Raw genomic sequence first — 94,767 nt, 5'->3', positions numbered from 1 at the left:
AGAAGGCTCTTGATGTTCATTTCTGACCTCCAGTCAAAGTTAAAAATGGGTCTGGGCATTCTGATTTGGCTGAAGGACAACCTGTCCCCATCCCCTGATGAAAAAGTCGCCCCGAAGCGCTCCTTCTTCTGGATGTGAAGATACTCGCCAACTTTTTCGTTTCAACATCGAATATCGCTCTCAGCCGTTGTAGAGCCTCTATGAGGGACGGTTGTTGCAGAAATGACACGAAATCGCCCCCTTTGAGGCGAGGATTTTAGACATTATTAATGTTTGTAAACGCTGGTTAACCGGTCTTAACGATTGAAAACACGTATTTTTTGAGTCTTTCGCACAGACTGATGCCCGAATCCGTCTGACGCCGACCCAAATGTGGCGATCGGCGGTCTTAGTAAGAGCGATAAAGCTGGATGCTGTGCAAAACTACCCGAATCTCTGCCTGACCAGCGGACATGCGGCATTGTTTCAGATGACGGCAAAGGCCAGCAATTCCGGCTTATTCACACGCGTCTATATATAAAAGGTGAAATTATGCTGGGAATTTTACCGTAAGCTGCGCAAATCGCTTGAAATGATGAAGCGTACCGGCTATCTCGCCTTTACCGGAGAGGTGGCCGAGTGGTCGAAGGCGCTCCCCTGCTAAGGGAGTAGACCTCATAAGGGTCTCGTGGGTTCGAATCCCATCCTCTCCGCCACCATCAAACTGATGACAGTTGACCCTCCAAGCAGTGTTTCTTCTCTATAAGACGTAAATTTTGGCCACCCAACGGCGGTCAGAAGCTTTGTCTTGCGGCCGACGCATTTCTTGTCATTTTCCGATTTAAGATCGGACTTATAATCAAGTATCTGTATTTGCTATATTTTTACGGCCACTGTCGATTCTTGACTGGAGGTCAGAAATGAACATCACCGAAACCTGCCTGCGCATCCATGGTTATGTTCGTTACGACGCAGCTGCTGGCCGTGATCCTTACAGCAGCCACGACGCTAAGACCTGGAGCAAGAACACTCGTTTCACGCTTCGCACGTCGACCGCTACCGAAACTGAACTCGGTACGCTCAAGACCTACACTGAAAACCGTTTCAACTTTACCGACGGCAATCAGGGCGATCACACGCTGAACTTCGCTTACATTCAGCTCGGCGGCCTCCGTCTCGGTCTCGATGAATCAGCGTTCCACACCTTCACGGGCTACCTCGGCGACATCATCAACGATGACGTGGTTGCTGCTGGCGTCTACCGCACCAACCTGATNAGGTACCGAAACCTGCCTGCGCGTATCAGGCTATGTTCGTTACGATGTAGGCGGTGGTGACGACGTTTATGCACGTACCCGTGCAGGCGTCAGCCGTGACACCTATGCTCAGCGTTCGCGTTTCACACTCCGTTTCTCGACTGCTTCGGAAACCGAACTCGGCACCCTCAAGACCTTCGCTGAAACCCGTTACGACTGGAACAACGGCGAAGAAGGTGCATCCGGCTCGCTGCGTTATGCATACATCCAGCTCGGTGGCCTTCGCCTCGGTCTTGATGAGTCGAACTTCGTAACCTTCACTGGTTACCTCGGCGATGTCATCAACGTTCTCGGCTGTTATCGCTGTTGAACAGGGCAACGATACAGACATTGATTACAATGGCGTTATCGACGACTACACACCACATGTTGTTGGTGGTCTGAAGTATGCTCAGGGCTGGGGTTCGATCGCAGCTGTTGGTGCATACGACGCAGTTAACGAAGAATGGGCCGGTAAGGTTCGTTTGGACGTAAACGTAACTGACCAGTTCTCCGTTTGGGTACAGGGCGGCTACAAGTCGAACGACGACACCTACGAAATCACTGGTTACCGCAATGCAGCTGATGCAAACAGCTGGTACGGCGTTCGTGCAATCGACAGCTTCTACGGNTGCTGGCGTCTACCGCACCAACCTGATCAGCTATACCTTCACTGGCGGCAACGGCTTCTCGGCAATCCTGTCGCTTGAACAGGGTGGCGGCAGCTACATCGATCATGGTGACTTCGACAATGACGGCGATCTCTCTGAATCGAACGTAATTGACGACTACATGCCACACGTCGTTGGCGGCCTGAAGTTCGCTCAGGGCTGGGGTTCGATCGCTGGCGTAGTAGCGTACGACTCGCTGCTCGAAGAGTGGGCCGGCAAGGTTCGCTTGGACGTAAACGTCACTGAACAGTTCTCGGTCTGGGTACAGGGCGGCTACTCTTCTTATGAAGACGACATCGGCATGTACGGTAACTGGGGCGGCGATTGGGCTGTCTGGGGCGGCGCGAAGTTCAAGGCTACCGACAAGGCAACCTTCAACCTTCAGGGCGCTTACGAAGATTGGGGCAAGACCGCAATCGCAGCAAACGTAGCTTATCAGCTGGTACCTGGTTTCACTATCACGCCAGAAATCAACTACACCCGCTGGGATAGCGATCACCCACTCCGTCAGGCTGGCGTTATCGAAAACAAAGATGCGTTCGGCGGCATGATCCGCTTCCAGCGTTCGTTCTAATCAGAACTGCGCTTAAGCATCGGACGCCAACGGGAAACCGTTGGCGTCAGTCATTTGGGGAGGCGTTCACGAAAGCGTGAATATTGGTTCTTTCGAGATGGGGATCTCGACAGAACTTGAATTGAGGGAGTTGCGGGGACGAACAAATGGGGGGCGACGGGTTCTAAAAGGATCAAAACATGTCTCCACATAAAGTTAGCTCACTTATCTTGTACTCGATGAATTATTTCTTTATGCATGCATCCCATAAAAAAATGGGGGACATGCTATGATCGTCGTTGGGGGCACGAGGATCGATAGAGGCGAAGGATATTCGCCGATTATCGACTACAACCTTGAATATACGTCCGTAAAAAGCCCGAAGCATCGGCTCGTAGAGCAGTTTTCTTTGGCCGAATTAGCGGGCAAGTATATCAACATCCTTTGGGATGACGGCTCACACAAGTATAATGTGAAATCGTTCCTTGGTGAGATCGACGAAATTTTGAAAGGCATTCGCTTTTCAGGTTTCGATCAGGAAATGCTCGACTCCGTCATTGGTTCGCTTCGTGAACGTGGCAACAGCAATGCAACCATCAACAGAAAGATGGCTGCGCTGAGCAAGCTGCTGCGAAAGGCGCACAAAATGGGGGACGTTTACAGCCTGCCGGAGTTTGTCCGACAGAAAGAGCGTGCGGGGCGCATCCGTTTTCTCGAATATGACGAAGAGAAACGCCTGTTTGCCGCCGTTAGATCGCGTTGCGAAGATAGTTATCGTCTATCCATTTTTCTCGTCGACAGTGGCTGCCGTCTTGGTGAAGCTATCGGCCTCACCTGGAACGACATCCAGGAGCATCGTGTTACGTTCTGGCTAACCAAATCAAACCGCAGTCGAACGGTTCCACTGACTAAACGCGCACGAAAATCGACCGAAATAGCGCATGAGCGGCTGAAAGGCCCCTTCTCTATGCTCAATCAGGTACGATTCCGTCAGATTTGGAATGATGCGAAAATTGAAGTCGGCCTTGGCACTGATGATCAGGTCGTCCCGCATATTCTGCGCCATACATGTGCGTCACGTCTCGTTCGTGGCGGCATAGATATACGCCGTGTGCAGATGTGGCTCGGCCACCAAACCTTGCAGATGACAATGCGTTACGCCCACCTTGCCACGCATGATCTCGATTCCTGCGTCAAAGTGCTGGAGATTCGCTAGGCAATTTCCCCAAAGACATGATTTCGCGAGACATGCGTGAAATCAAATAGCAAAGCACCTGAGCTGTATGTTCATGTATCATCGATATAAGAACGGGAATCGCACCGAATTTGCGGGACGCTCTAACTCCTGCACAGGATGGAATATCCATGGACAGGACGAGGAACTGGAGCAGTTCTAATGATTCAACTTAGTCAAGAAATGATCTGATCTTTGAGACTGATGTCGGTGAGCAGCTTTCGCATTTGCTACCGACGAAACCGGCGACGCACATAATCATGATTTTCGAATAAGCGATGTGGCAAGGATTGTCACAAGTTGCTATGCCTGTCTGATCCTTTATCGGGTGCCGAGGCACTGAACCAATCGGTGAGATCGCATCGCCGCTAACATTCTGCTTCTCGGTCCCATCAGACCAAGTTGACCGGAAACACTATGCTATCGCCTCGTCTCACGCCGCTTGTTGAAAGCCTCCCCTCCACTGTCCCTTTTGTTGGACCGGAAACGCTTGAACTTCAGCGCGGCAAACCTTTTTCAGCTCGTATCGGTGCCAATGAAAGCAGTTTCGGGCCTGCTCCATCCGTCATAGAAGCCATGCGACAAGAGGCTTCCGAAGTATGGAAGTATGGTGATCCGGAAAACTATGCGCTGCGTCATGCAATTGCGGCTCATCACAATGTAAAAGCTGAGAATGTCATGCCAGGGGCTGGTGTCGATGCATTGCTGGGTCTTGTGGTGAGGCAGTATGTCCAGCAGGGCGACAAGGTCATCAATTCGCTTGGCGGTTATCCGACCTTCAACTATCACGTCGCGGGTTTCGGCGGAATCTTACTGACCGTCCCATATCGTCAGGATAAACCCGATCTGGACGCGTTGATCGAAAAGGCGCGAGAGGAAAATCCGGCACTGCTTTACATCGCTAATCCAGATAATCCCATGGGGACTTGGCATGAGGGGTCAGATATTCAGGCGTTTATTGAACGCATTCCAGAAACCACGATGCTGATTCTCGATGAGGCCTATTGCGAGACTGGCCCCGCTTCTGCCTTCCCAGCCTTTGAACTGGATCGCCCGAACATTCTGCGCATGCGCACTTTCTCAAAGGCCTATGGACTTGCAGGGATTCGCGTTGGCTATGTGCTGGGCTGCGCCGACGCGATCAAGTCTTTCGACAAGGTTCGCGATCATTTTGCCGTCAACCGGATTGCGCAAGCAGCAGCAATCGCGGCGTTGAAAGACCAGAATTATTTGCGTGATGTAGTCTGTAAAATCCATGCTGGACGCGATCGAATCGCAACAGTTGCAACGCGCCATGGGTTGAAACCAATTCCCTCAGCGACAAACTTCGTCACCATTGATTGCAGGCACGATGGAGCTTTCGCAACTGCCATTCTCAATGGTCTGATTGCGCGTGATATTTTTGTCCGTAAACCCGGCGCACCGGTGCTGGATCGCTGTATCCGCGTGAGCGTTGGTGTCGATGAGCAGATGGATATGTTTGAAGCAGCACTGCCCGAAGCACTTGCGGACGCCCGAAAAGCCTTGAATGTCGCCGAGAGTCATTCTGGCTAAACCGTGAAGCGGATTTCCGTAGAATAATACGTAAAAACAAAGAGATAGATCGACTTCACGATTCCATCTTAACTGGAGGCGCTCTAATCGCGGAGAAAAGAATGTCTGATCAACACAATACCCAGCCCCGCAACATTTTGTTTGGCACACTTGCCGGCCTTTGCGGAGCTTTAGCGATAGCCGCTTATGCGGGTGCCGCTCACGGGGGCGAGAACCATTTAGGCGCGATAGCACCGCTGCTTCTCGGCCATACCCCCGCCCTTCTCGTGTTGTCGCTCATCGTTCCGAACAGCCGCATTGCGAATATTGGTGGCGCGTTGCTGGTTGTTGGATTGATGTTGTTCTGCGGCGACTTATTCATGCGGGATGTGACTGGCAACAGGCTATTTCCAATGGCAGCCCCCACAGGTGGAAGCCTGATGATTTTGGGCTGGCTCGTGATTGGTGTCAGCAGCTGGTTCAAGAGAACCTGAAACCGTCTCACTTCGTAGGAATACCACTGCATAATTCCCTTAGAGCGCTTCCTACTTTGTTTGAATCAGGTGAAACGCTCTAAGCATTTGTTTTATCGCATTTACTTCACGCAAAACCGCTTCGTATTTTTGCTGGAAATTCTCTAAAAAGAAAAAGGGACCCTGCATATCTGCAAGGCCCCTTCTCTCTAAAACGGTGTAAGTTCAAGCCGACTTATAAGCCGTCTCAGATACGAAATGTATTCGCAACAGTACGTTTTACGAGTTACCCTTTAGGCGTGCGTTGCAGAGGCTATAGTAACCGCCACCCTTCTGAACCCACTTCAGACCGCCCAACGCATTTGCATCCTTGGCGGCATGATACTGCTCAAGGCAGGTATGCATGCGGGCCTTACCCGGAGATTCGCTCGAGAACTTCGACGAAACTGCGGTCGGGAACTTCACTCCACTCGGTGCAGCAGTGGTTGGCGCTGCAGGTTCTGCATTGCCATCGGTAGTCAGCGCAACGGGATCAGCGCCCGGACCACATTCCGATTTACGGAAATCGTTCCACTTAGCGCCACCATCGGTACCAGCATCTTTGGCTGCCTGATACTTGGTGCTGCACTGTTTCATTGTAAGGCTCTTGGCCGCAGTATCCGTTGCAGGCGCAGCTGCGTTTTTAGCTGGCGCTACTTTAGCTGGTGCAGCCGCGTTTGTTGCTGGCGCTGCGGGTGCAGCAGCCGGAGCGGCTGCGGCATCGTTACCGCATTGTGCCTTGCGGAAATCATTCCACTTAACATCACCCAGCGTGCCGGCATCTTTGGCCGCCTGATACTTTGCACTACATTCCTTCATCGTCAGCGCACTTGCCGGCGATGAAAAAACAAAGGCAGATGCGCCCAGAATGATTGCGGTGCCAGCCAAGGCTGTGATGGTACGAATAGACATCTCGTCGCTCCCTGTCGGATACGGACTATTGAATTCGTTGCTCTAGAACGGCTCCGTTAAGATTGAAACGTCACAACCGTTCTGTCTCTACGCATTATCCTTAGGCAAAACCGCTTCGCAGTTTGGCAGGAAATGCATTTGGCTCATTCGTGGATCGCTTGTCGCGATAATCTAAAACACCCAGTCTGCTTTGCCGGTCTCTATACCTTTTAAAGTTTCACATCCGCCGTCTAGCTTGATGCCAGGCAAGTTGACTGTCAATCATTTGCTCAATATTACCACCGCCTGCAACACAAAATTTCTAACTGTCATTCTTTAGAAGTTACGTAAATTTGAATGACACAAAGTAAATATATAGTAGTTCCAAGCTCTTGTCTTGTATTTATTGAAATAGAGTTAAAATTCAGGAGCATCCAAGTGGCACAAAAGATCATGATCATTGGCGGTGCTGGCTCGGGAAAGTCTACCCTTGCAAGCAGGCTCGGGAAAATCAGTGGCTTACCTATAATTCACATCGACACTATTTACTGGAAAGCCAACTGGGTCATGCGTCCGGGTGACGAGATCAGCCGTCTTACGAACAAGGTTGCTGATCGCGATGAATGGATATTCGAAGGCAATCATAGCAAAACGATGGCGCACCGCGCATCACGCGCCGAAATGCTCATATTTCTCGATATATCAACACCGCGGCGCCTCTGGCGAATCATCCGAAGAATGCTTCGCCACTATGGCCAATCGCGCCCGGACATGGCTGAAGGCTGCAAAGAACGTTTTGACTGGGAGTTTCTCAAATTTGTCGCGAATTATCGAAAAAATGGCCGTATTCAAGCGCTTTCTTTCCTGGAACAGGCTCCTCTTCACCTGCAAAAATACCATTTGCGCAATCCGCGTGATGTGAAGCGTTTTCTCGCTAAAGCGGAGCACGAAATATTCCTAAAAAATTGATGCTTAGGAATTGCGTTAAATCAATAAAGTCCCACCTAAAATAACAATATTGCTAGCAGTGCGGGCAAGTTCTCTGAATGCTATATTTGCAATGTCTCCCAAGACTTGACGCTGGCGCGTGGCGCGATAGCCCATCAGTACAGCGCGAATTTACATGCACTCGGATAGCGGAACGTTAGTTCGGGCCGTTTGGGTAATCTTGTCCGGATTTCCGGTTTTCGCAGCTCTGGAGTTAAACGTGGCTGATATCGCAGATAGCGCCTCCCCGCTTGCCGATGTGACCAGCGCAATGGGTTTTGATCGTCACCGTCTTTATGAAGACGCGATCGCCATGCTGATTGGAACCTCGTTCATTGCATTGGGTATTACGCTTTACAGTCATGCAACACTGATGACGGGCAGCACTGCAGGCATCGCCCTTTTGATCCAGTATGCTACCGGCATTGGATTTGGCCTGCTCTATTTCCTGATCAATCTGCCATTCTATTATTTCGCAGCAAAGCGAATGGGCTGGCCGTTCACGATCAGGACATTCATCGCAGTCGCGCTCATGTCGCTCTTCGCAAAAATCATACCTCTGTGTGTTGATTTCAGTTCAATTAACCCACTCTTTGCAGCACTCATGGGCGGCACCTTGATGGGAATGGGCGTATTGGCACTATTCCGTCACCGCTCCGGTGTTGGAGGCGTCAACATCCTCGCCCTTTATTTGCAGGACGCCTACGGGATTCGCGCTGGCTGGTTTCAGCTTGGACTTGACGTTCTCATCATGCTTGGATCGCTGTTTTTCATTCCTCTGGAAAACATGTTGTTTTCGCTGGTGGGGGCGATAGCAATGAACGTCATCATTGCGATCAACCACAAGCCGGGGCGCTATCTCGGCATAAGCTAACAAAAAGCCGCCTGATGAGGCGGCTTTTTGTCAGTGCGTCAAGCAATTTTAGTGCGCTGTCATCCACTCGCGTGCACCACGAAGAGCGGCAGCGAGTTCCGTTTTACTCATAGTCGCAGCGACCTGATTGCGCATACGCTCGGCTTTCTGATTGCCACGAATGGCAGCAATATTGAGCCACTTATGCGCTTCAACGACATCTATTTCACAGTCACGACCGATAGCGTATTTCAAACCCATCTCCAGTAGAATGCGATCCTGGGAACCTGCTTTGTTGTGCTGCGTAACGTTTTGAAACTGTGTCATTTTTCTTTGTCCCTGTTAAATCCCGAGAACCGTCCGCTCTTTGTTTCCGAGACTGGCTTTCACCGTCCTGGAACTGTCGGATCTGTCGTTCCGTTCATGATCTTCAAGATAAGTGACAGGACTGAAATGCGCGTTAAACCAGATGCTTAACAAGGGGACAACGAAATCCCAACAAGGAGTAAATTTGGGAATTCGTTAAACATCCAAGCCGTCCGAATTACAGCGTTTTTCCGAAATGACTATGTTTTCTCCCTCCCCGCTTGGAAACCAGATGATAACCATGGTGCAGATTGGCTTCGTTTAAGATGTCGCCGCCAGCGAATGCGAACACGCAAATTATCCCTCTTCCGCTCAGGCAAAAACTGGATTACGTTTACGTTTGCGTAAGTATTCTGCAAGGCTGGGAGTCTTGTGGCATTTTGGGAGGAATGCATGATCCGCAAATTTATTATGGGAATGACAGCAGCTGTTGCATTGACTGCAGGTTTGTCCGCTCCGGCGTTCGCCGAAGAAGCCATTGTCGGCACATGGAAGCGCCCGAACGGCACGATCATCAGCTACGCGGCATGTGGCGGCGGCAAATATTGCGGCACGGTGCAGACCGGCGAATACAAAGGCAAATCAATTGGCTCGATGTCCGGTAAAGACGGGAGCTACAAGGGTGAAGTCAACAAGCTCGATGAAGGTAAGACCTATACCGGCAAGGCCAGCGTTAAGGGAAATACCCTCTCGCTTTCAGGCTGCGTTATGGGCGGACTAATCTGCAAGAGCGAAAGCCTCACACGTCAATAAGCGAATAAAAAAAGGCGGCTTTTCAGCCGCCTTTTTACTTAGCGAGCCTTCTGGCCGAACAGAATTTTCTGCGCTTCCTTGTCAGTAGCAAGATTAGACTTTTCTCGTTCTTCCTTGCCAACCACAAGACCACGCTGCACCGCAGGACGTGCGTTCATTGTTTCATGCCAGCGCTTGAGGTTCGGAAAGTCTTCCAGCTTCTGATCATAATTCTTATAAGCATTGATCCAGCCAATGCTTGCCATGTCAGCAATGGAATATTCGCCTGCGATATAGTCCTTGCCTTCAAGCTGGCGGTTCAGCACGCCATAAAGGCGGTTGACCTCATTGGTATAGCGATCAATGCCATATTGCACCTTTTCCGGCGCATAAACGCGGAAGTGGCCAGCCTGTCCCGACATGGGCCCAAGGCCACCCATCTGCCACATCAGCCATTCATCGACGGCCACGCGTTTGCGTTCATCTGTCGGATAGAACTTGCCGAACTTGCGGCCGAGATATTGCAGGATGGCACCGGATTCAAACACCGAGATCGGCTCGCCGCCCGGGCCTTCGGGATCGACAATAGCTGGCATACGGTTATTCGGCGCTATTTTGAGAAAGTCCGGCTGGAACTGATCGCCTTTGCCGATATTCACGTATTTCACTTCATAGGGAACGCCGAGTTCCTCCAGCATGATGCTGATCTTGAAGCCATTCGGTGTAGGCCAATAGTAAAGCTCGATAGGTTTGGTCTGCTCAGCCATGGGTATCTTTCTCCCGCTTTCTTGGCTTTGTCCGTATTTCCGATGCGAGCTAACATAAGCGCCGTATAGCTTGGCACAAGTGCGAAGCGATCAAGTTAATGAAACATCAATATTTTTGAACGCCGGATGAATGCAGCTCTCAGGAGTAGTTCAGGTGAGACCTGTAAACTCAAACCCGTAGAACGAACAATTCGATAGTCGGGGGAACCATGCTGCTGTGGCGCGTTACAATAGTCTGTCTCATGATCGTGGGGATTGCGATCATTGCTGGCCTTTTCGTCGATCGCAAATACGATGTTTACCGTGATCAGCCAGTCGTTGCCCCCATTACAGCGATGCACCTCAAGCATGTCGGCGGAGACAGACAATTATGATGTCCCGTTTCCGTATCCCTGCGGGGATTGCACTCCGCGTTCTGCTGTTCACCGCTGTATTCACCGGGCCTGTTGCAACATTTGCTTATACGCAAATTGGTCAGAAAGCACATATGAGCGGCGTGGGTCTTGTGCTTTATGTGAGCCTGCAAAGAAGTGCGTAAACAGGGACATGCGACTGTCATGGAGTTTGCTATACTAAGCCATGACACAGCGAATCGAACAACCTTTTCTCACAGAGATCAAAACGCCTCCTTTCGTGGAACCGGAGGTTTTCACCGATGCCAGCGCGGCGGTTGCCGCGCTGCGCAAGCTTTATGATCGCAATACCGAATTTCTGCGCAAAGCTTTTGAGCAGCTCGCACGTGGCGAAGTGCGCCCACAACGCTATCGCGCGTTCTATCCCGAAATATGCTTGTCTACCTCCAGCTTTGCCCATGTGGATACGCGCCTTGCTTTCGGTCATGTGACCACGCCCGGAGACTATTCGGCCACAATTACCCGACCTGATCTCTTCGGTCATTATCTCAAGGAGCAAATCCGTCTCCTGATGCGTAATCACGGTGTGACGGTCACCGTTCGGGAATCGGCGACGCCAATTCCCATTCATTTTGCTTTCATTGAAGGCACCTATGTCGAGGCGTCGGTTGCCAATGCCTTCACGCACCCGCTACGCGATCTTTTCGATGTGCCGGATCTTGCAGCAACCGACGACAAGATCGTTAATGCTGACTTCGATCCAATTCCCGGTGAGCCGATGCCTCTTGCGCCGTTTACGGCACAGCGCGTCGATTATTCGCTGCACCGCCTTGCGCACTACACGGCAACAAGCCCCAAGCATTTCCAGAATTTCGTGCTGTTCACGAATTATCAGTTCTACATGGATGAGTTCTGTGATTATGCCCGCAGACTTATGGCGGAAGGCGGCGGCGGATACGACAGCTTCGTCGAGCCGGGAAATGCGATAACGCGTGCAGGTGAATCCGCACCGAGCAGCGGAGTTCCATTACAGCGCCTGCCGCAGATGCCAGCCTATCATCTGCAACGCGCCGATCATTCGGGCATCACCATGGTCAACATTGGCGTCGGCCCGTCCAATGCCAAGACAATCACCGACCATATTGCGGTGCTACGTCCGCATGCATGGCTGATGCTGGGCCATTGTGCAGGTCTGCGTAACAGCCAGCAGCTCGGCGATTACGTGCTGGCGCATGCCTATATGCGTGAAGATCACGTCCTCGATGACGACCTTCCGGCATGGGTGCCTTTGCCGGCCCTTGCAGAAATTCAGGTGGCACTTGAAGAAGCCGTCGAGGAAATCACCGGTCTTGAAGGTTATGATCTCAAGCGCATCATGCGCACCGGCACGGTCGCGACAATCGACAATCGTAACTGGGAGCTTCGCGACCAGCGCGGCCCGGTTCAGCGTCTTTCACAGGCGCGTGCAGTTGCGCTCGATATGGAATCGGCCACGATTGCGGCCAATGGTTTTCGCTTTCGCGTTCCCTATGGCACGCTTCTCTGCGTTTCCGACAAACCGCTTCATGGTGAGCTGAAGCTGCCGGGCATGGCGACTGAATTCTATAAGCGTCAAGTCGCCCAGCATTTGCAGATCGGTATTCGTGCGATGGAAAAAATCGCAGCAATGCCGGATGAGAGGCTGCATTCACGCAAGCTCAGAAGCTTCTACGAGACTGCCTTCCAATAAGGATAAGTCAGTAGGACAATAGGTGATTAGGGCAGTATGTTTTTCACGAATACATACTGCCCTCTCTCCATCATGGCGCCGTAATCAACGGCTAAACGCGTGTCATGTCAAAACGCCGCGAAAACCTTTCATTTTTCCTGCTGATCATCGCTGTTCTGGTGTCAGTTCCACTCGTGCTTGGCTTTCTCGGATCAGCACACCCAGCGCTTGATTCATTCGCGCATTTCCGCTCCTATCTTGCAATTCTGATGGGGCTGCTCGCGCTCCCGCTTTTGTTCTCAACGATGCGGCGCGAGGGTGCGATGATCCTGTTGTTTGCGATCCTTGCTTTCAGCACGACATTGGGAGCGACACGCAACCTGCTGGATGGATCATCCCCGGCACAAGCCAATGTGCCAACGACTGGCGCACGCTACAGTCTGGTGCAGATTAATCTGCGCTACAACAATCCTGAGCCAAAGCGCGTCCTACAAATGGTTGCGCAAGAAAAGCCAGATGTCATCACTTATCAGGAAGCTGGTACAGACTGGACCATGTGGATCGACATTCTGAAGGGCACATATCCCTATCATTTTGAATGTCGCAAGGATGGAAGCAATATGGGGGTTGGTATTCTTTCCCGCCGCCCATTCAGTGAGGGTAGCGAACCAATCTGCCTTGGTGATGACCGCCTTGCGATGACTTCCATCGACTTCAGTGGCACAAGGGTCAATGTCGCAGCTTACCACTCGATCCTGCCATGGCCTTTTGGCCAGGCGGTTATTATCGATGCACTGGTGCCGGAACTGCAGAAGATTGACGGCCCTTCGATCATTGCCGGTGATTTCAACGCCACGCCATGGAGTAGCGCAGTCCATCGTATTGAAAAGGCTTCTGGAACGAAGGCGATGACTGGTATCGGGGGCACATGGATGCCGCAAAGTCTGTCCGTAAAACTCGCACCTTTTATCGGTCTGCCGATCGACCAGATTTTAGTAAGCCACGAGATTGAAACACCTGTCGCCGCTTCACGCGACTCTGCTGGTTCCGATCACTTGCCTGTAAGGCTCGAATTCTCTGTTCCTATGCCAGTGCATCCAGACACTGACGAGCCGGAAACGCAATCCGTTATGCTTCAATAAAAAAGGCGGTTTAAAAACCGCCTTTTAGTTCTGCTTTCCCGTAAACATTACATGTTCACGTAAACCGGTCCTTCGCCAACATTCTTCATACGCTTTATCCGGACGCAAAACCGCTACGCACTTTTGCTGGAAATGCTCTGACGGCGGTCGAGACGGACGCAGTTCCCGTAAACATCACATGTTCACGTAAACCGGTCCTTCGCCGCCTTGTGGCGGAACCCAGTTGATGTTCTGGTTCGGATCCTTGATGTCGCAAGTCTTGCAATGCACGCAATTCTGCGCGTTGATCACAAAACGGACATCCTTGGCCTGCGGATCGGCAGCGGAATTACCGTCTGCATCAACCCATTCATAAACACCTGCCGGGCAATAACGCGTTGACGGCCCGGCAAAAACATCGTGCTCCGAGGTCTGCTGCAGCTTCATATCAGCGACCTGCAGATGCACTGGCTCGTTTTCATCGTGATTGGTGTTCGACAGAAACACCGATGAAAGACGATCAAAAGTCAGAACACCATCCGGCTTCGGATAATCGATCTTCTTGTGCTTTGCCGCTGGCTCAAGGCTCTGTGCATCGTTCTTGCCATGCTTCAACGTACCGAAGAAGGAGAAACCGAACAGCTGATTAGTCCACATATCGAGACCACCGAGTGCCACACCGACGACCGTGCCGAACTTGGACCAGAGCGGCTTGACGTTACGGACTCTCTTGAGGTCTTTGCCGATTGCACTGTTGCGCCAGTTGTTTTCGATTTCGATCGGCTCATCATTGGCGCGACCAGCGGCCAATGCTTCCGCAATCTTGTCGGCAGCAAGAATGCCCGACAGAACAGCATTATGACTACCCTTGATGCGTGGCACGTTCACAAAACCGGCTGAACAGCCGATCAGCGCGCCGCCCGGGAAGGATAGTTTCGGCACCGACTGGAAGCCGCCTTCCGTAATGGCGCGAGCGCCATAGGATAGACGCTTGCCGCCCTCAAAAGTGTCGCGGATCGCTGGATGGGTCTTGAAGCGCTGAAATTCCTCAAACGGCGACAGATACGGGTTCTTGTAGTTGAGATGCAGCACGAAGCCGACCGCTACCATATTGTCTTCAAGATGATAGAGGAACGAGCCGCCACCTGTTTTCATATCGAGCGGCCAGCCGAAGGAGTGCTGAACCAGACCCGGCTTATGCTTGGATGGATCAACCTGCCAGAGTTCCTTGAGGCCGATACCAAATTTCGCTGGCTCGCGACCTTCGTCAAGCTTGAACTTCGCAATCAGTTCCTTGGCAAGCGAACCGCGCGCGCCCTCACCGATCAACACATACTTACCGAGCAGCGCCATGCCGCGCGTGTAATTCGGACCATGTGTGCCATCGCGCTCGACGCCCATGTCGCCAGTTGCAACACCAATTACAGCGCCTTCATCGTTATAAAGCACTTCAGTTGCGGCAAAGCCCGGATAGATTTCGACGCCAAGTTCTTCAGCCTTGGTACCAAGCCAGCGGCAGACATTGCCAAGCGACACAATGTAATTGCCATGATTGTTCATCAATGGCGGCATGGCGAAATTCGGCAACCGCACCGAGCCTGCGGGACCGAGCAGGAGGAAATGATCTGCCGTCACTGGCGTTTTGAATGGATGGCCTTCTTCCTCACGCCAGCCTGGTAGCAACTGATCGATGCCGCTTGGATCGACGACCGCGCCTGACAGAATATGCGCGCCGACTTCGCCGCCCTTTTCAAGAACGACGACTGAAAGCTCAGGATTGATTTGTTTGAAACGGATGGCAGCAGCAAGACCAGCAGGGCCTGCGCCAACAATCACAATATCAAATTCCATGCTCTCGCGCTCGGGAAGCTCCTGGCTCGCGATTGCTGGGGCTTCGGACATTTGTGCCTCCGTCGGGTTTGCATTTTTCCTCACTATTTCAGCGCGGGTAATGCATCCAATTGTTTTTGCTCATGAACCTATCGCGAATGGGGATAAACCATATTCGGACCGGCCCTGTTTCCCCTTTAGAACGCTATACGTCCTAGTGGCTTTACCCTCTCGCAGAGTTAAAGACTGTCGCATATGCGTCCAATTGTCCAAAAACGATGCGAAATGCACGCCTATAATATTTACCTTGACGTAAACGTCAATTTATAAACGTTCATATACTCAGTTGTAGGCTATTGTGACGCAATGCGGGATCTTTTCATCAGATAAATCGGCTCCAGCATTTGGAAATGCGCGTAGAGTAAATTCCACGCGCGTCTCCATCTCATCTTGGTGAGATTCCGGATCAGTCCAGTGGACTATTCTCTTAGAGAAGGCTGCACTTACTTTTGGGAGACATGCTTTCATCACTCTATGAACCGGAATTATGTGCTGCGCTCTTGCAATCGACGTCAAAATTCGCCACCTCAATCTGTGAGGTAAAAATATGATCGATGACCGGGAAACACTGGATATGGAAAGTCTGCTCCGCTTTTACGCGGAAGCGGGCGTTGACATGCCACTTTCCGATACCCCCATCGATCGTTTCGCGGAACCGCAGCGCCAGTCGGCCCGACCGGCACCAGCGCAACCTGACCGCACACGTCCGCAGCAACAACAGCCGCGCCAAACAGCAGTCCCCTCCCCTACAGGCCGCCCGGTGCAGGCAGCAACTGACGTTCCGGACGGCGCGCAGATTGCGCTCGCTCGTGAAGCAGCGGCACAGGCTTCCACGCTGGAAGAATTAAGGGAAAAGCTTGCGGCATTCGACGGCTGCAATCTTAAATTCACCGCGAAGAACCTCTGCTTCGCCGATGGTGACCCATCATCCGACATCATGTTCATCGGTGAAGCTCCGGGGCGCGATGAGGACATAGAAGGATTGCCATTCGTTGGCAAATCGGGACAGCTTCTCAATCGGATGATCGAGGCTATCGGCCTCAAGCGTGAAAATGTCTATATCGCCAACACAATTCCATGGCGCCCGCCGGGTAATCGGACACCTACACCGGTCGAGACAGAATTGTGTCGTCCGTTTATCGAGCGTCAGATTGAACTTGTAGCACCAAAAATACTCGTCGCGTTGGGTGGCCCCGCCGGTAAAGCGCTGACGGGGGCAAGTGAAGGCATCCTGCGCCTGCGCGGCAACTGGAAAGTGCATCGCACCCCTTCGGGCATTGAAATTCCTGTCATGCCGACACTGCATCCAGCTTATCTGCTGCGCACACCTGCACAGAAACGCTTTGCCTGGCGTGATTTTCTCGCGGTTAAAATGAAGCTCACCGAATTAGGCGATTGATATTCCCTCATTTCAGTGGCATCGCGAGCAGGACTGTCACCAACATGCCGCAAACATGCAGTAGTTCGCATTTTGAACGACGCCTGACGGTAACAGGTATTCTTTAAGTATAGTCCTCGTGGACACTATAGCCCTTCGTGGAGTTCAACATGGCTGGACAGCTCCTGCCCATAGCTGCCTTGCTGGCAAGCACGTTTCTCATGCTGCTTGCAGGTGGGCTTGCGGGCATTCTTCTGCCAATCCGCGGCGGGATCGAAGGCTGGTCAACCACGACCATAGGCTGGATGGGAACGTCCTATTCACTCGCCTTCACATTGGGCTGCATCCTGATCCCGCATCTGGTGCGGCGCGTCGGGCATGTGCGCGTGTTTTCAGCTCTGCTGACACTCCTCTCCATTGCACTGCTCCTGCATTCACTGATCATAAGCCCATATGCTTGGATGATCTTTCGCGGCATCGCAGGCTTCTCGCTTGCTGGCTCCTATATGATTATCGAAAGCTGGCTGAATGAGCGCGTCACAAATGAAACGCGCGGCAAGATTTTCTCGATCTATATGATCATCACGATGCTTGGCCTGATGTGCGGACAATATATCCTGCCATTTGGCGATGCGACAACCGTCACACTCTTCATCGTCTGCGCCATAATCTATGCCAGTGCCCTGCTTCCGACCACACTTTCAAGCGCACAATCGCCCAACCCGCTGACACAGGCTTCGCTGGATCTGAAGGGTCTCTATCGACGCTCTCCGGCTGCAGCCGTCGGTTCGTTCATTGCGGGTATCGTCGCCGGTACATGGAGCTTTCTTGCCGCAATCTATGGCGAAATGAATGGGCTATCGACCTTTGGCATTGCGACCATGCTTGCCTGCGCCATGATCGGCGGCGCTATCTTTCAATATCCGCTTGGCCGTGCATCGGACCTGGTGGATCGTCGCATTGTGATGGTCATTGCAGGTATAGTTGGTTTTCTGCTGTCCGCCGTCATGCTGTTTACTCACCCGACGTCCCCTTATGCACTTTACATCATGATGTTCCTGTTCGGCTCGGTGCTCTACCCGATCTATAGTCTCAATGTAGCGCACGCCAATGACTATGCCGATGCCAGCGAATTCGTGAAAATCTCAGGCGGGTTGTTGATTATCTATGGCTGCGGCAGCGTGGTTGGACCAGCAATTTCCGGCCCTATGATGGATCTGATTGGTGCATCCGGCTTCTTCGTGACCATGGCTGTTGCTTACGCCGTCTATGGATTGCACGCCTTCTGGCGCATACGCCGGTTCGAGCGGCCTGCAATCAGCGATCAGAAGACAGAATTCAAGTTCCATACGCCCGACGGTCAGTCAACACCGGAAACGATGCAGCTCGACCCACGCGCCGAAGGAACGCCAGGTCAGGCATAGGTTTTACTGCGCCTGTTGAGGTGTATTCGCCTTGTGCGGTTCGATCGCCAGCTGATGTTCGCGATAGATGATATAGCCGCCAGCTGCCATCACGATTGCACTGCCTAAAAGCATCTCAGAGGTCGGAATATCACCAAAAAACAGAAAGCCGATCCCCAAGCCAAGCAGCATTGACGTGTATTCAAATGGCGCAATCGTACTCATCGGTGCGTGCCGGTAGCATTCGGTAAGCAGGATTTGCGCGATGCCGCCAGCGATACCCGCACCGATCAGCATTGCGAGCTGTGGCCAAGTCGGCATTACCCAGCCAAACGGGATGCTGAACAGCGCAATGACACTGGCGGAAATCGAGAAATAGATAACGATTGTCGATGTACGCTCCGTCTGCACGAGACGACGAACCAGCATCATCGCAAAGGCAGCCATGGCCGCCCCGCCGAGAGCAGCGAGCGCACCCATGGCTTCATTGCGCCCGACATTGCCTTCCGCAAATAATGTCATGCGTGGCCAGATAATGATCATCACGCCAAAAAGGCCGATAATCACCGCGCTCCAGCGATAAAGCCTGACGACTTCATGCAGGATAAGAGCGCCCAGCACCACAGCAATAAGAGGCGACGCGTAATTGATCGCGATTGCTTCAGGCAAAGGCAGTTTGGTCAGCGCATAAAAGCTCAACGACATAGCGCCTACACCAACCATTCCGCGCCAGAAATGGCTGAATCCGTGGTGCGTTTGAAGAATGCCAGAGAGTTGCCCACGCAAGGCAAAGTAAACGAGGATCGCAAGCACTGCAAAGAATGAGCGGAAGAAGATCAACTGACCGAGCGGGATGCCCTCAGCAGCCTTGAGCAAGGTGGACATGCCTACAAAAACAGCGACCGAAGCGACTTTAAGGCTAATCCCCAACATTGGGTTATTCTGAAGCAGATCAGGCTCGATGGTTTCGCTGACCTGAGCATTTGCGGAGACCGCGTCCGGAAGGGACTTCACAACGCAATTCCTTAAACGGGAGATATGGAGCAAGGCGGGAAATTACAGTTATTGCGCTATCCATAGGCCTGTTCGCAATAAAGTGCCAGCCAAGCAAAGATCGGTATGCAAAAAATATTGAACAACTTCGCTTTTCTTGTCGTTTGCTAAAAAGCCGGATACGACTCTAGTGGTTTGATTCCGACATTTGCATCCCTCGATACAGGCGTTAAACAAATGTCGGAATTCAAAAGCCACTAGTAAGCATAAGAATCTAGTGGATTTTTCGAATTTGACGTTTGAAACAGCGTGGATGCCGATCGTGATCCAAACGTTAAATTCAATCTACTAGCATCGAAGCACTTGGAGCGCCTTTCGATTTGATTAAATCAAATCGACGCTCTCATCGTTTATTTTAACGCGTGTCTTATCCGAAAACGGTTTTACACTTTCGGGATGCGCTCCACAGAAGAGTTTCGCAATGCGTACTGAAACTGGCCAGACATTCCGCCTCGAAGATTATCGCCCGACCCCTTACGCCATACCAGAAACGAAACTCGACTTCATACTTGAGCCGGAAAAGACAATCGTTCGCGCCCAACTGACAATCGAACGGCGCGCGGATACTGCCAGGGGGACGCCGCTTATTCTGGACGGCGACGAACTGAAATTGATCGGCTTGCGTCTGAATGGAGCGCCACTTGGCGACAACGGCTATTCAGCAACGCCCGATCGGCTCGAAATCACTGACCTGCCTGATGCAGATCGTTTCACATTGGAGATCGTCACCGAAGTTAATCCGACGACAAACCGTCAGCTCTCGGGGCTTTATCGGTCAAGCGATGTCTATTGCACGCAGTGTGAAGCGGAGGGTTTCCGCCGCATCACCTATTATTATGACCGGCCGGATGTGCTTTCCGTTTATACTGTACGCATCAATGCCGAGAAGGCAGCCGCCCCGATTCTGCTTGCGAATGGCAATCCCGTTGAACACGGTATTGTGGCAGACAATGCTGGTCGGCATTTTGCTGTCTGGCATGATCCGCATCCAAAACCGTCCTATCTATTCGCCCTCGTCGCAGGTTCACTTGATGTCGTGAAGGACCATTTCACAACACAATCAGGTCGCCCCGTCGATCTCGCCATTTATGTCGAACACGGTAAGCAGGATCGCGCAGTTTACGCCATGGATGCGCTCAAACGCTCTATGCGTTGGGACGAGGAAAAATTCGGCCGCGAATATGATCTCGATGTCTTCAATATCGTTGCAGTTTCCGACTTCAACATGGGAGCGATGGAAAACAAGGGCCTCAATGTCTTCAATGACAAATACGTGCTGGCCGACTCCGATACGGCAACGGACGTGGATTATGCGGGCATCGAAGCTGTTATTGCACACGAGTATTTTCACAACTGGACTGGCAATCGCATTACCTGCCGTGACTGGTTCCAGCTGTGCCTCAAGGAAGGTCTAACGGTCTATCGTGATCATGAATTTTCTGCGGATGAACGTTCGCGCCCTGTGAAACGTATCGCCGAAGTAAAGATCCTGAAAGCACAGCAGTTCCCTGAAGATAGCGGCCCCCTGTCGCACCCCGTACGCCCGCGCCAATATAGCGAGATCAACAATTTCTACACGGCGACCGTTTATGAAAAAGGTTCGGAAGTGGTGCGCATGATCCGCACCATCGTCGGGCCTGACCTGTTCCGTAAAGGCATGGACCTTTATTTCGAACGTCATGACGGTGATGCGGCAACCATTGAAGACTTCATCAAAGTCTTTGCCGATGTTTCGGGACAGGACTTTTCACAATTCTCATTGTGGTACGATCAGTCCGGGACGCCGAAAGTCGAAGCGAGCTTCGACTTTAATGCGGCAAAAGAGACGTTTACTATTGAATTTGCACAGTCGCTCGCACCAACGCCCGGACAGCCAACAAAGAAGCCAATGCATATTCCGATCGCCTTTGGCCTTTTGGGAGCAGACGGCAAGGATATTCAGCCATCATCGGTCGAGAGTGGCGATGTTCGCGATGGTGTGATCCATCTTCATCAGGCCTCGGAAACCATTGTCTTTCATGGCATCAGGGAACGCCCGGTCCCGTCACTGCTGCGCGGCTTCTCTGCACCAATCAATCTGGTGTCCCCGCTTGATGCAGAAGATCGTATATTTCTGGCATTGAACGACAGCGATCCCGTCGCCCGCTGGCAAGCGCTGACCGGTATTTTCACGCAAGTCCTGCTGGATGGCGCCAAGCGGGTGCGTGGTGGCTATGAGCCGGAGACGGACGGCAGGATCATTGAGCTTGCAGGACGCGTTGCCTCGGATGAAACGCTTGACGCGGCTTTCCGCGCCCTCTGTCTGACCTTACCGACAGAGAGCGACATCGCACGCGAGATGGGTCACAATGTCGATCCTGATGCAATTCGCGCAAGCCGCGATCACCTCATCGCGGCAATCGTATCCGCTTATTCGGGTGACTTCGCGTCGCTTTATGCGAGCTTGCAGCAAGAAGCTACGTTCTCCCCTGATGCTGTATCGGCTGGCAAGCGCGCATTGCGCAACGTGCTTCTCGACTATCTCAGCCTATACGAAAACAGCCCTGCCCGTGCTGCCCAACAGTTTGCCGATGGCGATAACATGACTGATCGTGCGGCAGCTCTCAGCATATTGGTGCATCGCTTCGGTGACAGCCATGAAGCTCAGGGAGCACTTGCATCATTTGAAAAGCGGTTCGGCGACGACGGATTGGTGATGGACAAGTGGTTCATCGTGCAAGCAACACGCCCGGGCGAAAAAGCGCTTGATGCCGTCCGCGCACTCACCAAGCACAAGCTGCTTTCATTCGATAATCCGAACCGCGTGCGCGCACTGATCGGGGCGTTCTCAGCCAGCAACCCGACCGGGTTCAATCGCAAGGATGGCGCTGCTTACACGTTCTTCGCCGATATCATTCTGGCAATCGATCCGGAAAACCCACAGCTTGCAGCGCGTCTTCTTACAGCTTTGCGTTCCTGGCGTTCACTTGAAGACACACGTCGTGAACATGCTCGCGCTGCATTGGCTCGTATTGCCAGCACACCGAAGCTTTCGACCGATCTTCGTGACATCGTGGACAGAACCCTCGCCTGATTCGCGAATCATATATCGCGTATTGCGACTTGCTGATTCGTTACGCCCGCCCCCGAAATGGGCCGGGCCCGACCGTTCCACCATTAGCCAGGCAAAGCCGTATAATAGCTGCAAAGGCTTGCGGCTTTCATGAGTCTTTTCATGATGTTAGATGCACGCCTTCTCAAACTGATTCCACTTAACAGTTTGAGATTCAACAGAAAAACCAAATACACCAGCAGTGTTTTTTACGTCTCGTTAACGAATTCACTGGACAGCGCGAATCACTTTTGATTCATTGAAGTTGTTCGGAGACGGCGTATTCCGAAACATTTTGAGTAGAGATTTCAGTTCACGCAGTTTCGGGCGGACAGCGCTTCTGGCGCATCTTGGGAACTGTTACGGCAAATCAAGAGGGGCCAACAGATGGCGAGCACCGACGCGTACGACGCGACGGCGGGGAAGCATCGCGACTCCGGACGGAAGCGGAAGAAGGGCAGACTCTCAGGGCATGCCAAGCTTCTTGCAGGTCCTGCCTACGGCAAGTTCGTGGCGGTTGAGCCCGTATTGCGTCGTCTTGTTCCGGCCCTCATCATCATCTTTCTCATCATACTCGGCGTGGCGCGCGTGTTCTCGATGTTGTCGTGGCGCGAAGACATCGAATTGCAGCACAAAGCGGCTTTGTCCGCTGCGACCGCCAATCTGGCGCAGATGATCGAGCGCGCTGCCAATGGCACGCAGGCTGGCGCGCAACTGGCGCCCAAAGATCTTGATAATACGATTGCGGAGTTTCGCTCCCGTGGTCTGTCTTCCAGCGGCATGACGATTGCTCTGGTCAACGACGATTCAGTCATCGTGACAGCCTCCGGCCCGGCAATGGACATCGTCGGCAAACAGGCCGATGATGTGTTCAGCGACATCCAGCCTCTGTTTATGTTTGCAGAACGTGCTGGCGTTCTGACAGTCGTCATGAATGGAGAAGCCGCCTACGGTACGGTGTCAAAACCAATGACCGTGCCTTACGCGATCATCGCGGCGGAGCCGGAAAGCACCATATTTGCCGAATGGAAACGCGCCGTATCGCTTAACGTGACGCTCTTTGCAGGCACGACCGGCGTGATGTTCGCAATTCTCTATGCCTATTTCAGTCAGGCAGCGCGTGCCCGCGAAGCCGACGATCTATCTGGGCAGATCCAGCGTCGTATTGATATGGCGCTTGCGCGTGGTCGTGGTGGTCTGTGGGACTGGGACATGGCGCGCGGACGCATCTACTGGTCACGCTCCATGTATGAAATGCTCGGCTATGAGGCGCAGGATGCCGTGCTCGCTTTTGGCGACGTGTCGGCGATCATCAATCCGGAAGATGGCGATCTTTATTCGATTGCGGAACAGGCTGCGGCTGGCGACATTTCGCATGTGGACCGGGTCTTCCGTATGCGCCATGCAGATGGTTCGTGGGTATGGATGCGGGTTCGTGCGGAGATCGCATCTGAGAATGACCTTCACCTCGTCGGCATTGCATTCGACGTCAGCGAGCAGCATCGCTTTGCGCAGCAGACGGCAGAGGCCGATATGCGTATCCGTGAAGCCATCGAGAATATTTCCGAGGCATTCGTTCTCTGGGATTCCAATAACCGTCTGGTGATGGCCAATTCCAAGTTCAGCGAATATGCTGGTCTTCCGGTCTGGACACTGAAACCCGGCGTGCCGCGCAACGAAGTTGATGCCCACACGCGTCCGTTCAGTTTTGAGCGTCGCATGGCGAATGAACATAATCGTGCGGGCGGCCAGACTTTCGAGCGCCAGCTAAGCGATGGTCGCTGGCTACAGGTCAATGAACGCCGCACTCAAGACGGCGGTCTTGTTTCCATCGGCACCGATATTACCCAGATCAAGCAGCATCAGGAACGTCTGGTCGACAGTGAACGTCGACTGATGGCCACCATTCACGATCTGTCGATTGCCCGTAAGGGTGAGCGCGACCGTGTACGTGAACTGTCCGAACTGGCACGCAAATACGGTCAGGAAAAGGAGCGCGCGGAAGCTGCAAACCGCGCCAAGTCTGAATTCCTTGCCAATATGTCTCACGAATTGCGCACGCCGCTCAACGCGATCATCGGCTTCTCCGAAATGATCCAGGCTGGCACTTTCGGGCCTCTCGGTTCGGATCGCTATGAGGAATATATCAACGATATTCACACCAGCGGTAACTTCCTGCTCAACGTGATCAATGACATTCTCGATATGTCAAAGATCGAAGCAGGCCATTTCTCGCTGGATCGTGAAGAAATCGATCTTTGTCCGCTGATCAATGAAACCGTGCGCATGATTTCTCTGCAGGCAGACGAAAAGAACATCACAGTTGAGACGCGCATCGAAGAAGCCATGCAGCTCAATGCAGACCGCCGTGCGGTCAAACAAGTGCTGATCAATCTTCTGTCCAACGCGGTCAAGTTCACTTCACATAATGGTCGCATCACGGTGCGCGCGCGAAAGACTGGATCAGCTCTGTTCATGACCATTCAGGACACCGGCGTAGGCATCCCGAAATCAGCTTTGCGGAAAATCGGCCAGCCGTTTGAGCAGGTTGAGAACCAGTTCACAAAATCGCATACTGGCTCAGGTCTCGGCCTTGCGATCACCCGCTCTCTTGCTGAACTCCATGGTGGCTGGCTGCGTATCCGTTCGACCGAAGGCATTGGAACCGTGGTCTCGGTCTGCATACCGGACCGGAGGCAGGCCATTGCCTCCAGCCAACATACTGAGATCCACGCAGCATAATCAGTTTATCAGCTTGTCAAAACTGGTTCGAACATTCACGGCCAGCTCCGTCAGATGGTGCTCAACGCGTTTGATGTCCGGCAGTTCTGCCGCGCGGCAAAGAAGATCGATCATTCCGGGAATGAACTCTTCGCGCGTGGCATCACTGCCGAGGCAGAGACGAATTGTCTGGCTGAGATTGGTATAGAAGCGATGTGCTTCAACCAATGTATCAATCGTAGCTGGATCGGCGAACGACGGATCGAGGCCAGCAAGCACTTCCTCAGTTGCAAGAGGACGTGGTGTCTTTGCGACCTTTCCAATGAGAACCGCAAACTGCGCTATGAATTCAAGATCAACAATACCGCCCGGCTTCAGCTTGAAATCCCAATCGTCGCGCGGTGGCTTTTCCTGATAAATCAGGTTGCGCATCTCACGCACGTCCTTGGCTATTTTCCGCGTATCGCGCTTGGTTGACAGCACTTCGTCAATTTCACCCGTAATAAAATCAATAAAGACCGCATCGCCGTGAATGGCGCGCGCGCGCGTCAGGGCCATGTGCTCCCATGTCCAAGCCTCCGTGCGCTGATACTTTCCAAATGATTCGATATGTGTAGCGACGGGGCCTTTGTTGCCCGAAGGGCGCAATCGCATATCGACTTCGTAAAGCACACCTTCCCCGGTTGGCGCGGAAAGTGCAGCGATAAGGCGCTGTGTCAGCCGGATATAATATTGCGACGGAGCCAATGGCTTGTCGCCATCCGATTCATCCGCATCCTTATCATGGTCATAAAGCAGGATCAGATCGACATCCGAGCCTGCAGTCAGTTCACGGCTGCCAAGTTTGCCCATCGCAAGCAATGCAACCTTCGCGCCCTTTACCTTGCCGTGGCGACGCTGCAACTCGCTTTCAACGGCTTCAAACGCCTTGCCGATCATCAGCTCAGCCAGATCGGAAAAGGCGCGCCCGGCTCGGACGCCATCAATTGCACTTGTCAGCAGACGAATGCCAATCAGAAAGCGATGTTCAGCCGCGAATATACGCAGGCGATCCAGCACTTCCTCGAAATCGGTTGCGGCCCCCAGAAAAGCGCGAAGTCTCTCTTCAAGATAGGCGCGGGTCGGAACTTCGGAAAAAATCGCAGGATCAAGCAAGCCGTCGAAAACATGTGGCTTCCGTGTAATGATTTCGGCGAGTCGTGGTGCCGCACTCATGATCATCACGAGCAGATTGAGAAGACGGGGATTGGATTGCAGCAGACTGAAAAGCTGGATGCCTGCAGGCAGGCCCTGCAGGAACCCATCGAAACGCAAGAGCGATTCATCCGCGCGTTTGGTGGCGGCAAAAGCCTGCAACAATGCCGGTGTCAGCTCTGTGAGGCGTTCACGCGCTTCTGCTGATTGCGTTGCGCGATAGCGACCGAAGTGCCATGTACGGATAACACGACAGATATCGCTAGGACGTTCATAGCCCATAGAAGCCAACGTTTCCAACGTGCCCGGATCATCTACATCGCCGGTAAAAACGAGATTGCCACTGGAAGCACCGAGCTCCGGCGCTTGTTCAAACAACGCCGCATAATGCTTTTCGACAACCTTGAGGGCGGACAGAAATGCTTCAGAAAACTCTGCCTTATCGGCATAACCCATCATATGAGATACGCGGGCAAAGCCCTCGTCGTCTTCCGGCAGGATATGGGTCTGCTCGTCAGCAATCATCTGGATGCGATGTTCCACATCACGCAGGAAATAATATTCCTTGGCAAGGCAATCGCGTGCCTTCTCAGTGATCCAGCCACGTTCTGCGAGCTTTCCGAGCATCGGGACTGTCTGATTGCCACGCAATTCGGGGAACCGGCCGCCTGCAATCAATTGTTGCGTCTGCACGAAAAATTCGATCTCGCGGATGCCGCCGCGACCGAGCTTCACATTATGGCCGCGAATGGCGATGTCGCCGTGTCCCTTATGGGCGTGAATTTGTCGTTTAATCGAATGGACGTCGGCGATTGCCGCATAGTCGAGATATTTACGCCAAACATATGGTGCGAGCTCAGCCAACACTTGTTTGCCAGCCTCCCGATCACCGGCAACAGGGCGCGCCTTGATCATGGCCGCACGTTCCCAGTTCTGACCACGTCCTTCATAATAATGAAGGGCTGCACCAACCGGGATAGCCAGAGGCGTCGAACCCGGATCAGGACGCAACCGCAGATCAACACGGAAGACATAACCGTCTGCTGTGCGATCCTGAAGAATACGCACCAGACGCCGTGTCATGCGAGAGAATGTATCAACGCATTCATATGGATCGCCAATAGCCGGACGTGTTTCATCAACAAAGACGATCAGATCAATATCAGAAGAGTAATTGAGCTCACGGGCACCGAATTTACCCATGCCAAGCACGATCCAGCCGCATTCCTTGTCTGGATTATCGCGGTCGGGCAGTTTGATCTTGCCCGCACTATCCGCATCGCGAAGCAGGAAGCGGATAGCAGCACCCGTGCAAGCTTCGGCCAGATCGGTGAGCCAGCCGGTTGTCGCTTCCGTATTGAAGATTTGCGCCAGATCGCAAAGTGCGATCAGCACATGTGCCTCTCGCTTTCGCTGGCGCAGACTGCTCATCAGAGAAGCTTCTGTGACACCCTCATCCGTGCCCGATGCGGAGATCTCAGAGAGAATATTTGCGAGAGCCTCTTCAGGTGCTGCGGCTACAATTCGATCGAGAATGCGCGGCTGACGGATCAGGGATTCACGAATAAATGGCGACAGATCAAGGGCCGCGGCAAGAAAGCTCTTCGCTTTCGTGTTGCTGAGAAGGCCGACAACCCGGCCAAGCTCCTCTTCTCTCGCCCGGCCTTCAAGGTCGACAAGAAAGGATCGTGCTCTTTCAGAATCAAGCGGTGTCAGCCCACAAAGGTTACGGTCGAAAAGCAGTTCCTTTGAATTTTCAGCCGCCATGATCCCCTCTTGCATGTAGGTTTAAATTTGTGCGTCCTTCGGCAGAGGGAACTCAAGAACTGCACGCAGGCCGGGTCCATTGTCTTCCAAACGCAGAGCGCCACCGTGCAATTTCATAACCGCCTTGGCAAGACTTAAACCAAGCCCTGATCCCGGCTGCGTACGGCTTTCCTCAAGCCGTACGAAACGCTCAGTCGCCTGTTCGCGTTTGTCTTCTGGAATGCCCGAGCCGTTGTCCGTCACCACGATACGAACCCATTGGGAATCACGTTCCATGGAAAGCGTCACGACAGCGGCCCCCTCGCCTGTCTGTGCATACTTAATAGCATTGTCGACAAGGTTGGAGACGGTTTGGCCGACGAGTTCACGGTTGATATGCAGAGGCGCATCATCGAGCGCACCAAGCATCAAAGTAGCGCCCGCATCTTCGGCGACCGGTTCATACATTTCAGCCACATCGCTGACAATCGATGCCACCGACATATTCTCCAGATTCTCACTCGAATAGCCTGCTTCAAGGCGGGAGATCATCAAAATAGCATTGAAGGTGCGGATCAGCTGATCGGATTCGCCGATGATATCTTCCAGCGCCTCCCGATATTCAGGACCGGCCTTCTTGCCTGACAGTGCCTCTTCGGCACGGTTGCGCAGACGTGTGAGCGGCGTCTTGAGATCATGCGCAATATTATCGGAAACCTGCTTCAAGCCTTCATTGAGTTCGAGAATTCGCCCAAGCATGACATTGAGATTACCTGAGAGACGGTCAAACTCGTCACCGGAACCATTGACCGGCAGTCTCCCCGTCAAGTCACCATCCATAATGCGCTGCGAAGCACGCGAAACTTCATCGATACGCTTGAGTGCACGCCGTCCGACGAAGAACCAGATCAGAAGCGCACCAACACCCATGATACCGAGAGCCAGCATGAGCGAGCTGCGCACAAGATCACGGAAACGCTCCGGCTCACCCAAATCGCGACCAACCAACAAACGCATACCATTAGGCAAAGCAATCACAACTGCAATTGCGCGATGCTCAGTCTCGGTTCCCTGCTCACCATAGCGGCGATATTTGAAAGCGCGCTCCACGATACCGTCCGTGTCCAGCACGCCCGGCTCAACACCTTCGACGTTGCCGGACAGAATGCGGCCAGACGGATCTGCAACAAGATAGAGATAGGCACCGGGTTGGCGGGAACGATAATCAATCGTGCGCACGAGTTGCGGAATACCGCCCCGTGCATAGGCCTTGCCGATACTCGCGACTTCTTCACCCAGCGCTTCCTGAGTCTGGCTATTGATAATGGATGCAGAAAGATTGGTCATATAGAAGACCAATGCCACCGCTCCAACGGCAAATAAGAGTAGGTAAAGCGTGGAAAGGCGTGCAGCTGTCGTGCGCATAAGCGCAGAGAAACGCCCCATCATTCCACCTTGGCGCTCGCAGTAGCGGCTTTAGTGCGTCCGGCTTTGAGCATATAACCAGCACCACGAACGGTATGCAGCAATGGGACGTCAAAGCCTTTTTCGATTTTGCTGCGAAGTCGGGAGATGTGCACATCGATCACATTGGTTTGAGGATCGAAATGGTAATCCCAGACATTTTCAAGCAGCATCGTGCGCGTAACCACCTGTCCGGCATGACGCATCAGATATTCAAGTAGACGAAATTCTCGCGGCTGAAGCGTGATATCCACGTCCTGTCGACGCGCCGTGTGAGCGAGCCTGTCAAGTTCGAGATCGCCGACGCGATAGATTGTATCTGCTTCGCGCGGGCTTGATCGGCGCTGCAGAACTTCAACACGTGCGAGTAGTTCGGAAAATGCATATGGCTTGGTTAGATAATCATCTCCGCCAGCGCGCAAACCAGTTACGCGGTCATCCACTTCGCCAAGGGCGGAAAGGATGAGTACAGGCGTTTCCATGCCTTTGGCACGCAGACCTGCCACTACAGAAAGACCGTCGCGCTTGGGCAACATGCGATCCACGACCAGCACATCATAATTGCCATTTTCGGCCAGCGCATAACCGATCTCACCATCGCCAGCGATGTCGGCAGAATGTCCGGCCTCAGTAAAGGCCTTCTCCAGATAGCGGGCCGCTTCGCGGTCGTCTTCGATAACGAGAATCTTCATGGCGATACTATAAACCGGATCGTTGGAGAAAATGAAGGAATGCCAGGCGGGTTCTCCGCCTGGCATTTTGTTTTCAGATACTCAGCGTCACGCAACCATTATCCCTGATCAATCGGAAGAGCTACGAAGCGGCTCTGGTCGTTGCTCTGCAGCTGCAACAACACAGCCTTACGACCAGCCTTTGAAGCTTCTTCAATCGCCTTGTCGATATCCTTGGCGCTTTTGACGATCTGATTGTTTACCGAGACAATGACGTCACCGGAACGGATGCCACGGTCAGACGCATCGCTATCAGGATCAACATTGGTGACAACCACACCGTCACCGTCTTCTGAAGGTGTAACCGTCAAACCATAGGTATCGAGCGATCCGCCCTGTTCGGTATCGCCGCCGCCGGACTGGCTGTCCGCCTTGCCGAGATCCTGTGGCATGGCCGCAATGGTAATGTCGATTTCTTCAGCCTTGTTCTTGCGCCAGACGGTCAAAGCAGCTTTTTCACCAGGAATGATGTTGGCAACCTTACGAGCAAGATCGCGTGGGTCCTGAACAGTTTCACCATTAACGGCGGTGATCACATCACCTGCCTTGATGCCTGCCTTTGCAGCCGGACCGTCAGCCTGGGGAGATGCGACAAGAGCGCCTTTCTCTTCAGCAAGGCCAAGCGAAGCTGCAATATCCTTGCTCACAGGCTGAATTTGAACGCCAATCCAACCACGTTCAACCGAGCCCTTCTTGATCAGCTGATCGACAACCTGCTTGGCAGTCGATGCCGGAATTGCAAAGGCGATACCTACACTGCCACCCGAAGGTGAGAAGATTGCCGTGTTAATGCCAATGACTTCGCCAGAAAGATCGAAAGCTGGGCCACCGGAGTTGCCTTTGTTAACAGCAGCATCAATCTGGATAAAATCGTCGTAAGGACCTGCGCCGATGTCACGACCGCGGGCCGAAACGATGCCGGATGTAACTGTACCACCAAGACCAAACGGGTTGCCAACCGCGACGACCCAATCACCAACGCGGATCTTGTTGTCGTCACCGAGCTTCACATATGTGAATTTACGCTTGGCATCATCGATCTTCAGGACAGCAAGATCTGTACGCGCGTCGGTGCCTATCAGCTTCGCATCGAGTTCGGTGCCGTCATCGAGAACGACGCTGTAGGCATCGCCGTCAGAGACAACGTGATTGTTGGTGACAAGATAACCATCTTCGGAAATGAAGAAGCCGGAACCCTGTGCCACAGGACGTTCATGACCCGGACGTGGTTTACCACGATTGCCCGGACGGCGGCTATCAGGACGGGCGTCGCCCCGAGGTTCCATACCGAAATCACGGAAGAATCGCTTTAGCGGATGACCGTCTGGCAGCTGATCGAAACCGGGAGGTGTTCCAAACTGCTGACCGCGGCTATCGGCTTCCTGCACATCTTTCTTGACGCGAACGCTAACGACTGCCGGGCGCACTTTTTCAACCAGATCGGCAAAGCCAGCCTGCTGAGGCGGAGTGACACTGACTGCTTCGGCGCGGGCATTGTTCATCACGCCCATTGGGCCGGTTGCGACGAACGCACCGGCAAGCGCGGCTGACAGCGCTACGGCGGCAACACCCTTACGATATTTTGAAGTTATAATCTTCGACATCTGTCTCTCCTTACGAGCAGCAATCCCGAACCAAGAATTTCCACCTAGGCAAATCTGGTCCCGTAATCCTTTATAGAGCTCAAGATAGTTTGGGCTACCTTACCGCTCAATTTCCGGAAGATGAAAGTTTTGTAAGGTTTGAGAAGAAAATCAGAATCGAAAAATGGCTTACTTATCGTCGAGAAGCCTGGAAAGCTCTGCTTTTTCTCGTTCCGACAGCGGCTTCTGGACTTCAGCTGCCGTGTTACGCCGACGGAACGCAATGGCCAAAGCAATTCCGCCAATCAAAAGAATCAGCACCGGAAAACCCCAAAGGAGTGCTGTCTGCGCATTGAAGCGAGGCTTAAGCAAAACAAACTCGCCATAACGATCTACGACAAAGTCCATCACCTGCTTATCAGAATCGCCAGAGGTTAGACGTTCACGCACGAGCACACGCAGGTCGCGAGCCAGTTCCGCATTGGAATCGTCAATAGATTCGTTCTGACACACCATGCAACGAAGTTCCGCAGATATCTCTCTTGCTCGCTTTTCAAGCTGAGGATCGGCAAGCACCTCATCCGGATTGACAGCCAGAGCGACTGATCCGCTAAAGACCAGCGACAATCCGAGAAGAAGCAGGGAAAGACTTTTGCATATCCTCATGCTGTTGCCTCCGCTTCCTTCGATGCGGACTTGCGCGCCTTTGATGGAGCGCCAACACGCAGGCGACGATCTGCGAGAGAGAAGATAGCCCCCACCATCATGATCAGCGCACCGTACCAGATCAGTGTGACCTCTGGCTTCCACCAAACACGCACAACAATGGAACCATTGCCGGGCTCATCACCCAAAGCCACATAAATCTGACTGAACCATAGAGTCCGAATACCTGATTCAGTGGTCGGCATCTGACGGGCTGGGAAAAACCTCTTGGACGGTTCGATCAGGCCCAGGTCACGATTTGCTGAATCTAGCAGCGTAAACGTGCCGCGATTCTCAGTGAAGTTCGAACCGGTCAAAGGTCGCAGTCCTTCAAAGCGCAGCGAATAATTCGCGACCTTCATCGTGTCACCAGGGCGCATTAACAATACATTTTCTGTACCATACGTCGTGACACTTATAATACCGAGCAGAGTCACACCTAAGCCAATATGCGCAAGAGCTGTTCCGAATACTGAACGTGGCAATCCTATAAAGCGCGAAAATGCTTTGCTCGCGGAAACCTTGCCAATACCGGCCTTCAACCAGAGATCAGTCAAGCTGCCGAGGATCAGCCATACAGCAAGACCAATGCCGAGAGCCGCAAGAACTGAGTGGGCCTCGCTGCGCCAAATCACGATACCGACCGTAATGAGTGACAATGCGAATGCCATCATCAGCCGTTGCGCAACGCCGTACAGGTCCCCGCGCTTCCAGGCGAGCAGCGGACCGAAAGGCACAGCGAACAGCAGTGGGATCATCAATGGCCCGAAGGTCATGTTGAAGAAGGGAGCGCCGACCGAAATCTTGTCGCCAGTCAACACTTCCAGCAACAGCGGATAGAGCGTGCCGATAAGAACGGTTGCAGCGGCAGTTGTGAGGAAGAGATTGTTGAAGACCAGAGCGCCTTCGCGCGAAATCGGTTGAAAAAGCCCGCCCGAAGACAAGCTCTGAACACGCAGAGCAAAAAGCGACAGCGAACCACCGATAAAGATGGCGAGAATAGCGAGAATAAAAAGACCCCGCCCCGGATCGGTGGCGAAACTATGCACTGAGGTCAGCACACCGGAGCGCACAAGGAAAGTTCCTAGCAGCGATAGAGAAAAGGCCAAAATTGCAAGCAACACGGTCCAGATTTTGAGGGCCGAGCGCTTTTCCATGACAATTGCCGAATGCAGCAGCGCCGTTCCGACAAGCCATGGCATGAAGGACGCATTTTCGACCGGATCCCAGAACCACCATCCCCCCCAGCCGAGTTCGTAATAGGCCCAGTAAGAGCCCATTGCGATACCGCCGGTCAGGAACATCCAGGCGACCAGCGCCCAAGGGCGAACCCAACGCGCCCATGCCGCATCAATACGGCCTTCTATCAGGGCAGCTACGGCAAAGGAAAAGCATACCGAAAAGCCGACATAACCAAGATAGAGCAGCGGTGGATGGATCGCGAGGCCGATATCCTGAAGGATCGGGTTCAGATCGCCACCTTCTATCGGTGCCGGAATGATACGGGTGAATGGATTGGATGTGAAAATGATGAAGGCCAGAAAGGCGGTTCCAATCCAGCCCTGAACGCCAAGGACATTCGCACGCAGGGTTTCCGGCAGATTGCCGGAAAAGGCTGCAACCAGTGCACTGAAGAAACTGAGGATCAGCACCCACAGCAACATGGAGCCTTCATGATTGCCCCAAACGCCGGTAATTTTATAAAGCATCGGCTTTTGCGAATGAGAGTTTTCGACCACGTTGAGGACCGAAAAATCAGAGACGACATAGGCCAAGGTCAGCACCACGAAAGAGAAAGCAATCAGCGCAAAGACGGCCAGTGCCGTTGGCACTGCCACGCCCATCAGCTGCACATCTCTACGCTGTGCGCCTACAACGGGCGCAACAGACTGAACCACTGAGAGGGCCAGTGCCAGAACAAGCGCGAAATGACCAATCTCGACATTCATAAGCTTTTTCCAGTTCCAATTCCGATTACTGGCCCGATACGCATCATTGACCTTCCCAAACGCCCTTTTTCTTCAGACTGTCGGCGAGGTCTTTCGGAACATAATTTTCATCGTGTTTGGCGAGCACATTATCGGCCCGAAACACGCCATCAGAACCGAAGCGGCCTTCCGCGACAACCCCTTGGCCCTCACGGAAAAGATCTGGAGCAATCCCTTCGAAGACGACTTTGACCGTTTTGATTGTGTCGGTGACGGTAAAGCGTAATTCACTGCCCTCACGCACCACAGAGCCTTCTTCAACAAGGCCACCCAAACGGAACCGGGCACCCGAAGTGATTTCCTGTTCAGTCAAATCGGCCGGTGTTCGGAAAAATCGAATGTCCTGATTAAAAGCCATAAGCATGAGGCCAACCGCGACAGCGAGAACGGCCAGAGCACCACCAATCAACATCAGGCGCTTGCGCTTTCTCTGGCTGACTGTACGAGCTAAACTGCCCTTTGGCTTCGTATTGCGTCCATTGCTTTCTGCAGTCGCACTCATTGTGTTGCGCTCCCTGCTTCCAAACCCAATCCTGCGGCAAAGCCTGTCAGCTCAGCCCGTTTTTCACCATCCAGCGCCGCAACTCCACGTTTTAGCGCATCAAGTGCATCATCTCGGCGATTAAGGATCATATAGGAGCGCACAAGGCGCTTCCAGCCATCGATATCCCCGCCATTTTCGCGAAGACTTTCGTCCAAACGTTGAACCATGCCTTCAACCATGGCCTGACGGTCCTCAGGACTCATGGAAGCTGCAGCATCTACATCCTCGGTTGTAGGGCCGCTCGTAGGAGGCTGCGGGGCACTTCCGCGAATACGCGCGATGGTCTGTTCAACCTGTGCGCGCCAAGGCGCATCTTTCGGGGCTTTATCGAGGAAGGTCTGCAATCTCTTTACTGCGCCTTCAGCATTGCCATCCTGCATCTCGCCTTGCGCAAGATAATATTGTGGCCGGATGTCATCAGGCTCAAGCGTAGCCGCTTTTTCAAACAAACCTTCCGCCTCGGCAGTGATCGGTCCGCCGGATACTCCGATCAATGCTTCACCAAGACCAAGAATTCGTTGGAAATTTTCACCTTCAAGACGAATTGCTGAACGATAGGCGTTGACTGCATCAGCACCGCGACCTATCCGCAGATAAATTGGCGCTAATACATCCCAACCACGTGCATCACCGGGATTTTGCGCAAGATGCGCTTCGGCGCGAGCAACGAGTTCATCAACAGAGCTGTTCTGCGGACTATTTGCCAAGCGTGCCGCCAATGGCATCGCCGGTGTGTCAGGAGCCCCGAAAAGCGGATAGATGCCCCAGGCGATCAAAGGAACAGCCAGTACGGCTGCGAGAGCCAGCACCCGACCGGATCGAGCTTTCTGTATAGTGGCTGCTGATTCCGTGCTGGCCTTTTCGGCATTCAGGATACGACGGGAAATTTCGATACGAGCCTGTTCAGCACTGGGAGTGTCGATCATGCCGCGCGCAGCGTCGGCCTCAACCTCGCGCAACTGGTCGCGATACACTTCCAGATCGTTCTTTTCAGGGGGCAAAAATTCCTGCTTGTTCCGTGTCAGCGGCAACAAAACAGTCAATGTAGCTGCAAGAGTCAGCAGTGCGGCAGTCAACCAGAATTCCATGGCTGAGACTTAATCTCAGCCGAGGGAAAAACCAACACTAACCTGCCGGAAGTTGCAGACTAGGGCAATTCGCCGCAAAGGCCTGCAGCGATCAGTTCAGTGGCGTCCAGCTTCCATCCGCGTTACGGCATGCAGTACCGCGCGCAGTTTGCATTGAATCTGCAATGGTAAAAGTATGGGTATATTGCCGACAGTTCTGGGAACCGACCTGATAAGGCTGTGCAGCTGTTACATCACCAGATGTCGATCCACTGCCACTCCATGAAACGACTTTCCCAGCGGGCGAATATTCAAGCGCACGATATTCTGCTTCGAGTGCCTTCTTGCGATCACCTGCGGTCAACTGTCCTGCCGAACTGCCTAAAAGCCCGTTCCCGAGTGGCGCCAGCAAATTTGGACGCGTTTCTGCCGATGAAGACGACCCACCAAGCGAAGTCAGTCCCAAACCTTTTCCACCACCGGATGTTCCACAGGCAGCAAGCATGAACGCCATCGAAGCGACCAGAAAAGGAGCGGAAAACCTTGATACCATCATCATAACAAACCGGCCTTCATAAAAAATGAGCATGCATACTATCGTAGGATGCAGCTAATAAGTCTAACCTTCTACTTCGCCCCGTGGCAAAAACAACTATCAATCTTCAGTCAGCGGCAACACAACGCGCACCTGTAGTCCGCCCCAGTTGCTTTTGCCCAAATGCAAGGTGCCACCATATTCCCGCACGGTGTCCTGAACGATTGCCAATCCAAGCCCCGTACCCGGCTTGGTCTCATCGACACGGTTGCCACGTTTCAGTGCTTGTTCGATCTTGTCAGGAGCAAGGCCCGGACCGTCATCCTCTATCAAAATCTCAAACTGCCGTTGCGCATCAGCGGCCGGTCGCAAAATGATCTCAATCTGTCTGCGCCCCCATTTGCCCGCGTTCTCCAGCAGATTACCGACAATTTCTTCCAAGTCTTCTTTTTCGCCAGCAAAAATTGCACCCGGCAACACATTTCTGAATGTGATTTTGAAAGCAGGATTAAGCTTTGCCGTCACCCGTTCCATCCGCTCAAGCACTGGAGTGACCTGAGTTCTGAATACGACGCTGTCTCGTTGAGCCGCGATGCGGGCGCGCTGCAGATAGTGTTGAATCTGGACCTGCATGGCTTCGCTTTGCTCCAGAACGACCCGTCCCTGTTCGCCACCCATGGCCCGCGCTTCATTTGTCAACACAGACAACGGTGTTTTCAAAGAATGGGCAAGATTGCCAACCTGCGTTCGCGATCGCTCAACGATACGGCGGTTGTTTTCGATAAGCGCATTCATCTCATTTGCCAGTGGTGCGATTTCCAGTGGCAGCGACGTACCAAGTTTTACTGACCGTCCTTCGCGAATATCAGCCAGTGCCTGCCGTACTTTATCAAGCGGACGCAGGCCGAAGAGAATAATGCCAGCATTGATGAAGACACTGCCAAGCCCGAAAATCGCCAGATAAAGAGCAAGCTTACTGCGGAAGTCTGATATTTCACTCATGACTTCACTCAGGTTTCCCATCACGCGGAAACGCGCAACGCGGTTGTCATTATCAAGAACGACTTCGGTTTCTACAATGTAGAGTTCCTCACCATTCAAGCCCGGGAGCGTATAGCTGCGCATAAAGGAACTATCGAACGGTGCTTGATTTATCGGTATCTCAGGCACAATACGCCCTACCAGAGATAGCGATTGCAACTTGCCATTGATGTTTGAAGAAACGGGATCAACAGACCAATACCAACCGGAAAGCGGACTGGAATAGCGCAGCTCGCCAAGCTCGGGACGGCCTTGCAGAGTGCCGTCCGGCGATATGCTGACAGCACCTACAAGACTGAACAAATGCGCAGTCAGAAGCCGCTCGAAATTGTTGCGTGCAGCATCGCCATAAAGTGTGCTGATAAGCGTTGCCACAACGACGAGCGCTAAAATGACCCAGAGCGTCGAAAGGGTGACAACGCGTATCGCTAGTGAACGCAACGGGGGAAAAACGCTAAAAAGCTTCAGTTCCCGTTCCCTCTCGTATCATCTTGCCCGTCCGAACGGATGCGATAGCCCATGCCGCGCACAGTTTCGATCAGATCGACGCCCATCTTTTTGCGCAAACGACCAACGAAAACTTCGATCGTGTTGGAATCACGGTCAAAGTCCTGATCATAGAGATGCTCAACCAGCTCCGTCCGCGAAACAACCTCGTCCATATGATGCATGAGATAAGAAAGCAGGCGATATTCGTGGGATGTCAGTTTCAACGCAACGCCGTCGACACTGGCTTTCGACGTCTTTGTATCAAGGTGCAGAGAACCACAGACCAGTTCAGATGACGCATGGCCAGCGGCGCGACGGATCAATGCGCGCAATCGAGCAAGGACCTCTTCGATATGAAAAGGCTTGGCGACATAATCGTCAGCACCCGCATCAATACCGGCAACCTTATCACTCCAGCGATCCCGCGCCGTTAGCATCAGAACCGGCATGGTCCGGCCACTGCGGCGCCAGCGTTCAACAACACTGATGCCATCCATCTGCGGAAGGCCAATATCGAGGATCACAGCATCGTAAGGTTCAGTATCGCCCAGATGATGGCCTTCTTCGCCATCAAAAGCACTATCGACAACATAGCCCGTGGCAACCATCGCATCCGAGAGCTGCCTGTTCAGGTCCTTGTCGTCTTCAACGATCAGGATACGCAAGTTTGAGGCTCCTCGCGGCGACGCATTAAAGCATTTCCAGCAAAAGTGCTAAGCGGTTTCAACGATCCAATATTAACTGGAATCAGTCTACTGTGCGGGGACGGCGACTTCTACACGGCGCGGGCGTTCGCCATCGCGTCCGGGTACAAGTACCACGACCACACACATGGGGCGGCCATTCTGTGTGGTCGGCGTTGCCTTGGCCAACTGACCACCCTGTGAGGCAGCCACTTGTTCGCCCACCGCCGCACAATCGCCAGCAGCAGCAACCCGAAGATTAGACTTCTGGGGCATTGTAATTGGCAAGGCACCGGCATCAACCGGCAACAGACCAATGCTAACGGCCAGAAGCGCGAAAATTTTGAGAGCAGGGTTCTGTTTCATCATGTCCCTTATATAGCGCCTTTCAGCTGAACGATGCATGAACGATCACCCTGCTTATAGACACAAAGGAATTTGGGCCTGTAAAACAGCCCCAACCAGAAAACCCCGATTGGCGCCATTCTAAACTATTGTTTTTATGCATAATATTATCCGGAACATCCGTCAACATTCCGGAACTATGCCACTTTTCAAAACTTTGCTATCACGCTTTGTGAAATTATGAAATGCGCGAAGTTGCCCCTATGCGACCAAAAACAGCAATAAGGCCAGCGATGCCTGTCGCGAGTTGCAGCAATATATCAGTTAAAGCGCCCTGATCGATCGTATCACTGATAAGGCCAAAAGCGCCCGCCAATGATAAAAACAGAGCGACCAATCCTGCCCAAACAGTGCGAGAAAGATACCAAGGCTTATCTTCAGCCATTAAATTTCCTTTCTGATTTTCACAAAATATTTGAAATATCGAGCGTGGCGAAATCACCAGCTCCAGTTTTTGCACTCACCATCGCGACGCGAATCTGGAATCCCTTTGTGTCGAGTTCAGCAAGACGTTCTGAATTCGAATAGATCCAGGACGTAGTTTGCACCTGGGCACTGCGCACAATTGCATCGGACTGCCAGACTTCCACCTGATAGGCTTCACGTTCTTCAGCCAGCGGAATATCCTCACCCATCCAGCTATCAGCATCGAGCCTTCCGCGCCTGATCCAGTGAGCCGACAAATCACCATTACTGAGTTGTTTGGCCTTGAGATGGACCGGGCTGAGAGGTTTCAGGGCTTGCAAGCCGCCGACTGCCTTCACGGTATCGAAGAACTCATCCGAGAACGATTTGCCTGCCGCCCCTATGCGCCAGTTCAGCTCAAGCCCGATTTCGGAAGCTAGCAGACCAATGTCCTGCACCCCACCGTCAAGCAATACAAACGGGGTCCCGACTGGCTTCTCAATGAGGCTTGCTGTTTCCGTACCAAGCTGACCGCGTAAAAGCCTGCTCAATCGCCAGCGGTTTTGTCCAATCTCTTCTGCTTCGAGAAACTGAAAAACTTCCCATTCTCCATTGGGGGATTTTAGAAATGCCGTGTTGGCCCCGTTCAGTATCTGAACAAGTGGCTTTGATCCCAATTCACCTGAGTAAAGTACAAGCTCTATCGCATTCCCGTCGATCAAACGTCCGCTCGGTGCTCCCTTAAGCGGCCTTGTCAGTTCCCCCATCACGGTGCGCTCGCCGATCAAGCTGCGTTCGGCAAAACCATCGTCGGATGGTGACGCGTAAGCCGCGACACCGCGCCATGGCTTCGCATGACACGCAACGCGGAATTGACCAGCGGGATCTTCCGCACTCGGCCAAAGCGGCAGATCTATGAGGTGAAAAATCGGCTTCATATCCGAGACCGGTTTTCCCGGTGGAAACTTTGGAGTTTCACCTTTGTCTGCAAACATGACATTCGGTGCAAGGGCGACGGCTTTGACAGCCCGTACTTCGCCATCTTCCAACGCTGTTACGACATAGTTGCGCCCGCCCCCAAGGATATCAAGCCGGATACGATCGCCGACGTGAAGTGCGGCCTCTGACCATGGCAGCGAAAAGCTTGCGGTTCGCCGTTCAGCATAGCGGCGCGCCATCCAGCTTTCGGCAAGGGCAGTGGCCTGCCCTGTTTCCATCGAGCCCGATAGGCTGAGGCTTTCTGTGCCCTGCCCGGTATCCCGACGCACCGATGCACCGACAACCTGAAAGTCGCGTAGTGGGTCGTTACAGTATAGCTCGGCCACGGAAGGCAGATCGCCCTGATCTTCGAGAACAGAGTTCAACGCTTCGCCATCCTGTGGCTCGACCAGCATATGCGCCACATCAAGCGCAGGAGCCGCACGGGCGATACTCCGAAACACAAACCGGCCCGCCTGCTCAAACCCATGCACACCAAACACATTCATCAGTGGTTCCAGAACACCGCGTGCTGTTGACGGTTCCGAAATAACAAACCCGGTGAGATGCCCATCCGCAGCAGTGCAATCAGCTTCCGGTAACTCAAAATCGGCCAGTATGGCAGCAATCAGTTCATCAAGCGAAACTCCACTGACGCGGCCATTAAGCCAATGACCGAGTCGCCAGTTTGGCGTATCGCCCCACACATCACCTTTCAGCGGAAACTCTGAAAACGGTCGCGTATCCCAGGACCACATATAAATGCGATCCATGTCCAGCATTGGACTGCCATACACAGAAGAGACCGGATTGTTTTCCGGCCAGTGCTTGAAATGTGCGCGCAGGAACCGGTCCATACCGATATCGGCGCGTGAACCGTTCGAGAAATATGGCGTCGCATTTTCAGACGATTTGGGATCAGGAAAGACATTGGGCTGGTTCGGACCTTTGTCTACTGCCGGGCACCCAAGTTCTGTAAACCAAATTGGTTTGGATTGCGGCAGCCAAGCTGTAGGTCGGGCAACCTCTGCCCCATCAATACGATTGTAGTGCAGATTGCTCCACCAGGCACGAATATCCTTGTAGCGATAGACCCATGGCTTGCCCGCGAGCCCATCGCTAATCGGTGTACGAACACGCGCGACACGGTCTTCGCTGCTCGCGTAATACCAGTCGAAGCCCTCCCCCGTTTCTATGCTCGCTGTCAGACCATTAAGATCATAAGGACCTTCGAACCGATCAGGGTTCTCGCCATCGAAATCACTATCCCTCCAATCGGCAAGTGGCATATAATTATCGATACCTACTGCATCCACTGCAGGATGTGACCATAGCGGATCGAGATTGAAAAACAGATCGCCGGTTCCATCCTGTGCCTGATATCCAAAATATTCAGTCCAGTCAGCGCCATATGTAATGCGGCAGCTTTGTCCAAGCTTCACCCGCATCTCAGTGGCAAGCGCACAAAGATACGTGACGAATGGAAAGTTTTCGCGGCTGTCACGGATGCTGGTAAGGCCACGTAATTCTGAACCAAGCAAAAAGGCATCGACACTGCCAGCCTGCACCGCCAGATTTGTACAATGATTCAGGAAACGCCTGTAACCCCACGTTCCGTTGACGAAAGCTGAGACCTGACTTCCTGCTTCGACTGTTTTGTCTGGCGATCCGGCAACATCGATTGCGGGATGGCAAGTGATACGCCCTCGCCATGGATAGACGGATTGTCCAACACCGCCATAAGGCGACGGCAACTGATTGCCAGCAGGCACGTCCATCATGATGAACGGATAAAGTGTAACCTTAAGACCGCGCGCTTTCGCGTCACGAATAGCGTCGATTACGCTCTGATCGGAAGGGGTTCCGCCATAAGCCGCACCGTCACCACTGGTCGAAATAAGATGTGCATTGGCACGAGTGACATTTTCAACCTTCCAGGTCTGGCTTGATGAAAATGTGCTCTGATGCGTGACGCCCGGGCGAATGCTACAAGCATCCGCCCTTAGATCATTGCCAAACCATGGCAGAACAATTGCCACATGGCGGAGGTTCGGGCACAGCATCTGCAGCTCGTCCATGGCGACCGCCCAATCGCTGCGCCCGCGCTTTGCATTGCGGTTAAGTGTGCGGCTTTCACCCGGAAAAGGCCTGTCACTTACCGGACTTGGTGATAGGCCGAATTCGGTGGAGCCCGGAATGAGCGCCACAGCGCGGATATCGCGCGCCACCTTGCCAACTGGTCGCATGACCTCAAACTGGAATTGTGGCAGACGGTTTCCATACACATCGAGCGGAATCCGCTCAAACACCACATAAGCAGTGCCGCGATAGGCAGGCGCATTGCCTGTTCCTTGCTTGGCCTCAATCAATGGATCAGGCTGTTGTTGCTGCGTACCGTGATAAATGCGCATGTCAATGTCAGTGAGATCAAGTTCCTGACCATCAGCCCAAACACGACGGATGCCAGCGATTTCGCCTTCAGCAACGGCATAGGCTGCATTGCCGAAATAGCTGTAACTGGTCACTTTCGGACCACCCTTGCCGCCCTGACGTTCTGTAGTTTTCTTTTCCTCAAATCGCGTCGCCCAGATCAACGTGCCTGAAAGCCGCGCTGTGCCATAAACGAAAGGAAGCGCTGCACCTTCTTCTGCTGTTGCCACACGACCACCATTGAGGCGTGCCCCCTCCATATGGCGGGTCGAATTGATGATCGCCGTATCGATGGCATAGCCGCCCATAGCGCCCAAGCCAGCGCCAATAGCTGCCCCCACAGGGCCAAAAATGCCTCCAACAGCAGCACCAACCGCTTGTAGAACAATAGTCGCCATTGCTTACACTTTCGCGTCAGGGAAGATAAAAATACCGGCAATCCGCTTGCGCCATTGCGGCACCAAGGCAGAAGCCATCACGTGATGACCTTCATAAGCATGGATAAAGCGGTTCTCTCTCACCATGATACCAAGATGCTTCGCCGCAACATCGGCGCGCCAGCGGAAGAGGAGCAAATCTCCCGGTTGAGGATTACCGCTGATGCGTGATCTCATATGCCTTTGCGCGGCTTCCATAAGCGGATCGCCGGAAGTGGCCTCCGCCCAGTCAGGTGCATAAGCCCCCGGATGTTCTGGTTCATTGCCATAAAGCGCCCGCCAGATACCGCGTACCAGCCCCAGACAGTCACAGCTCACGCCACGCATTGATGCACCGTGGCGATAGGGCGTACCGATCCAGCTTTCGACCTCAGCCAAAACTCTCTCGGCAACCATCATGGCACCAATGCACTTCCGTCATATTCATTACCACCGCTGACGTAGGCGAAGGCTGCGTCATTGCCGGGAAGATGCGGAAAGCCTTGAAAATTGGTGCCATTTGCGAATTTTGCTTTGCAGGTTGCAAAGCTCTTGTCGCAACCGGCAACGACACGAAACGTGTCGCCGGTTTCCACCGGCAGAACGGGAGGTTCAATCAAACGCAGACTGTTACCATTCTGTCCCAGAACACGAATTGCTCTTCCCGAGCTTTTACCGCTTGTCCAAACAAGCAGCCCTTCGGCAAACCAACCACTTGCAAAACCCTCAAGTCCAGCCACCGCCAGCATCGGACCATCAGCAACTGTTACTGATCCAGAAGCAGCAAACCGAGGATCGCTTTGGTTCACACCACAGCGTTTATCGCCCAAAACAGCGTTGCACTGACGTAAAATCCGGCGGCCACAAACGGCATCAAAAGCAGCCGCAGCGCCTTTCAATTCCATGACAAATCGGCCACCGGATCGGCTGATCGTGCCAACGGTCCAGCGCCGCAAAAGCATGTGCTGTTCAGGGCTTGTCCAATTGACCAGATAGCTTTCGACAACCGCTCCGTCGTAACGGCCCTGCTCAATATCGACATCGCTGATACGTGTTGAAGACAAAGCGCCTTCGACCTCGCCGCCCGCAACAGACAGCCCGAGTGTTGTCGTGGCTTCGCTGCTGTTCAGACCCGTCAGCGGCTCGCAGACAATTCCATCCAGAAGCAAGTCACGATCATGGTCCGTGAAACCAAGCACGACACCATCCAAACGTCTTATAAGCCAGGCAAAGCAATGGGTTGTGACTTCACCCTTCAAATGTGATTCAAGCGCTGCCGGAACAGGGATCATATCTTGACCTCGATGATCGGAATGGAGGGAATTTCACCTGCCTGAAACGACGCAATACTGGCCATCAGCCTGTCTGTATCGAAGCGTACTGTCACATCGAAGAGAAAGCCCGCCGTCACGACGGCGCCTACGGCAGGCCGATAATCAGGCATGAAAGTAACGTTACCTGTGGCACTATCGAGCGTGAATGCCTCACCTTCCGCAAGTCGCACTCCGTTGACACCAATCAGTACCGTCCCACTAACCGGCCGTGTAATCGGACGGTCATGAGTTTCATAGCGTTTGATGAGCTGGAATTTAACGCTTGCTCCGTCGCCTATTCCAATCTGTTGATCGAATGGTGATGGTGCCGCGCTATCTGAGGCAGATGAAAAATCGAATGGGTCTCGGAAACGAAAACTATAGAGCGAACCATGCCGGGCCTCGAAGAAGGCGAGCACGGCTTTCAGATCGTCAAGCGAACGCAATCCCGTGCCCGCATCAAAATGGCGTCGGGAATGCGCCCAGCGGGCGTTACGCTTTTCCATGCCGGATGTGAGCGTAATGATTTCATTGCGCCATTCCGGACCTCCGGTTGCGCCGAAGGAAACCCCGAGTGGAAAACGGACATCGTGAAAAGATTCCATTTCAAAGTCTCCGCGCGCCACGGCGTACGGCACCTGCCAGCATGGTTGAAAGCTGCGCTTCGGATTTGCGGAAAGAGGATGCATCGGGCGAAGACATATTGAAAACGACCTGCACAGGTTTGCCAGCATTGCCGCCACCTGTTGCAACCCCAAGCCTGCCGTCTGCACCACGCGCGAGCGGCAGGATGGCTTCTGCACCCGCTTCGCCGGTTAGGCCCAGCGAACCATTGCCCATGCCAAAATAGGTCGGACTGGAAACCACGCCGCCTTTGGCAAATGGCATGATGCCACGGATACCCGTCATCATGCCCGACATCAGCGACGAGCCCAAACTTTGTAATGGCTGGAGACCAGCCGATAGTGCTGAGCCTGCCAAATTGCTTGCGAGGCCGCGCAGCACATCTTCCAGTCCCTTACCGGATACAATAGCGCTTTTGAGTGCCGTCGTGAGGTTGGAGCCGAAGCTCAACGAGCGCTTTTCAAGATCGGTCAAAGCACGATCGAACGCGCTCGTATCCGCCTCGACGGAAACGGTTACGGTTTCATCTGTCATTTTAACTACCTGTCGGGAAAGGCGTGCATGAGCGCATCAAGGGTCGCACGCGAAGGAGCATATGTGTTGCGCAACACGGGTCCGAGAGCCGCTGCAAGTTCGCGCGGGGTCATTGCCCAGAAGTCTTTTGAGGAGAGCCGCAGCAAACCAAATCCTGCCCGCATAACCTCATCCCACGGGAAAGGTTTGTGTGAAGGATCTGATTCAACTGCGGCACTCAAGGGTTTGACGTAGAATCGCTTTCTGGCTTTTCAGCGCTTCCGAATGTGGCAGTCAGAAGTGCTGAAACGATATATGCGAACCCGGCTGCACCGCCTTCGGCTCGCATTTCGGCAACATCGTCATAGCTCACATTATGACCGCCACCGCGCAGGCCCGCGCAAATGATGCGCTGCATGTCATGAGCAGCGAGCCGCCCTGTCGAAAAGCGTGCAATGAGGTCTGAGAGATTATCCGCTTCAAATGCTGCTTCCAGCTCGGCAAGCGCGCCAAGTGTAAGGCAGAGTGTCCAGTCGCGGCCATCCAATTTTGCCGCAACCTCGCCACGATGGCGATTGACCATCATAGAGCCTCTCCAAATGCAATCAGCCCCGCCGATTCCAGCGCGACCTCGAAAGTCACTTCAGCATCGTGATTACCGCCATACTCAAGTGCCACGATCTGAAACGGTCCAGTAATGCTGCCGAAATCCGGTAGCACGATCTGCCAGTTGCGGATCTCTCCATTAAAGAAGAGGCTACGGATCAATGCGTCCGAAGCCGCGTCCTTGAAAATCCCTGATCCACTAACCGAAGCGCGCTGCACACCGCTTCCAGAAAGTAGCTGCCGCCAGCGGCCAGCCGCATCGGCATCCGTCACGTCCACTGTTTCGGCATTGAAAGCGATGCGTTTGGTGCGCAAACCTGCACAGGTTTCAAATGCACTCTCACCGGTTGCGATTTTCAGCAAGATATCCTTGCCGCGTTGAGCTGCCATTTATCGATCCTTGATTTGAGCATTTCCAGCAAAAATGAAAACGGCTTTGCATCTGGAAATGCGGAATAACTAACGATTAGAACGGGTCCGCTCCAAGTATTTGTTTTTGAGCGCACCTTGTCCGAAAACCGCTTCACACTTTTCGGGATGCGCTCTAATCAGCGGGTTCTGTCACCGCCCGATAACGCATGGTGCCGAGATAGCTCCCGAACCCATCGGTATTGCGTGCCAATACTTCGGTCAGCATGAGATTGATGACCCTATGCCCATCCACTTCAAGCGGCTCCTCATCGAGCCGCGTGGCAATGCGCCCGGCAATATCAAGCACACGTTTGCGTCCAGCCTCGCGCGCCCATATCTGGATATTGAGAAAATGTTCGCCCCCCGGCTCACTTGCCGTACTCCAGTCCTTGCTAAGTGTTTCACCCAACGTGACATAGGGAAAAGGTGTTTTAGGTGGCACGTGATCGTAAACATGTTCACCACCAAGAGTTTCAATAAGTTCGTCGTCGTTCTTCAAGGCCTCATAAAGTGCTTTTTGCAATGCGCTCGCGCCATTCTTCATTTTGATCCCCGCTCGATTTTTGCTTGTCGCCTCGGATGTCCCTACGCCCGACGGCAATATCCTCTCGCACGGCTACCTGTCTGAACCGCAGCGCTCGTATGAGACCTTCGAAGGTCAGTTTCATGGTGACGTTCAACGCCCCTCCTCCACTGCAAGACAAATGAGGTAGCGTCCGCTTTCATCCGGATCGTGTACTGAACGCAGCACAAATATGCGTCCGCCTTTACGCAAACGCTGATCGGATGAAATGTCCGCGCGATAACGCACCAGAATGCGATGCGTTATCTCTGGACGTGGGCGGATGCCAAAATCTCTCTGGTTGCTCGATACGGGTTCGATGCGCCCCCATACCGATGCAATTTCCGACCAGATTTCACGATAACCGCCCATGCCATCGGCAACCGGATGCATGGCTTCCAAGGCCAGCTCGGCGGTGAGCTGGCCTGGATCAATAAACAGCACATTGTTCATAGGGATATGCGTCGCCAGCTATCCACCATCTGACCGACCATCGGCGGAAGTTCCGCCTGCTTGCTGTCGAGGCCAGCGCGATTCTCGTATAGGTGTGCAGTCAGAGTGAGTATCGCCTGTTTGATAGCATCCGGCACTTCAACGCCAGTCTCACCAAATCCGGCAATGAAATCCACCTCAAGACCGCAGAAAGACTGTGCGTCAGGATATTGCGCCATGTAAACGCGCTGCGGGCGACGACCATGCTGGAGCATGAATTCTTCCGGTTCCATGCTGATAGCACTTCCATCCGGCTGATAGGCAACCACAGCGGTCACCGCTTTAACCGGGTACTTAAATAGAGCCAGGCGCCCTGAACGCGGCCAGCGATCCACGCGCAAACGCCATGTCTGGTTGATAAGTGCCAATCCTGTTTCGGCTTCAACAAGCTCGCGGGCCGTCTTGATGAGACGCCGCAGAATGTCGTCTTCGCTTTCAGTAGAAATTCGCAAAAATGCACGCGCGTCGGCAACCGTCACCGGCTCGAGTGCCGGTGGCGTGACAAGAAACATTGTCATTTACTTTCCCCTTAAAATAACTCTCAAATCAGACAGTTACGCATGACACCCCAGAAAAAGATTCAACGTGTTTGCGAACTGAATCTAGCTGCCAATATCGGCAGGGCTTCCCCAAAGGGGGCTGTAAAAAATGACAGCAAAACCGCTGTCCTGTGCGTTTTTAGGCCGCAAACTTCAGAAGTTTAATCGCATCGAAATCCTGCACACCGCCGCCTACACGCTTGGTGGTGTAGAACAGCACATATGGCTTGGCAGAATATGGATCGCGCAAAACACGCAGACCAATACGATCCACAACCAGATAACCGCGCTCAAAATCGCCAAAAGCAATCGAAGTACTGTCGGCTGCAATGTCAGGCATATGCTCAGCCTCAACGAGGCCAAAGCCCATCAATGAAGCTTTTTCGCCAACGGCTGCAGGTGGCTGCCAGAGGTAATTACCGTCAGCATCTTTCAGCTTGCGCAACACGCTCTGGGTCTTGCGGTTCATCACGAAATTCGCGTTCTGGCGATAACCGGCCTTCAGCGCATAGATGAGTTCGATGAGTTTATCGGATGGATTCGAAGCGGGTAGCGCACCATCGACACCAGTTGCGATATGACCAATCTTGCCCCATGCCCAGCTTGCATCCTCGACTGTATCATAGCTCAGGAAGCCCATCGGCTTGTTCACACCATTGCCGGCGATGAAAGCAGCGCCTTCCTGTTCAGCAAAAGCTGTTTCCACTTCTTCAGCAATCCACTGTTCCACATTGACTGCAGCATCGTCGAGCAACGACGAAGTCGCCGCTGGCATGGCGTAGATTTCCATGGTGGGAAACTGGAGTTCCGCAAGCTTTGCCGACGCAGTCTGTGGACGTGCATCGGTTTCACCGACCCAGCCTGTAGCAGGGCCACTCACCGAGAATGGCTTTTTCAGGATGGCGCCTGAGACCTGGCGTACGCTGGAGATGCCGCGGATAGGAGAAAGCACAGCCAGCCTGCGACCAATTTCCATTTCAAGTTCCGCCGGGACAAGATAACCGCCATCAGGTCCGGAAGCATAGGAATGCGCTTTCAGCTCAATGCCACGCAGCGCCTGTTCATCGCCGCGACGAACATAGCCATCGAATGCCTGCTTATGTTCGACATTGGCCACAGGCATATTCTTGCCCATTGGCGGGCGTGCACTTTTCAGCACATATTGATCAAGCGCCTGTTTCTGCTCGTCGAGAGCCCGGTTGATGCGATCAACCTTCTCGCGCAAAAGCACATCGACATCAGCACTTTTTTCGACCTTCTTCAGGCGTTCATCATTGGCTTCGCGAAAGGCCGAAAATGCTGTCATGAATTCATCGAAAGCTTCCGACACATCGCCGTCATTGCCGAGGTTCGATCCAAGCGCCTTCGTTTCCACGCTCTTGGTTTCGAGCGGGATTGCATTGATATTTTTCATATTGATCCTGTTTTCGTTAAATCACATCATCTTGCAGGCGGCGCGCATACGCCGTGCGAGGCCTGCATTGTCTGACTGGATGGCTTCCCGCCCGTCCCTGTCGTGAAAAGCTGCAAGTGCTGCATAGCCTTTTGCTATCACCGTACGTGCAGCGGAACGGCTCAGCCCCGCATCCCGCGTGAGCCAGCGTTCAAACTGTCTGACTGTTGGCAATTCAGCCTTCAGATTATTAATCCGCGCCTGTGGCAGCATCGGAAACGTGACCACTGAGATTTCCCAGAGATCCGCTTCAACAATGTGACGTAAGCCGGTGCGCGCATCCTTGCGTGCCTTGATCGTTCGGAAACCGATGGACAGCCCATCAAGTCCGCCCGCGCGCATCAGCTCCAGCGCTTCGCGTGCCCGTGCGACACCTTTGGCAAGCCTGCCCTCGACATACAGCCCGCGCGCATCTTCACGAATATCCGTCCACACGCCTATCGGTTCGGCGGCATCGTGCTGCCAAAGCATACGCACACCCGATGATTTTCGGGATGAAAGCGACTTCGCAAAAGCGCCCTTTTCTATGACGTCATTGCCCAGGTCGGCCAAACCAAAGACACTGGCATAACCCGTGAAGCTGCCGTCAATTTCAACCTCTTCCAGCGCAAGAGAGGCACGCTTGGTTTCAAGCCTGAATTCAGAGTTTGCCATTCCTGTTCCTCTCAGAAAATGGAATTCCGGGAAGAGATGCCTGCTTGGCACGTTCAGCAAAGCGCTTGAGAACGCCCAGCGCGGACCATGCGGCAAGGCTTGCAGCAGTCGATCCCATCAGCATCAGTTCCGCGCGGCCAAGAAGAGTCTGTAACGACAGCGTTTCGGCGATTTTCACCCCTGCCGCGCCGCCAAAGACCATGCCGCATATGATGCCTACTGCAAAACGGATTGCCGCCTCGCGCTTGCCGTTTGGCAGCATATAGGCCAGCGAGACTGCAGAACCTGCCACTGCACCTGCGATTTTTGCGAACCACACCAATGTCGCATCCGAGGTCAGAACGGTTTCGCTCAAATTGCTCATGGCGTTCTCCTTTCTGCACGCGGCTGGTAGCCAACCGCATCGCGTTTTTCATCATCATTCAAGAACGAAGCTTCCGAGATGCGCCGCCACAAGGACTCGCGTTCAAGGGACAGCCCCTCAATCCGGTCTGCATCATGCTCAAGCCTGAGGTCATCACCAAACAATGGCCCAAGCCAACAGCCCAGCGCTTTGGCGGTGCGGTTAATCAGCGGCAACACGGTCAGGCGATAGAAGGCGCGATTGGCTTCTGCATAATTGGCGTAAGTATTGTCGCCCGGAATGCCGAGCAGCATCGGTGGCACGCCAAAAGCAAGCGTGATGTCACGTGCGGCTCCATTTTTCGCCTCGATGAAATCCATGTCCTGTGGACTATAGCCCATGGCCTTCCAATCGAGCCCACCTTCGAGAAGCAATGGTCGCCCCGCGCCGGATGCTCCTGTATATCCTTCTTCCAGCTCCACCTTAAGCCGCTCGAACTGCTCTTCCGTCAGATTGCCGCCGTCTTTTGGCGCATAAACAAGCGCGCCGGATGGACGAGCGGAATTGTCCAGCAAAGCCTTGTTCCAGGCACCAGCCGCATTGTGAATATCGAGCGCCATAAGGGCTGCTTCCAGCGGCGGAAATCCATAATGATCGTCCAGTGGGTGGAACAGTTTGAGATGCAATCCAGACGCCGTCGATCCAGCAAGCGATACGGTTCTGCTTGCGTTGCCCGAACGATAGACCAGCGATTGCGGCCAGCCATCGCTCGATGTTTCTAGTGTTACCCGTTCTGGCCGCAAAAGATGCAATTCCATGCGACCGCTTGGCAAATCGACACGCTCCACATAGGCATTACCGGAAATCAGCAGATGCCCGTAAAGCCTCTCGAAGAAACTGCTTCCATCCAAACCGCCCTGCGGCCTTGCTATGAGATCCAGCAAGGGATGGATCTCATGTTCGGTGGTGCCTTCATAAAGCAACCAGGGAACATTGCTCGCGGCTTCCGCGATCAGTCGCACACAGCGATGCGCCACCGGATTGCGCATAAACCCTTCACGGGCGAGCGACGTATAATCCCGCGCGATCCACGATGGTCCACGTTCCATATGCAAGGCCACAAAGCCGTTCGCCATCTTGGTCTGTCGCCCGTCATAAGAATGCGAGGGTGCATTCGCGGCACTTCTGCGCCACGGCCAGTTCCACGCCATATATTGGCTCTCCAATTATCTGAATTTTTAGAGCGCGTTTCGATCTGATTGAATCAGATCGGCGCTCTAATTTCTTCTATTTTAAGCACAATCTTATCGATCCTCGTTTCACTCCGGTCGGATTATGCTCTAACCAAAGCGGCGGATACGCGGCTTTCGGTCTGCAATAAGCATCAACTCGCCCAAAGCCCAGACCAACGCATCCAGACGATCCGGTGAGCGCCCGCTCGATAGGCCTTCGGGCGCGAAATCACACATCTCGTCTTCAAGCGCCGGAAAGCGTCCGGCATGCCGAACACGATCCTGCTCATAGAGCGCGGCCACAGGCTCCGCACGTAGCCACTTGCCACGCGATGCCCTCCGCATCAGGACAGGCACAGAAACATCTTCTGCCGAAAGAACGGCTGCAACCATCTCGCCCCCCTGATTAACCTCGGCCAAAATCGCATCAGCCTCGTAGGTGTGATAGAGCGCAATCGCACGACGCGCCCATTGATGCGGCTTGGCCATCGACATGCTCTCATCAGCAAGCACATGACCAATGCCATTTTCATCAATGCCTGCGACGACAATTCCGCAGGCATCCGACGACTTACCCGATGAAGCGGGTGGATCAACGGCCACCAGAATACGCACAAGCTGCGGTGCCTCCGGTTCGAAACATTGTTCGATCCGCTCCCGCGACCACAATGCACCAGCACGTTCTTCAATCAACTCACCATCAAGTTCCTGCCGTCCAAGCCGCGTTCCGGCATAACGCTGATTAATGGCCTGTATGAAGCCATCTGCCAGATTGCTGGCATTCTCTGATGTCCGCATATGTGTCATGGCAACTGAATTGTCAGTCATCAGCGTTTTCAGCAACGGCGCCGCACGTGGCGTTGTCGTCACAACCTGACGGGGGAAATCCCCCAGTCGCAAGCCAAACTGCAACATATCCCATGTCGCTTGTGGGTTTTTCCACTTCGCCAGTTCATCGCACCATGCAGCATCAAATTGTGGACCACGCAAACCATCCGGGTCTTCAGAGGAATAGAGTGATGCCACAGCACCATTATCCCAGAGGAGCCGCCGCCGTGTTGTTTCATAGCGTGGCCGACTGGCACGTGAGACAGACAGAATACCCGATGGGCCGTCCACCATCACCTCACGTGCATCGGCAAAGGTCTCCCCGACAAGTGCGATATGCCCGCACGCTCGCGCCGCGAAAGGTGCAAGCCCCAGCGCCATGCCAGATACCCACTCAGCACCTGCCCTTGTCTTACCAGAGCCGCGACCACCAAGGATTAACCAGACCCGCCAGTCGCCGGATGGTGGCAATTGCGCGTCACGTGCCTGGATCAGCCATTCGCATTCCGCCGCCATGATCTGTTGTTGCGTCAAGTCCGCGCCCCAAGATTTTCCGCGCGCGCCTTTGTGCAAGTTCGTCAATTCTCCTGTCTATGTGTGTTAAAGCTCGTCTAATTTCACTCAAGCTCACCACCGCACAAGTTTCGCGACTTTGCTCGGATGAAGCCGTTTCGGAAGCAAGTTCTCCGACAGTCTTAACAGCCTTGGCCAGCGCCATCAGCGCTTCAGCCTTGCTCTTGTCCGGCAGTTCATCGCCATCGATCAGCTTATTCAGTTCCGACTGCAAACGTTGAAAAGCGCTTTCTGAACTTGAAGGCTTGTTAATCTCTTGGTCATCGAGGCCGAGACGCCGGATGCGAATGCGATAGGTTTTCTCGGAAAGCCCCATCATCTGCGCGACGTCCGCGCTTGCTATGTCGTGTTTCATTTGCAGGCGAAAAGCCAGCCTGATCCGCGCCTCACGGCACTCGTCAATTTTCCGCGTTTTCAAAGAGCTTTGCCCAGTATGCTTTGCAGTAAACTTGGACCCCTTTTACGCAAAACCCCGAAAGCAATTTGCTTCCGGGGTTTTGCGTTGCTGATAAAGCCGGGGGTATCGAGGCTGTTGTCAGCATCAGCCACACTTTCTTGACTGTATCTAATTGCTAGCAAATCACCGTTACGCAGTCAAGGACTATTTTCCTATTTCTGATTTTTTTCCCAAAAGTTTTATGGATTCCGTTTACTAATTTACGTGAGTTCTCGCTTATTAATCTGTTATGATTGATGAGCAGGTTTTGCTCGCCCCCCAATTTTCACGGTGCCGAAGTAGAGTTCATGCGTAAAACGGCGAAAAAAGATTCTGAAGAGCAAAAACGCAAATCATTCCGGGTTTCGCGTTTGATCGGCCTTGATGCCTGGATCGATTCTGGTCTCTATAATCTTCGTTTTTATGCCGGTGAGTGGTGGGAGAATATCACCATCTTATCTCGCCGCTTTCGTGTACGGGGCTTCCGGCGCGTTGTTGTGGAAGTTCTGGATGAAGGCTTCACGCTCGGCGTCATAGGTTCCGTCATCATGCTGGCACTTGCCATGCCCGCATTTGAGGAAACCAAGAAAGATTGGCGCGCGCAGGACGATTATGCGGTTACATTTCTCGACCGCTACGGCAACGAACTTGGCCAACGTGGTATTCTGCACCGACAGGCAGTACCTATTGATGAACTTCCAGATCATGTCATCAAGGCCGTGCTTGGCACAGAAGACCGCCGTTTCTTTGATCATTACGGCATTGACGTCTGGGGTCTTAGCCGTGCACTGAGCCAGAACCTGCGCGCCAACGGTGTGGTTCAGGGCGGCTCGACACTCACGCAACAATTGGCCAAAAACCTGTTTCTTTCCAATGAGCGCACCCTTGAGCGAAAGATCAAAGAAGCGTTTCTCGCTCTATGGCTTGAAAGCAATCTCACCAAGAAAGAGATCCTTCAGCTGTACCTCGACCGCGCCTATATGGGCGGCGGCACCTTTGGGATAGCGGCGGCATCCGAGTTTTATTTCGGTAAGAATATCAAGGATGTGAACCTTGCCGAAGCTGCAATGCTGGCAGGCCTGTTCAAAGCGCCCGCCAAATTCGCACCGCATGTTAATCTCCCAGCCGCGCGTGCCCGCGCAAATGTTGTGCTTTCCAACATGGTGGAGAGTGGCTTCATGAGTGATGGCCAGGTCGCGGTTGCGCGCCGCAATCCTGCAAGTGTGATCGACCGCGCCAAGAACGAAAGTCCCGACTATTTCCTCGACTGGGCTTTTGAAGAAGTGAAAAAGATTGCAGGAAAACTGCCGCAACATACACTCACCGTGCGCACGACCCTCGACCGCAACCTTCAGAAGGCTGCGGAAGAATCGCTTGAGTATCATCTCCGCCAGCACGGCAAGGAATATAACGTTTCCGAAGCTGCAACGGTTGTGATCGCAAATGACGGATCGGTACGCGCGCTTGTTGGCGGACGCGACTACGGCGAAAGCCAGTTCAATCGTGCGACCAAGGCGCTGCGTCAGGCGGGATCGTCCTTCAAACCTTATGTTTATGCGGCAGCAATGGAAAAGGGTCTGACGCCCAATACAATTGTTTCCGACGCACCTATCAGTTGGGGCAATTGGTCTCCCCGCAACTACGGTCGCAGTTTCGCCGGTCGCGTTGATTTGACGACCGCATTGGTGCGTTCACTGAACTCAGTGCCTGTCAGGCTTGCGCGCGATCATCTAACCACAGCTCCTATCGTGGCACTGACCAAAGCCATGGGTGTGGAATCGCCGATTTCGTCGCACAAGACGATGGTACTTGGCACATCTGAAATGACCGTGATGGATCAGGCAACAGGCTTCAATGTGTTCCCGAATGGCGGCATGGCTGGCAATCGTCACGCATTCACGCAAATCATTTCGTCGGAGGGTAAGGTTCTGTGGGATTTCACGCGCGACGCACCCAAGCCTCATCGCGCTCTGTCTGAAAAAGCTGCTTTCGAAATGAACTCTATGCTGGTGCAGGTTCCTGAACGTGGCACCGCTCGCCGTGCGGCGCTGCCAATGACACGAGTTGGCGGCAAGACCGGTACAACGCAGAATTATCGCGATGCGTGGTTTGTTGGCTTTACAGGCAATTTCACTGCCGCAGTTTGGTTTGGCAATGACAATTTTACGCCGATGAAAGAACTGACCGGCGGTGTCCTGCCTGCCATGGCCTGGCAACGAATGATGAGCTATGCGCATCAGAATATTGAACTGAAGCCGATACCGGGCATTACGCCCGCCTTCCCGGCTCCTGCAAAAACGACTGCACCTAAAATTGCCTCTACAGACAAGCCCGACGAAATGATGGTAGCGCCACCGCGAGTTCTCTCGCCGGTGACCACCAAAGCGCTCAAGGAGCTTAACGACAAATTCCACAACGCACCGCCTGTTCCGGCTCTTGCCGGACGCACCAAAGTGTCGGTACTTTGAGCATAGAACACATCCCGAACAGTGGGAACCGGTTTTCGGAACAAGATGTGCGCAAAAACAAAGAGATAGAGCCTTTCTAATGATCAAACTTAAACCAGAAATGCTCTAGAATGCTGAAGACAATTCTCAAAGTCTTGACCGTACTGGCTATTGCGCTCGGCGGCGGCATATGGGTCACCGACTATACGCTTGACCATTTTGACGGCTTCGGCGAATTGCAGCTCGGGGCGTGGAATGCCTATCCAGCGTCTGGCACAACCGATGCTGATCCCTATTCCAAGGCGCGAGCTGCACGAAAAGCTTATCTCGCGCTCGGGGCTGCAGAAGGACTTCCGTTTTACGCGCGCCGTGATAGCAACGGACGCGAACTTAAACGGGGGTGCAGTTACCGTTTGAGCGGCTTCACACCGTCGGCGCGTTTCTGGACCCTTTATCCGGCCAACTCCAATCTGGAACCGATTACGCCGCGCATGGGCCTCCAGCCAGCACTTCATTCGCGGGAGATGCTTTATGAAACTGACGGCAGCGTACAAGTCACTGTGGGACCGAGTGCCAGCCCTGGCAACTGGCTTCCTGTCGAAGGAAGCGGTAATTTTGTGTTGGTCATGACACTCTACGACACACCGGCTGCAAGCTCTTCCGGGCTGGTTGATCTCGTCATGCCACGTATTATGCCTGTCGCAAATGTGGAGGCGTGCCGTGGCTAAACTCCTCCGCCTGTTGCTTCTCGGTCTGGTTGGCGCAGCAATCGTGCATATCGCCGTTCTGTTGCTCGTTCCGTTTTATTCAAGCAAAAATGCCTGGTCGCATTTGGAATCCCTGGGGGATGGCTATCGCTTTCATTATCTTTCCGAGAAATCGGGACTTGTAAGCGATCAGGACCCGCTGATGGAACAGGCAGCATGCCGCTTTGATCTGACGGATGGACCGGTACATATCACCACGAAAGGCAATCTGCCCTTCTGGTCGCTGTCTGTTTATGCACCCAATGGCGATAATCTTTATAGTCTCAATGACAATGTATCGAACGACCGCGAGCTTGATCTGATTATCGCCGATCCGATTGGCATTGCGGCTCTTCGCGCCGAGGGTGTGCAGAACGACGGTCGCTCCATCATTATCGAGCAGGACATCAGCGAGGCCGCTGTTGTCCTACGCAGTTTCGTTCCAGACGCGAGCTGGCAGCAGCAGGTGAAGAACTTCCTCACCCAAGCCAATTGCCTGCCATATGAAGCGAGTTAACTACCTGCAAAGCAGACGCTTTCTTATTCACGGTTAATGAGTTGCTAAGGCTTCATACCTATTATCCAATCTGCCGACATGCGGCAGGCCGCGTTAATAGTTTTAGCCTACCGGAGTACATTGCGTGACAAACGATCAGTTCCGCGTCCTGGAAGAGATTTCAGGTAATCGGAACCAATCAAAATCAAGAGCTGATGGTAGCAAAGCAGACGACCTTCTGGTCGCTGCAATAGCTGCGTTTGCCTCGGTCACGCGTCCCGGACGACAGGAAGCTCATCAGCTTGAAGACCTGACATTTCCACTGCTTGAACGCGCAACCATGCGCGGTAAACGGCAAGCAGCACATGCAATTGCGCAGATCGAAGAAGCGCCGCGGCGCCTTGTATTGTCGCTCGCAAACGAACCTGTTGAGATTTCCGCCCCTATTCTTCTGCGTTCTCCGGTTTTACGATCAGAAGATCTCGTCGATATCATCGCCAAACACGGCCTTGCTCATGCTCGCGCCATCGCGCGCAGGCAATCTGACGACCCGATACTAAAAGGTGTCCTGCGAAGTTTCTCTGATCCGGCAATCGATCGCTTGTTGGCATTGCAGGAAAACCTTGCTGGTCTTGAAACCAAGATGCCCAGCACATCGGTGGATTCAAGCAGCAATGAAAACCCGAATAATGACTTACCCCCACAGTCGTCGTTCTTCGGCACAAGTGCGCTGTCAGGCCCCGACCACCTTATCGACACAGCACTTTTGATTGATGATCAGATTTTCCGTACGGCATTGGCCGATTCGCTGGACGTGTCGTTTGAACGTGCGGACCACATTATCGGCCAGTGGCCAGAATCACATCTGCCTATAGCGTTGCGCGCACTCGGGCTTTCCGCCGCCGAATGCTTCATGACCATGTCGGCAGTTCTGGGAACCGTTGCAGCGGACCGTCATAGTCTGCGCGAATTCATTCAAATCTATCGTTCTATCGACCGCGAAAAAGCGATGATGCTTGTGCGGCGCTGGAAGGCTGATGACATGTCGAAACTGCTGCGCAGCAAGTTACGCGAGATGGCAACCGCCGCGGACGAAAACCCGGCAACGATACGTTCGAGCCTATAAACTATCCGGTGAAACCAAATACAGGCTCGCAGGGTCAGCCACATCTTCGAGCTCGATAAGCCACAAATCAGGATCGAAGCGGACTTCGCGCTCCATGCGCTCACTTGCTTTGATATCGTCGACATCATGGAGGATACGCAAAAACATGCGCTCTCCATCAGTATTTTCTTCATAGGATGTTTGCGGAGCCGGCGAGTATAAGTCGCAGGTGCCGAAGCGCGAACTGAGCTTGATGAAGATCGCACCCGCTTCTTTGGAACCGCGGCGAGCGAGATAAGCAAAGCCGCCCTCGCCCTGTACTTTACGGATCAATGCCGAAACCCAGAAATCCGATGTCAGGCGCATGGTTCACCTTGGATCAACTTATGAGCCCGATTTCACGCATTTTGGAGATCAATGCAGCGTCGACTTCACCGGTTACACGCAAGTTGAACAGTTTCTGAAACTCCCGAATGGCATCCTGCGTGGATTTCCCCGGAACACCGTCAACACTCACCATTTCATTGCCAAAAGCTTTCAGACCAGCCTGCACACGCACAATGTCCTGTGAGGAAATATTCGCCTGCTGCTGCACTGCTGGTACTGCCGCTGTCTGCTTCTTTTCCTGTGCTGGCTTGCGTTCCAGCGAAGCGAGATCGGGTGCACGTTTTGCCGTTGTGTCGACTTTCAAGACAGCAGGCTCAGGGCGGGGCGACGGTACGGCCAGGTCGATCACCTTGGCCACGTCGTCTTCAGTTGTCGTCTGCGTTGCACCATTTTGTGCCGGAACACCGACCTTCTTCTGTAATGCCTGCCAGCGTTCGATAGCCTCACGGGTTTGAGGACCTGTGAAGCCATCAACTGCACCTTGGTAAATACCGAGCGTCAACAGTCTTTGTTGCAGCCGTGCAATCTCAATATCGGCATTAGGCGCGAGCGCTGGTAACATTTCATCGATAGAACCAGTAACTTGCAACCGATCTGGAGACAATTCCGCAGCTTCCGTCTGCGATTGCGGTGGTGTGGTTACAGGCGTTTCTGTGCTTGCAGTTTTCGTTGGCGATTCTTGAGGTTTATCGACAGCAGCCGTGCCGGGCAGAACTGCGCGCGGCGTTGCCTTGAAGACGAAATCTGCACGCGTTTTAAAGAAAACTGCATTATGCGCTTCGGGCTGATACCAGAGCGCATTGGCCGAAACAAAACCCAACACCACGGCAAATGCTGTCGCACCGCCCGTTAGGACGGGATTGCGTACGATGAAATCACCGGCAAAAATCGCCAGCGCGGAAGCCGAACTGAAAAAGAATTTGAGCAGACGGCGACCGAGACTATGCTGTTTTGCGGGTTTGCGCATTGATCCGCTCTGGGCTTTGTTCCCGGACTTCGTCTTTCTGCCACTCATTATTTCGTTCTCCCTGGTGACGGTGTATATCAATCACCGTGCCAAGCTGCTGTTGATCTTCTGCTCCCAAAGAATCCTGTTCGAACAGTTTTTGCGGACCCGCCACTGGCAAGTGAACGGTTACGACCGTTCCTTCGCCCACACAGCTTTTAATTTGCATTGTACCCTGGTGCAGTTCCACCAGACCTTTGACCACTGACAGGCCAAGACCAGTCCCCTCTTGCGCGCGCGTATAGTTATTGTCGGCTCGCACGAAAGGCGATCCAATGCGCTGCATATCTTCTGGCTCGATACCAATACCAGTATCGGACACGATAATTTCGAGCTGAGACCGGCCATCGACCATCACGCGCGCCGCATCGATAGTGACACAACCGCCCGATTCCGTGAACTTTACCGCATTGGCTGTGAGGTTGAGTAAAATCTGCTGCACTGCACGACGGTCTGCCACCACTTCTCCCGTAGCCGCATTCACACGATGGCAAAGTGCGAGGCCCTTCTTTTCAGCCTGCGGGAGCATGACTGCGGCACACATTTCAGCCGCGTCGCGGAAAATGAAACTCTGTGGTTCAATGCGATAAGTGCCGGTTTCAAGCCGCGAAATATCAAGCACTGAGTTCACCAGCTCCAGCAGATAATGGCCCGACTTATGAATAAGACCTGCATATTCGCGCTGCTTCTCATTCTGCAGCTGGCAGCCCATTTCATGTGAAAGCATATCTGAGAAGCCGATGATCGAGTTTAAAGGTGTGCGCAGTTCATGGCTCACAGTTGCAAGCAGACGACCTTTGCCGATGCGTTCGGCTTCAAGCTGCGCTTTCAGCGCATTGATTTCTTCGATGAGCTTCTGTTCACCCTCAAGCGAGCGCCCAACAAGTGTAATGATGCCATTTGCAGCAACCCCTTCCATGCGGAAAGCGAGGAAAACAGGGCTGCCATTTTCGAGCGTACGAAGACGAACATCCGCTGGGCGCGCCGTGCGGCCTAAACGCAAGTCTGCGAGGAGCGATAGATATTCCACTCGGTCAGCGACATGAACGCGGTCAATCAATGCAATGCCTTCACACATCTTGGGCTCTACGCCCAGAAGTGCCGCCGACTGTGCGTCGATTTCAGAGATAATACCCTCAAAATCCATTGAGAGTTGAACATCACCCTTGGTGACCAAAGGCTTTTGCTGAGCGAACGGCTTCGATACAACGACATTTTTGATTGTGAAGCTGCGGGCAACAAGGCTTGCCATATAAAGCATCAAGACGATCAGCGATGCCAATGATCCACTGGCAACGGAAATACTGTTCGTCAGTGCAAAAGCGCTCAAAACCACACCTGCAAGCGCCACACCTGCAAACGCGGCCAAAGGCTTGCGGCTTACGAACCAGACCTCAAGAGGCAAGGCTGCGGCCATCACCCAAAGAGCGATATTGCTGGTAGTCGCAAATATACCAATTGCGGCAAGACCCGCGCCATAGATCGCGAAATTCAATGTTCCAAGAACAGCAGCGCTCAAGCCCATAAGGCTCAAAGCGCAGAAAATCATCGCAGCACCGGCGAAACTGGCACCGAGCACAGCAAGTGCTGCAAAATCTGTCGTAACACCAGAAGCGAGAACGGCAGCAAACAGGAGAACGGGAACGAGCATGAACGAGCCAACAACCCGAATCGCAGATGCATCCGACTGCTCGGTCCAGCGCTGGCAAAAACGTTCGTGAAAACGCGCAAGCGCCTGCACCTTCGTGCCTACGGTCTGTGCTACGTTTAAAAGAATGGCGTTCAACTTGCCTTACCCACTCAATGCTCGTGCGGCTTCTCCATCAGGGATCTGCCTATTGATGCTAGAATTGCAGGTGAGGCTTTAAAGAAACGATAAAGCGAGAGCATCTTAAACGTCTCTATGCAGAATCTGACAGATCAGAGCCCGAGTTTTTCCGCTATGGTAAACAGATGGTGGATATCGACAGGTCATGTTCGGCTCCCACGCGTCAAAAATCCTCTCGAATAGGCTTAAAACCCTTGGTTACGGAATCTTTTCAAATTGAGAAGACAATGATCCCGCCAATCCCGGCCAGCAAACTTCGAGCGTAATGATCCGTTTTCTTATCAAATCCGCAATCTGGCTGTCGCTGGCATTCATGGTGATGCCGCACCTCTTCCCTGCGGACCAAGAAGAAACACCGCAAAAGAATGCGGCTTCGATTCAGGTCAAAGGTGAACCTGGCTCCGTTGATCAGCTATTGGCTAACGGCAAAACAGCATTGGAAATCGGCAAGCTCTGTGTAAACAACCCCTCGTTCTGTGAGAACGGAACATCGTTACTTTCGAGTGCCGCGAGTGGAATGCTTGAGCGTAGCGGCGGTATACTCGAATATTTAAGCGATCGTTTCGGCACTAAACAGCAACCATCTGATCCGGTCCCGACCATTGTTGCGAAGCAAGAGCCGACACCAAGCTCATCACACATTGTTCCGATTCCCACACCGCGTTCAGAAGCACTGCGTGCGCTTAGAGCAGTTCCAGCTAAGATTGAACCGTTGAAACCGCTCTAGCCATTATTCTTGAACATTATCCGACGAAAAACCGCTTCGCATTTTTTCTGGCAGTACTCTGATCATTCGCCAACCAGCGCAATTCCTGCAAGGAACTAACGGTTTTCCGTGACGTTTGCGGCTTTTATCCCTATATAGGCGGCATATACCATACGGATTTCGGACAAATATCATGACCACCACTATCGACAGCATCATCTCCGACTTCGAATTTCTCGATGACTGGGAAGACCGCTATCGCTATGTGATTGATCTGGGTAAGGAATTACCAGCTTATCCAGACGATGCCCGCGATGCTGCTCACAAAGTGCAGGGCTGCGTCAGCCAAGTATGGCTCAAGACTATTCCACACGACGGCGATGACCCAATCATTGAATTTCTGGGCGATTCCGATGCGCATATTGTGCGCGGTCTCGTTGCTATTGTGCTCGCATTCTATTCAGGCCGTAAGGCCTCAGAAATTGTTTCGTCTGATCCAGAGGAAGTGCTCAAGAAGCTGGGGCTTGATGAGCATCTCACACCGCAGCGCTCCAATGGTTTGCGCTCCATGGTCGCGCGTATCCGCCGTGATGCCGAAGCGCTCAAAGTTTCAGCCTAACAAGCGTTCAACCGACAGTGCTGCGGACAGCAATTGCCTGTCGGTTCCATGGCGTGCCGTCATCATCAGACCGACCGGTAACCCCGTAACAGGCAGCGGCAGCGTTATGCTGCAAAGATCAAATTGATTGGCAATTTGCGTATTTCGCAACAATAGGCTCTCAACGCGGTCATATTCGGCAGAATTGTCGCTGACCGATGCAATTGTTGGCGCAACAATCGGTGTTGTCGGCGTCACAAAAAAATCAATGCCAGCAAGCCGTTGTTCCATTTCATATGCGAGCCGTGTTCTCGTCTGCATCAATGCTGCGAAGTCCTCATCCGAGACGCCCAACCGCTTTGCAAGCGTATGCTTTACCCTGTCATCGACATTCGCGTCTAGATCTTTGAGCCATGTTTCGGCATGAATACGACTGGCTGCGATACCTACAATCGAACCAATGCGCGTCGCATCGCGCAGTTGAAGAATGAGATCATCCAGTTCCAGCTCAACGACCCGCAGGCCTGCTGCGATCAGAACCGAAATTGCCGAGTTGAATGCAGCAGTTACCTCTGGTTCCAACTCCGACAAAAGCAGGCCTTTTGGCAATCCTACAGTCAGTCCACCTAACGATGCTGCCTCTAGCAGAATCGGCGCCTCACCCGCCATCACAGCATCCGCGAGAATGCAGTCGGCGACCGTTTTGGCCAAAGGTCCGATTGAATCAAGAGCGGGCGTCAGCGGAAAAGCGCCATCCAGCGGAATGCGACGTGCAGTCGGCTTAAAACCTACCAAGCCATTCAGAGCCGCAGGGATACGGATGGAGCCGCCCGTATCGGAGCCGATTGCTATCTCGCTGGTGCCTTCAGCCGCAGAAACCGCAGCGCCTGAGGAGGAACCACCGGGAACCCGGCTTGAATCAATCGCATTACCCGGCACGCCGTAATGCGGATTTAATCCGACCGCAGTAAAAGCAAACTCTGTCATATGGGTTTTGCCAACAATGACTGCACCGGCGTCTTTCAGCCTCTGAACGATGACCGCGTCGTTATTCGCATGCAAAGCCGATTTGCGAATGACGGACCCCGCCAATGTCGACTCCCCTCTTACATCAAACAAATCCTTGATTGAAACAATTCGTCCATCAAGCGGACCGAGCGAGGCCCCGTCTTTCAGGCGTTCGTCTGAAGCATCAGCCTCAGCACGTGCTGCATCTGCATAGACCGTGCCGAACACCTGTTCGTCGCCTGCACGCGCCTCCAGCTTTGACAGAACTCGTTCCAGATTTTGCCGACTGCTTTGCATTTTTACCCCCGGTAGTTGACTGCTTGTTATTCAAACTTTTGGTTAGGTCAATGCAATCAATTCGCGTATCCTGAAAACCGTTTCATATTTTCAGGATGCGCTCTAGTTCAGCCTTGGCTGGGGTGAGCAATTGGTCGATAATCGCTCGCTCCCCAATGCAAAACCTCAGGAGATCGCCGTTCTTGTTTCTGTGGACTGTAATGCCTGTGCAGCATGGCGAGCCCCGTCTTGAGCAGCATTTTTCCTGACCGCACAGGCCACTGACGTTCCCGCTCTACAGTCTCAAGCCCTTTCAGAAAACAACAGACATCGATCAGGACACCGCTCAACTCCGGCCCAACCGCTTCCAGTGCGCGCTCTACCCGCATCCGGCTTGCAAGCGCGATATCCGTGAGTTCGGCCATTCCGCCTGGGCCCGATCGCGTTGAGTTATTGATGCCTACATCCCAGCGCGCCGAAATCGATGGCATCATGGAGCCGCGGGTAAAATCAGCCCGCAATCGCTCGCCTGCGCGAAACTCATCGTCAGAAATAAAATTCTCGCCATCGCCATTGCGCAGACGATAGAGCTTGGCGAGAGGAGATTCAGACGGATTGATTTCAATTTTTTCACCGTGCTCAAACTCTATCGTTTCTGTTTTCCGCGCGGTTTTTACATTTTTACTCGCAGTTTTACGCGAGGCTCCAGAGATCACCAACCGCTGCCCTTCGCATAGCAGGATACCGCGCTTCTGCATCGTCTCGAGTTCTGCACGCGTTGCAGCGATTGTACCCTGCTCTCCCACAAGCAGGACATGCGTTTCACGTACTGAATCCTGAACGTCACATCCACCCTGCTTAAGAAAGCGAAGGATTCTTGCTTCCGAAGTTGAAAACACATCACTCATGCTGCCATCCTCCAAGCCGAGAACCCCAGACTGACCACCTTTTCCAGCATAGAAACTATGGCATCGTAATCTTCGTCATCGCGCCTATCCTCCACCAGATGGCAGGCATACATGACCGTAGTACGATCCCGGGCAAACCCGACCGCGACTTCGCTCATCACCATTCCAAACGACGTGTGTGCAAGGTACATCCCCAACTGCCTGACTTGCGCCACCTCCCTTCTGCATCGCAAGGGCGAGCGCAGTTCTGCACCGCTAACAGCAAAATAGGCGGACAACAGATCAATCAGAGCGTCACAAAGTTCCACGCTTTTTTCCTGACGCCTTCGCCCCAACGCACGACCAGAATTATCGATCTTGAGTGCTCGTCCGTGTCGCGTTGCGATCACTTTTAAAACCTCAAGAGCCTCAGCCCGGGTATGGATGATATCTGTTAGTTCCAAAGACATTCATCTTTCCTCACCGTAATAGGAATATCTTCTTATAATGAGAAAATTGCAAGCGTGGATAAGTTTTTTACAACGCCAATCCGGGTATATATCCACTGAGATTATATAAAATAGGAATCTTATCCAACAGCACCGAACATGAGCGATCCTCTCATCCGAACCAGCAACAAACTGATGAGGGTCAAAATGATGGCAGTTGCACTGAAACAAGCGAGCATAAAATTTCTGGCTGCACAAAAAGAGGAACGAATGTGCGCAATGCAGCGCGTAGCGCTGCAAATGATCGCCGGAATTGATATGGATAAGTTATTAAACGCACCGGAAGCAGAGCGGGTCCAGGCACAGACAAAGCTCAGTCGTCTGATCGAACGTGAACGTCTGAAAGGCGTCAACAGTCACTGGAGTTATGATCTCAACCGCCATATCGCTTTAAAACAGGCGTTTGATCGCCTCGGCGGGGGGAATATACGCCGAATGCCCACAAAAAATGAACAAACATAAAAATAATGGCCCGGAACGCATGCAGAAAATCCATGCTTTCCGGGCCAAAATCGGAGTGCCAATCTGATTGAATCAGATTCGATTATGCGTCCTTAGGCTTGCGGCCCAGGCCCATCTTCTTTGCAAGACGCGAACGCGCTGCTGCATAGTTAGGAGCAACCATCGGATAGTTAGGATCAAGATCCCACTTTTCACGATACTGTTCAGGGGTCATGCTGTAGTGTGTCATGAGATGACGCTTGAGCGATTTGAACTTCTTACCGTCTTCCAGGCAGATAATATAATCGTCAGTAACAGACTTCTTAGGATTGACGGCTGGCTTCGGCTTTTCAACAACGACCGGAGCTTCTTCACGCTCAACGTGACGCTTGAAAGCAGAATGCACTTCCGAAATCAGGAGAGGCAGTTCGCTCGCACGAATGGAGTTGTTTCCGACATAGGCAGCAACAACATCAGCAGTAAGGCTGAGAAGCAACTCTGCGCTCTCGTCGAAAATTTCAGGATTTTCCATTGTTTTTCCTTTTTTTGTCTTTGCTTTAGCTCAAGCAGACTGCAACTCTCGGAACCGATTGCCGTCTACGCGAAATTCTTATGCCCTGCCCAACTCATTCGGCGATGCAAGTATCAATGAATAGTGCCATTTGCAATAGAATTGTCAAACCACATTACATTAACAGAATTGAATTCTTCTTGGATATCCAAATACAGTGTACTTAAACACCAAACGTGAAGCGCTATTCAAACCAGCCAAACGCCTTCGGCGCTGTTGTCAGCTCTGTCATTTATTCTCGAATATGGGGGGATTAGCATCTCTTTTCAGCAGCTTCCTTAATTTGCAGCTCACACATAAGCAATAGTTTTTTTCCGCGAAGTCTATTTACCGCTACCACTGCAAACACAATTTATTGATTGCGACATTGAATAGGGAGTCGGGCAGCAAAAAGGCATAATTAGAATATATTTCATTCAGATCAGCTCGCATTTGGCTTATCCACCAACTATATAATCGCCATGAACCATAGTGCACATGCCGGCATTCAGATACACAAGCAATTTAGCTGTGTATTGAAGCGTTTATGCCCAACTTGCACTGTGCGCCTGTCCAATCCATACGGCGCCGCACAAGAGAGGAGATATAAATGTCTAACTCTACCGATCGATCCCGCACATTGAAGGTTATAAAGACGGATGCGGAATGGCGCGAGCAGCTTACGCCAATCCAATACCAGATCACCCGTCAGCATGGCACTGAACGTGCATTCTCCAGCCCCAACTTCGACAGTTCCCTGCATGGTATTTATCGCTGCGTATGTTGTGATCGCCCGTTGTATAAATCAGAAACAAAATACGAATCCGGAACCGGCTGGCCGAGTTTCTATCAACCAATCGAACCGGATGCCGTGGCTGCCTTTGAAGATCATTCCTATGGCATGAACCGCACCGAAATTCGCTGTTCCGACTGTGATGCGCATCTAGGGCACGTTTTCCCTGATGGTCCAGCACCAACAGGTCTTCGCTATTGCATGAACGGAAACGCACTGATCTTCGATCAAGACTGATAACTTGGCTCTTACAGTCCGAACCTCTCCAATGGTTCGGACTGATTTCATTCGCTTTTTACTGGATTTTACATGCCACACGACACCAATTTTCCTCAGCCACCCAAAGCAACAAAGCACCCGGCCAGTGACACGCGCCACGGCATTACCCGCACGGATGATTATGCATGGCTGCGCGCAGATAACTGGCAGGAGGTCTTCAAAGATCCGTCCGTTCTCGCGCCTGAAATTCGCACGCATCTGGAGGCCGAAAATACCTATCAAACGTTGTTGATGCAGGACACGGATGCGCTCCAGAAGCAGCTTTTTGCTGAGATGCGCGGTCGCATCAAAGAAGATGATTCATCTGTCCCTTCCAAGGACGGTCCATTTGCTTATGGCGTTTCTTATCGAACCGGAGGCGAACAGCCTTATTTCATTCGCACGCCACGCGATGGCGGCGCGGAAACTATTCTCCTCGACGGAGACAGAGAGGCAGAGGGCAAGGCCTATTTCCGCCTCGCCTCAGCCGACCACTCGCCCGATCACAATCGTTTGATCTGGAGTTACGACGACAAGGGATCCGAGTTTTATAAACTCAGAATTCGTGATTTGAACTCCATGACAGACCTTGGAGATATACTCACCGATACCAATGGAGGCGGCACCTGGGACGCGGACAGCAAAGGTTTCTTTTATACTCTACTGGACGAAAACCATCGGCCGTCGAAGGTTTTCTATCACGAGATCGGGACAGAACAGGCGCAGGATAAGCTGATCTATGAAGAACAGGATCCCGGCTTTTTCCTGGGCGTTGGCGGCTCTTCGCTCGATGATTATGTTTTCATAGACATTCACGACCATGAAACTTCGGAATGTTGGCTTTTGCCTGCAAATGACCCGGCTGCGAAGCCTCAGCTCGTCATGGAGCGCAAGACTGGTGTTGAATACGACCTCGCGCCGGGTGGCGATGAATTTTTCATTCTGACCAATGTCGATGGCGCTAAAGACTTCAAGATCATGCGCGCTCCAGCATCTGCACCGCAGCCGGAAAACTGGGAGGAAGTCGTCGCTGAAGTGCCCGGACGTCTTATTCTTTCGCATGGCGCCTTCAAACATCATCTGGTCTGGATGGAGCGTGACAATGGCTTGCCGCGCATTGTTATTCGTGACCGTAGAACCGGCGAACAACATGCCATCGCCTTTGATGAAGAAGCTTACTCTCTTGGCCTTCATGGCAGTGCTGAATACGATACCGAAGTAATCCGGTTCTCATATTCTTCGATGACGACACCCGAACAACTCTTCGATTATAATATGCGCACGCGCGAACGCGTTCTGCTTAAAACGCAGGAAGTGCCTTCGGGTCATAATATCGAAGACTATGTAACGCGTCGTATCCTTGCGCCAGCCGCTGATGGCGAGCTGGTTCCTGTCTCGCTGATCTATCATAAGGACACGAAGCTCGATGGCTCTGCACCGTGTCTGCTCTACGGCTACGGCTCTTATGGTATCACCATTCCGGCAAGTTTCAGCACATCGCGGCTTTCGCTTGTTGATCGTGGCTTCATCTATGCCATCGCACATATTCGTGGCGGCAAAGACAAGGGCTTCGCCTGGTACGAAAACGGCAAACGTGAAACAAAAACCAACACGTTCACGGATTTCATCGCCGCAGCAAAGCATCTCGTCAAAGAAGGCTTCACCAGCCACGACCGCATCGTCGCGCATGGTGGCTCAGCAGGCGGCATGCTGATGGGTGCGATTGCCAATATGGCACCAGATGCTTTTGGTGGTATTATCGCGGAAGTCCCATTTGTCGATGTGCTCAACACGATGCTCGATGACACATTGCCACTCACACCACCGGAATGGCCTGAATGGGGGAATCCTATCACCTCCGAGGCCGATTATCGCAATATTGCAGCCTATTCGCCTTACGATAATGTCGGTTCGCAAGCCTATCCACGCATACTCGCCGTGGCTGGCCTGACAGACCCACGCGTTACCTATTGGGAACCGGCAAAATGGGTAGCCAAGCTGCGTGAGCTCAAGACCGACGATCATCCAGTTCTCTTCCGCATCAACATGGACGCTGGCCATGCCGGTGCGTCAGGTCGTTTCTCACGGCTGGAAGAAGTCGCTTATACCTATGCTTTTGCACTGAAAGTGGTTGGCAAAGCTTAATTTTTAAGGTTTGAACAATAAAACGCCGAGAATTCCCGTCTGATTTTATTAGGCGGGAATTCTCATTTTCAGTGTTCTACAGCACACTCAGGGTCGGTCAAGATGACCAACCCATCCAGCAAAATCACTTCATTCTTCTGCCGGAAGCACTCTGGACAAATACAATATTTTTTCAAAAAATCTACAACGCAGGGAAAGGTCAATATACTAATTTAGTGAGTATTCATCAGAACTTTCAATAAAACTTGAGTATAGAAAAATTCCCTATACATCGTATAATGCGGGGAAGATTGAAAACTTTCGGATCAAGGGAGAAGCCCATGTTACGTTCCGGTATCACCGTTTCAATAGCTTCACTGAGTTTGATCGCTTCTGCCCTGGTTGCTTTGCCGTCCGTTACAACCGCCAGCGCACAAGTGCGCAAGAACGTCAGCGAATATGCGGGCCAGCGTTGTAATACGCCGCCGCGTGGCAGTGGCGTTATCGTCGGTCAATTCAGCGGCGTGGAGGATTCCCCATTTGTCAGCGATGGTGACGGGCTGGTGCCTATCGACCGTTTTCGCTGCTTCAAAACCATGTCCGAGTGCAAAGGCTGGCTCTATACCATGCAGAGCAAATACACCAATGCCGGACTGCCGACGGTGGTGCGTTGCACAAAGCGTTAGAGCACATCCAGTTAAGACCGCATCGCACTTTTGGCTCAAATGCTCTAACCACAAAACTGTGATTTTCCGTCCTCCATCTTGATGTCATGTTGTCCGAGAGGCGCATAACCTAACGATTGGGAGTATTGGATATATGCAACAGGCGAGCTACGTTCACGGTGCAAGCGAAACGCCGCTCATTGGTGAGACCATCGGCAACCATCTTGATCTGATAGCAGAGAAATATCCCAACCGTCCGGCAGTAGTCGTTTGCCACCAGAATATCCGGCTGACCTACAGTGAGTTGAAGAGCCGTACCGATGCTCTGGCCGAAGGGCTGCTTGCGATCGGCCTCCAACCCGGCGAGCGCATAGGCATCTGGTCGCCCAATAATGTGGAATGGCTGCTCACACAGTTTGCGAGTGCAAAAGCAGGTCTTATTCTCGTTAATATCAATCCAGCCTATCGCGCGCATGAACTCAAGCACGTTCTGGCAAAGGTCGAATGCGCAGCGCTTATCCTTGCCCCTTCCCTCAAAACCAGCAATTACGTTGAAATTCTTCGCTCTATTGTTCCAGAGCTTGGTGATGCGCGGCCCGGTTATCTTAGCTCAGAGCATTTACCGAACCTGCGCTGCGTCATTCGCCTGGGCGAAGAGCGGACGGATGGCATGTTTAATTTCGACGAAGTTGCAATTTCAGGCAATGCAACCACGATTAAACAACGGCTACAGCTTGCAGACGAGCTGCAATTTGACGATCCGATTAATATCCAGTTCACCAGTGGCACCACCGGCAGCCCCAAAGGGGCGACGCTCACCCATCACAACATTCTCAATAACGGTTTCTTCGTTGGCGAAGCGATGCGGCTCAGCGAGCAGGACCGACTTTGTATTCCTGTTCCTTTCTATCACTGCTTCGGCATGGTTCTGGGCAATCTGGCCTGCGTGACACACGGCGCTTGTATGGTCATTCCCAATGACAGCTTCGATCCTCTGCTCACGCTGCAAACGGTCGAAGATGAGAAATGCACCGGTCTACATGGCGTGCCGACCATGTTCATTTCAATGCTCGATCATCCAGAGTTTTCGCGTTTCGATCTCACCAGTCTGCGCACGGGCATCATGGCTGGCTCCCCATGCCCGATTGAGATCATGCGGCGGGTGGTCAGTGAAATGCATCAAAGCGAAATCACCATCGCCTATGGCATGACCGAGACAAGTCCGGTCAGCTTTCAAAGTGCAACGACTGACCCGTTGGAAAGGCGTGTTTCAACGGTCGGTCGCATTCATCCGCATCTCGAAGTGAAGATTATCAATGCAGATGGCAAGATCGCATCACGCGGTGAGAAAGGCGAATTGCTAACCCGCGGATACAGCGTCATGCGTGGATACTGGGCAGATGCGACGGCCTCTGCGGAAGCAATTGACGATGCCGGATGGATGCATACTGGTGATCTGGCGACCATCGATGCGGAAGGCTATTGCAACATCGTCGGACGCATCAAGGACCTGATTATCCGCGGTGGTGAAAATATCTATCCGCGAGAGATCGAAGAATTTCTATTCACCCACCCGGCCATCAGCGATGCTCAGGTTTTCGGTGTTCCAGATCATAAATTCGGTGAGATAATCTGCGTATGGATCAAGCTGCATCGAGACCGAGAACTTAGTGAAGAAGAATTAATTGCATTCTGCAAGCAGCACATCGCCCATTATAAGACCCCGGCCCATATCCGTTTCGTGGACGAGTTTCCCATGACTGTAACTGGCAAGATACAGAAATTCGTCATGCGACAGGTGATGATGAAGGAGCTTGGACTGGAAGAAATCAGAACCGCCTGATCTTTTACGGTCATCTTGGCGGATAACCGTTTTTATGCGCTGGAATGGCCTTGAGATATGCAGCAATTGCCGCACGATCCGCATCCGTCAGATGCGCCATGTTGGCAACGACATCCGCCATTGATCCGCCCAGTGAATCGAAATCTGGCGTGAAACCGCTTTGCAATGCATAGGCGATATCGTTCTCGCCCCATTCGCCAATACCGCCCTCGCCCATGGTGATATTGGGAATAATGCCTCTACGGCCATCGCTGCCGGTTTCCGGCGATACTGCTCCGGCCATCCATTGCTTGGTATCAAGTCCACCAATGACATTGCGTGGAGTATGACATTCGCCACAGTGACCGAGCGCTTCGGTCAGATATTGGCCGCGCTTCACCTGATCGGACGCACTTGCAAGGTCCGCAACGGGCTTGTCAGAAAGATAGAGCTGCTTCCAAAGCCCTAATCCGCGACGAATATTGAATGGAAATCCCAGTTTATGTGGTGCTGACACATTATCGGAAGCGGGCAGCGTTTTCATGTAGGCGAAGAGGTCAGCCACGTCCTGCGGCTGCATTTTGGCGTAAGACGTGTAGGGGAAAGACGGATAAAGATGCTCTCCAGCGCGTCCCACGCCTTTCAGCATTGCATTGGCAAAATCATGCAGGGTCCAGTTGCCGATACCTTGCTCTGACGGAGAAATGTTTGGTGCGACGAACGTGCCAAAATCCGAAATCAGCTCATGCCCACCGGCCAGCACCTTCCGGGCCTCACCCGAGGCGCCGGGAGCGGCGTGACAGGAAGCACAGCCTCCTGCCCAGAACACCTGTTCGCCCTTGGTAGCATCGCCCGGCTGCAAAGATGCAATCACTGATTGATCCACCGTCTGAGGCGTCGTCAGCACCCAGAAGGCAGCAGCACCAATGATGATTACAGCACCTGCGACATATGCGAGTTTACGGACCATTGTTTTGCCAAGTTAGTCCTTTTTCACACGATAAGCTTGATGGCATGAACCGCAATTGGCAATAACTTGCTGGAATGCTGGCTTCAACGCATCAAGATCCTGCGGCTTTGCGGCAAGCGCGGCAGCGGCATCGGAACGGATTTTTTCGGCGTGCTTGACGAAATCTTCCTTACTTTCCCAAATCTTGGGCGATGCTTCGGTGTCGCCCTGATCAGAACCCGATGGGAACAATGTATCGACGTCTAATTTCTTTGCGTCAGCATCAAGCTTCTCAAGCGCAGCCAGAGCGGTTGCAGCATCGAACGGCTTCTCGCCTTTGACCATCGGCGCGAGTTGTCCAACAGAACGCCCCATATCCTTCATGATCGCCTGACGATCTGCAATCACATCGGCATGAGCCATACCGGCAGTCAAAATTGCAACTGAAGTGACAGCAAGGAAAAATGAACGCATATGGTTCTCCACATCGAAAAATTGAACAAAATTCGTCCCGTGGTACAAATATCCGATACAATCGCTACCATTGCAACAAATGGCATCGAATAAACCCCAACAATCAAAAATAACCTTCTGAGGTTGTATCGATTATTACAGATAATTCACGAGAACGTGAAAAACATGATAAAAGTACCATTGTTTAATATTTCCAATATTCCGCCTTATTATAACAAAAACGGATATAATCCATGATTGTATTCATCATGTTTTCTAGATTTCTAAATTCAGACAAAGAAAAACCCCGCTTTCGCGGGGCTCTTCATCTCTATCACTGACGCGGCCGATTATGCCTTTTCGTACAGCTCCTGAACGTAATCCCAGTTGATGAGGCTATCGACGAAAGCTTCGAGGTATTTCGGACGCGCATTACGGTAATCGATGTAATAGGAATGCTCCCATACGTCGACGCCAAGGATTGGCGTTGCGCCATGAACCAGTGGGCTTTCACCGTTCGCAGTCTTCGAAATTTCGAGCTTGCCGTTCTTTACTGACAGCCATGCCCAGCCTGAACCAAACTGGCCTACACCAGCAGCGATGAAGTCTTCGCGGAACTTGTCATAGCCGCCAAGATCAGATTCAATCGCCTTTTCCAGCTTGCCTGGCAGCTTCTTGCCGCCGCCGCCCTTCTTCAGCCATTTCCAGAAATGGAGATGGTTGTAGTGCTGACCGGCATTGTTGAAGAGCGCCTGGTTCTTGCCAAAGCTTTCCTTGACGATTTCTTCGAGGCTCTTGCCTTCAAGACCGGAACCTTCAAGCAGCTTGTTACCGTTGGTAACATAAGCCTGATGGTGCTTGTCGTGGTGGAATTCGAGCGTTTCGCGCGACATGAACGGAACAAGTGCGTCATAATCGTACGGAAGGGGGGGCAGTTCAAAGGCCATTGGAACTCTCCTCTTGTCTTTCAGCTTGCAATAGGCAGCTACTGGGGGCAGAGCGAATACATACCCGGAAACTTGCGTGCGCAATCTACATAGGCCGCAACGCCTCGGGCGGCAATGGCGCATATTCTAAATTCGCTGCTCATCGCAATGAATTTTTATTGAAATTGCATAAGGATAAGGTCCACTTTACTTTTTTTAAGATTGATGAACGAACGGAGAAAATCGGTGTCTTATAATTCTTATGTTTTCGACGCTTATGGCACATTGTTTGATGTGCACTCAGCCGTGCGTAAACATGAAGACAAAGCCGGACCTGATGGACGTTTATTCTCGGAACTTTGGCGCGCCAAACAGCTGGAATACTCATGGGTGATAAGCCTCATGGGAGCCTACAAAGATTTCTGGACGCTCACTGAAGAGGCTCTGGATTTTGCTTTTGAGCGATACCCTTCCGTAGCCCCTTCCCTTCGCAGCGATCTTCTCGACGCCTACTGGAAACTCGACTGTTATCCTGAAGTGCCGGTTGCACTCAAAAACCTTAAAAGCCGCGGTGCACGTTTGGCTATTCTCTCTAATGGTTCACCGGCCATGCTGGAAGCCGCAGTTAGATCATCGGCGCTTGATGTCCTGCTCGACGACGTAATCTCTGTAGACACTGTGCACCGCTACAAAACCGCACCCGCCGTCTATGAACTTGTCACCACACAATGGCGGCTCTACCCATCTGCAATCTCGTTTCAGTCATCCAATCGATGGGATGTTGCAGGTGCGGCGCGATTCGGCATGCGCTCCGTCTGGATCAATCGCTCCAACCAGCCCGACGAGTATAAGCAATATCCGCCTGCGCTTATTCTACCGAGCCTACAGCTCCTTGATTGAATCTCACTAAAACTTGAACGGGCAACTTTATGCAATAACCGTCTGTTGCAATCAAAATTGTGTCGCGGCAGCAACACGGGGCACATCCCATCATATTAGCCACGTTTAGGCCTTATTCCGACCGGCGGGAGGCCACATTTATGGGGCGTTTTGCCCTCACAAATCGCCGAACAAAAAGCGTTCAGCATCTCCGTAACACCGCAACTTGCGATCAAAGCAACGGGTTGGTCGCACTTCATTAACCCTAACCGTTGTATCTGTAGCTCCTCCCGTCACTAATCTGGTTTTCATATGCACACCACCCTTACCCGCCGTTCATTTCTTACGGCCATGACAGCAACAGCGGCGGCCGGCCTCGCCGGTTGTGCTCAGTTGGGGCAGAATGTTCCAATTGTCGATGTGGATGCTTCGGGCAATCCTGTTAACAGGACACCGCAGGTCAATGTCGATTCTTCTTATGGAAGCTGGGCATCCATGTATGCAGCCACGGAAGACAATGGCTATCAGCTCCCTGCTATTCCGATCCAGAAAATGGACAAGCGTTATCTGCGTCAGGTCGTTCAGGATCCAACCGGAGAAATGCCGGGCACAATCGTCGTGGATACGGCAAACCGTTTCCTTTACCTCGTGCTGGGCAATGGACAGGCAATGCGTTACGGCGTGGGCATTGGCCGCGACGGATTTGCATGGTCGGGCCGCGCAGTCATCCAGTACAAGCGCGAATGGCCACGCTGGACACCACCGGATGAGATGGTCGCCCGTCAGCCAGAACTCGAGCCATATAGTTCACGCAATGGCGGCATGGCTCCAGGCCTCAAGAATCCGCTCGGTGCACGCGCGCTCTACATCTTCAAAGACGGTAAAGACACCATCTACCGTCTGCACGGCAATCCTGAATGGTGGTCGATCGGCAAAGCCGTTTCTTCGGGCTGTGTACGCCTGATGAACCAGGACATCATTGACCTCTATAATCGCGTACCTGCGAAGTCGCCTATTCTGGTTATGTAGTCTGAATTGATTTCTAATGAACAAATGAAAAAGCCCCCTTTATGGGGGCTTTTTCTTTTATAACACGTCGCGTTCTTAAAGCACTTCGCGTTTGATTATACCCAGACGACGCGCTTTAAGTCTTTGTTTTTACGCATGTCGTTAACGGAAAACCGGTCCCCACTTTTCCGCGACATGCTTTAAGTCTTTGTTTTCAAGCATGTCTTTATCCCAAAACCGGTTCCCACTTTTGGGCGACATGCTTTAGCGTTTGAAACTACCCAAAATACCCCGAACCAGTGCGCGCCCGAGTGAGTTACTGACAGACCGAACCACCGACTTCATTGCAGTCTCGGCAACAGTCTGACGTCCTGAACGGCGCCCCGTTCCCAATGCGGTTCCAAGCAAATCACCCAGAATACTGCCACCCTCTCCGGATTCTTCTTCCTTGGTCTTCTGCTGTGCTGCAGCCGCTGCCTCGGCCTTTCTCGCAAGCATTTCAAATGCGGAATCACGATCGACAGTCTGATCGTATTGACCAGAAACAGGGCTCGCCGCGATAATTTTGGCACGTTCATCTGGCGTCAATGGTCCAATTCGCGACGATGGCGGACGGATCAATGTGCGCTGCACCATCGACGGCACACCTTTGGCCTGCAATGTCGAAATAAGGGCTTCACCGGTTGCAAGATTGGTGATGGCCTCAAATGTCTTGAAATCGGGGTTTGGGCGGAAAGTATCGGCTGCTGTCTTCACCGCATTTGTTTCGCGCGGCGTGTAAGCGCGCAGGGCGTGCTGCACGCGATTACCAAGCTGTGCCAGAACCGTTTCAGGCACATCAAGCGGGTTCTGCGTCACAAAGTACACACCGACCCCCTTGGAACGGATCAAGCGAACCACCTGCTCCACACGATCAATCAGTGCCTTCGGCGCCTCATCAAACAGCAAATGCGCTTCATCGAAGAAGAAAACGAGCTTTGGCTTATCGGGATCGCCCACTTCTGGCAATTCCTCGAACAATTCAGACATAAGCCACAACAGGAATGTTGAATAAAGACGCGGGCTCATCATCAGCTTGTCAGCCGCAAGCACACTTATCACACCGCGTCCGTCAGTCGTGGTACGCATCAGATCGCTAATACGCAGTGCCTGTTCACCAAAGAACTTGGAACCGCCCTGCTGATCAAGCACGAGCAATGAACGCTGGATCGCACCAACAGACGCCTTGTTGACATTGCCATATTTTGCAGAGAGTTCCGCCGAACGCTCTGCCATTTCTGCAAGCATTGCTTGCAAATCCTTAAGATCCAGCAGAAGCAGACCTTCTTCGTCCGCAAGACGGAAAGCAACATTAAGCACGCCTTCCTGGGCTTCCGTGAGATTCATCAGACGCGAAAGCAGAAGCGGTCCCATTTCGGAGATTGTTGCCCGAACAGGGTGGCCCTGCTCGCCGAAAATATCCCAGAAAATGACCGGAGAAGCCCGCATTTCATAAGGATCAAGCTTAATCTCGACTGCACGCTTGGTCAGGTTGTCATTGATGATACCTGTTGCCGCGATACCGGAAAGGTCGCCCTTGATGTCGGCGCAAAAAACCGGAACACCCGCAGCCGAAAAGCTCTCAGCCAAGACCTGCAATGTCACCGTCTTACCGGTACCTGTTGCACCGGTTACAAGCCCGTGCCTGTTCCCATATTTCAGCGCTAGATATTCAGGTTGCTGATAGGAATCATCTGGTTTGCGGCTTGCACCAAGGAAAATTGCATCATCGGCCGTCATCAGGCAGGTCGCTCCGTAAAAGATTTGCTTCTTTTACGGTATACTAGCACCATTGTCGCGCAACAACGGTAAAGCCGAATTTTGGCTTGGATACTTAATTTGTGGTCATAAGAATGCAGGAATTTCCCAATATTTTGAACTAGGAAAGCTTGCAAAGCGCTGACTAGAATGCATATTACGTAAACGTAAGAAATTTGGGAGACTCTCATGGAAGAACTGATCGCGCGCATCACCTCGAACGTAGGCATTGATGCAGCAACAGCACAGAAGGCTGTTGGCATGATTCTGGCGTTTCTGCAGAAGGAAGGCCCGGCTGACAAAGTACAGCAGCTGCTGGCTGCATTTCCGGGTGCCGAAGAAGCCATTTCTCAAGTTAAGGGTGGCGGCCTGCTTTCCGGCCTTATGGGCGGCGTAATGGGCCTTGGTACTCAGCTGATGGGTGCAGGTCTCGGCATGGGTGAAATCTCCGGCGTTGCCAAAGAAACCATTCGCTTTGCCAAAGAAAAGGCTGGCGACGAACCTGTCGACGCAGTGGTCGGATCGATCCCCGGCCTCGGACAGTTCGTCTAAGACTGCTTATAAAGACAAAAGCCCCGGTTTTCCGGGGCTTTTTCTTATGCTTCCTTGACAACTTTCACACCGACATGCCGTGCCCGTCCAGCACCCCAGCCATTGATGGCTGCCCCCACGCCAAGTAGCGCAAAGAAAATGCCACTAGCGGCAAAACTGCCCGTTGCACCATGGATCATTCCCACGACCAGTGGTCCGATGGAGGCGAGTGTATAGCCTACGCATTGCGCCATGCCCGAGAGGTGAGCAGCCGTATGGGAATCCGGCGATCTTAGCACGATCACCATCATCGCCGCTGCAATCAGACCACCCTGCCCAATCCCTTGAATGGCAGCCAGTATCCAGAAGCTCCATTGTGGCAGATAGAGAAAACCAATCAGTGGTAAGGCCGCGCAAAGACAAAGCACAGCGTTGAGCAAACTCTGGCTTTTCTGTCGAACAGCAATCGACGGGATCCCAAGACAGGTGACAACCTGCACCATGATGGAAAAGGAAACGAGCCCTCCCGCCGCAGTCGCACTCAAGCCTTGTTCGCGTAAGATCGGAGCAAGCCAGCCGAAAACGATGTAGGCCATAGAGGATTGCAGCCCCATAAATAGCGTAACCTGCCATGCAAGCTTGTCTTTCCAAAGCCCGATGACCTTAAATCCGGAATGCGCAACATTGTGCTTTGCACGCAGCGCCTGCGGCAACCAGAGCGCAAGAACGAGAGCTGCCGGGATAGCCCAGAATGCAAGTGCCAGATTCCATGAACCACCGAGCATGTGCTCAATCGGAATCGTGAACCCTGCAGCTGCGGCAGCACCACCACACAGCGCCATCGTATAGAAGCCGGTCATAATCGCAGCCGTTTTCGGGAAATCGCGCTTCACGACGCCGGGGAGCAAAACATTGCCCGTAGCAATGGCCGCACCAGCCAGTGTTGCACCAATATAGAGAGAGGCTGAATTGCCGATACCTCGGATTGCCGTGCCGATGGTCAAAACAATGAGCACAAAAAGCAATACACGCTCAGCACCGAACCGCTGCGCGAGACGGGGGGCAAAAGGCGCAAATACACCCAGACAGACAACCGGCAAGGTCGTCAAAATACCCGCAGCAGTCGCCGACATGCCGGTGGCTTCGATGATTTCAGGCAGAAGCACTGAAACACTTGAAAAGACAGGGCGCAGATTAGCGGCAATCAGCACGAGGCTTAAACCCAGCAACACACGCAAAGCCGGACTTGGCAGGCGCTGCGCGGCAGGCTGCGGCACACTATCGGCTTCCGCATCGACAAATGGCTCTACATGTTGCGCCAGTTCTTGTTCCATCACAGGATGCGACGAAACCTCATTCGTATGGCTCATGATGCCAACAGCCTTTCCAGTTCTTCAATCAATGGCGCCATGAATCGACGCACCGCAGCCCCCGCGAGATCGGAATTTCCGCTCGCTATCGCCTCAACAATTGCGCGATGTTCTTCGTGGTTTGGTTCTGGCAACTCTCCATCGAGCGTTGCTTCAATCGATTCCCGAATGGACTGGGAAAAGAACGCGTAAACCGCAACCAGCGCGCTATTGCCCGATGCAGCAACAATGGCTTCATGAAACGCAAAATCCCGCGAAACGAAATCAATTCTGTTATCGTCTGCACGTTTGCTACGCTGCTCAAGCTTCAATTCAAGATGACGGATCGTTTCCGGTGTTGACCGCTGTGCCGCAAGCCGAGCCGCTTCAACTTCAAGGGCAGCCCGCGTTTCAAAACGATCGCGCAGGCTCGTATGGCGAATGCGATCAATGCTACGGGTGGTGTCAGCTGCAGATAAAACATAGGTTCCCGAACCCTGCCGCGTCTCCAGCATGCCTTGGGCTACCAGCGCTCGCACAGCTTCACGTACTGTTCCGCGGCTGACTCCCAATCTGGCAGAGAGACTTGCTTCATTCGGCAATTGCTCGCCCACGCGCCAATTTCCGGCTGTTATTTCAGCTCGGATGGACTGTTCGGCTGCTTCCGCCAAGCTTTTTCTTGATACCGCTTCCATAATTCACCAAAGTCATCGGATGACTTGATGAATTATCTGTCGCATTCTTGCATGTCAATGCGGATTACGCGCGACGCTCTACACGTTTGTTTTAACACGCGTCTTGTTTGAAAACCGTTTCACACTTTTCGAGATACGCTCAATCTGCTTTAACCGTATCTGCCGCATTCCGTTAACAATTATCGCGCAATGTAGCAGGATAGAATTGAGATTGTTTGACCGGGTGCCGCATGATTACGCTTTACTGCCTTAACGGAGATCATCTCGAAAGCGTCGAGGTAGAACCGGGCAACCCATTGCCCGATAATGTCATATGGATCGACTTGCTTGCACCAGGCGTCAACGAAGATCACATTGTCGAGGCGTGGACTGGCATTTCCATTCCTACACGCGAGGATATGACGGAAATTGAAGAATCGAGCCGTTTCTACATGGAAAATGGTGCGCAGTATCTGACCGTTTCGATTCTGCATGCCGTTGATCTCGATCATCGCGAACTGGCGCCGGTCACCTTCATCCTGCATGGTTCGCGGCTCGTCACTGTTCGTTACGCCAATCCCAAATCCGTCAGCATGTATATTACCCGCGCAATAAAGCCCGGCAACGGAGTGATTCCTGCCAAATGCTCTGGTCTGTCCATCATGCTGGGTATTATCGAGGCCACCACCAACAGGCTTGCAGACATCCTGGAAGGCGTGGCTGGCAAGATCGACGCAGCTTCGCATTCCATCTATCGTCGGCAACCAAAAGCCCGACCAATGACCACTGAGGATTTCCGGCATATCCTCACGCAGATCGGCGGACAGGGAACGTTTCTATCCCGTATGCGTGAAAGTCTTGCCGGTGTCAGCCGCATGCTTGTTTATCTTTCCGCGATCAACAGTCCTGTCGCTACCAAGAAAGATACGCGATCATGGATCAAGTCGCTGGAACGCGATGCGCAATCGCTTGTTGCTTACGTGGATTTTCTGTCCAATAAGGTCACATTCCTGCTCGATACGATCGTGGGACTCATTTCTGTCGAGCAAAATGCCATCATCAAGATTTTCTCGGTGGCGGCAGTGGGCTTCATGCCACCGACATTGGTTGCGTCCATCTACGGCATGAACTTCTCATTCATGCCGGAATTGAACTCACCATGGGGATATCCAATGGCGCTGGGCCTGATGGTTGCATCAGCCCTGCTTCCGCTCTTCTACTTCCGCAGGAAGGGCTGGCTGTAAACAATATGGACAATTCAACTCCAATGTTATATCACAAGTTATAACATTGGAGAAAAACCATGAATGTTACCCTGCGCAAGATCGGCAATTCAGATGGCGTCATCCTGCCTAAGGAAGTGCTGGAGCGGCTCAATCTGCACACTGGAGATACACTTGTTCTCACAACTGACGCAAATGGTCTGAGACTAACCCGTAGCGAAGACGCTCCCGAAGTTTTCGAAAAGAAAATGCAGATCGCACGCGAGCGGATGAAAAAATACGAAACGGCTTATCGCGTTCTTGCGAAATGATTGATTTTCATTCTCGCGCATTTGTTGAAGCTCTACACGATGAGCAACTGCGTCTGCATGGTGGCGCACCGGGAATCCGGGTTTCAGGCTTACTGGATTCCGCTCTCGCTCGCCCCTTGCAAAAGCAGGCCTATGGTGAACCCGATCTCTTCGATCTCGCGGCGGCCTATTTGTTCGGTATCTTGAAAAACCATCCTTTCATAGATGGTAACAAGCGCACAGGACTGGCCTCAGCGGACTTGTTCTTGTATTTCAATGGCTACAGTCTTGAAACAGAGCAAGAAGACATTATTCAACTCGTTCTGATGGTATCAACGAGTGAAATCGATGAAACGGGCGCTGCCGCATTTTTCCGTGATCATTCCGTGCCTGTCGGTGAAGATTAGACCTTCGCAGCCACGATCTCCCACTCTTTACCGTTGATCATAACAACGTCGCCTACCGGTTTGCCAAACAGCATAATGGCGACCGGGGACATATGGGATATTTTACCCTTGGCCGGATCAGCCTCATCTTCGCCAACAATAGTCCATCTGCGGGCCGTTCCATCGAGATCTTCGAGATCGACCGTCATACCAAAACGCACGACATCGCTATCGGGCTCCGGCACAGATAGCTCCGCTGTCTCGCGGCGCGCGGTCCAATAGCGTAAATCGCGCGAAAGACGCACAATTGTCGAGCGCTCTCCCGCGACATTGGCCTCAGCCAATTCGCGTTGTAATCGTGCGAGTTCAGCCTCAATCAACTTCAAGCCGTCTGGCGTGACGAGATTTCGATGCGGGCTGATGGGACGCTCACCGAGATCTGTCGGAGCGTCATCCTGTTCCTTGGTAAAAGCTCTGCTCATCCCTCAAATGTATGCAGAGCGGCCAATGCGCGCAAGCCGGCAGCCTTATTTCACGAATATTTCCATCGCCCGCAAAAACACGATCTCTATTCTTTTGAGTTTTTGTTGATTGATCAGTCAATCAAAGATAAAATGTGGATCGACATGCTTAAACCGGGACCAAGATTATGCCCAAGATCGGGATGGAACCTTTACGGCGGCGCGAACTGATCGACGCCGCCATCCGCACAATCGGCCAGCGCGGTTCGCTGGACGTAACTGTTGCACAGATTGCCCATGAAGCAGGTGTCTCACCAGCACTCGCGCATCATTATTTTGGTGGCAAGGACAAACTCATTCTCGCTACCATGCGCCATCTGCTTCGCGAACTTGGGAGCGACCTGAACGCAGCAATGAAGTTCACTGAAACGCCGCGAGAACGTATCGCAGCGATTATTGCGGTGAACTTTTCCGCTTCACAGTTTGCACAGGAAACAGTTGCCGCCTGGCTTACCTTCTACGTCCATGCGCAGCAATCAGAAGACACCAAACGGCTCTTACGCATTTATGCGCGCCGCCTGCATTCCAATTTCGTCTTTGCGCTCGAACAGCTGACCAGCCGCGACCATGCAAATCGCGTAGCCGAAGGTGCGGGTGCACTGATTGACGGGCTTTATATCCGGCATGCGCTGGGTGCCGACGCACCAAATGCAGCATCGGCTATTGCTCTTGTGGAAGATTACATTGCCGTTCAGCTTTCGGTGGAGAAATGAGCATGGAAGCGGACTTCGTTATTATTGGCTCCGGCTCTGCGGGGTCAGCCATGGCCTATCGCCTCTCCGAAGACGGCAGATATTCGGTTATTGTGATTGAATTTGGCGGACCAGACATTGGGCCCTTGATCCAGATGCCTGCAGCACTCTCCTTCCCCATGAATATGGAGACTTACGATTGGGGATTTTCCACCGAGCCCGAACCACATATTGGCGGGCGCAGCCTGGTCACGCCGCGTGGCAAAGTCGTTGGCGGCTCTTCTTCCATCAACGGCATGGTGTATGTGCGTGGTCATGCTCGCGATTACGACCATTGGTCGGAAAGCGGCGCGCGCGGCTGGTCCTATGCCGACGTGCTGCCCTATTTCAAGCGAATGGAAAACTCGCGTGGCGGACAGGACGGCTGGCGTGGAACGGATGGCCCGTTGCATATTCAACGTGGCCGACGCGATAATCCGCTGTTCAAGGCCTTCGTGGATGCAGGACATCAAGCGGGCTTTGAAGTCACAAAAGACTATAATGGTCAAAAGCAGGAAGGCTTCGGCCCAATGGAGCAGACGATCCATAATGGACGTCGCTGGTCCGCTGCCAATGCCTATCTGAAACCGGCTTTAAAACGTCCGAATGTCAAGCTCGTCAAAGGCCTTGCACGGAAGATCGTGCTTGAGGGCAAACGCGCCGTGGGCGTCGAAATTGAAGCAGGCCGCACCTTCTCAACCATTCGTGCACGACGCGAAGTCATCATCGCCGCCTCGTCAATCAACTCGCCAAAACTTCTTATGTTGTCGGGCATTGGCCCCGCGGCACAGCTGAAAGAACATGGTATCGATGTGGTTGCGGACCGCCCCGGCGTGGGCCAGAATCTGCAAGATCATCTGGAAGTCTATATCCAGCAGGAATGCACGCAACCTATCACGCTCTACTCCAAGCTGAACCTGTTCTCAAAGGCGATGATCGGCGCGCAATGGCTGTTTTTCAAATCTGGAGATGGCGCCACCAACCATTTTGAATCTGCCGCCTTTGTCCGCTCAAAGGCAGGGGTAGAATATCCCGACATTCAGTATCACTTTCTGCCCGTCGCCATTCGCTATGATGGCAAGGCAGCAGCGCAGTCACATGGATTTCAGGCACATGTCGGGCCGATGCGGTCCAAATCGCGCGGCAGCGTGACGCTTCGTTCGGCCAATCCACGCGAAAAGCCGCGGATCCAGTTCAACTACATGTCGCACGAGGACGACTGGGCGGATTTTCGCCATTGCGTGCGACTGACGCGGGAAATATTCGGCCAGGATGCCTTTGCGCCCTTTAGTGGTGCAGAAATCCAGCCCGGCGCGAATGTACAATCGGATGATGAGATCGACAACTTCCTCCGCGAACATGTGGAAAGTGCATTCCATCCTTGCGGAACCTGTAAAATGGGGGCAGTTGACGATCCAATGGCAGTCGTTGATCCTGAATGTCGTGTTATCGGAATTGATGGTCTGCGTGTTGCAGATTCGTCTATTTTCCCGCGTATAACGAACGGCAATCTCAATGGGCCGTCCATTATGACCGGCGAAAAGGCTTCCGATCACATTCTGGGACGCACGCCTCTCGCACGATCCAATCAGGAGCCATGGATTAATCCACGCTGGCAGGTTTCCGATCGTTAAAGCGCTTCGCGCTTTAAGCGTTTGTTTTCAAGCATATCGTTATCGGAAAACCGGTCTCCACTTTTCCGCGACATGCTTTAATGAAACCCGAGGAGAATAAGATGAAAGTACAACCCAAAGCCTCGCATTTCATCGGCGGGGCATTCGTAGAAGACAAAACGGGAAAACCGCTTCCCGTTTTCTATCCGGCAACTGGCGAAGAAATCGCCAAACTTTATTCGGCAACGCCTGACGTGATTGAAACCGCCTATGCGGCAGCACTCAAGGCACAGGGCGAATGGGCGGCACTCAAGCCTGTCGAGCGCGGCCGCATTCTGCGTCGCACTGCGGAAATCTTACGTGAAAAAAACAAGAAACTATCGAAACTTGAGACCGTCGACACCGGCAAGGCACTTCAGGAAACACTGGTTGCGGATGCGGCTTCTGCTGCCGATGCCCTCGAATTCTTCGGCGGCATCATCTCCGGTTTTAATGGTGAGTTCGTAGAACTTGGCGGATCATTCGCCTATACGCGCCGCGAGGCGCTCGGCATCTGCGTCGGCATTGGCGCATGGAATTATCCTATTCAGATTGCGGCTTGGAAATCAGCCCCGGCGCTTGCCATGGGCAATGCCTTTATCTTCAAGCCATCAGAAAACACGCCCCTCTCCGCGCTCGCTCTGGCTGAAGCCTATAAGGAAGCAGGCCTTCCCGATGGTCTGTTCAACGTTGTTCAGGGTTTTGGTGATGTAGGGGCAGCACTCGTCAATCATCGGCTGACCGCGAAAGTTTCGCTGACCGGATCGGTCCCGACTGGCAAGCGGATCATGTCGCAGGCTGGTGAACATCTGAAACACGTCACGATGGAACTTGGTGGCAAGTCGCCAATTATCGTTTTTGACGATGCGGATCTTGAAAGCGCTATTGGCGGAGCGATGCTCGGCAATTTCTATTCAACCGGTCAGGTCTGCTCCAACGGCACCCGTGTGTTCGTCCATAAGAATGTACGGGAACGCTTTATCGAACGTCTTGTCGAGCGTACACGCAAGATCCGCATTGGTGACCCACTGGATGAAGCGACCCAGATGGGGCCGCTTATCAATGGTGCACAGCGCGACAAGGTTCTGTCCTATATCGAAAAAGGCAAAGCCGAAGGCGCAACCCTTGCCTATGGCGGCGGCATTCCAAAGCTGCAGGGATTCGACAAAGGTTGCTTCATCGAGCCGACCATCTTCACAGGCGTGACTGACAATATGACAATCGCCCGGGAAGAAATCTTTGGGCCCGTCATGAGCGTTCTGGAGTTTTCTGATGAAGCAGAGGTCGTTGCACGCGCCAACGATACCGAGTTTGGTCTGGCGGCTGGCGTCTTTACAGCCGACATTGCACGCGGACATCGCGTCATCGGGCAGATCAAGGCAGGAACCTGCTGGATCAATGCCTACAATCTGACCCCTGTCGAAGTGCCATTCGGCGGTTATAAACAGTCTGGCATAGGGCGTGAAAACGGCATCGCAGCCTTGACGCATTATAGCCAGATCAAGACCGTCTATGTAGAAATGGGCAAAGTCGACAGCCCCTACTAAGTTTCTTTTTAAATTAACTTCAAAGCCTCCACAATATTAGAACAAGCTAATATTGTGGAGGCTTCTGTATTTATCGTGCCGCATTATATTTACGCCACAATATTGGTAGATAAATTCAGAACTGTCAAAAAATTGATCACTATTCATCTTATTATCTTGAATATTAACGACTAATTGATTGCTACTATCGAATAAGCTGCGCCGGGAACATGACAATAGCCTCCCGCGACGGGGTAAGAATGACAAAAGAGCTGTTTTTATCGACAGATATGGTCGATGCTGAAATTCGCGACGATTTCTGGCGCGACGCTGTAAAGCTGTTTTACGAAGTTTCATCACTCGATGATGAGAATGAAAAAGGCTTTATCGGTACATTAAGTTCTTACCCTTTCGGCAACATGCTGGTTGGCTCTACAACGTTCAACAATCAGCGTTATGAGCGCACAGCGAACATCATCGCTCAAAACGGTCTTGATCATTATGTTCTTCAAGCCATGCTTGCTGGCACACTGAGCGGTGACTTCAATGGCGTTGCCGTCTCTGCGAAGCCTGGTGACATTTTCATTCTCGACATGGCGCAAGTCATAACGAGTCAAGCCGAAGCAGGTGCGCGGCTGACCGTCATCATGCCACGTCAAGAACTCGAGAAACTCGTTGGCTGGCGCAATCTGCATGGCATGGTTCTCAGGGCCGAATCTCCAATGACCCAGCTCCTGTTTGAATATCTGCGTGGCTTGAATGATGTTGTTCAGGAACTTTCGGCGACGGAATTGATTGCTGCCAAGGATGCCATGTTGGCGCTGCTTGCTTCATGCATCAAAGGCGCGGACAAAGGTACTGTTGAGAATGTCACGATCAACCTGCCGATACGTAACCGCATCCTCGCCTATATCGACAAGAACATCACAAATCCACTGCTGGGACCCCATTCGATTCAGCAGCATTTCCGCATGTCACGTTCGCATCTTTATCGCGCCTTTGAGCCAGATGAAGGTGTCGCCAAGGTTATTCGCGACAAACGATCGGATCTCGCCTACCGGATTATCATCGACAAAAAAGGTAAGACGATTTCCTTGAAGGAAATTGCCTATCGTTGCGGATTTCACGATAGCACACAGATGACCAAGGCATTTAAGGCCCGTTTCGGACTTACGCCCAAGGAGGCGCGTGAAACTCAAGATACAACACCGCTACAGGGCGACGGTGGAACTCTGACTATTCATGAGCGTCTGGCCATGCAAGCCAAGAAGGTCGGCATTCTCTGAAATTATACGGGGCAAATTGCGATTCGAGAGCGCAGCAAAGCCGTTGCGCCCAATCGATAGCCATCAGGCAATGGCAGAACCGGTTCGCATACTGAGCCAGGCAGAACCATTTGAATAGGCCATTTGTGGGCCGGTGCTGGCGTTACTGACGAAAACCATCGCCCCGGCCCCATGGGTTGCCGCTGATGGTAAATCTGCCATCGCAAATGATGCAGGGCGTATCGGCCCGTCGACATGCAGGCGAGTTTCCGGCCATATTGAACCTATGGCGACATTTCCAGTTGCACGGTCAACCTTGACGGCTTCACGCCAATTGCCGACATCATCGCCAACCTTGACGCTGAAATTATTGTCGCCATTGAGCCCCATCTCCGCATGCCCGGTCCAGCCTGACTGGAATAAAAGGCTCGCCGTATTCATGGCCGCCTGTTTGTTGACTTTGATCTGATGACCAGCGCCTGCATTGTTGAAGAGGCTTGCTTCTGACGAGATTGCAAAACGGTTGATTGCATCGGCTGTAGCCTGCACACCAAGCATGGATAGCGACAGCTTGTCAGGCACAGAACCTGTGACTTCCCACTCTGTTCCATTGAACACCAGCAATCTGCCTTCATCCTCGACATAGGCAAGCCAGCCCTTTGCGACTGCAACAAAAGACCAGCCGTCATCAATGAAGAAGGCTATCATTCCTTCCTTTCCTGCCCACTGTCCGGTAGCCTGGTTCGCAACAATATGCCGCTCCCCGGATAGAGGCGTGATCGGTGCGCCAGTCTGCACCCGCGACTTCACACTGAGATGCACGACGGCATCAAGCAATCGCAGCGCCTCATTATGCGTGACATGCTTCTGTGCCTGACTGGGCATGATGTAGGGAAGTTTGAGATTTGGTGTTTGATCCATAAAAAACTCCTCGCGTTGGTAATGCGGGGAGCTTAATGGTTCTCAAGCAGAGGGGGATAAGTCAGCTTCCGCGATAGGTCGAATATGACCAGGGGCTGACCAGAAGTGGCACATGATAATTGCCGTCTTCATCCGCAATCGCGAAACGGATTGGTATCAGATCGAGGAACGGGGGATTGGCAACCTCTGCTCCGCGCACTTCAAAATATTCGGCAACATGAAAATGCAGCTCATAAGTACCTTCCCGCATTTCATTGCCACTCAGCAACGGCTCATCTGTGCGACCGTCGAGATTGGTCACAGTGCGTTTAAGAAGCTCCGTTTTCCCCAAGGCTCCAAGCTTATAAAGCTCAATGCGCATCGCTGCCGCCGGACTACCGTGCGCGGTGTCGAGAACATGTGTGGATAGCTTGCCCATTTTGATCCTCAGATTTGCGTTTCAAAAGCCGGGATTGTCTCGATGCGATAGACGACATCCGGAAGGAAATATTCCTCCAGATTATTCTCGTTGCCTGCGCGGTCAACAATAAGAAAATCTGATGTCTGCTCAAGGGATACAAGCGGATGATGCCAGACATTGCGCCAGTAGTTGACACCCTGATCGCCTCTCGCCAGAAACGCTCTCGGTCGCGCGGGCTTGCCTTCAACATCTTCTGCAACCACAACCAGAAACGACCTGCCATTCAACGGAATGAAGGCCTGCGATCCGAAAGGATGTCGCTCCATCATCACGACGTTGATCGGTGCGGCAAAAGATTGTCCGCGAAAGATATTGATCAGAACACGTGCGTCGGTGCCGGTAGCCTCGACGCGGGCAAGATCGTGAAAGCGTTCCGTCGTGCCATTATTGATGAGACGTCGCTCAGCGCCGTCCACCTCGATGACGTCCCCAAAAGGCGCAAAAGCCGCCTTTGTCAGCGGCTCAACTTCCAGCACTTCAAACTTCACGCTTTCCTCCCCACAAACCCGTTTCGCACGTTTCGAGACGCACTCCTACAAAGCTTTGCAGCCGACAGATTGTCAATCGCAAAGCAGTTTCAACAAAGTTATGAAAAAGGCCGGGCGATGAAACCGGCTTAAGCTGTTCAAAGCATCAGAACGGTTCCAACTTAAAATGAACCTTTGGGGCCACTCTAATTATTTGCTTTTTGCGCATCACCCCACGCAAAACCGCTTCGCACTTTTGCCGGAAATGCTTTAAACCGAAGATGAACCGGCAAACCAAAACAAGTTGGAATATTCAATGGCGCTTGATTTCGACGGCAGCTTCTCCCCGGAATACGGGGCACCGGTTGCTTTGCGTGAAGACTTGCTCCGCCTGACTGCGAATAATCCGAGCGCTTTTACATTTCATGGCACAAACAGCTATATCGTAGGGACCGATACGCTCGCCGTTATCGATCCGGGTCCAGAAGACGAAGCGCATTTTCAGGCTCTTCTCGCCGCAATCGCCAAGCGTCCGGTAAGCCACATTTTTGTAAGCCATACCCATCGCGATCATTCCCCCCTTGCAAGGCGACTGAAAGGACAAACAGGTGCGCTCATCGTTGCGGAAGGTCCGCATCGGCCCGCGCGCCCATATTATAGCGGCGAAGTGAACATGCTTGAGGCCAGCGCCGATATCGACTTCGTACCCGATCTGGCGTTATCAGATGGGGAGACGATAGACGGTGATGGTTGGGTGCTGCGGGGCATCCATACGCCCGGCCATGCTGCCAACCACATGGCTTTCGGCCTCGAAGGCACAGACATCCTGTTTTCTGCCGATCATGTGATGGCATGGGCGACGTCCATCGTCGCGCCGCCAGACGGTTCGATGAGCGATTACATGGCTTCGCTTGAGAAGCTGCTTGAACGCGATGATCATATCTATCTGCCGGGCCACGGAGGTGCCGTCACCAAGCCAGCAGCATTTGTGCGAGGATTGCGTGCACATCGCAAAATGCGCGAACGCGCAATATTGGAGCGGATTATTCAAGGCGATCGCACAATCCCGGACATGGTCAAAGCGATCTATCGCGATACCGATCCGCGTCTGCATGGCGCAGCGGCGCTTTCGGTACTGGCACATCTGGAAGATCTGGTCGGGCGCGGTGAAATTATCACTGATGGCAACCCATCCCTAAATGGTATCTATCAGCCGCGCTAGAGCAATTCCGGTTAAATTTACTGCCAGAAACGCTCTATCTATTTGTTTTTACACATCTCTGAACACAAAACCGGTTCCACCTTTGTTGGAAATGCTCTAATCATTCAACATCGGCTGGCGCTTTATTGACCTCACCTTCGAGCGCAGACAGGAACTCGGTAATGAAAGCCGCATTCAGCCCCATGTCCCGCTTTCCGTAGCGAGACAAGGATCGCATATCGACGTAAGTGGTTTCGCCCTCATCAAGCAGACGGATAACCACATCGCTCTTCAGGCCAAGAAAAGGGCTGTGGGCTATCGCAGCAAACCGCGTTGCATTTTGCTCCGGCAAAGGAATATCACGACTAATTTGCGTCCATCCAAAGGCCTTAAGGGTATTCTGTACCCCTTGTGCAACTCGATCTGGAGCCGCCGGATAGCGGCGTCCCATCACATCTGGATAAGCCGACATCTGCCCCAGCATATCCCCGCTAAAATCAACAGACAGTGGGTTCATACGTGGCAAGCGCGGTGGCATTGTCGATGGAAACTGCGGTGGCGTCTCAAAATCAGTTGTCAGATCATAAAGCTGTGGTGAGCTATACCAAAGAGAGCCTACAAAACAGAGCGGCAGCAGAACTGCAAATGCCAGAAAACTACCCAAAAAAGAGCGCGCTCCGCCCTTATCGCCATTGACCCACAAATTACGCAGCCCTTTTGCGGCACACAACAGCGCGACTATCGCAAGAACACCACTGAGTGCAGCAACCAGAACAAAGTCAGGCGTTTCCAGCTTACCGAACCTGTGCAGAATAAGACCCAGCACCGCAAGCACGGCCGCAAATACGCCAAATCGCAAAGCCCAAATGGCTGAGCGAGACTGTCGGCGTTGATAGCGAAGTTTTCTCATGCAGGGTCCCAACTGCGTTTTAGAGTGTTTCCATGCATAACAGAGACAGCTCAGCCGCAAAAGGAAAAGGCAGAGCGCGCACTGTCAATTCATCCAGTTCCAAAGAATGAGCGGGAAAAATAGAGTTAAATCAATATAAAAGCTATTGCAGCAACTTCTAACGAAGGGCATGATCGCGTATATGGGGGCTTTTTTCGGATTCGTCGGAGAGGACGACATGGATCGCACCCTTCATAATGGCCACGCGCCAGCTACATCCAGCACTGCTGAAGCAGATCAGGATGCCATGACGCTGGAAGCAGTCGAGCTTGAATTTGCGCTCGGAGCCATCGACGTTCTGATCGAAGGATTTGACACTGCCCTTGCCAAGGCAGCAGAACGTGTGGGCGGAGAGGTTCTGTTCAATATGCCTGCGCTCGACACCAGTGAAGCACAGCGCATCGGCGCTATTGCCATCGCAGGCCATCCGCAGGATCAGGTTGTTTTCGTCACATTAGGCAATGACGGTACGACGCTTTCCGTTGCGCCGCTGACTGGCGAGAATGCTTTGTTTGAAAGCCTTGGGCGCAATTATGCAGCAGTCATGAAAAGCCTGACACCGAAGGACAAGGCAAACGGCGGGTAAAGCGTGTCTCCCAAAAGTGGAAACCAGTTTTGGGAAAAAGATATGCGCAAAACAAAGAATTAAGTCATTTTCCGGCTTGCGGCTTTGTAAGTGCCCCCGGCGCATCTGCGTGCAGATTATGTGCAGGCACAGGATTAAGCGTCGTGGTCGTCTCAACATCGCGCAGCTTTACAAACTTCATGCCCTTGGCCTGAAGGGCGAGAATGCCTTTGGCGACACCCTCACCCGCCGAACGCGTTGGCTGGTTGATATGCGAAATGATGACGTCACCATCGCGTGCAGCCGAAATGCGCCGTGCAACGACAGGCGCGAGCAGCGATGCACCCTGATCGCCATTCAGTGAGTAACCGCCGATTTTGTAACCCATGCTTTCCGCAAGCTTTACAGCGTCGGTCGAATAACGGGCCGTTGCATCCCGATACCACTTTGGCTTTGAAGCACCCGATTTTGCGATCGCATCGGCACCACCATCAATCTCCGAACGAACGGCATCAAGCGATCCCGCTGTTTTGATATTGTACATGGTCTGCACATTGGTAATGGCTGGCACATGCATATTGCCGTGGTTCTCAATGTCAAAGAGATCAGGATGCGCCTTCATCACCGCGAAGGCTTCCGCATTCTGCTTCAACCAGCGCCCAGTAACAAAAATCGTCGCCGGAATACGATTCTGCACCAGCACATCAAGAATACGATGATCCGTCTTCCCCATACAGGCATCGAGCGTCAGCGCCACTTGTGGCGCAGTGGCCCCACCCTTGGTAATACGCAATTGTGGTTCCACAATGCTGATTTTCTCGTTGTTCTCCGGCTGCGGCGGCGCATCATATGCGCGGGCCACAGTACTGAAACAAACGAGCGCGGCCCCCGCCGCTAACAACTGACGAAACATAGCTGCCCCGATAAATAAAGCTCTGGCGTTAAGACTTACAGTTTACAGCGCCAGAACCAAAGCCGAATTATGGCATTCATTTAGAGCGCTGACCTGATCCAATCAGATCAGCGCTCTAAGATCTTCATTCGACACGCATCTTGTCCGAAAACCGTTTCACACTTTTCGGGATGCGTTGTTGCGTGCTGCGGCTTGGGCTGCCGCCAGACGTGCAATCGGCACACGGAAAGGCGAGCAGGACACGTAATCAAGACCTGTTTGCTCGCAGAAACTGATCGATGCCGGATCGCCGCCATGTTCGCCACAAATCCCCAGCTTAAGCTTGTCACGTGTTTTGCGTCCACGCTCTGCTGCGATCTGGATCAGTTCACCCACACCGTCGAAATCCAGTGAAACGAACGGATC

Annotated in this window: 95 protein-coding genes, 1 tRNA gene and 2 pseudogenes (1 of these 98 only partly in view); 41 read left to right on the top strand and 57 right to left on the bottom strand. The window is 52.7% G+C overall.

Translation table 11 applies throughout. From position 1 onward, the window contains the following. Window positions 1-604 precede the first annotated feature (604 nt). The 3 genes and pseudogenes from CEV33_RS17855 to CEV33_RS24495 form a co-directional block, all read left to right on the top strand. Window positions 605-695, top strand: a tRNA-Ser gene (locus CEV33_RS17855). Between the two features lie 213 nt (window positions 696-908). Further along, a pseudogene (locus CEV33_RS17850) lies at window positions 909-1,262 on the top strand (porin); the annotation flags it as partial. A 10-nt stretch (window positions 1,263-1,272) separates the two neighbouring features. Beyond that, window positions 1,273-1,912 (top strand): annotated as a pseudogene (locus CEV33_RS24495) (porin); the annotation flags it as partial. Here the strand turns inward: CEV33_RS24495 and CEV33_RS24870 are convergent. Next, window positions 1,836-2,330: a hypothetical protein gene (locus CEV33_RS24870; RefSeq protein WP_456236564.1), complete on the bottom strand. Its 495-nt coding sequence runs from the start codon at window positions 2,328-2,330 to the stop codon at window positions 1,836-1,838. The pseudogene CEV33_RS24495 and the gene CEV33_RS24870 sit on opposite strands and share 77 nt — an antisense overlap. On the opposite strand from CEV33_RS24870, the gene CEV33_RS24865 reads away from it, so the two are divergent. The 4 genes from CEV33_RS24865 to CEV33_RS17825 all read left to right on the top strand — a co-directional run bounded on the left by CEV33_RS24865 (window position 2,247) and on the right by CEV33_RS17825 (window position 5,759). Next, window positions 2,247-2,519: a porin gene (locus tag CEV33_RS24865; protein ID WP_456236563.1), complete on the top strand. Its 273-nt coding sequence runs from the start codon at window positions 2,247-2,249 to the stop codon at window positions 2,517-2,519. The genes CEV33_RS24870 and CEV33_RS24865 overlap by 84 nt on opposite strands. 268 nt (window positions 2,520-2,787) lie before the next feature. Further along, on the top strand, window positions 2,788-3,714 hold the full coding sequence (locus CEV33_RS17835) for a tyrosine-type recombinase/integrase (RefSeq protein WP_094541717.1): 927 nt from the start codon (window positions 2,788-2,790) through the stop codon (window positions 3,712-3,714). 435 nt (window positions 3,715-4,149) lie between these two features. Beyond that, window positions 4,150-5,286 carry a pyridoxal phosphate-dependent aminotransferase gene (locus CEV33_RS17830; RefSeq protein ID WP_094541716.1) on the top strand — a complete coding sequence of 379 codons (1,137 nt, stop codon included), beginning with the start codon at window positions 4,150-4,152 and terminating at the stop codon, window positions 5,284-5,286. 101 nt (window positions 5,287-5,387) lie between these two features. Next, window positions 5,388-5,759: a DUF423 domain-containing protein gene (locus CEV33_RS17825; protein WP_094541715.1), complete on the top strand. Its 372-nt coding sequence runs from the start codon at window positions 5,388-5,390 to the stop codon at window positions 5,757-5,759. A gap of 258 nt (window positions 5,760-6,017) precedes the next feature. Here CEV33_RS17825 and CEV33_RS17820 read toward each other — a convergent pair whose 3' ends face one another. Further along, complete coding sequence (locus CEV33_RS17820) at window positions 6,018-6,689, bottom strand: antifreeze protein (RefSeq protein ID WP_094541714.1); 672 nt, start codon at window positions 6,687-6,689, stop codon at window positions 6,018-6,020. Window positions 6,690-7,106: 417 nt separating this feature from the next. On the opposite strand from CEV33_RS17820, the gene CEV33_RS17815 reads away from it, so the two are divergent. Both CEV33_RS17815 and CEV33_RS17810 read left to right on the top strand, forming a co-directional pair. Then, complete coding sequence (locus tag CEV33_RS17815; protein ID WP_094541713.1) at window positions 7,107-7,637, top strand: P-loop NTPase family protein; 531 nt, start codon at window positions 7,107-7,109, stop codon at window positions 7,635-7,637. Between the two features lie 238 nt (window positions 7,638-7,875). Beyond that, window positions 7,876-8,529: a YitT family protein gene (locus CEV33_RS17810; protein WP_094541712.1), complete on the top strand. Its 654-nt coding sequence runs from the start codon at window positions 7,876-7,878 to the stop codon at window positions 8,527-8,529. Between the two features lie 48 nt (window positions 8,530-8,577). Here CEV33_RS17810 and CEV33_RS17805 read toward each other — a convergent pair whose 3' ends face one another. Then, the gene (locus CEV33_RS17805) at window positions 8,578-8,835 is read right to left on the bottom strand and encodes a sel1 repeat family protein (RefSeq protein WP_094541711.1); all 258 of its coding nucleotides are present in this window, start codon (window positions 8,833-8,835) and stop codon (window positions 8,578-8,580) included. A gap of 432 nt (window positions 8,836-9,267) precedes the next feature. Here CEV33_RS17805 and CEV33_RS17800 point away from each other — a divergent pair, with 432 nt between their 5' ends. Beyond that, the gene (locus CEV33_RS17800) at window positions 9,268-9,627 is read left to right on the top strand and encodes a DUF2147 domain-containing protein (protein ID WP_094541710.1); all 360 of its coding nucleotides are present in this window, start codon (window positions 9,268-9,270) and stop codon (window positions 9,625-9,627) included. Window positions 9,628-9,665: 38 nt separating this feature from the next. On the opposite strand, the gene CEV33_RS17795 is transcribed toward CEV33_RS17800, so the two are convergent. Beyond that, window positions 9,666-10,373, bottom strand: a complete 708-nt coding sequence (locus CEV33_RS17795; protein WP_094541709.1) for a glutathione binding-like protein — start codon at window positions 10,371-10,373, stop codon at window positions 9,666-9,668. Window positions 10,374-10,582: 209 nt separating this feature from the next. Between CEV33_RS17795 and CEV33_RS24030 the strand changes: the two genes are divergently transcribed. The 4 genes from CEV33_RS24030 (at window position 10,583) to CEV33_RS17785 (ending at window position 13,576) form a co-directional block, all read left to right on the top strand. Continuing rightward, on the top strand, window positions 10,583-10,747 hold the full coding sequence (locus CEV33_RS24030; RefSeq protein WP_167388175.1) for a hypothetical protein: 165 nt from the start codon (window positions 10,583-10,585) through the stop codon (window positions 10,745-10,747). Further along, complete coding sequence (locus CEV33_RS24025) at window positions 10,744-10,911, top strand: hypothetical protein (RefSeq protein ID WP_167388168.1); 168 nt, start codon at window positions 10,744-10,746, stop codon at window positions 10,909-10,911. Before CEV33_RS24030 ends, CEV33_RS24025 begins: the two co-directional genes overlap by 4 nt. Window positions 10,912-10,952: 41 nt before the next feature. Further along, a complete protein-coding gene (locus CEV33_RS17790; RefSeq protein ID WP_094541708.1) occupies window positions 10,953-12,455 on the top strand; it encodes an AMP nucleosidase in 1,503 nt (500 codons plus the stop codon). Between the two features lie 104 nt (window positions 12,456-12,559). After that, window positions 12,560-13,576, top strand: a complete 1,017-nt coding sequence (locus CEV33_RS17785; RefSeq protein ID WP_094541707.1) for an endonuclease/exonuclease/phosphatase family protein — start codon at window positions 12,560-12,562, stop codon at window positions 13,574-13,576. Between the two features lie 174 nt (window positions 13,577-13,750). Here the strand turns inward: CEV33_RS17785 and CEV33_RS17780 are convergent, their stop codons facing one another. Next, window positions 13,751-15,457 (bottom strand): electron transfer flavoprotein-ubiquinone oxidoreductase, encoded by a 1,707-nt coding sequence (locus CEV33_RS17780; protein WP_094541706.1) that lies wholly within the window; start codon window positions 15,455-15,457, stop codon window positions 13,751-13,753. Between the two features lie 535 nt (window positions 15,458-15,992). Between CEV33_RS17780 and CEV33_RS17775 the strand changes: the two genes are divergently transcribed. Together CEV33_RS17775 and CEV33_RS17770 are read left to right on the top strand one after the other, a co-directional pair. Then, window positions 15,993-16,844 carry a uracil-DNA glycosylase gene (locus CEV33_RS17775; RefSeq protein WP_094541705.1) on the top strand — a complete coding sequence of 284 codons (852 nt, stop codon included), beginning with the start codon at window positions 15,993-15,995 and terminating at the stop codon, window positions 16,842-16,844. 149 nt (window positions 16,845-16,993) lie between these two features. Further along, window positions 16,994-18,247 (top strand): MFS transporter, encoded by a 1,254-nt coding sequence (locus CEV33_RS17770; RefSeq protein WP_094541704.1) that lies wholly within the window; start codon window positions 16,994-16,996, stop codon window positions 18,245-18,247. A gap of 3 nt (window positions 18,248-18,250) precedes the next feature. Here the strand turns inward: CEV33_RS17770 and CEV33_RS17765 are convergent, their stop codons facing one another. Then, complete coding sequence (locus CEV33_RS17765) at window positions 18,251-19,159, bottom strand: DMT family transporter (protein ID WP_094541774.1); 909 nt, start codon at window positions 19,157-19,159, stop codon at window positions 18,251-18,253. 541 nt (window positions 19,160-19,700) lie between these two features. On the opposite strand from CEV33_RS17765, the gene pepN reads away from it, so the two are divergent. Both pepN and CEV33_RS17755 read left to right on the top strand, forming a co-directional pair. Next, on the top strand, window positions 19,701-22,352 hold the full coding sequence (gene pepN / locus CEV33_RS17760) for an aminopeptidase N (RefSeq protein WP_094541703.1): 2,652 nt from the start codon (window positions 19,701-19,703) through the stop codon (window positions 22,350-22,352). A gap of 405 nt (window positions 22,353-22,757) precedes the next feature. After that, on the top strand, window positions 22,758-25,112 hold the full coding sequence (locus tag CEV33_RS17755; RefSeq protein WP_094541702.1) for a PAS domain-containing sensor histidine kinase: 2,355 nt from the start codon (window positions 22,758-22,760) through the stop codon (window positions 25,110-25,112). On the opposite strand, the gene CEV33_RS17750 is transcribed toward CEV33_RS17755, so the two are convergent. The 30 genes from CEV33_RS17750 to CEV33_RS17605 form a co-directional block, all read right to left on the bottom strand. Further along, a complete protein-coding gene (locus tag CEV33_RS17750; RefSeq protein ID WP_094541701.1) occupies window positions 25,113-28,052 on the bottom strand; it encodes a bifunctional [glutamine synthetase] adenylyltransferase/[glutamine synthetase]-adenylyl-L-tyrosine phosphorylase in 2,940 nt (979 codons plus the stop codon). It lies immediately after the preceding gene. A 21-nt stretch (window positions 28,053-28,073) separates the two neighbouring features. Beyond that, the gene (locus CEV33_RS17745; RefSeq protein ID WP_094541700.1) at window positions 28,074-29,480 is read right to left on the bottom strand and encodes a sensor histidine kinase; all 1,407 of its coding nucleotides are present in this window, start codon (window positions 29,478-29,480) and stop codon (window positions 28,074-28,076) included. Then, a complete protein-coding gene (locus CEV33_RS17740; protein WP_024897297.1) occupies window positions 29,477-30,187 on the bottom strand; it encodes a response regulator transcription factor in 711 nt (236 codons plus the stop codon). The genes CEV33_RS17745 and CEV33_RS17740 overlap by 4 nt, the downstream gene beginning before the upstream one ends. Window positions 30,188-30,285: 98 nt before the next feature. Then, a complete protein-coding gene (locus CEV33_RS17735) occupies window positions 30,286-31,830 on the bottom strand; it encodes a Do family serine endopeptidase (protein WP_094541699.1) in 1,545 nt (514 codons plus the stop codon). A 168-nt stretch (window positions 31,831-31,998) separates the two neighbouring features. Further along, the gene (locus tag CEV33_RS17730; protein ID WP_094541698.1) at window positions 31,999-32,475 is read right to left on the bottom strand and encodes a cytochrome c-type biogenesis protein; all 477 of its coding nucleotides are present in this window, start codon (window positions 32,473-32,475) and stop codon (window positions 31,999-32,001) included. Then, window positions 32,472-34,463 carry a heme lyase CcmF/NrfE family subunit gene (locus CEV33_RS17725; RefSeq protein WP_094541697.1) on the bottom strand — a complete coding sequence of 664 codons (1,992 nt, stop codon included), beginning with the start codon at window positions 34,461-34,463 and terminating at the stop codon, window positions 32,472-32,474. Before CEV33_RS17725 ends, CEV33_RS17730 begins: the two co-directional genes overlap by 4 nt. A gap of 43 nt (window positions 34,464-34,506) precedes the next feature. Then, window positions 34,507-35,004 (bottom strand): cytochrome c maturation protein CcmE, encoded by a 498-nt coding sequence (ccmE, locus tag CEV33_RS17720; RefSeq protein WP_094541696.1) that lies wholly within the window; start codon window positions 35,002-35,004, stop codon window positions 34,507-34,509. Beyond that, on the bottom strand, window positions 35,001-36,134 hold the full coding sequence (gene ccmI, locus CEV33_RS17715; protein ID WP_094541695.1) for a c-type cytochrome biogenesis protein CcmI: 1,134 nt from the start codon (window positions 36,132-36,134) through the stop codon (window positions 35,001-35,003). Before ccmI ends, ccmE begins: the two co-directional genes overlap by 4 nt. 91 nt (window positions 36,135-36,225) lie before the next feature. After that, the gene (locus CEV33_RS17710; RefSeq protein ID WP_024897291.1) at window positions 36,226-36,672 is read right to left on the bottom strand and encodes a membrane protein; all 447 of its coding nucleotides are present in this window, start codon (window positions 36,670-36,672) and stop codon (window positions 36,226-36,228) included. 96 nt (window positions 36,673-36,768) lie between these two features. Further along, window positions 36,769-38,115: an ATP-binding protein gene (locus tag CEV33_RS17705; RefSeq protein WP_094541773.1), complete on the bottom strand. Its 1,347-nt coding sequence runs from the start codon at window positions 38,113-38,115 to the stop codon at window positions 36,769-36,771. Window positions 38,116-38,153: 38 nt separating this feature from the next. Continuing rightward, complete coding sequence (locus tag CEV33_RS17700) at window positions 38,154-38,843, bottom strand: response regulator transcription factor (protein WP_094541694.1); 690 nt, start codon at window positions 38,841-38,843, stop codon at window positions 38,154-38,156. Window positions 38,844-38,930: 87 nt separating this feature from the next. Then, complete coding sequence (locus CEV33_RS17695; protein ID WP_094541772.1) at window positions 38,931-39,227, bottom strand: hypothetical protein; 297 nt, start codon at window positions 39,225-39,227, stop codon at window positions 38,931-38,933. Between the two features lie 217 nt (window positions 39,228-39,444). Beyond that, on the bottom strand, window positions 39,445-39,651 hold the full coding sequence (locus CEV33_RS17690; RefSeq protein WP_094541693.1) for a hypothetical protein: 207 nt from the start codon (window positions 39,649-39,651) through the stop codon (window positions 39,445-39,447). A gap of 19 nt (window positions 39,652-39,670) precedes the next feature. Further along, complete coding sequence (locus CEV33_RS17685; RefSeq protein ID WP_094541692.1) at window positions 39,671-43,477, bottom strand: baseplate multidomain protein megatron; 3,807 nt, start codon at window positions 43,475-43,477, stop codon at window positions 39,671-39,673. A 3-nt stretch (window positions 43,478-43,480) separates the two neighbouring features. Further along, window positions 43,481-43,915 carry a C40 family peptidase gene (locus CEV33_RS17680; protein WP_094541691.1) on the bottom strand — a complete coding sequence of 145 codons (435 nt, stop codon included), beginning with the start codon at window positions 43,913-43,915 and terminating at the stop codon, window positions 43,481-43,483. Continuing rightward, window positions 43,912-44,787: a DUF2163 domain-containing protein gene (locus CEV33_RS17675; protein ID WP_094541690.1), complete on the bottom strand. Its 876-nt coding sequence runs from the start codon at window positions 44,785-44,787 to the stop codon at window positions 43,912-43,914. The genes CEV33_RS17680 and CEV33_RS17675 overlap by 4 nt, the downstream gene beginning before the upstream one ends. Then, the gene (locus tag CEV33_RS17670) at window positions 44,784-45,413 is read right to left on the bottom strand and encodes a DUF2460 domain-containing protein (RefSeq protein WP_094541689.1); all 630 of its coding nucleotides are present in this window, start codon (window positions 45,411-45,413) and stop codon (window positions 44,784-44,786) included. Before CEV33_RS17670 ends, CEV33_RS17675 begins: the two co-directional genes overlap by 4 nt. 1 nt (window position 45,414) lies before the next feature. Beyond that, on the bottom strand, window positions 45,415-45,966 hold the full coding sequence (locus tag CEV33_RS17665) for a phage tail tape measure protein (RefSeq protein ID WP_094541688.1): 552 nt from the start codon (window positions 45,964-45,966) through the stop codon (window positions 45,415-45,417). Window positions 45,967-45,971: 5 nt separating this feature from the next. Continuing rightward, window positions 45,972-46,187 carry a rcc01693 family protein gene (locus tag CEV33_RS17660; protein WP_094541687.1) on the bottom strand — a complete coding sequence of 72 codons (216 nt, stop codon included), beginning with the start codon at window positions 46,185-46,187 and terminating at the stop codon, window positions 45,972-45,974. Then, entirely contained in the window at window positions 46,184-46,531 is a 348-nt protein-coding gene (locus CEV33_RS17655) for a gene transfer agent family protein (RefSeq protein WP_235818440.1), read from the bottom strand. Before CEV33_RS17655 ends, CEV33_RS17660 begins: the two co-directional genes overlap by 4 nt. Continuing rightward, window positions 46,528-46,941: a phage major tail protein, TP901-1 family gene (locus tag CEV33_RS17650; RefSeq protein ID WP_094541686.1), complete on the bottom strand. Its 414-nt coding sequence runs from the start codon at window positions 46,939-46,941 to the stop codon at window positions 46,528-46,530. The genes CEV33_RS17655 and CEV33_RS17650 overlap by 4 nt, the downstream gene beginning before the upstream one ends. A gap of 154 nt (window positions 46,942-47,095) precedes the next feature. Further along, window positions 47,096-47,506 (bottom strand): DUF3168 domain-containing protein, encoded by a 411-nt coding sequence (locus CEV33_RS17645; protein WP_094541685.1) that lies wholly within the window; start codon window positions 47,504-47,506, stop codon window positions 47,096-47,098. A 132-nt stretch (window positions 47,507-47,638) separates the two neighbouring features. Continuing rightward, window positions 47,639-47,977, bottom strand: coding sequence for a phage head closure protein (locus CEV33_RS17640; protein ID WP_094541684.1), 339 nt, complete (start codon window positions 47,975-47,977; stop codon window positions 47,639-47,641). Continuing rightward, entirely contained in the window at window positions 47,974-48,534 is a 561-nt protein-coding gene (locus CEV33_RS17635; RefSeq protein WP_094541683.1) for a head-tail connector protein, read from the bottom strand. Before CEV33_RS17635 ends, CEV33_RS17640 begins: the two co-directional genes overlap by 4 nt. A 160-nt stretch (window positions 48,535-48,694) precedes the next feature. Further along, entirely contained in the window at window positions 48,695-49,969 is a 1,275-nt protein-coding gene (locus CEV33_RS17630; RefSeq protein WP_094541682.1) for a phage major capsid protein, read from the bottom strand. Between the two features lie 21 nt (window positions 49,970-49,990). After that, on the bottom strand, window positions 49,991-50,662 hold the full coding sequence (locus CEV33_RS17625) for an HK97 family phage prohead protease (protein WP_094541681.1): 672 nt from the start codon (window positions 50,660-50,662) through the stop codon (window positions 49,991-49,993). Then, window positions 50,649-51,026, bottom strand: coding sequence for a DUF6107 family protein (locus CEV33_RS17620; protein WP_094541680.1), 378 nt, complete (start codon window positions 51,024-51,026; stop codon window positions 50,649-50,651). Before CEV33_RS17620 ends, CEV33_RS17625 begins: the two co-directional genes overlap by 14 nt. Next, window positions 51,023-52,216, bottom strand: a complete 1,194-nt coding sequence (locus tag CEV33_RS17615; RefSeq protein ID WP_094541679.1) for a phage portal protein — start codon at window positions 52,214-52,216, stop codon at window positions 51,023-51,025. The genes CEV33_RS17620 and CEV33_RS17615 overlap by 4 nt, the downstream gene beginning before the upstream one ends. 129 nt (window positions 52,217-52,345) lie before the next feature. Continuing rightward, window positions 52,346-53,581, bottom strand: coding sequence for a DNA-packaging protein (locus CEV33_RS17610; RefSeq protein ID WP_094541678.1), 1,236 nt, complete (start codon window positions 53,579-53,581; stop codon window positions 52,346-52,348). Continuing rightward, window positions 53,544-54,056, bottom strand: coding sequence for a hypothetical protein (locus CEV33_RS17605; protein ID WP_094541677.1), 513 nt, complete (start codon window positions 54,054-54,056; stop codon window positions 53,544-53,546). Before CEV33_RS17605 ends, CEV33_RS17610 begins: the two co-directional genes overlap by 38 nt. A gap of 326 nt (window positions 54,057-54,382) precedes the next feature. Between CEV33_RS17605 and CEV33_RS17600 the strand changes: the two genes are divergently transcribed. The 4 genes from CEV33_RS17600 to CEV33_RS17585 all read left to right on the top strand — a co-directional run bounded on the left by CEV33_RS17600 (window position 54,383) and on the right by CEV33_RS17585 (window position 58,889). Then, a complete protein-coding gene (locus CEV33_RS17600) occupies window positions 54,383-56,542 on the top strand; it encodes a penicillin-binding protein 1A (RefSeq protein ID WP_094541676.1) in 2,160 nt (719 codons plus the stop codon). Window positions 56,543-56,652: 110 nt separating this feature from the next. After that, the gene (locus CEV33_RS17595) at window positions 56,653-57,249 is read left to right on the top strand and encodes a DUF1214 domain-containing protein (protein WP_094541675.1); all 597 of its coding nucleotides are present in this window, start codon (window positions 56,653-56,655) and stop codon (window positions 57,247-57,249) included. Continuing rightward, complete coding sequence (locus tag CEV33_RS17590; RefSeq protein ID WP_094541674.1) at window positions 57,242-57,784, top strand: DUF1254 domain-containing protein; 543 nt, start codon at window positions 57,242-57,244, stop codon at window positions 57,782-57,784. Before CEV33_RS17595 ends, CEV33_RS17590 begins: the two co-directional genes overlap by 8 nt. A gap of 124 nt (window positions 57,785-57,908) precedes the next feature. Then, window positions 57,909-58,889, top strand: a complete 981-nt coding sequence (locus tag CEV33_RS17585) for a DUF2336 domain-containing protein (protein WP_094541673.1) — start codon at window positions 57,909-57,911, stop codon at window positions 58,887-58,889. Here CEV33_RS17585 and CEV33_RS17580 read toward each other — a convergent pair. From CEV33_RS17580 to CEV33_RS17570, 3 genes are read right to left on the bottom strand one after another with little or no spacing between them, the layout of a single operon-like run. After that, a complete protein-coding gene (locus CEV33_RS17580; protein WP_094541672.1) occupies window positions 58,884-59,234 on the bottom strand; it encodes a DUF1491 family protein in 351 nt (116 codons plus the stop codon). The genes CEV33_RS17585 and CEV33_RS17580 overlap by 6 nt on opposite strands. Before the next feature lie 13 nt (window positions 59,235-59,247). After that, window positions 59,248-60,222, bottom strand: a complete 975-nt coding sequence (locus tag CEV33_RS17575) for a peptidoglycan-binding domain-containing protein (protein WP_094541671.1) — start codon at window positions 60,220-60,222, stop codon at window positions 59,248-59,250. Further along, window positions 60,197-62,047: a sensor histidine kinase gene (locus CEV33_RS17570; RefSeq protein WP_094541670.1), complete on the bottom strand. Its 1,851-nt coding sequence runs from the start codon at window positions 62,045-62,047 to the stop codon at window positions 60,197-60,199. Before CEV33_RS17570 ends, CEV33_RS17575 begins: the two co-directional genes overlap by 26 nt. A gap of 307 nt (window positions 62,048-62,354) precedes the next feature. Here CEV33_RS17570 and CEV33_RS17565 point away from each other — a divergent pair, with 307 nt between their 5' ends. Both CEV33_RS17565 and CEV33_RS17560 read left to right on the top strand, forming a co-directional pair. Next, window positions 62,355-62,816, top strand: a complete 462-nt coding sequence (locus CEV33_RS17565; protein ID WP_094541669.1) for a hypothetical protein — start codon at window positions 62,355-62,357, stop codon at window positions 62,814-62,816. Between the two features lie 172 nt (window positions 62,817-62,988). Beyond that, window positions 62,989-63,414: a SufE family protein gene (locus tag CEV33_RS17560; RefSeq protein WP_094541668.1), complete on the top strand. Its 426-nt coding sequence runs from the start codon at window positions 62,989-62,991 to the stop codon at window positions 63,412-63,414. On the opposite strand, the gene CEV33_RS17555 is transcribed toward CEV33_RS17560, so the two are convergent. From CEV33_RS17555 to CEV33_RS17545, 3 genes are all read right to left on the bottom strand, one after another. Next, window positions 63,406-64,698, bottom strand: a complete 1,293-nt coding sequence (locus tag CEV33_RS17555; RefSeq protein ID WP_094541667.1) for an amidase — start codon at window positions 64,696-64,698, stop codon at window positions 63,406-63,408. The genes CEV33_RS17560 and CEV33_RS17555 overlap by 9 nt on opposite strands. 107 nt (window positions 64,699-64,805) lie before the next feature. Next, a complete protein-coding gene (locus CEV33_RS17550) occupies window positions 64,806-65,585 on the bottom strand; it encodes a DUF6456 domain-containing protein (RefSeq protein WP_094541666.1) in 780 nt (259 codons plus the stop codon). Next, complete coding sequence (locus CEV33_RS17545) at window positions 65,582-66,028, bottom strand: helix-turn-helix domain-containing protein (protein WP_094541770.1); 447 nt, start codon at window positions 66,026-66,028, stop codon at window positions 65,582-65,584. Before CEV33_RS17545 ends, CEV33_RS17550 begins: the two co-directional genes overlap by 4 nt. Window positions 66,029-66,220: 192 nt before the next feature. Here CEV33_RS17545 and CEV33_RS17540 point away from each other — a divergent pair, with 192 nt between their 5' ends. Next, on the top strand, window positions 66,221-66,535 hold the full coding sequence (locus CEV33_RS17540; protein WP_374816612.1) for a cytoplasmic protein: 315 nt from the start codon (window positions 66,221-66,223) through the stop codon (window positions 66,533-66,535). A gap of 82 nt (window positions 66,536-66,617) precedes the next feature. Here CEV33_RS17540 and CEV33_RS17535 read toward each other — a convergent pair whose 3' ends face one another. Next, window positions 66,618-67,046 (bottom strand): MucR family transcriptional regulator, encoded by a 429-nt coding sequence (locus CEV33_RS17535; RefSeq protein WP_024897256.1) that lies wholly within the window; start codon window positions 67,044-67,046, stop codon window positions 66,618-66,620. Between the two features lie 628 nt (window positions 67,047-67,674). On the opposite strand from CEV33_RS17535, the gene msrB reads away from it, so the two are divergent. From msrB to CEV33_RS17515, 4 genes are all read left to right on the top strand, one after another. Further along, a complete protein-coding gene (msrB, locus tag CEV33_RS17530; RefSeq protein ID WP_094541665.1) occupies window positions 67,675-68,094 on the top strand; it encodes a peptide-methionine (R)-S-oxide reductase MsrB in 420 nt (139 codons plus the stop codon). Window positions 68,095-68,166: 72 nt separating this feature from the next. Beyond that, entirely contained in the window at window positions 68,167-70,260 is a 2,094-nt protein-coding gene (locus tag CEV33_RS17525; protein WP_094541664.1) for a S9 family peptidase, read from the top strand. Between the two features lie 320 nt (window positions 70,261-70,580). Beyond that, window positions 70,581-70,925 carry a hypothetical protein gene (locus CEV33_RS17520; RefSeq protein ID WP_094541663.1) on the top strand — a complete coding sequence of 115 codons (345 nt, stop codon included), beginning with the start codon at window positions 70,581-70,583 and terminating at the stop codon, window positions 70,923-70,925. 133 nt (window positions 70,926-71,058) lie between these two features. After that, entirely contained in the window at window positions 71,059-72,747 is a 1,689-nt protein-coding gene (locus CEV33_RS17515) for an AMP-binding protein (RefSeq protein ID WP_094541662.1), read from the top strand. A 10-nt stretch (window positions 72,748-72,757) separates the two neighbouring features. On the opposite strand, the gene CEV33_RS17510 is transcribed toward CEV33_RS17515, so the two are convergent. The 3 genes from CEV33_RS17510 to CEV33_RS17500 form a co-directional block, all read right to left on the bottom strand. Then, on the bottom strand, window positions 72,758-73,696 hold the full coding sequence (locus tag CEV33_RS17510; protein WP_094541661.1) for a cytochrome c: 939 nt from the start codon (window positions 73,694-73,696) through the stop codon (window positions 72,758-72,760). 12 nt (window positions 73,697-73,708) lie between these two features. Continuing rightward, window positions 73,709-74,149: a c-type cytochrome gene (locus CEV33_RS17505; protein WP_094541660.1), complete on the bottom strand. Its 441-nt coding sequence runs from the start codon at window positions 74,147-74,149 to the stop codon at window positions 73,709-73,711. Window positions 74,150-74,478: 329 nt separating this feature from the next. Further along, window positions 74,479-75,075 carry a superoxide dismutase gene (locus CEV33_RS17500; protein ID WP_094541659.1) on the bottom strand — a complete coding sequence of 199 codons (597 nt, stop codon included), beginning with the start codon at window positions 75,073-75,075 and terminating at the stop codon, window positions 74,479-74,481. Window positions 75,076-75,300: 225 nt separating this feature from the next. On the opposite strand from CEV33_RS17500, the gene CEV33_RS17495 reads away from it, so the two are divergent. Both CEV33_RS17495 and CEV33_RS17490 read left to right on the top strand, forming a co-directional pair. Then, window positions 75,301-75,954 carry a haloacid dehalogenase type II gene (locus CEV33_RS17495; protein ID WP_094541658.1) on the top strand — a complete coding sequence of 218 codons (654 nt, stop codon included), beginning with the start codon at window positions 75,301-75,303 and terminating at the stop codon, window positions 75,952-75,954. 291 nt (window positions 75,955-76,245) lie between these two features. After that, the gene (locus tag CEV33_RS17490) at window positions 76,246-76,962 is read left to right on the top strand and encodes a L,D-transpeptidase (RefSeq protein WP_094541657.1); all 717 of its coding nucleotides are present in this window, start codon (window positions 76,246-76,248) and stop codon (window positions 76,960-76,962) included. Between the two features lie 95 nt (window positions 76,963-77,057). On the opposite strand, the gene tilS is transcribed toward CEV33_RS17490, so the two are convergent. Both tilS and CEV33_RS17485 read right to left on the bottom strand, forming a co-directional pair. Beyond that, a complete protein-coding gene (tilS, locus tag CEV33_RS24810; protein WP_128093624.1) occupies window positions 77,058-77,138 on the bottom strand; it encodes a tRNA lysidine(34) synthetase TilS in 81 nt (26 codons plus the stop codon). A 67-nt stretch (window positions 77,139-77,205) separates the two neighbouring features. Then, window positions 77,206-78,720, bottom strand: coding sequence for a helicase HerA-like C-terminal domain-containing protein (locus CEV33_RS17485; RefSeq protein ID WP_094541656.1), 1,515 nt, complete (start codon window positions 78,718-78,720; stop codon window positions 77,206-77,208). Window positions 78,721-78,927: 207 nt separating this feature from the next. Between CEV33_RS17485 and CEV33_RS17480 the strand changes: the two genes are divergently transcribed. Continuing rightward, window positions 78,928-79,290 carry a hypothetical protein gene (locus CEV33_RS17480; protein WP_094541655.1) on the top strand — a complete coding sequence of 121 codons (363 nt, stop codon included), beginning with the start codon at window positions 78,928-78,930 and terminating at the stop codon, window positions 79,288-79,290. A gap of 44 nt (window positions 79,291-79,334) precedes the next feature. On the opposite strand, the gene CEV33_RS17475 is transcribed toward CEV33_RS17480, so the two are convergent. Next, entirely contained in the window at window positions 79,335-80,603 is a 1,269-nt protein-coding gene (locus tag CEV33_RS17475) for a CynX/NimT family MFS transporter (protein ID WP_094541768.1), read from the bottom strand. Between the two features lie 32 nt (window positions 80,604-80,635). Then, window positions 80,636-81,313 (bottom strand): FadR/GntR family transcriptional regulator, encoded by a 678-nt coding sequence (locus CEV33_RS17470; protein ID WP_094541654.1) that lies wholly within the window; start codon window positions 81,311-81,313, stop codon window positions 80,636-80,638. Window positions 81,314-81,543: 230 nt separating this feature from the next. Between CEV33_RS17470 and CEV33_RS17465 the strand changes: the two genes are divergently transcribed. Genes CEV33_RS17465 through CEV33_RS17455 form a run of 3 tightly spaced genes read left to right on the top strand, consistent with a single transcriptional unit; the run spans window position 81,544 to window position 83,212 of the window. After that, the gene (locus CEV33_RS17465) at window positions 81,544-82,536 is read left to right on the top strand and encodes a magnesium transporter CorA family protein (protein WP_094541653.1); all 993 of its coding nucleotides are present in this window, start codon (window positions 81,544-81,546) and stop codon (window positions 82,534-82,536) included. 59 nt (window positions 82,537-82,595) lie between these two features. After that, window positions 82,596-82,826 carry an AbrB/MazE/SpoVT family DNA-binding domain-containing protein gene (locus tag CEV33_RS17460; protein WP_094541652.1) on the top strand — a complete coding sequence of 77 codons (231 nt, stop codon included), beginning with the start codon at window positions 82,596-82,598 and terminating at the stop codon, window positions 82,824-82,826. After that, on the top strand, window positions 82,823-83,212 hold the full coding sequence (locus CEV33_RS17455) for a type II toxin-antitoxin system death-on-curing family toxin (RefSeq protein WP_094541651.1): 390 nt from the start codon (window positions 82,823-82,825) through the stop codon (window positions 83,210-83,212). Before CEV33_RS17460 ends, CEV33_RS17455 begins: the two co-directional genes overlap by 4 nt. Here CEV33_RS17455 and CEV33_RS17450 read toward each other — a convergent pair. Further along, the gene (locus tag CEV33_RS17450; protein ID WP_094541650.1) at window positions 83,209-83,673 is read right to left on the bottom strand and encodes a GreA/GreB family elongation factor; all 465 of its coding nucleotides are present in this window, start codon (window positions 83,671-83,673) and stop codon (window positions 83,209-83,211) included. The two genes, CEV33_RS17455 and CEV33_RS17450, sit on opposite strands and share 4 nt — an antisense overlap. 167 nt (window positions 83,674-83,840) lie before the next feature. Here CEV33_RS17450 and betI point away from each other — a divergent pair, with 167 nt between their 5' ends. The 4 genes from betI (at window position 83,841) to CEV33_RS17430 (ending at window position 88,907) form a co-directional block, all read left to right on the top strand. Next, the gene (betI, locus tag CEV33_RS17445) at window positions 83,841-84,425 is read left to right on the top strand and encodes a transcriptional regulator BetI (protein WP_094541649.1); all 585 of its coding nucleotides are present in this window, start codon (window positions 83,841-83,843) and stop codon (window positions 84,423-84,425) included. Window positions 84,426-84,427: 2 nt separating this feature from the next. Beyond that, window positions 84,428-86,077, top strand: a complete 1,650-nt coding sequence (gene betA, locus CEV33_RS17440) for a choline dehydrogenase (protein ID WP_094541648.1) — start codon at window positions 84,428-84,430, stop codon at window positions 86,075-86,077. Between the two features lie 101 nt (window positions 86,078-86,178). Continuing rightward, window positions 86,179-87,642, top strand: a complete 1,464-nt coding sequence (gene betB / locus CEV33_RS17435) for a betaine-aldehyde dehydrogenase (protein ID WP_094541647.1) — start codon at window positions 86,179-86,181, stop codon at window positions 87,640-87,642. A gap of 239 nt (window positions 87,643-87,881) precedes the next feature. Next, on the top strand, window positions 87,882-88,907 hold the full coding sequence (locus CEV33_RS17430; protein ID WP_094541646.1) for a helix-turn-helix domain-containing protein: 1,026 nt from the start codon (window positions 87,882-87,884) through the stop codon (window positions 88,905-88,907). Between the two features lie 63 nt (window positions 88,908-88,970). On the opposite strand, the gene CEV33_RS17425 is transcribed toward CEV33_RS17430, so the two are convergent. The 3 genes from CEV33_RS17425 to CEV33_RS17415 form a co-directional block, all read right to left on the bottom strand. After that, entirely contained in the window at window positions 88,971-89,807 is an 837-nt protein-coding gene (locus CEV33_RS17425; protein WP_094541645.1) for a DUF2793 domain-containing protein, read from the bottom strand. 61 nt (window positions 89,808-89,868) lie between these two features. Next, a complete protein-coding gene (gene uraH / locus CEV33_RS17420; protein ID WP_094541644.1) occupies window positions 89,869-90,225 on the bottom strand; it encodes a hydroxyisourate hydrolase in 357 nt (118 codons plus the stop codon). Window positions 90,226-90,233: 8 nt separating this feature from the next. Continuing rightward, entirely contained in the window at window positions 90,234-90,755 is a 522-nt protein-coding gene (locus CEV33_RS17415; RefSeq protein WP_094541643.1) for an ureidoglycolate lyase, read from the bottom strand. 295 nt (window positions 90,756-91,050) lie between these two features. On the opposite strand from CEV33_RS17415, the gene CEV33_RS17410 reads away from it, so the two are divergent. Next, window positions 91,051-91,956: an MBL fold metallo-hydrolase gene (locus CEV33_RS17410; protein WP_094541642.1), complete on the top strand. Its 906-nt coding sequence runs from the start codon at window positions 91,051-91,053 to the stop codon at window positions 91,954-91,956. 100 nt (window positions 91,957-92,056) lie between these two features. Here CEV33_RS17410 and CEV33_RS17405 read toward each other — a convergent pair whose 3' ends face one another. Then, on the bottom strand, window positions 92,057-92,845 hold the full coding sequence (locus CEV33_RS17405) for a DUF1499 domain-containing protein (RefSeq protein ID WP_094541641.1): 789 nt from the start codon (window positions 92,843-92,845) through the stop codon (window positions 92,057-92,059). 217 nt (window positions 92,846-93,062) lie between these two features. On the opposite strand from CEV33_RS17405, the gene CEV33_RS17400 reads away from it, so the two are divergent. After that, window positions 93,063-93,470, top strand: coding sequence for a hypothetical protein (locus CEV33_RS17400; RefSeq protein ID WP_094541640.1), 408 nt, complete (start codon window positions 93,063-93,065; stop codon window positions 93,468-93,470). 64 nt (window positions 93,471-93,534) lie between these two features. On the opposite strand, the gene CEV33_RS17395 is transcribed toward CEV33_RS17400, so the two are convergent. Then, window positions 93,535-94,362, bottom strand: coding sequence for a polysaccharide deacetylase family protein (locus tag CEV33_RS17395; protein WP_094541639.1), 828 nt, complete (start codon window positions 94,360-94,362; stop codon window positions 93,535-93,537). A 156-nt stretch (window positions 94,363-94,518) separates the two neighbouring features. Then, window positions 94,519-94,767, bottom strand: the end of a protein-coding gene (gene ppdK / locus CEV33_RS17390; RefSeq protein WP_094541638.1) for a pyruvate, phosphate dikinase. The gene runs 2,430 nt beyond the window's last position; only the last 249 of its 2,679 coding nucleotides appear in the window; the start codon falls outside the window, past its right edge; its stop codon occupies window positions 94,519-94,521.

The sequence above is a fragment of the Brucella grignonensis genome, assembly GCF_002252505.1.
GTDB lineage: Bacteria > Pseudomonadota > Alphaproteobacteria > Rhizobiales > Rhizobiaceae > Brucella > Brucella grignonensis.
The sequence above is the reverse complement of the archived record's forward strand: the minus strand, read 5'-3'. Positions and strand labels throughout refer to the sequence as shown.

What these genes read in the sequence shown, in the direction of transcription:
- CEV33_RS17485 (WP_094541656.1), bottom strand. Translation starts at nt 78,720, where the DNA reads ATGACGGCCGATGATGCAATTTTCCTTGGTGCAAGCCGCAAACCAGAT.
- CEV33_RS24030 (WP_167388175.1), top strand. Translation starts at nt 10,583, where the DNA reads ATGCTGCTGTGGCGCGTTACAATAGTCTGTCTCATGATCGTGGGGATT.
- pepN (WP_094541703.1), top strand. Translation starts at nt 19,701, where the DNA reads ATGCGTACTGAAACTGGCCAGACATTCCGCCTCGAAGATTATCGCCCG.
- CEV33_RS17670 (WP_094541689.1), bottom strand. Translation starts at nt 45,413, where the DNA reads ATGGAATCTTTTCACGATGTCCGTTTTCCACTCGGGGTTTCCTTCGGC.
- CEV33_RS17740 (WP_024897297.1), bottom strand. Translation starts at nt 30,187, where the DNA reads ATGAAGATTCTCGTTATCGAAGACGACCGCGAAGCGGCCCGCTATCTG.
- CEV33_RS17770 (WP_094541704.1), top strand. Translation starts at nt 16,994, where the DNA reads ATGGCTGGACAGCTCCTGCCCATAGCTGCCTTGCTGGCAAGCACGTTT.
- tilS (WP_128093624.1), bottom strand. Translation starts at nt 77,138, where the DNA reads ATGTCGCGGAAAAGTGGGGACCGGTTTTCCGTTAACGACATGCGTAAA.
- CEV33_RS17800 (WP_094541710.1), top strand. Translation starts at nt 9,268, where the DNA reads ATGATCCGCAAATTTATTATGGGAATGACAGCAGCTGTTGCATTGACT.
- CEV33_RS17625 (WP_094541681.1), bottom strand. Translation starts at nt 50,662, where the DNA reads ATGGCAAACTCTGAATTCAGGCTTGAAACCAAGCGTGCCTCTCTTGCG.
- CEV33_RS17710 (WP_024897291.1), bottom strand. Translation starts at nt 36,672, where the DNA reads ATGATGATGGTATCAAGGTTTTCCGCTCCTTTTCTGGTCGCTTCGATG.
- CEV33_RS17520 (WP_094541663.1), top strand. Translation starts at nt 70,581, where the DNA reads ATGTTACGTTCCGGTATCACCGTTTCAATAGCTTCACTGAGTTTGATC.
- CEV33_RS17745 (WP_094541700.1), bottom strand. Translation starts at nt 29,480, where the DNA reads ATGATGGGGCGTTTCTCTGCGCTTATGCGCACGACAGCTGCACGCCTT.
- CEV33_RS17490 (WP_094541657.1), top strand. Translation starts at nt 76,246, where the DNA reads ATGCACACCACCCTTACCCGCCGTTCATTTCTTACGGCCATGACAGCA.
- CEV33_RS17725 (WP_094541697.1), bottom strand. Translation starts at nt 34,463, where the DNA reads ATGAATGTCGAGATTGGTCATTTCGCGCTTGTTCTGGCACTGGCCCTC.
- betA (WP_094541648.1), top strand. Translation starts at nt 84,428, where the DNA reads ATGGAAGCGGACTTCGTTATTATTGGCTCCGGCTCTGCGGGGTCAGCC.
- CEV33_RS17565 (WP_094541669.1), top strand. Translation starts at nt 62,355, where the DNA reads ATGATCCGTTTTCTTATCAAATCCGCAATCTGGCTGTCGCTGGCATTC.
- CEV33_RS17500 (WP_094541659.1), bottom strand. Translation starts at nt 75,075, where the DNA reads ATGGCCTTTGAACTGCCCCCCCTTCCGTACGATTATGACGCACTTGTT.
- CEV33_RS17835 (WP_094541717.1), top strand. Translation starts at nt 2,788, where the DNA reads ATGATCGTCGTTGGGGGCACGAGGATCGATAGAGGCGAAGGATATTCG.
- CEV33_RS17785 (WP_094541707.1), top strand. Translation starts at nt 12,560, where the DNA reads ATGTCAAAACGCCGCGAAAACCTTTCATTTTTCCTGCTGATCATCGCT.
- CEV33_RS17600 (WP_094541676.1), top strand. Translation starts at nt 54,383, where the DNA reads ATGCGTAAAACGGCGAAAAAAGATTCTGAAGAGCAAAAACGCAAATCA.
- CEV33_RS17470 (WP_094541654.1), bottom strand. Translation starts at nt 81,313, where the DNA reads ATGGAAGCGGTATCAAGAAAAAGCTTGGCGGAAGCAGCCGAACAGTCC.
- CEV33_RS17795 (WP_094541709.1), bottom strand. Translation starts at nt 10,373, where the DNA reads ATGGCTGAGCAGACCAAACCTATCGAGCTTTACTATTGGCCTACACCG.
- CEV33_RS17400 (WP_094541640.1), top strand. Translation starts at nt 93,063, where the DNA reads ATGGATCGCACCCTTCATAATGGCCACGCGCCAGCTACATCCAGCACT.
- CEV33_RS17450 (WP_094541650.1), bottom strand. Translation starts at nt 83,673, where the DNA reads ATGAGCAGAGCTTTTACCAAGGAACAGGATGACGCTCCGACAGATCTC.
- CEV33_RS17475 (WP_094541768.1), bottom strand. Translation starts at nt 80,603, where the DNA reads ATGGAACAAGAACTGGCGCAACATGTAGAGCCATTTGTCGATGCGGAA.
- ccmE (WP_094541696.1), bottom strand. Translation starts at nt 35,004, where the DNA reads ATGAGTGCGACTGCAGAAAGCAATGGACGCAATACGAAGCCAAAGGGC.
- CEV33_RS17780 (WP_094541706.1), bottom strand. Translation starts at nt 15,457, where the DNA reads ATGTCCGAAGCCCCAGCAATCGCGAGCCAGGAGCTTCCCGAGCGCGAG.
- CEV33_RS17425 (WP_094541645.1), bottom strand. Translation starts at nt 89,807, where the DNA reads ATGGATCAAACACCAAATCTCAAACTTCCCTACATCATGCCCAGTCAG.
- ccmI (WP_094541695.1), bottom strand. Translation starts at nt 36,134, where the DNA reads ATGGAATTCTGGTTGACTGCCGCACTGCTGACTCTTGCAGCTACATTG.
- CEV33_RS17675 (WP_094541690.1), bottom strand. Translation starts at nt 44,787, where the DNA reads ATGATCCCTGTTCCGGCAGCGCTTGAATCACATTTGAAGGGTGAAGTC.
- CEV33_RS17790 (WP_094541708.1), top strand. Translation starts at nt 10,953, where the DNA reads ATGACACAGCGAATCGAACAACCTTTTCTCACAGAGATCAAAACGCCT.
- CEV33_RS17775 (WP_094541705.1), top strand. Translation starts at nt 15,993, where the DNA reads ATGATCGATGACCGGGAAACACTGGATATGGAAAGTCTGCTCCGCTTT.
- CEV33_RS17755 (WP_094541702.1), top strand. Translation starts at nt 22,758, where the DNA reads ATGGCGAGCACCGACGCGTACGACGCGACGGCGGGGAAGCATCGCGAC.
- CEV33_RS17665 (WP_094541688.1), bottom strand. Translation starts at nt 45,966, where the DNA reads ATGACAGATGAAACCGTAACCGTTTCCGTCGAGGCGGATACGAGCGCG.
- CEV33_RS17655 (WP_235818440.1), bottom strand. Translation starts at nt 46,531, where the DNA reads ATGATGGTCAATCGCCATCGTGGCGAGGTTGCGGCAAAATTGGATGGC.
- CEV33_RS17830 (WP_094541716.1), top strand. Translation starts at nt 4,150, where the DNA reads ATGCTATCGCCTCGTCTCACGCCGCTTGTTGAAAGCCTCCCCTCCACT.
- CEV33_RS24025 (WP_167388168.1), top strand. Translation starts at nt 10,744, where the DNA reads ATGATGTCCCGTTTCCGTATCCCTGCGGGGATTGCACTCCGCGTTCTG.
- CEV33_RS17685 (WP_094541692.1), bottom strand. Translation starts at nt 43,477, where the DNA reads ATGGCGACTATTGTTCTACAAGCGGTTGGTGCTGCTGTTGGAGGCATT.
- CEV33_RS17525 (WP_094541664.1), top strand. Translation starts at nt 68,167, where the DNA reads ATGCCACACGACACCAATTTTCCTCAGCCACCCAAAGCAACAAAGCAC.
- CEV33_RS17405 (WP_094541641.1), bottom strand. Translation starts at nt 92,845, where the DNA reads ATGAGAAAACTTCGCTATCAACGCCGACAGTCTCGCTCAGCCATTTGG.
- betI (WP_094541649.1), top strand. Translation starts at nt 83,841, where the DNA reads ATGCCCAAGATCGGGATGGAACCTTTACGGCGGCGCGAACTGATCGAC.
- CEV33_RS17580 (WP_094541672.1), bottom strand. Translation starts at nt 59,234, where the DNA reads ATGCGCCTGACATCGGATTTCTGGGTTTCGGCATTGATCCGTAAAGTA.
- msrB (WP_094541665.1), top strand. Translation starts at nt 67,675, where the DNA reads ATGTCTAACTCTACCGATCGATCCCGCACATTGAAGGTTATAAAGACG.
- CEV33_RS17510 (WP_094541661.1), bottom strand. Translation starts at nt 73,696, where the DNA reads ATGGTCCGTAAACTCGCATATGTCGCAGGTGCTGTAATCATCATTGGT.
- CEV33_RS17540 (WP_374816612.1), top strand. Translation starts at nt 66,221, where the DNA reads ATGATGGCAGTTGCACTGAAACAAGCGAGCATAAAATTTCTGGCTGCA.
- CEV33_RS17550 (WP_094541666.1), bottom strand. Translation starts at nt 65,585, where the DNA reads ATGAGTGATGTGTTTTCAACTTCGGAAGCAAGAATCCTTCGCTTTCTT.
- CEV33_RS17465 (WP_094541653.1), top strand. Translation starts at nt 81,544, where the DNA reads ATGATTACGCTTTACTGCCTTAACGGAGATCATCTCGAAAGCGTCGAG.
- CEV33_RS17610 (WP_094541678.1), bottom strand. Translation starts at nt 53,581, where the DNA reads ATGGCGGCGGAATGCGAATGGCTGATCCAGGCACGTGACGCGCAATTG.
- CEV33_RS17515 (WP_094541662.1), top strand. Translation starts at nt 71,059, where the DNA reads ATGCAACAGGCGAGCTACGTTCACGGTGCAAGCGAAACGCCGCTCATT.
- CEV33_RS17620 (WP_094541680.1), bottom strand. Translation starts at nt 51,026, where the DNA reads ATGAGCAATTTGAGCGAAACCGTTCTGACCTCGGATGCGACATTGGTG.
- CEV33_RS17535 (WP_024897256.1), bottom strand. Translation starts at nt 67,046, where the DNA reads ATGGAAAATCCTGAAATTTTCGACGAGAGCGCAGAGTTGCTTCTCAGC.
- uraH (WP_094541644.1), bottom strand. Translation starts at nt 90,225, where the DNA reads ATGGGCAAGCTATCCACACATGTTCTCGACACCGCGCACGGTAGTCCG.
- CEV33_RS17575 (WP_094541671.1), bottom strand. Translation starts at nt 60,222, where the DNA reads ATGCGCAAACCCGCAAAACAGCATAGTCTCGGTCGCCGTCTGCTCAAA.
- betB (WP_094541647.1), top strand. Translation starts at nt 86,179, where the DNA reads ATGAAAGTACAACCCAAAGCCTCGCATTTCATCGGCGGGGCATTCGTA.
- CEV33_RS17735 (WP_094541699.1), bottom strand. Translation starts at nt 31,830, where the DNA reads ATGTCGAAGATTATAACTTCAAAATATCGTAAGGGTGTTGCCGCCGTA.
- CEV33_RS17750 (WP_094541701.1), bottom strand. Translation starts at nt 28,052, where the DNA reads ATGGCGGCTGAAAATTCAAAGGAACTGCTTTTCGACCGTAACCTTTGT.
- CEV33_RS24865 (WP_456236563.1), top strand. Translation starts at nt 2,247, where the DNA reads ATGTACGGTAACTGGGGCGGCGATTGGGCTGTCTGGGGCGGCGCGAAG.
- CEV33_RS17820 (WP_094541714.1), bottom strand. Translation starts at nt 6,689, where the DNA reads ATGTCTATTCGTACCATCACAGCCTTGGCTGGCACCGCAATCATTCTG.
- CEV33_RS17460 (WP_094541652.1), top strand. Translation starts at nt 82,596, where the DNA reads ATGAATGTTACCCTGCGCAAGATCGGCAATTCAGATGGCGTCATCCTG.
- CEV33_RS17680 (WP_094541691.1), bottom strand. Translation starts at nt 43,915, where the DNA reads ATGATGGTTGCCGAGAGAGTTTTGGCTGAGGTCGAAAGCTGGATCGGT.
- CEV33_RS17645 (WP_094541685.1), bottom strand. Translation starts at nt 47,506, where the DNA reads ATGAAGAATGGCGCGAGCGCATTGCAAAAAGCACTTTATGAGGCCTTG.
- CEV33_RS17395 (WP_094541639.1), bottom strand. Translation starts at nt 94,362, where the DNA reads ATGTTTCGTCAGTTGTTAGCGGCGGGGGCCGCGCTCGTTTGTTTCAGT.
- CEV33_RS17630 (WP_094541682.1), bottom strand. Translation starts at nt 49,969, where the DNA reads ATGAAAAATATCAATGCAATCCCGCTCGAAACCAAGAGCGTGGAAACG.
- CEV33_RS17695 (WP_094541772.1), bottom strand. Translation starts at nt 39,227, where the DNA reads ATGAAACAGAACCCTGCTCTCAAAATTTTCGCGCTTCTGGCCGTTAGC.
- CEV33_RS17455 (WP_094541651.1), top strand. Translation starts at nt 82,823, where the DNA reads ATGATTGATTTTCATTCTCGCGCATTTGTTGAAGCTCTACACGATGAG.
- CEV33_RS17765 (WP_094541774.1), bottom strand. Translation starts at nt 19,159, where the DNA reads ATGTTGGGGATTAGCCTTAAAGTCGCTTCGGTCGCTGTTTTTGTAGGC.
- CEV33_RS17480 (WP_094541655.1), top strand. Translation starts at nt 78,928, where the DNA reads ATGGAAGAACTGATCGCGCGCATCACCTCGAACGTAGGCATTGATGCA.
- CEV33_RS17640 (WP_094541684.1), bottom strand. Translation starts at nt 47,977, where the DNA reads ATGAACAATGTGCTGTTTATTGATCCAGGCCAGCTCACCGCCGAGCTG.
- CEV33_RS17805 (WP_094541711.1), bottom strand. Translation starts at nt 8,835, where the DNA reads ATGACACAGTTTCAAAACGTTACGCAGCACAACAAAGCAGGTTCCCAG.
- CEV33_RS17825 (WP_094541715.1), top strand. Translation starts at nt 5,388, where the DNA reads ATGTCTGATCAACACAATACCCAGCCCCGCAACATTTTGTTTGGCACA.
- CEV33_RS17410 (WP_094541642.1), top strand. Translation starts at nt 91,051, where the DNA reads ATGGCGCTTGATTTCGACGGCAGCTTCTCCCCGGAATACGGGGCACCG.
- CEV33_RS17730 (WP_094541698.1), bottom strand. Translation starts at nt 32,475, where the DNA reads ATGAGGATATGCAAAAGTCTTTCCCTGCTTCTTCTCGGATTGTCGCTG.
- CEV33_RS17560 (WP_094541668.1), top strand. Translation starts at nt 62,989, where the DNA reads ATGACCACCACTATCGACAGCATCATCTCCGACTTCGAATTTCTCGAT.
- CEV33_RS17430 (WP_094541646.1), top strand. Translation starts at nt 87,882, where the DNA reads ATGACAAAAGAGCTGTTTTTATCGACAGATATGGTCGATGCTGAAATT.
- CEV33_RS17615 (WP_094541679.1), bottom strand. Translation starts at nt 52,216, where the DNA reads ATGGCGTGGAACTGGCCGTGGCGCAGAAGTGCCGCGAATGCACCCTCG.
- CEV33_RS17635 (WP_094541683.1), bottom strand. Translation starts at nt 48,534, where the DNA reads ATGACAATGTTTCTTGTCACGCCACCGGCACTCGAGCCGGTGACGGTT.
- CEV33_RS17555 (WP_094541667.1), bottom strand. Translation starts at nt 64,698, where the DNA reads ATGCAAAGCAGTCGGCAAAATCTGGAACGAGTTCTGTCAAAGCTGGAG.
- CEV33_RS17690 (WP_094541693.1), bottom strand. Translation starts at nt 39,651, where the DNA reads ATGGCTGAAGATAAGCCTTGGTATCTTTCTCGCACTGTTTGGGCAGGA.
- CEV33_RS17595 (WP_094541675.1), top strand. Translation starts at nt 56,653, where the DNA reads ATGCTGAAGACAATTCTCAAAGTCTTGACCGTACTGGCTATTGCGCTC.
- CEV33_RS17505 (WP_094541660.1), bottom strand. Translation starts at nt 74,149, where the DNA reads ATGCGTTCATTTTTCCTTGCTGTCACTTCAGTTGCAATTTTGACTGCC.
- CEV33_RS17650 (WP_094541686.1), bottom strand. Translation starts at nt 46,941, where the DNA reads ATGGCAGCTCAACGCGGCAAGGATATCTTGCTGAAAATCGCAACCGGT.